Below are 89227 nucleotides of genomic sequence, written 5' to 3' on the forward strand. Positions count from 1 at the left end.
GCGCGGAAGCCGAAGCAGGCGTTTGTGGATGTTGCACCGGTGAGGACTTTAATAGCGGGCAACCAGCGCAACGGACCATCAACATCCACGCCTGCTGAGGCTGCAGCGGGTGCCCCATTCTCTGCCTTGAGTTTTTGGTTCCTTTTGGGTCAAGCCAAAAGGAACAACTCTGTTTTAGAAAAACTGCTGCTTTTTTGGGCTTCCTAATCACCTTCCCTGTTCATTTTAATGATCAAAAAAATCACCGTATTGACTCCCATAGTATACGAATATTTCTCAATCGAATATGATATTTTACAGCCTGCCGGAGGGCGCAGGTACGAATTCAACATCGGAGCGAGCTGCTTTTACCAATCGAACGTTATCTTTTGACCGGTTTCCGCAGACTCATAAATTGCCATCAGAAGCCTTACATCGCGCAGCCCCATCTCCCCGGGTACCCGGCTCTCCCGGTCGTTGAGTACGCAATCCGCAAATGCATCCATCTGGAGCGCCTGTTGCGGAACATTCTGCAGGTTCATTGGCCCTTTATGCGTTTCGCCCTTAAGTCCCCCATAGCCGTACGCCGGTTCCAACCTGCAGAATCCCTCTTCGGTATCCACCTGGTGATAGTTGGCGTTGGAGGCATAACTGCTCTCCCCGTGCGCTTTGATCCCGCCCGGGAATTCAAACGTCCAGTAGATCGTCTCCTCAACTTCGCTAAAAAAATCGGGCCTGGTTTTTTTCGGGGTTCGGGCGGTCACCGACAGCGGCCGCTCTCCCATGGTATAAAGGGCAGCCTGGATTGCGTACAAGCCCACATCCATGAGCGGACCGCCCCCGGCCATCTCTTTGTCAATTCGCCAGCGGTTGGGATCAGTCAGCGTAAAGGAGAATCCACCGTTAATTTCACTGACGGGTCCGTAAAGCTCCTCCTGCCCAATCCGCATCACCTCCTGGTGGTGCGGCGTAAAATGCAGTCGATACCCCACGGAAAGTTTTTTGCCGGCATCCCGGCACGCCCGAACCATCGCCTCCGCATCGGGCACGGTCGTGGCCATCGGTTTTTCACAGATAACGTGCTTGCCCGCCTCTGCCGCCCGGATGGTATATTCGGCGTGCATGCTGTTGGGCAGCACTACGTAGATAATATCGATGTCATCATTATCGGCGATCTGATCGTAGGTTTCGTAGTTATAAATGTTGGACGCCGGGATGTTGTATTTATCGCCGTACTTTTTCTCTTTGGAGGGTGTACCCGTTACCAGTCCCGTTAGTTTGCAGAATTTTGTCTGTTGCAGGGCCGGCGCAAGTTGTCCCATTGCATAGCTTCCAAGACCGACCAGCGCTATGCCCAGCTTCTCATCTTCAGGCAGGGCCTCCCGTTTTTGCCACTTCTGGTAATAGTACAAGTGGTTATCCAGGAACGGATTACCGGTAGAAATACCGGGAAATACCAGCGTGGCGCCCATTCCCAGCGAAATACGTTTTAGAAACTCTTTCCTTGAAAACCCGTTACTTTTATCGTCAAAACTCATCCCTTTTCTCCTTACGTTTAGTTCTACAGAAAGATTATATGTGGCGTTGAAAAACCATCAACTCACCGGTGGAAACAAACCAGGTATGATGTACGAACTGACAGCCCGGCCTGATATCCGTGGCAGGTATCAGTCCAGTTCACGAAGCCAGATATTCCGGAAACTTACTTCATGGCTGTGATCCTGCAGCGATATCGGGGCTCCTCCTTCATAGGGTTCATATTCCGGGTGCCCGATATAGACAGTGGGTCCTTTCAACTCCGCCTTGTGGTGGATCATAATCCCATTCCAAAAAACAGTCAGGTAGGCCGGTTGGGCCACGGTGCCGTCATCATTAAAGACCGGGGCTTCAAACACAATATCATATGTCTGCCATTCTCCCGGTGCTTTGGCCGCATTTACCGCGGGGATATGTTGCTTGTATATGCTGCCGGCCATCCCGTTTGAATAGGTTTCGTTATTGTAGGAATCCAGCACCTGCACCTCGTACCGATCCTGCAAAAAGACGCCGCTGTTACCGCGATCCTGCCCCGTTCCCCCTTCTGGTTCAGGGGCGCGCCACTCAATATGAAGTTGAACGCTTCCAAAATCCTGCTTGGTTTCAATTCCGCCGGTGCCGGGCTTTACCGTCATGGCGCCGTCGTTCAGCGTCCACTGGACTTCTGATCCGTCGGGGTGCTGCCATTGCGAAAAGTCCGATCCGTCGAACAGTACGATGGCATCAGAAGGCGGGGCTCCATAGGATGAACCCGGCTCCACCTTTTCTGGAACCGGTTCCCAAACTTCGGTTTCTTCCGGTTCCATCTGGTTGTCCTGGGCAACGCATGAGGTGACGAAAAATACCAGTGCTACTGAAAGAGCTACTGCAAATGATGTAAATTCAGTCATTTTATAAATTTATTGGTTCAAATTTGCACCAGTTAATCTATTTAAAATGAACGATAGTTGCAGCTCCTCATTTCGCTCCTTTTCCAAACCCGGGAGCGCACTGTTTGCGGTTACTTAGATTGAGTGAGTGAGTGAGTGAGTGAGTGAGTCTGTGTGAGTCACCAAGTACCAGGTAATGCAAGACCGAAGGTACGACAGCCGGACGTTGTAACGGGCTGAATAATTGCACTAAAACCGGTCGATGTCTGCAGCAGATTAAACCGAGTCCGATTTCCAGACAGCTTCGTCTTCGTCGCTTGCAATGGAGCCTTCATATTGCCGAAATACGCGGTCGCCCAGTCTCCGCTCCATCCTGTCAACATAGGATCCCTGCCCCCTCTGCCGCGCGAAGCGACAAGCCCGGGCCAGCAGGTAAAGCACCATAAATGTGACTAATGCAGCTGTTACCGTACTCACAGGCTGGTTGACGATGTTACCATAGATAGCCTGAATATACGCAACTGCCTGGTTGAGCTGCTCCAGCAGGTGATTGATGGCCTGTCCCCCATAACGGTCATTAAAGGCCGCGGCGGTCAGCGTGTTATAATCTTCAATGATCGAACCGATATTCCTGATACGTTCAGGAGCCCGAAATATCTGCTGTAATGCCGGTAGAAACGAGTGTAGAGCAGCGCCCAGTTTCGCCAGGAAAGGTCCCTCTGCTGCCAGAACAATGGCCGTGCCCACTCCCGCCAACAGCTTAAACCCATATTCCAGGATAAATAGCGCGGGTTTAAACAGTATTCTGGCTGCTTTTGGCCAATTCATAATTCAATATTTTGGAATCTGTTTCTATTTTGCTTTACGCTGATTTCACATTGAACGCAGTCTCAAAGATAATAATTCTATTAGAGGTCATTGCAAAATCGTGGTTTACTCCCTTTTAAGAACTTTTTTCTTCCCCAGTTACGGTTCAAAAATCCGTAATTTGGGCATTCTCAAAAAGTTACTAAAAGCCTCTTCACTGGAAACGAGTTTTCCTATTTATGAACAAAACCAAAAGATTACCGATTGGAGATTGGCAAATTTGAAAGGTTATTTGTTGGATCCAGGATGGATACCATTCCTCATTAAATTCAACGTATGTGGAGGAAATAGCGGAAAACCTTGTATCTGGGCTGCCCTTTCAGCCTTGCAAGTTGCGGGTACATCGTGAGGAAGCACCTGCCTGAGGAGGTCGTAATTATATAATTCCCGCTCTATTTGCTATTCCACATCAATCATTGTACCTTTGCGGCGTTCGACTTCAGAAGAACCAATTTTTATTGATTTTTACGCATGAATTTTCCCGCAAAATCCAACATCTATAGCGCCATCTGCTGCATGGACAACCACTGTATGCAGTGTTGCATGTACTTTATGCGCTATGTCTGTTGGATGAAACGGGAAGCATGTATTTGATCTTAAGCCGGATATAACAAACCGGGGACGATCTGGAGCCCACTCATCCATCAGGTGAGTGGGCGTTTTTGTTTGTGCCTTTCTTGCCGGTGGATGCAGATGCTCCTCCCCCTCCCCTCCCATCCCAACACACGACCAATTCCATCACCCCAAAATCACAATCCACAACGAAGGAGTTATCTTCACCATGAAATATTTTTTACAAATCGCAATACTGGGTTTTCTACTCGGCATCTCGTCAAGCGGATTTGCCCAGGGTACCATCTCGGGTACCGTTACGGACGAAGCTTCAGGAGAAACACTACCTGGAGTCAACATTGTCATTCAAGGCACGACCACCGGTGCCGCAACCAACGTACAGGGCGAATATGAAATCAGCGGCCTCGAGGCCGGCACCTATACCGTACTAGCCCGGTTCGTGGGCTATGAACGGCAGACCAGGGAAGTCACCCTCGGTTCAGATGAGTCGGTGTCCCTGGACTTTGTACTCAGCCAGGGGGCCGTAAACCTGGATGAAGTTGTCGTCACCGGAACCGGCGGACCGGTTGAGAAGCGAAAAATTGGTAACAGTATCGGTTCTGTCAGTGCTGAACAACTCGATAATGCGCCTGTCCAGAACTTCTCCGATGTTATCCAGGGACGGGTTCCCGGGCTCAACGGCATGCCCTCCAGCGGGGTTACCGGAGAAGGAGCACGCATTCGCATTCGCGGTTCCTCGAGTCTGAGCCAAAGCAACGAGCCGATCGTTTTTATTGACGGCGTTCGCGTTGACCGCGGCGGCGGGTTCGGTGGCCTGGTAAATGCCGGTGGCGGGGCATCCCCTTCCAGGCTTGATGACATCAATCCCAAGTCAATCGAGCGGGTTGAAGTCCTCAAAGGAGCAGCCGCTGCTACCCTTTACGGCACAGAGGCTTCCAACGGAGTAATCCAGATTTTCACCAAAAGAGGCCAGGTCAGTGATCCTCAATTCGATTTCCAGGTAACCCAGGGAACGATCAACTATCCCAAAACAATACCCGCCAATACCGGATTTGCCCGTACCTCGGCCCAGGCAGACACAATGAGCAAGTACCTGGGGCGCGACGTGCAACGGTATGAGCTGGTTAGTGAAAACTATACACACAAACTGTTCGAAACCGGGTTTCAGCAAGAATACTCCGGTTCTGTGAGCGGAGGAAGCGAGGGGATCACCTATTACGTTAACGGGCGATGGTCCGGCGAAAACGGGCCGCTGAGCGGTGAACGCCTCCCCTACCCCGAAGGCTTCGGTCCGAGGGCCAACGATGAGTTGAGCAGGGCTCAAGGTACGGCCAACTTCAACATTTTTCCCTCCGAATTTCTTCAGCTGCGCGTAAACAGTTCCTACACCAATTCCAACCTGGAGACCTTCCAGACCGGCAACAATCCCTCCGGAGTCACATCCGGCGCCATGCACAGCAAACCGGAGCTGGTGAACCACGACAATCCATCTGGTACCTCCTACAATTCAACCGTACAGGAACGCCTGCAGCAAACCGTTTCGCAGGAAGTCAACAACTTCAATGGCAGTTTCGGTGCCAATTACCGGCCTCACAAGAATGTCATCCTTGATGGTACGTTTGGCGTAAATTACACCAGCCAGTTCAGCGAATCGCGGCGGCCTTTCGGATGGAATATCAACAATTATGCCAGCGAGGAGACCGAAGGCGCCCGGCGCACTTCCGACCGATCCAACCTGAACCTGACACTGGATATCAAGGGCACCCTGAGTAACGACATAAGTCCCCGGTTCACCTCCACGCTGATTGCAGGATTACAGGGGTTCAAGGAAGAGACCGTAATCCGCAGTGGCGAGGCGCTTGAGTTTCCGGGTCCCGGGCTCAACGTTACAGGGGCATCGGCCATACAGTCTACTGACGAAACCTTTGTCGAAGAAACGGAAGTAGGCGTTTTCCTGCAGGAACAGATCGGATTTGACGACTATATCTTTGCCACGATCGGAGGCCGTTACGATACACACAGTGCGTTCGGCTCCGAATTTAACGGCGTTTTTTACCCGAAAACCTCGCTCTCTCTTGTTCTTTCGGACGCGCCGTTCTGGAACGGAGTACGACCGATCTCTTCGCTCCGCGTGCGTGCCGCCGTCGGTCAGTCCGGGCTACAGCCGGGTGCATTCGATGCCCTCACAACCTATACATCCCAAACTTCGGCCGGCGGGCCGGGTATCGTCCCGGAAAACCTGGGAAATCCCAACCTGAAACCCGAGATCTCAACCGAATATGAACTCGGGGTTGATCTCGGGCTGTATGACGAGCGCATCACGCTGGAAAGTACCTACTGGGATCGGACCGTACGGGATGCGCTGGTCCAGCGCCAGTTCGCTCCCAGCGGCGGATTCACGGCAACCCAGCTCGTCAATATCGGTGAGCTGAAAGGGCGTGGCGTGGAGCTCAGCCTGGATGCACACGTAGTTGAATCGAACGACTGGAACGTCAACATTTTTGCCAGCAGCTCCTACTTGTGGGAGCAGATTACCTCCCTGGGCGGCGCTCCTCCTATCAAGGTGGGGGGCACGTATCCCCGATACCGGCAATTCCTGATTGAGGGATATGCGCCGGCTACCAACTTCGGAGCCCAGCTCCGGGAAACCCCGGAGGGTACCTATCCGCTTGACCGCCGGGGACTGCTGCAAGCGCTCGGCCGCAGTTACAGCTCGGTAGAAGCGGGGCAACCTGCCAGTCGACAGCTGGTGCTGGACTACCTCGCCGCCCTGACGCCGCAGACTGCCAGCCTGGAGGATCTCAACAACTTTGTTCTGCTGGCTGACCGGGACGGCGACGGCGACGCCCTGGACCATCATCTCGGGAAGCCGACACCCGACTGGCAGGGCTCGTTTGGCGGTTCCGTGTCATTCAAAAACTTCCGCCTTTCCACGCTTTTTGAGTACAAAGCGGGGAACTACTACGTCAACAACCTGACCGATGGATTCAGGCAGCGAAGTGCCGGTATTGGACGAAACACCCCGGCCTCCGCACGGGTGGAACGCGACTTTGTAACCGGCGGAGTGACCGACAACAACACAGCGGCAAACAACGCGGAAGTCCGACTGCAGGCGTCGGAGGAATGGTTAAACGAACTGCTCGCCCTCGACCCATTTGCCGGACTCAATACCATACAGCAGGCAGATTTCCTGCGTCTCAGGGAAGTAAGCCTCACCTACAACGTGCCTCAGGCCACGATCAACAAATTGAACGTCAGGAATCTTTCGTTGTCGATATCGGGACGAAACCTGGCGCTCTGGAGCAAATATCCCGGAATTGATCCCGAAGTAAACGCCATCGGTCGCGGCGGCGGAACCGACCTGGAAAACAACTTCCTGCTGGGAACCGATGCGTGGAACATGCCGATTCCGCGCGAAATCATCTTCACCCTCAACGTGGGAATATGACAAACTCAACACAGGTATTTCTAAACACTTATAAACGAATTCAATCTGCTATGTTTTACCCATTTAAAAAACTGAATAACGGACTTCTCGCGTCGGCGCTACTCCTGGGCCTCCTGTTTACGGGATGCGATATCCTGCAGGTAAACAATCCCAACAGCCTGGTGGAAGAAGACCTTGCCAATCCCGTGGCGGCCTCTTCCATCGCCAACGGCGCTGAAGCGACCCTGGTGGAAGGACTCGGCCAGATTCTGGCTCCCTACTCAACGGCCACCGACGAACTGACCTGGATCGGTACGCGGGACGGCTGGCAACAGCTTGACCAGGGACGGGTCAGCGAGCCCGTCAATGAATTTACCGACGCCTCCTTCCTGGCGTTATCGGAAGCCAGGTGGACCGCCGACGAGGCGATCCGGCGACTGGAAGAGTTCCGATCAAACGGCACGCTTCAAGACAAAACCAGCCTGATACGAAGCTACTTCTACGGGGCAGTCGTTTACATCACTATTGCGGACAGTTACGACAATTTCGTCTTTTCCGACCGTGAGGAGGCGGCCCCGGCAAAAGGGGAAGAAAACATGGACCAGCTTTACGATACGGCCGTCGGTTATCTGAATTCCGGTTTGGAGCTGACAGGCTCGAATACGGGCAACTGGGAGGCACGACTGCTCGCGGTGCGGGCGCGGGCCAAATTCTCACAATCGCTATGGAACAAGCTTAATCCAGATACAGATACGGGTAACCCCCTGGTCGAAAACAGTGAGGCATCCCAGGACGCTTCCGCAGCCCTGGCATTACTGGGGCAAAACGACTGGCGTTACCAGCTGGAAGTGACCCCTGAAACCGCCGAAAATGATCTGGCCTACCAGGTTAATGACCGGCTGGAGCTCCGCATCGGGAATGCCTATGCTGTGCCAACCGAAGATGGAACGCGGGTCGACAGCGTATCTCTCAGGGACCCGATTGACGACATCGCGGCTCCGGCCCTCGTCTCTGCGGTCAACGAATTTGTGAGTGCCAACCTGTACGCCAACTATACCCTGATCTCGGAACGCGAGCTTCGCTTGATCATCGCCGAGGATGCCCTGGCCGGCAACGACACGAATACGTTTGAAGACCAAATCAATGAGATCCGCTCTCTTGACCAGCTTTCCGAGTATACCGGTCAAATTCCGCCGGTCGAGTTGCTGGAGCACAGCCGGAGGGTAAACCTGTTCCTGCAGGGACGCCGTCTGGCCGACCACTACCGTTTTGGGTCAGATTCTCCAGAATGGGGAGCCAACCGGGATGAACCCGGAACCTTTTTCCCGATAACCATTACCGAAATTCGGGCCAATCCCAATATCAGTTTTTAGGATATAAACCAGACTTTCCACTCGCGGGGCGGGAACACGTATACGCCCGGCGGGTGAGAAAGGAATCTGAAGCGAGTACACATAATTACAGCTGTTAACGTTCAAAAACGACTCTGAATCATGACATACGCTAACGACTACACAAAATTAGGGATACTGCTTGCTGCGGTGTTACTACTGCCGACCAGTACGTTTGCCCAGCAAGATTACTACTTTAAGGATGATGCCACCTTTGACGAGGCTATTCCCACTCCCCAGGAGTTTTTCGGCTACGATATCGGTTCACACTATACCCGGCATGACCGTATTGTGGACTATTTCGAGAAGCTTGCGGAAGTTTCGGATAAAGCGTCGTTCCAGGTGATCGGGGAAACCTATGAGCATCGCCCGCAGGTGGTATTGACGGTCACATCCGCCGAAAATCATGCAAACCTGGAGCAGATCCGTAAAAAACACGCTACGGTGCTCGATCCCTCTGTGCCGGCACTCGACCCGGACACCGATCCCGCCGTGGTAGCGCTGGATTACAGCGTGCACGGCGATGAAACCTCCAGCGGCGAAGCAGCCCTGCTGACGGCCTATTATCTTGTTGCAGAACAGGGAACCGAAACGCAGACCTTCCTGGATGAGGCTGTCATACTGATCGATCCTGCCCAGAACCCCGATGGACGAGACCGGGCCGCCAGCTGGCACAACGGCTACAAATCTTTTCCCCCGGTGGCCGATCCCGCTGATCGCGAGCATGAGCAGGCCTGGCCCGAGGGGCGCACCAACCATTTCTGGCACGATCTGAACCGTGACTGGTTTGCCGTCACGCAGAAGGAAAGCGAACATCGCCTCGATTTTTATCACAAATGGTATCCCAACGTGCAGATCGACTTCCACGAGATGGGAACCAACAGCACCTACTACCTGGAACCCACCAAGCCGGTACGTACCTGGAATCCGATTGTCCCGGACTATCACTACGAAGTGCTGAATCCGCTGCTGGCGCAGTATCAAACGGAAGCGCTGGATGAGATCGGCTCGCTTTACTGGACCAAAGAGGTCTTTGATAACATCTCCCCGATCTACGGATCCACCTATCCCGATATCCAGGGCGGCGTGGGTATCACGTTTGAAGTGGGGAGTTCCCGTGGTCTCGTACAGGAAAGCACCTCCGGAGAGGTCACATTCCGTTCCACCATCCGAAAGCACCTGGTTACCGGAATTGCCACTGTAAGAGCTGCCGTAGGAGAAAAAGAAACTCTTTTTGAATACCAGAAAGATTTCTATACCTCCGCAATCGAAGAGGCCGGGCAGCAACCGGTCAGGGCCTATGTCTTTGGAGATGCCAATGATCGCACGCTGACCAACAAGTTCCTGGACCTGCTGCAGACGCACCGGCTGGACATCCACCAGCTCAGTCAGAATCTTGAGCTGGATGGCAAGCAGTTTCAGCGGGGCAACGCATATGTAGTACCCACCGAACAGGTTGGATACCGTACCATTCACGACATATTTGAACCCAATACCAACTTTCCCGACAGCGTATTTTACGATATCACCGCGTGGTCGCTTGTACAGGGCTACGGCATCAAATATGCCGAGTTCGAATCCAGTGACTACCGGGAGTACCTGGGAGAAACGGTCTCGAAACAACCTGAACAGACAGGGTCTGTTGTTGGAGGCTCTTCAGACTATGCCTACCTCCTGTCCTGGGACGACTATAACGCCCCGCCGGCTCTCTACCACCTGCTGGACCAGGATGTCCTGGCGAAGGTGGCGTTCAAGCCGTTTACCTCGGCCACCAGCCGGGGACAAAAAGAGTTCGGCTACGGGTCCATCGTCGTACCTGTAAATGGGCAGGATATCAGCCGTGCAGCCCTGTTTACCAAAATCAAAGAGGCTGCTTCTTCATTCGGTGTCAACTTTTATGCGGTAGATACCGGCATGACGCCGTCCGGCATCGACCTGGGCAGTGGAAATATTCAACCGGTTAAAAAGCCGGAGGCGGCATTAATTATCGGAGAGGGTGTCAGTGAATATGAAGCCGGAGAAGCCTGGTTTCTTCTCAACAAGCACCTGCAGATGGGAGTAACACGCCTGGCCAAGACGACCCTCCGGGAAACCTCCCTGGATCGCTATAACAACCTGATTATGGTAGACGGAAACTACAGCGATCTCGATTCCAGTACTGTTGCCAAGATCAGGCGCTGGATCAACGACGGCGGCAACCTCATTACCGACGAAGGCGCTTCCGAATGGGTGATTGAGCAGGATATCATTACCGATGATCTGCTGAAAACATATGAAGATAGCACGCGGAAGACCGTGCGCTACAATTATGAAGAACAATCTGACCGCTACCTGGCCAATACCATTCCCGGGGTGATACTGGAGGCCGATATAGATCCTTCAAACCCGATCGCGTTTGGGGTGCCCAGCCGGTCCCAGCTTTTCCTGAAAGACAGCAACACCTTCCTGAAACCGAGTGAAAACCCGTATTCAACGGTTGCCCGGTATACGGACGAGCCCCTGATCGGCGGTTATGCCAATGATGAAAATATCGACAAAATAAGCAATACCGCCGCTATTGTAACCAGCAGCGAAGGCAGGGGCAATGTCATCCTGTTTGCGGATAACCCGAACTTCAGGAGCTACTGGCACACCACCAGTCGTCTTTTCCTGAACGCGCTGCTGTTTGGGCAACACCTGGAAACCTACGACGTGTATTAATGCAGCAGATGGCTTTGCAAAACACTGGTTTCAAAGTCGTCAAAGTTAATGGTGTCTTAAAACCTCCGGGGTCTTCAAAACCCTGGAGGTTTTTATAATTCAAGTTTTATCACCTGTGTTAAGACGCTTTGTAGTTTGCCTCTGTTCTTCTAACTTTGCGAATAGTTATAACGGTCACCAGTCAATACTTTCATGATACGAACGGCTCAAAAAGAAGATCTCTCTGCCATTGATTACATCTACAACCAGGCGATATATGCCGGATTCTGCACGGGACATATTCAACCATTAAAAGAAGATCTGCGAAACAGGTGGTTTAACCGCCACAATCCGCATGAATATCCCGTCTATGTCTTTGAGGAAGAGGACCAGGTACTCGGATGGGCTTCACTTTCCCCCTACCGGGAGGGACGGGAGGCACTGAGGGAAACAGCTGAACTCAGCTACTATGTCGACTTTAAATACCACGGGCGGGAGATCGGCACCCAGTTGGTAGAACACTGCCTTGATCAATGCTCCGTGTTAAACAAGCGGGTACTGATCGCTTTTATCATCGACGGAAATGACGCCAGTGTCGGGCTGCTGGAAAAGAATGGATTTAATGAATGGGGATACCTGCCGGAGGTGGTTAAACATGAGGGGGAAATACGAGGTCAATCCATCATGGGGAAAGTTGTGGGATAACCATAAAAGACACGCTCACTGCAACGAATAATTCACCTGCTCCTGTAGTCTATTACCCTTTGTATCAACTCTGTAACCGTGTCGGGTTTGTGGCCCCGTTCCCGGTTCATCCCCCCTATCTCAAACGCAATGCGCCACTGATTTCGCAACATTTTTTGAGCTTGAAAAAACGTGTATTGGGGATCATAAATAATTGTGCTCTCGGATGTTACGCCATTGACCTCAAGAACTTTTATATTTTCGCCGTTTTTCAATTTTTCTTTGGATGGAACCCGCACATCCAGCCTTCCAAAATAAAAACCGTGCAGGTGAGAGGTGATATCATCCACCTGTTCAGCCAGTTCCCTGGTAGCGAGATGCGTGGCATCAAAAAACCGCGCGCCGCGTGCGTGGACCCCAAGCCTGACGAGGGGAATCTTCTCCCCTTTTTCCGGGACTTCGTAAAGATGATCCTGGTGTTCCCTCAAATGAATTTTGGCCCGTGACACCGCCTCGTCATCCCGCAGTATGAGTTCTTCGAGGGTATGTTCCCCATCTCCCGTTAATGTAAGCAGCCGCTTTTTTGTGATTGAGAGGATGGATCCCCTTTCTTCTTCCGGGTAACGGTAATAAAAAATTCCGAACTCTTCCCCGCTCGCATATTCCTGGATAATCAGTTCATAATCGATCCCTTGCAACATTTCCCGCAGCTGCTCCTCATCATGCAGCTCCTTCACCCCGGTGCCCCGCTGCCCGACATCCGGCTTTGCTATCACCGGAAAATTCAGCTGTTGCTCCTCGATAAATTTTTCGGCTTCAGCAACCTTTTCCCGGTCTTCCAGATCGGACGATATTTTCCTGAAGGCGGGCACCACTCCACTCGCTTTGAGGCCTTCCAGTATGTCAGACTTGGATTCCCCGATGAATCCCCCGCCCGGGATACCGGGATTCGCAGCCGTAAAGACCGTAAGGGACCGATGTTTGATGCCAAGATAGGCGATATAACAGCATATTGGTGCATAGATGATGTATGGCGACCAGTACTCCCACCTGGTGAGCCGGCGCCAGCGGGAAAGTACCATTCGTCGACCCCGCCAGGTGACCGCCGGCAAAATGAATTTTACGAACAGAAATAGTAAAAGGATGATGACCGGGATCACCCATATTGCGTATTCCTGGTATACCTGGAAGTAACGAAGCAGTTCGGTTCCCACCAGCATCGAAATACCGACCAGAAGAGGCGTCCAAAGTATCCCGGCAAGCAGAAAATAGAAAGCAAACATAAACAGCCTCATTCCTATCATGCCGGCACTGAAGTAGGTGGGAAAGCGGCTGCCCGGTATAAAGCGACTGCCGATAATAATCATCGGTCCCCGCACTTTGAACCAGTCGGCACTGCGTTCCAGATCTTTTTCCGAGACGAACCACCTGAACGGCGCCCGGCGTATGGCCGGTTTCCCGATCCACCGACCTATCAGGAAGATGGCGAAATCACCGATAACGATACCCATAAAACAGGCCAGTGTAGCCGGCACAAACCCGATAATCCCGCGTGCTGCAAGCAGTCCGGCACCAATCCCCCCCAGATCTTCGCTGATGAAGGTGGAAAAGATGATGATGAGCATCAAGATATAGAGAGTCAATCCCTCTACCTTGGCAAAGTTGATCTCCTTGAACGGTTTTTGGGATTCTCGTACCCGTTCTTCCGGCGCCTCTGAGTAGGTGAGGGCTTGGCCGGTCTCTACCTGACGGATAAATTCGTTGATATCTCCTGATATTTTCCCGGCCCTCGTTTTAACGATGGCATGTCCCCCCTCATACAGTATCAGCTTGCTCTGCGGCACCAGCCGGTGATGTTCATTGGCAGCAGCCAGTGGCACAAGCCCGTCTTCTTTTCCGTGTTGAATAAGCATCGGTTTTTTATACTGCTTCAGGTACGTTCGCAACGGGCGTTGATCGGAGTCGTAAAACGTGCGTGCATAGGGTACGTTTACGGGAATATCGCTCAGCAGACCAAAATGTGGAATTGCTTCATGCATCAGCCACACGAGGAACAGCTGCCCCCCGTGGACCGCATGGTTCAGGTGGTAGCTGCCCAGCAGCTCCAGCTCCTGCACGCCTATGCCGGAAAGCATCACGATGGAGGATACGCGTTCGGGAAAGAGGTGCGACATCTGTATGGCAACCCCCGCCCCCATGCTGTATCCTACGAGGTGGGCGCGGTCGATTTCCAGGCTATCCAGCACCTGGTCCATGTATACCGAGAAAGACTTCATGGAGTAATCCGGTATTTCCCGGCTTGAGGCATCGTAGCCCGGGAAGTCCGGGGCAATCACCCGGTTCCGGGCAGACAGCGTCTCAACCAATTCCGGTAAAAAAGGAACGCCCACCGGACTCCCGTGCAGCAGGAGAATCACCGGAGGCTTTTCCTCATCCCCTCGGTATTCATCCCGATAGGCAATTTTAAGCGGCTTGCCTGTCAGTACCGAGTCGCCCTCAACCTGGTTCACCGTCAAATGCTGCTGGCCGGGTTCCAGGTCGTGGTTGTCGGGCTGCAGGTATTGCCATACATGGGAGAGAAAGAGCAGGCCGATGTAGATGATTGCTACACGTTTCCATCCCTGAAACCAAGAAAAACGCTTGTCATCCATTTATCTCCTGTCTGAAGGCTTACCCCGTCGGCCGGTCTTGCAGCTGCGTTTCGTAGCGGAGGGTGGAGGGAGCCACGCCAAAATATTCATCCGGGGTGTAGCCCTGAATTCTGAGAATAATCGCTATTAACGCGTAATGGTGTACCGTATGGCTTATCATAAACTGAAGTTCCCGCCCGAAACTGGACCTGCTCCAGCAGTAATCTCCGCGTTCGCCAATTTCATTGTTTTTTATCAACAGTTTTTGATCCGCACCAGCTGTTAAGGCTTCAAGCTGACCGGCGACCTGCTGTGCGACCGAAATGGCATGCAAGCGGTCGGTTTCAAGCTCTTCGTCCCGTTTGCGTGCATCGTAGTCGACCCTGCCCTCGGAATGGGACAACAGGGCGATATAGTGCTCGAGCACGTGCCGCATATGCCGACCGACACCACTTTTGTGATGGGGGGAGTCAACATTTACGTACAGGTCATCGCTGATATCATCTAACAGCGAGATTCCCTGCTCTACAAAATGAATGTTTGTGGCTGCGAGTGCTCCTGCTTCATTCATATATTTTCTGCCTGCCTTTTACTACCGGTCGAAATTGATCGCTGACGCGCCGGTGCAACCGCCGGGCCAGTACTTTCCTGTCGTTGTCACTCACTTTTTTACTGCCGAACTTAACAACCGCACGGATTGAAGGCAATGTGAGCATCTTGAAAAAATGGTCCAAAAATGTCATGTCTCCCCACCAGCAGACCCACTCCTCTGCGGATTTCTCTGAGCCGGGTGTGGCGTAAGTAATTGATGCGTAAGATACAGGAAAATTCCGAGAGGCCGCATACTGGAGCAATGAAGATTTAAATCTTTTTACCTTCTCCCCTTTGGTAGTTGTTCCCTCCGGGAAAATGATAATCCCCTGCCTGCTGCTAATATTTTCCTCAATCAAACGATTTACCCTGGGAATATCTCTTTTCAGCGTCCGGTTGATAAATATGACATTGATGTCCTGGGCCATTCGACCGAGCAACGGCCATGACCTGACCTCGCTTTTGGCCACAAATACACAATCCGTGGTGATAAAAAAAGGAAGAACATCCAGGTAGCTGAGATGATTGCACACCATAAAGAAAGGAGGTTCGGGAGGCATTCCCTCCACTTCAATATCCAGGCGAATAATGGCAGCGGCACTTTTAGCCCACCGGCGGACCATCGCGTTGCGCCATGTAATGGAATCTCTGCCTGCAAGTAACAGGAAGCCTCTTCCCGCCAGGTATCCCAAATATAGTCCCACGGTAACTGTAAAAAAACCTACGGAGCGGGCCAAGACCCTCAGGTATGCCATCTGATATTTTTTGCTACTTGAAAAAAAGCGTTCGCGTTCGTTCATCCAGTGCCTCGGTATCAAGTATAACAAGATAATCAATTGTTTTGAACTCTCGATCGATAGCCGGAGGACTACAGACTTTGGCCCCGAGATCCATGTAGAGACGGAAAAGCTGGGGGAGTTTCACTTTTTGGGAGTCAACAGGATCGAAATCTGCAGGCGGGCACCGGTAGTCTGGCCTGGTTGGCACGTACAGCTGGCCATGGGTCAAGTTGTTTTGCTCCAGGTATTCCATCACCAGCCAGGCTTCCCGGGGGTCCTGGCTGGTGATGGAACAGCAGCCAAAAAGATACCGACTGTCGGTATGCGTCATATATTTTGCAATTCCCCGCCACAGCAGGTACAATACACGCCCGCTGCGGTGCTCTTTATGGATGCATGCGCGCCCGACCTCCACAGATTTTTCCAGAATACTGGGGGGAAGGGAATGTATCTGATACTCGTGCTCGGTATAAAACCCGTTGTTCTGCCGGGCCATGGCATGCGTTTGCATACGATAGGTGCCGATAACCGCACCACTGCTCCGCTCAATCACCACCAGGTGGTGACACTGCCTGTCATAGGGATCGACATCGCGTTCCAGCTCGTACGATTTGTCCAGTCCCTCACCGAGCTCCAGGTTAAACACGTTAAAACGGAGACGCTGGGCCGCCTCCAACTCACGTTCATCCCGGGCAAAGCGTACCAGGTAGCGGTTGTTATCTACCAGATTATGAGGAAGCCCCTGCATCATATCAATTCATTGATCTTCGAAACGCGGGCTTGGCACCCCGGTCTCGTGAAGCACCAGACCCTGAACAAAAAGATATCGAACAGATATCACAAAATGGTGACCAAGTCACAAATCGTAAATAAAGCAGAAGTGCTATAAAGGGCAATAAACCGGACACGTCGCTGCGCTACTTAAAGAATCGATTATGATCGTCTGTCTGGTGCTGCTCTTCCCATAATTACTGAATGGAAGTAAGGAATCGCGCTACCGGTGGCCATGGCGTTCAAGCCAGGCCTTCAACGCCCTGCTGACCAGCGTGGAGTAATAACTTCCATTTTCATCCGCTATATTTTTCAGGCGCTGTACAAGGTTGACCTCCAGGTAATAGCTGACCACCTTTTTTTCAGGCGTCTTCTCCTTTTCGTCGTAGGGTTTAAACGCATCCGGTTCCCCCTCTTGTTCCTTATCCAGTCGGATACTGATCTTCTCCTCCTCTTCGCTCTCACTCTCCGGTATCTTTTGTTTTTGGGGACGAGCGTTTATATCACGGATAAATGAATAACTCGCGGAGTTGACATTAAATCCGATCGGCGTACTACCTAAACTCTTCTTCTTATTATTCATGGGATTAATGCCCATTTTTAATCTCTTTAGCCAACGCCATATAATCCTGTGCCCCATAGCTTTCCGGAGCGTATTCAAATATTGTTTTATGGTGGCTGGGAGCCTCGGCAAGCGCCACATTATCCCGTATCAGTGTCTCAAAAACCTTGGCGCCGAAATAATCCCTGATATGTCCCACCACCTCGTTATTTAAATTCTTGCGGCCGTCAAAAAGGGTACAGATGATGCCTGATATCTCGATGTCGGAATTCAGGCGCTGCTTTACCACCTTGATTACATCCATCAGTTTTGACAGCCCGTGGAGGGCCAGATATTCAGACTGAAGGACAATAAAAATTTCACTGACCGCCGTAAGGGCATTAAGCGTAAGCAGGCCCAGGTTGGGCGGACAATCGATCAGCACGTAATCATATTCATTCAGGTTGTCGAGGCTGTGCTTCAGGAGCGTCTCCCGTGCCGGTTCATTGGCAAATTCCATCTCTGCCCCCGACAGGTCGATGGACGCGGGCAAAATGTCAAACCCATTGTGACTGATCAGTGCCTCCTCGGGTGGTGCACTGCCCTTTAAAACGTCATAAATGGTTTTGTCAATACGTTGAGAGTTCATCCGCAGCGAATAAGTTAAATTCGCCTGGGGATCGAGGTCCACAAGTAACACTTTTTTCCCCTGCAGGCACAAGCCGGCACCCACATTGATCGTTGATGTTGTTTTGCCTACCCCGCCCTTTTGATTGGTAAAAGCGATAGATCTCATAGCCGTCTGTAAATTGTTTATTTAAAACCGTTTGTAGATGTTTCTTCTGTCTTCTTTTATTAAAAGAAAGCAAACAAAGAATTTTGTTACAAACTTTATAGAATTCTAATGTAATAAATCGTAAAACGCCTGGAATATACTGTATAGCCGGTGGAAAAATTACGTGTTTCCGTGGTTGAAACCCCAAGGCTTATTATTAGGGCTTTATTAAAAGGATTTTCGAAACCGATGTTTTGGCCAACACCTGTATTTTTGCAAATCTCTCTAAAATACAAAAGGCGTCCCATTTGCATGAGACGCCTTGCTGCCGTTGGTAATCTTTCTTTTACATTTGACTATAACGCGGCTGCGATTCGGGCTTGGGGTATACATACTGTTCAAGTATCTCCTGCAGCTGGGCCCGTCCCCGGTTGATCCGCGATTTAACGGTGCCCATCGGATTTCCTGTCATTTCTGAAATCTCTTCATAGGAAAGTTGCTGAATATCGCGCAGCACCACCACTTCCCTGAAGTTTTTATTCAGCTTCATAAGGGCTTTCTTTAGCTGCTTAATGCACATTTTTTCGTGCAGGGAATCGTCTTGCAGAATACTGTTGTCCTCCAGATCCATTTTTCGATCTTCCGGGTCACCCGGATCTTTGTGAATGGTCACAGTCGTCATCCTCTTCTTTTTCTTATACAAACTTTTGGCAAGGTTAAGTGCGATGGTATACATCCAGGTCGAAAATTTGGCAATTCGTTCATAGGAATGTCGGCTTCGGTACACCCGGAGAAACGTCTCCTGCACCAGATCTTCGCAGTCCTGGTGGTTGTGGGTATAGCGATAAAGAAAGTTGTGAAGGCGGTCGGTGTACCGTTCAACCAGCAGGTTAAATCCCTCTTCATATCCTGCCTGAAAATGTTCCATCAGATCTTCATCACTGTAATCTTGCAGTTGGCTTCGTGTAAGAGCTTCCATAGTCGGAATCCCCGGTTTTATGTTGCGATTCACTCGTTTAAAGCGAAAACCAACGGCCCGATAAATACAGATCGAATCAGTTGATAATTCGCTTGATCAACAAGAGAAGAATCGTCGTGGGATCCACGGAGGTAAATCCTTTGGCAGCGCGGTCGGCGTCAAGCAGTGCTTCGAATACGCGAGGCATATCGCGAAGCTCATATTTCGAGGCATCCTGCCAAAGCTTGTTGAAGTACCAGCTGTTGCTGACTCCCATCGCTTCCTGGATTTCTGCCTTGGTATTACCCTTGGCGGCAAGACGTCGAATCTGCCAGACATTTGAAAACACGCTGTAAAAGAACCCCACGGTACGAATGATTTCTCCCGTGTCTGTCTTAGAGTGTTGCAACATCTGTTCCGCTATGAAAAGCGACTGCTCCAAATCACGTGAAAGGAGGGCATCTTTGAGCTCAATCGCCCCATACTCTCTGTAAAGGCCGATAATTTCTTTAACGTCGCTTTCGTCAATATTTTCAGAAGTGTCTACAAAAGTACACACTTTATCTATTTCTGTGGACACCAACTGCAGGTTTTGACCCACAAACTGGGCCAGCATCTGGGCGGCACCTGGAGATATTTTTTTGCTGTGTTCGCGCTGTGTCCACTCAATGATCCAGTCGGGCAGCCGCCAGTCGGGGATCTCCTTGAACTGGTAGAAGCCCACATTCTTATTTTTCTGAATCGCTTTCCCAATTTTGGTCCTCCCGTGTGGCTTTTTGGAATCAAAGATTACCAGCAGAGTGGTCGGATTGGGATTTTCCAGATAGGGCAGCAGGTCGTTGACAGTGCCACCCCGGCCGTCGGACGATGCGGTGGCAGTGCCCAGGTTGCCGAAATCGCGGAGTACCACCACGCGGTACTCGGCCATCATCGGATAGCTTCGAATCACCGAGAGAAGTTTTTCAGGCGTAATATCCCGCCCGTAGAGAAGATCAAAGTTGAAATCCCGGTTCGTTTCGGGAACAAGCGACTCGGTAGCCTTTTCCAGCCGATCGAGAAAGAACTCCTCTTCCCCGCAGAAAAAGTATACTGGTTTGCGGTCATCGCTCTTGAGCGCCTGCAGAGCATCCCGAAATTTTTCTATGCTGGTCTTTTTAGCCATGGCTGGGAAAATCTAAATTAGTCAGTCCAAAATCCATTTTTTCGACTAAAAATGATTGAATTTGAGAGTTGTTTTCCTGCGGAAAAACAGAGTTACATGCTAAAATTCGCCACGCTTAGCTATACGACAACAAGCTTATAGCATTTGTTAACCATGTTCCAAAGGCCGAAGATCAACCCTTTTTTCGATCCGGTTTCGTTCAAAATATTGAGGCCCACCCAGTCAATATGTTCTTTTAACGCCCGTCTTTATCTTTAGGGGCCTTTGCAGAACCTGCCATTTTGTTGGGAGGCGGTTGTTCCACCGACCTTGGCGACCTTTTAACGGGAGCACAACTCCCTCAGAACGAGGAATTGAGGGTTTGGCAAAGCCCTTTTTTAGAAAAGAGGAATGCATTAAGGGCGCAGCCGACCCAGCATCCGGGGAAATGGAATCGTCTCACGCACGTGATCGAGTCCGCAGAGCCATGCCACGGTGCGCTCCAGTCCCAATCCGAAGCCGGAGTGCGGTACGGAACCATAACGGCGTAAATCGAGGTACCAGTTGAAGAGATCTTCCGGCAGTTCGTGCTCCTCAATCCGCTTTTTCAGGGTTTCCAGGTCATCCTCGCGCTCACTGCCGCCGATGATTTCGCCGTAGCCCTCCGGTGCCAGCACGTCACAGGCCAGGGCCAAATCTACATCTTCGGGATCCCGTTTCATGTAGAACGCTTTGATTTCGGCCGGATAGCGATGCACGATAATCGGGGTTTCGTACTGCATCATAAGGATCGTCTCGTCACTGCCGCCGAAATCGGTGCCCCATTCAAAATTCAGCGCCGACTCTTTCCAGGTCGGGATATTGCGCAGATCCTCTTCAATCTGGTCCATCCGCGCGGCAATCTCCCGAATGCGTTCATCGATCTGGGCTTTGCGCCACTTTTTGGCCGAGCCCCGCTCCTTCCGGATCTCCTCTCGCTCCTTCTCCAGCTCGCCGTATTCCTGCTTTCGATCCTCCGTCATCTGTTCCAGCAGGGCAGCCGTTTCATCGCTTTTGAGGGTCTCAACAGCCTCGGAATAGGAGATGCGCGGGAACTCATTATTTACAACCGACTCGAGGGCCGCTGTATCCCGTTCTAGAATATCAAGCTCTCTGGAGCGTCGGTCGAGCACCTGCCCCACAATCGCCTTGATAAAATTCTCTGCCAGATCCATATTCATCTCCAGGTCGTAGTAGGCCATCTCCGGTTCCACCATCCAAAATTCAGTTAGATGGCGGCGCGTTTTACTCTTTTCGGCACGAAATGTGGGGCCAAACGTGTAGATGAGTCCATGTGCCATCGCCATCGCCTCCCCATACAGTTGTCCGGATTGTGTGAGATACGCCTTTTCATCGAAATATTCCGTTTCGAACAGTGTGGTGGTGCCTTCGGCGGCGTTGCCTGTAAAAATCGGGGCGTCCATCTGAACAAAATCGCGCTCCTGGAAAAACCGGTGAATTGCCCAAATAATTTCATTGCGCACCCGCATGGCGGCCCACTGCCGCTGGGAGCGCAGCCACAGGTGGCGGTTCTCCATCAAAAAATCGACCCCGTGCTCTTTGGGAGTGATCGGGTAATCCTCGGCGATCTGGTGAACCCTGATATCAGAAACGTGCATTTCGTATCCCCCGATACTGCGCTCGTCCTTGACAATCCGGCCGGTTACCTCCAGCGAGCTCTCCTGGCGCAGGGAGTCTGCCGCCTGCCAAACGTTTTCAGCCACATCCTCCCTTGAAACAACGCACTGGCAGATGCCGGTGCCGTCCCTCAGCTCCAGGAAATACAAGTTTTTGCTGCTCCTGTAGTTATAAACCCACCCTTTGAGCGTTACATCCTGATCTTCGTGATCGGCTAGATTTTTAATATAGATCATTGGCACCAAATTTAGCTGATTTTTTACAGTCGTTCATGTATGTGAAATGCCGGATAAATTGAGGCAAAATGTATCCAAGAATAGCAGTTATTACAAATACAATCAAAGGAACAGGTAGCGGGTTTTGATGGAACCGGGGTTAACGGAGTACAACTCCCTCGGAACGAGGAATGGAGAGTTTTGCAAAGCCCTCTTAAAAGGGGCTGGAACATCGGGGTATTTTTCCTTTTAATTGACCGCAATAGTTTTTAATCTTGGAACTTATTTGTATTGTCGATATATGAATTGGAAAACGATTTAAGCAGATATTCAGCTCTAATGGCTTTCAACAAGAATATTGTCCTGGAATCTAAAGAGGACGGAAAATTGCGACGGAGTATTTTACATGACGGATCCGGTCAGCTCACCTACGAGATCCGGGAAATTGTTGCGTTCGCCAATAAAATAAAGGAGCTGGGTGTCTCTATAACGTGGGAAAATATCGGCGACCCCATCAAAAAGGGAGAAAAGCTGCCCCGGTGGATCAAGGATATAATTATTGACCTGGTGGAAGACGACAGCAGCTACAGCTACAGCACCACACAGGGCAATCCCGAAACCCGCCGTTTTCTGGCAGATTTGGTCAACGAGCGTGGAGGCTGCCAGATTACCGAAGATGAAATTATCTTCTTTAACGGACTCGGGGATGCCGTCGGCAAGATATTTGGCTACCTTAAGAGGGAAGCCCGGGTTATCGGCCCCTCTCCTGCCTACTCTACCCACTCCTCGGCTGAAGCGGCCCACTCGGGGTATAAACACCTGACCTACAAACTTGATCCCGATAACAACTGGATGCCGGATATTGAGGATCTCAGAAACAAGGTGAAATACAACGATTCGATTGCCGGTATGCTAATCATCAATCCCGACAATCCCACGGGAGCTGTATATCCCCGGGAGGTGCTGGAGGAGATGGTGGCTATTGCCCGGGAACACCGGTTATTTATGATCTGCGATGAAATATATGCCAACATTATCTACAACGGGTCGGATACCGCTTCCTTGAGCGAGGTAATCGGCGATGTACCCGGCATGGCGCTGCGCGGAATTTCCAAAGAATACCCCTGGCCGGGTGCACGCTGCGGTTGGATCGAGGTCTTCAACCAGGACAAATACCCGGCGTTCCAGACTTATATAAAAACACTGATCAATGCAAAGATGCTGGAGGTCAGCTCCACCAACCTGCCCCAGCTCTCCATTCCCCGGGTGATGGGAGATCCGCGGTACCGAGACCATCTGGAGCAGCGCAAGCAGATGTTCCGCGATCGCGCGCGGCAAGCCTACGAGATCTTTTCAACAGTGGATGGAATCCAGGTTATCAAACCGCAGGGTGCTTTTTACATGACGGTGGTATTTGACGAAGAGATCCTGGACAATACGCAGTACCTTCAGATAGATGATCCCCGTATCCGCGAACTGGTTGAATCCAACGTTCTGGAGGTAAAGCTGGACAAACGATTTGTCTATTACCTGCTCGGGGCCACCGGCATTTGCGTGGTGCCTCTCAGCGGATTTGCCAGCAACAGAAACGGGTTTCGCCTTACTCTCCTGGAAAACGACCCCGATACGCGCACAAAAACCTGGAATACGATCGCCGAAAATATCGAATCCTACCTTTCCTCTTAAATTTTATTCGATTTATTTGTTGACTTCCTAATTTTTTTAGGGGATATTTGCATTCGATTTAAACGAAACAAACAAAATACATCGACGAAAAAGCAGATCTGAGCCCCGTTACAGCATTTTAGGACCGCCCTTCTCTTCTCCTAATTAATTTATGTCGTATAAAACCATTTCCTCAGTTAGTACTGACCAAAGTAAAAATTAATTTATTTTTTTAGTTGACAATTAATTTTAAGCTAAATACTTTAGGAACTGTTTTGAGAGATCAAAACAACTTTAGGTTAAAACTCAATCTCAACTAAACTAACTGGACAATGATTAAATACTGCATACTGATCCTGTCATTTTTATTGACCGGGGTAACAAGTGCATTTGCTGCAGAGTCCGCCGCCCTTCAGGACGCTGTCACGCAAACCAATATTAACTACGTTTGGACTATTCTTGCCGCAATTCTGGTCTTCTTTATGCAGGCCGGGTTTGCACTTTTGGAAGCCGGGTTCTCTCGCTCTAAAAATGCAGTCAACATCATTATGAAAAACTTCATGGATGTTGGTGCAGGCGGATTGGTCTTCTTTATTCTTGGTTTTGGCCTGATGTTCGGTACCACCGCCGGAGGGTGGATCGGTACGGACGGGTTTTTCCTTTCCGGAATTGAAGGTCAAGATCAAACATGGACCTGGGCATTTTTCATTTTTCAGGCCGTATTTGCGGCAACCGCCGCTACAATTGTGTCAGGAGCAGTGGCTGAACGGACGAAATTCACTGGCTATCTTGTCTTTTCGATCCTGATTACAGGTGTAATTTACCCCATTTTCGGGTCTTGGGCCTGGGGTGGTCTGTTTAATGGAAGCGGGTGGTTGGAAAACCTCGGCTTTATCGACTTTGCCGGTTCTACGGTCGTACACTCGGTAGGTGGATGGGCAGCACTCGCTGGTGCCCTGGTCGTGGGACCCCGCGTCGGCAAATATGATGAGAACGGTAATCCCCAGCATATTCCCGGTCACAGTCTGCCTTTTGCCGCTCTTGGAGTGTTTATCCTCTGGTTTGGCTGGTTCGGGTTCAACGCCGGATCTACCACGGCGGGAGATACAAGCATCGCCCTTATCGCCATGAACACGTTCCTTGCAGCCGGTGCCGGTGCCACATTTGCCATGATCGTCACCTGGTTGAAAGATGGAAAGCCGGATGCCCCGATGACGATTAACGGTGTACTTGCCGGACTGGTGGGTATTACCGCTGGTTGTGCAAATCTTAGCCCGGGGTTCGCAATTATTGCCGGGGCCATTGCAGGTATCATCGTTGTGTACGCCTCCGAATGGCTTGAGAAGTTCGTTGACGATCCTGTAGGCGCCATCGCCGTTCACGGAGTTTGTGGTGCATGGGGAACGCTTGCAGCCGGACTTTTTGATACGACGGCCGGACTTTTTGGGACCCAGGGATTCGCTCCCTCTATCATAGGAATCCAGCTGTTGGGTATTGCAGCCGCCTTCTTGTGGACCTTCCCGATTAGCTACGTCCTGTTCAACATTATTAAGTCTACGGTCGGACTTCGCGTCAATGGAAAGCTTGAAGCGAGGGGACTTGACCTCCACGAACACGACAACCGTGCCTACCCTGAATTCGTTGGAAGCGACGAATTTATCGAGGGTGAAATCTAATTCTCACAAAAAAGAAGTCGACGGGAGTTTACTTGGCGGTTACTCCCGCCGGCTTCACATAAATATTCAACCACTGTACTAACCAATGATTAAACATTCTATCACAGGAAATATTATGACTAAGAATACCAACAACAAGTTTTTTAAATATTTATTGACCGGACTTTTTGTAGTTCTTTTTAGCATACAGTTCAAACCGGTTCAGGCACAGGAACTGGACACGGGAGTGGATCTCTACAGCACCTATGTATGGCGTGGTGTTGCGTACTCGGGTCCCTCCATTCAACCATATGTTGAATTCAGTTCCGGAGGATTTGCTCTTGGTGCCTGGGGTTCCCAGGGGATCGACGGCTCGGTAGCGGACGGGACCGTTGGTTTTCAGGAAATGGACCTCTATACCGGCTACACCTTCGATTTCGGATTAAGCCTCGGGGTCACCGACTACTGGTACCCTGGAGCCACTACGCCCTTCTTTGAGGAGGACAGTCACGCCTTTGAATTAAATGGCGGATACACCGTCGGCGATCTCTCCCTCTCTGCAAATTATATTTTCGCGGGAGGTGGATCTGCCGGTGATGACGTCTATTTTGAACTGGGCTATTCTGCCGGTGGAGCCGATCTTTTTGTCGGTGGAGGCGACGGCTGGCACTCCTCGGATGGAGAATTCGATATCGTTAATGTCGGTATCGGCACTTCAAAAGATATCGAGGTTACCGAGAGCCTGACCATTCCGCTCAATGGATCGGTTATCCTGAATCCGGACACCGAACAGCTCTATATCGTTGTTGGAGTGTCTCTATAGACCGTTAAATAACGTTACCTGATGGGAAAATTTTATCATTTTCCCGTTCAACCACGCATCCGCTTGCAGTACTTAACCGTCTGTGGGCGGATGTTTTTTTATATCTCGATTATTTGCCAACCGACCCGGGATTCACAAAAACAGCATTTTTCAGAGCACCCAATCAATTGCGAATTATCCGGCTATAAGGTATCCTCCATCAATCTGCACCTTCAGGTATTAGCAACGCTTCAGAATAGAGTTCTGTATTAAAGAAATTTTCTGCAAAAGCTTTGATCTCCCCCGCTTCCACCTGGTCGATCTCCGCGATCAGCTCATCGATTGTGATATAACGGTTATAATACAGTTCGCTTTTCGCCAACCGAGACATCCTGTTGCTCGTACTTTCCAGCGACAGCACCAGCTTTCCCTTCAACTGCGCCTTGGCTTCCTGCATCTCCTGTCCGCCGATGGTATCCTCCTGTAATTTCCGGAGCTCTTTATCGATTAATTCGCGTACGTGATTCACATATTCCAGGTCGGTTCCCACATAGATTCCAAACAACCCGGTATCCTTGTAGGACTGGTTAAACGTGTTGATTGAGTAGCAGTAGCCAAACTTTTCACGAATATTCTGGTGCAGCCGGGAGCTCATCCCCCCTCCCAGCACGGTATTGGCCAGCAGCAGCCGGTATTTGTCGCGGTGATCGAAATCCAGGCCTCTTCGCCCCACAATCAGGTGGGTTTGCTCGATAGGCTTGGTATAGGTCTGCCGCTGTGGTTCATACTCATTCAGGGGTTGCTCCTGCTCCTTTTTCTCGCGTGCCGGTAACTCCCCGAAGTACCGGCTCACCTCATCCACCACCCGTTCGTGCTCCACGTTGCCGGCAACTGCCACCAGCAGATTCCACGGCTGGTACCGGTCATCCATATAATCGTACAAGTCGCTGCGGTCAAAACTTGATACGGTGTCTTCATAGCCGATCACCGGCCGCCCGAGCGGGTGATCCTTGAACACGCTTCCACTGAACTCCTCAAAGAGGTAGTCATCCGGGCTGTCGCGGTACATTTTCATCTCCTCGATGACTACTTTTTTTTCTTTTTCAATCTCCTCTTTTGGAAATGTGGGATGAAGTACCATATCGGCAAGAACATCCAGGGCGCGATCAAGCTTCGTATTCAGACATCGGGCATAGTAGCAGGTATATTCTGATGAGGTGAATGCATTCAGATACCCGCCCACCGATTCCATGCTCATCGCTATATCATACGAAGAGCGGCTTTCCGTACCTTTGAACAGCATATGCTCCAAAAAATGGGTAATCCCCGCCTGGGCGGCGGTCTCGTTTCTGCTCCCCGTTTTGACCCAGATGCCGGCAGTAACGCTTTTTACGCTTTCGATATTTTCAGTAACGATCGTCAGGCCGTTATCAAGATCTGTTTTTTCAACAAAATCAATTTCATTCACATTGCGCATTGAGGTCATAATAAATCTCTACTTATTCTCTACTCTGTTTTTTTAATGATTTACCGTCTGTGCAGTGGCATTTAATTTATAAAAAAAGCCGTTCTTTCTGAGATCAGAAAGAACGGCATCCGTTTTAGGTGTGAAATTAACTAAACAAAAAGCTTACTCTTCATCGCCGTTTTCAGGAATCAGTGCTTTCCTGGACAGTCTGAGTTTACCGCCCCGTTCTACTTTGAGCAGCTTTACGTCGAGCTCGTCACCGACAGAAAGCACATCACTTACATTTTTGACATGAGAGTGATTGATCTCAGAGACATGAAGCAGCCCATCTTTTCCAGGTACAATCTCAACAAAAGCGCCGTAATCTTTGATCGCCTTCACCGTACCGTGGTAAATAGCTCCCTCTTCGAGGTCACCGAGGATCTCCTTGATACGTTTCTGGCAGGTCTCGGCCTTCTCAAGGCTGTCGGCGGAGATGGTAATCAGTCCCTTGCCGCGCTCTTCATCTTCCTCCACGTGAATTTCCGTGTCGGTTTCGCGCTGCAGACCCTGAATCACTTTGCCTCCCGGCCCAATAACGGCCCCGATGTCATCGGCATCGATCTCCATTTTGAGCAGTTGCGGTGCAAAGCGCGAAAGCTGCTCGCGGGGTTCGCTGATGGTCTCACTCATTTTATCCAGAATATGGAGGCGTCCAACCCGCGCTTGCTCCAGTGCACGCTCGAGTACTTCAAATGAGATGCCCTGCACCTTCATATCCATTTGAGTGGCAGTAATCCCCTCGTGGGTCCCTGCCGTTTTAAAGTCCATATCGCCCATAAAGTCCTCTTCACCACGAATATCAGAGAGAACAACCGCATTATCATCATCCCCAACGATCATTCCCATGGCGATGCCGGCCACCGGCTTTTTGATAGGTACACCCGCATCCATCAGGGCCATCGAGCCGCCACAAACAGAGGCCATCGACGAGGAACCGTTGGATTCGAGAATGTCAGATATTACGCGGATGACATAGCCAAATTCATCAAACGAGGGCATCATTTTCTTTAATGCGCGCTCTGCAAGGTGACCGTGGCCGATTTCACGCCGTCCCGGTCCCCGCAGAAATGCCGTTTCACCCACGCTGAACGGGGGAAAATTGTAATGCAGGAAGAAATGTTTGGCCTCTTCGTTAAACAGCGTATCTACGGCCTGCTCATCTTTCTTGCTGCCCAGGGTTACCGAAACCAGCGACTGGGTCTCTCCCCGTGTAAAGATCGCCGAACCATGTGTTCGGGCCATATATCCCACTTCCGTCCAAATATCGCGGATATCTTCCGGGCTGCGACCGTCAATTCTGCGTTTTTCATTTAGTATCAGTCCGCGGAGTTCCTCTTTTTCAATATCCTTGCAGATATTGCGGATCGTATCTTCCTCTTCGGCCAGCTCTTCATCTTCTTCCACCAGCTTGTCAACCGTTTCATCTTTAACCGCCTTCAGCCGGTCGCTGTACTCCTCTTTTCCAAGTCCGGTGGTGACGATATCGTGAATTTCCGGCTGAGCCAGTTCGCAAACCCTGTTCTTGAGCTCTTCATCGACCTCTTCCGGCTCAAACGAACGCTTGGGTACGCCAAACTCCTCGCGCAGCTGTTCCTGGAACTCGCACAATTTTTGAATAGCTTCATGCCCGGCTTTGATCGCTTCGAGCATTTCCGCCTCGGAGATCTCCTCCATCTCCCCCTCCATCATAATAACGCTGTCGGCTGTACCGCCAACGATCATGTCGATGTCACTTTCTTCCAGTTCGGAGATCGTGGGATTGATGACAAACTCTCCGTCGATGCGGCCTACTCTCACTTCCGCCATGGGCCCGCCTTCAAACGGGATGTCGGAAATATGCAGTGCTGCCGAAGCTCCTACCGCACCAAGCACGTCACCATCATTTTCGCCATCTGAGGAGATTACCGTACAGATAATCTGGGTTTCATTGTAATACCCATTGGGAAACAGGGGGCGAATAGAGCGATCGATCAGTCGGCTGGACAGGATCTCCTTGTCTGAAGGCCGCCCCTCGCGTTTGATAAATCCACCGGGAAATCGTCCGCCGGCCGAGAAGCTCTCCCGGAGATCAACCGTTAGCGGGAAAAAGTCCTGTCCCGGTTTTGCTTCCTTGGCACTTACAGCGGTACACAAGACCATTGTGTCGCCCATACGTACTACAACTGCACCATCTGCCTGTTTGGCTAAGCGGCCTGTCTCTATTGACAGTGTCTTACCGGGTGCAAACTCAATATTTTTTACTTTTTGTTCCATAATTTTATCTGCGTCAAAAATTCAAACTAACATGTTTAAAGGCCTTTTCTAACCTGCCGCCGGGGCAAAACCATATATAGTTGCTGGCCATACATAGAAAAAAGGCACGTTGAAACAACGTGCCCCGGCTTTGAAGAAAATTATTTTCTGAGTCCAAGTTCGCTGATTAGCTCACGATACTTTTCAATATCCTTCTTTTTCAGGTAGTTAAGCAGGCGACGCCGCTTTCCCACCATCTGAAGCAATCCACGTCTGGAGGCGTGATCCTGCTCATTCTCTTTCAGGTGCTCGGTCAGTTGGCTGATTCGTTCAGTGAATACGGCAATTTGCGCTTCGGTTGAGCCCGTATTCTCCTTGGAACCGCCGAACTTTTCTATAATCTCTTCTTTTCGTTCTTTCGTTATTGACATCTGCTAGTAATTCTTAATTATTCAGTCGTTAAGGATAGATACTTTTACCTCAATATTAGCCAACAAAGATAAACTATATACAGATCGTTTGCAATATTTCAGGCATTCTTTAATATGGCAATCGATTGTTCCTTGTCCTTTCCAAGCTGGGTTATTAATTCCTCCACCCCGTTGAATTTTGTTTCATTCCTGATCCGCTTTACAAACCGTATCTGGATGGTCTTGCCGTAGATCTCCTTGTCAAATTCAAAAATATTGACCTCAAGGGTTCGTTTATCCTCCCCGTTGAATGTGGGACGGGTCCCGATGTTCATCATTCCGCCATACCACGTTCCCTCCACGCGCACTTTTACGGCGTAAACCCCGTCTCTCGGAATGATCTTGTTGGGATGCTCCGGCTTTATATTCGCGGTGGGATAGCCGATCTCTTTCCCGCGCTTGTCTCCGTGGATTACGGTGCCATTCAGCATATAATAGCGTCCCAGAAGGTCCGTCGCCAGCTCTATGTCCCCATCCTCGCTGATAGCGCGCCGTATGGCCGTGCTGCTTACCGTTTTATCGCCGACCTCCTGTTTGGAGACTACATAGGCATCGAAACCGAGCCGGTTACCCAATTTTTCGATGGTCTCAATGGTTCCCTCCCGGTTGCGGCCAAAATGGTGATCATAACCGATGACGAATTCTCCTACTCCGATCTTCTTGTAGACAATATCTTCAACAAATTCTTCGGAACTCAGCAGGGAAAAATCGCGGTCAAATGGAATGACGACCATCTTGTCGATGCCCAGGTCCTCCAGTATCTCGCGGCGTTCCTGAAGCGTCGTCAAAAGCTTGATTCCCTTTTCGCCGGGACTTATGATTTCTCTCGGATGCGGGTCAAAGGTCACGATAACACTGCGGGCGTTTCTTTTTTCGGCCTTCTTCAGGACGGTCTCCATAAGAACCCGGTGGCCTTTATGCACCCCGTCAAAAGTACCCACGGTTACCACCGAATTTAGATCACGTTCCACATTTTCCAGGAATACGAGTTCTGCCATAGTTATGATAATTCCATGTTGCCAAGTTCATCAATTGTAAGTGCATCGCTATTTGAATAGTCGCCGATAGCTGTTCGTTCCAGTGCGGAAAGGTACGCCAGACTCTCCAGGTAGATGCCCAGATCGTGAGCCATTGAGCGGATGTAGGTCCCCTTTCCACACCGAATTCTCAGTTTCAGCACCGGAAGATTGAAGTCGAGGATTTCGGTTTGATGGATCGTGACCTGCCGGGCATGGCGTTTCACCTCTTTTCCCTCCCTGGCCAGCTCGTAGAGCGGCTTTCCCCCGTACTTGAGAGCCGAATACATCGGGGGGACCTGCTCGATGGTGCCTGAAAAATGAGTTTGGAGTATTTTCTCGATGCGCTGCCGGGTAATATGTTCGTACGGTGCCGTTTTTTCGATATCGGTTTCAGCATCGTAACTGGGGGTAGAGCCACCGAAAGTGATCTCAGCGGTATACACTTTTTCCAGGCGCTGCAGCTGCTGAATACTTTTGGTCGCCTTGCCACAGCACACAATCAGCAAACCCGTTGCCATCGGATCGAGGGTACCGGCGTGGCCGACCTTTTTAACATCCAGCGCTTTGCGTAGATATTTAACCACATCGAAACTGGTCCACCCTTTCGGCTTATTGACAAGAAAAGCAGCCCCGGAATTATAATGATAGGACGAGGTGGGAGGATTAGATTTTGAAAAAAAGGTGAGCTTGGAAAGCGGAATACCTCTGCCCATGACCCCTATTCCTGTTGATCATTATTACGTTGCTCGCGCTCACGTCGAATTTTTTCAAACAGATTCTCCATTTTGTTTACATAGTCGGCGGTTTCATCTTTCACAAAATTCAGTTCCGGAATTTTACGAACCTGGTGGCGAATTTTCGATGCCAGTTCCTTCCGTATGGCCGGCAGGTGTTCCTCAAGATGATGGTAGATCGCATCCTCATCCCGCCCGGGCGCATAAATACTGATAAACACTTTGGCTATCATCAGGTCTTCCGTCATACGTACGGCTGTAACCGTGATAAACGTGCCGGGTTTCTGGTACTGCCGTTGAATGATATTCCCGAGATCACGTTGTATTACCGCTCCCAGCCGTTCAGTTCGAATACTCATTGGTGAATTTATTTTTTTTAGAAAAGCTTATCCGTGGGGTAAAACCCGGACCCTGCACCGATCAGCTGCTTTTGCGGGCATCTTCCAAGGTTCGTTTCTCTTCGACAACCGCGTAGTTTTCGATGACGTCTCCGACCTTAAGATCGTTGTAGTTGACGATGCTGATACCGCACTCATAGCCGGTCTGCACCTCTTTTACATCTTCCTTAAATCGCTTAAGCGAGTCGATCTCACCGTCATAGATAACGACACCGTCACGAACAATCCGCACCGGGTTGTTTCTGACAATCTTGCCATCGGTTACGTAACAGCCTGCGATGGTTCCGACGCTGGAGACTTTAAAGATTTCCCGGACCTCAGCATTTCCGACAAGTTTTTCAGAAATTTCAGGCGACAACAGCCCTTCCATCGCATCCTTGACTTCTTCAACGGCATCATAGATAACGCTGAACAGCCTGATGTCGATCTCTTCCTGTTCGGCAACACTGCGTGCATTCGAGGTTGGCCGCACCTGGAATCCAATGATAATAGCATCGGAAGCGGAGGCGAGCAGAACATCAGATTCGGTAATAGCGCCCGCCCCGGTATGGATAATATTGATTCCCACCTCTTCGGTACTCAATTTTTGGAGGGACCCGGAGAGCGCTTCAATAGAACCGTCCACGTCAGCCTTGATAATAATGTTGAGTTCAGAAACCTCGCCAAGCGCCATTCGCCGCGACAAGTCGTCGAGCGTAAGATGTTTGGTCTTGCGAAGCTCCTGCTCCCGCTTGATCTGCTGGCGCTGATTGGCGATCTCTTTTGCTGTTTTTTCATCCTTCGTAGCCACCAGCTTATCCCCGGCCTGCGGGATGTCATCAAAGCCCATCAACTGGATAGGGGTAGAAGGACCGGCATGCTCCACGCGCGCTCCGTGCTCATCTTCCATGGCGCGTACACGACCGAAGCAGGGCCCGGCAATGAACGGATCCCCCACATTGAGGGTGCCGTTTTGTATCAGGACGTTGGCCACTGTTCCTTTTCCTTTGTCGACCCTGGATTCCAGAACCACGCCATCAGCCCGGCGATCCGGGTTTGCTTTCAGCTCCATCAGCTCAGCTTCGATGAGTACCTTCTCCAGCAGGTCGTCGATGCCTTCGCCGGTTTTGGCTGACACCAGTGCCGCCTGGTTGGTACCGCCGTATTCCTCGACAATCACATCATGTTCTGCCAGCTGCTGCTTGATCTTATCTGGATTGGCCCCCGGTTTATCCATTTTGTTGATAGCGACAATGATAGATACACCAGCCGCTTTCGCATGGTTAATAGCCTCGATCGTCTGCGGCATCACGGCATCGTCCGCCGCAACAACAAGAATAACAATGTCGGTGGCTTGCGCCCCGCGAGATCGCATCGCGGTAAAGGCCTCGTGACCCGGCGTATCCAGGAAGGTGATCTTGCGCCCGTCATCAGTCTGAATTTCGTAGGCACCCACGTGCTGGGTAATACCGCCGGCCTCGCCTTCGGCCACCTTGGCCTTCCGGATATAATCGAGCAGCGAAGTTTTACCGTGATCGACATGCCCCATCACGGTAATAATGGGAGCCCGGGGTTCAAGATCTTCCGGGTCATCCTCTTCAAGTTCAATTTCTTCGATCATCTCATCGGCGTCGACAAACTCCACTTCCTTGTCATACTCTTCGGCGACAAGTTCAATGGTGCTGGCATCCAGGCGCTGGTTGATAGAGACCATCATGCCGAGATTCATGCAGGTGGTGATCACGTCATTTGCTTTTACTCCCAGCAGGTCGGCAAGATCACTTACGGTAACAAATTCGGTAACTTCAATTGTGTCCGCTTCCAGCTCTTCAAGTTCGGCCTGCAGCTGTTCTTCCTCCTCACGCTCCTCGCGGCGTTGACGACGTCTCTTCTGCCGTTTACTGCCTACCGTTTCGGAGGATTTCATCTTCTGCATGGTCTCGCGCAGCTTCTTCTCTACATCGTCCTCATCAACGCGATCTCTGCGACGGCTTCTCTTCTTTTTACTCTTCTTATCCTTCTTCTTTTTCTTGTCCTTACGCCCTTTGGATGACTCATCGTCATCATCGTAACGGTCTTTTTTGCGCTTCCTTTTTTTCCTGCGCTTGCCAGAGCTCTTGGAACCCAGGTTTACTTTTCCAACGACCCGCGTTCCTTTCAGCCGACCCGCCCGGCCTCGTATTATTCCCTCTTCGTCTTCCTCCTCGTCCTCCTCTTCTTCACTTTCATCTTCATCCTCGTCGTACTCTTCATCATACTCGTCCTCGTCCTGATCGCCGGCCTCAGCTTCCGTATCAGTTTCATCATCTTCATCGCCGGTATCTTCATCTTCGTCTTCGGCTGCTGTTATTTCAGGCTTTTGATCTTCAGCGACCGTTTTTTCAGGCTTCTCTTCTTTTTCTTCCAGTTCTTTGGCCGACACTTCTTCGGCAGGCTCGGCTTCCGTTTTATCCTCTTTCTCCTCTTCTTTTGCAGTCTCCTGGACTTCAGATTCAGCCTTACCCTCTTCCTGCTCTTTTTCATCATCGGGCTGGCCGGATCGGGCCTCGACCTTCTCCTCTTCAATATCTTCGTCTGCTTCTTCCTGAACCGCTTCAACGTCCTCCTGCTCCTCATCGTCGTCTTGAGGCTTGAGACCGGCTATCGGCTCCTCTTCAACTTCTTCATCTTCAGGTTCAAGCGGAAGGTCTTCGTCAATAGGTTCGAGAAAATCCTCGATGGAAACGCTTTCATTCCGGCTGGCCTTAATCTGCTCACGCCGGCTTTCATACGCCTCTCGCGCTTTTTCATGCTCCCTGCTGCGTTCCTTGTCGGCCCCATACACCTCTATCAACACCTCGTACATTTCAGAGGTGATTTTGAAGTTTGGCTTGTTGTCAACTTTAAAGTCCTCTTCCCTGAGCGTATCTACGATAGACTGCGTAGACACATTAAATTCCGAGGCTACTTTAAAAAGCTTTTTTGGCTTGTTGTTTTTGGTCATAAAAATATTTTATCGATATACCTGAGTAGCTCCGTAAGATATTCAGATATAAAGTGTATTTAAAGTAATTTAGAAAAAAGTATTCACCTGTTTTCAAATACCGACGAGGGAGAGTTACAGGCTATTCCTCATCTTCAAACTCATAGGCGATAATATCAATAATACGCTCGGCCTCCTGTTCATTTATTTTTCCCTCCGTGCGCCGGACAATCTCCTCCTCGTCCAGTTCAAGTACGGCACGGGCGGTATCGCATCCGATATCGTGGAGCAATTCGATCACCTGCGGACCAAAGTCGATTTCAAATTCCTGCAGATCGATGTCATCCTCCTCTTCCACTTCACGGTAGACATCAATTTCTGTGTCGGTCAGTTTGGAAGCCAGCCTTATGTTAACGCCCCCCTTGCCGATCGCCTTCGACACCTCGTCGGCCGGCACCAGAACATCAGCGTGCGAGCCGTCGGAGCTTAATTCCACACGCAGAACCTTGGCCGGCTGCAGGGCCCGCTTGATGAATTCGTGCTTGTCGTCAGTATAATTTATCACATCAATATTCTCATTTTGCAACTCGCGGACGATCGCATGGATCCGGATCCCCTTCATGCCCACGCAGGCGCCCACCGGGTCAACCCGTTCGTCGTGCGAGCGCACCGCCACTTTTGAACGGTCTCCGGGCTCGCGGGCGATCTCCACCAGCTCAATTATTCCGTCATATACTTCCGGAATCTCATTTTCAAACAGGCGCTCCAAAAACAGCGGGGATGTTCGGGAAATAATAACCGCCGGGGTTCCTCCCTGCCGACGAACCTCCTTGACCACCGCCCGGATCGTATCTCCCTTGCGGTACCGGTCTTTGTAAATCTGTTCACTTTTGGGAAGCACCAGCTCCACCCCGTTGTGATTGACCAGGATCTCCTTGTTGCGCACCTGGTATACGTCACCGAGCACAATTTCTCCGACCCGATCGCTGTACTCCTCAAAAATATTGTCCTTTTCAATCTCCCGGATCCGCTGGGCCAGCTGCTGGCGGGCCATCATTACCGCCCGGCGGCCGAAGTCCTGGATTGAAATTTCCTGGGCAAACTCATCATAGAGTTCGAGATCTGGATCGTGTTTTTGAGCCTCTTCAAGAGTGATTTCGGTAACTTCGTTGGTGAACTCCTCCCTGGGCACCACCTCGCGGATGTGAAGAATCTGGATATCGCCTCGGTCGGCGTTGATGATCACCTCGAACGCGTCATCATTCTCATTGTATTTTTTCCGAATCATGGTCCGGAATACATCTTCCAGGATGGAGAGCAAAAGATCCTTGTCGATATCTTTATCTTTTGCGATCTCGGCAAATGACTGTACAATCTGTTTTGAAATATCGTTGTCCATGTATTTAGCTCCTCACTCTAATCTCTAATTAATCGATGGAATGATCTTGGTTTCTACCAGTTGATCAAACCCGATGGCCTGGGTTGAGCCATCTTCTTTCTCAACAAAAATAGATGTTTCATCAATTTCCCGGAGAATCCCTTCCACCTTACGGTATTCTCCATCTGATTTGTATTTAATCCGTGCCTTTCTTCCCCTGTTTTTGGGATACTGGCGCCGATCCGTCAACGGGCGGCTCAACCCGGGGGAAGAGACATTCAGGCGATACTTTCCATTTATAAGTTCGTGTGCATCCAGTAAAAAACTCAGTTCGTTACTTATTTCTGCGCACTCATCCATATTGACACCGCGATCTTCGGCATCAATATAGACCCAGATTATGGTTTCATTTCCGCCTTTTACCTCGGCATCCACCAAAAAGAAATCGGTTCTTTCAAGAACCGACTGGGCCAACTCTTTCAGTTGTGCAATAACCTCGTTTGTCACCGTTCTTCGAGCTTTAAGTACAAAAAAAAGTGAGAACCTCCCGGCGCTCACTTAAATGGAACGTAAGATACCCTGAAAATGGCTAAATTACAACTACGACCCCACCTGGCCGCTCCGCCTCAATACTGAAGGATCTCAGCAATTCTGCCAAAAGTGATTTCAGTCGAGCTCCGGGCCCGCGGTTTAAACCGCAGAGCCAAAACCGGGGCCGGGGGTGGCAACAAGCTTCCATATATACAAATTGCCGGGATATCTGCGTCGCACAACCATTTAATCTTCCTGCTCCACTCTAACCCCGGCTTCAATTTTGACAGAATGCTTTGGAAAATCAGGATTTTGTACAATACCACAGCCCGAGCGCATTCGAAATCGCAGTTTATGCCTCATAAATAAGAATTTCGAATATGCGAAAATACCGGAATTGGGAAACAACGGGTTTACAAAGGTCTCTTGACAGGTGCAAAGCCTGTTTAAATCATCCCTGAATATTTTTTATTGATTTAGGGCCGGGAATAGCTAATTTGTACACCTCGTTAGCTGTAAGACGTACTCTGAATTAGTGAATTGCTGAATTTCAGTTAGTATACTATACGGATGAAAAGGTCAGGATTTTCTCTCATTTTAGATTGCCCCGGTTCGGGAGCTTTGCAAAGTCCGCCTTTACAAGGGGTGCTGAATTCCGGATCATCTCAACCCTTGTTGCCAACGAAATGAAAAATACGGAACACTTTTAAGGTGACAGGTATGAGATAGGTGATGTGCAAAAAACCATCTATTTCTCTCCTGTTAAGTAGCAGCACAGGGACCTTCTGATTATCCGGATTAATGCACCCAATATGTTTTAAATGAATTCAAAATACGACTGATACACCGCCATGATTATTAGCTTGATCAGCAGGATGCGGTCTTTCTGCCCGCCCGTCCTCAAAAAAATGCCTCTGCTTCTGTTTCCTTTACTGATGCTGGGATGCCAGTCCCAAAAGTCGGACCGTTCAAACGAATCTCAACAACGGGGACGTACCCTCGATTATACCCGTCAGGTTACCTTTCTGAGCTCATCAGGCGAATCCATTGTCACCGTTGATGTGGCCGTGGCCGACAATGACGCTGAACGCAGCGCCGGTTTAATGGATGTAAACCAGTTGCCGAAAAACAAGGGCATGCTGTTCATCTTTGACAACGAAGAGCCGCGCAGCTTTTGGATGGCAAACACCCCGCTTTCTCTGGATATTATTTTTATTAACGAGAAAATGGAGATTGTCCGTATCCATCACAACACCCAGCCGTTTACTGAAAACAATTTTGTGTCAGAAGAACCGGCCAAATATGTGGTAGAGGTCAACGGTGGCTTCTGTGTAGCTCATGATATCCAGGAAGGGATGAGCATTACGTTTTGACAGCGGGCATTCCAAGAGAGCCGTTAAGAGGACCAATGCAAACCCTTAGCCCGGATTTCTCACGAGTATGTTGGATAAACATCATGTAACTTCATGGATGACCATAACTTATCCCATTTCTTACTGCCCAATTATCATTACAGTCTGTGATAGGCGGCGAAAGTGGCCTTTCAGCTGCGTTGAAGGACAAATCACCGGCTCAACGTACCAACGTACGCCTGCACGGCCCTTTGCCTTGCTGAAAAACAAATTTCTCGGTGATAAATCCGGGTTAGTTCCTCGTTCTCAGGGAATTCTACTCCCGCTTAAAGGGTAATAAGGTCGGTGGTAAAACCACCTCCAACAAAATAGCAGTCCTGTGAAGATCCCTTTCATTCACTACCTGCCAAAACTTGTACTTTACTGGATGGAGACAAATCAGATCCCCGGTTTCGATTCATTTCCCCGCCAGTTCCAGAGAGACTTTTTCCTGCTTGCTTCTTTAACGAGGCTTGAGCAGCGAGTTCCTCTGGAGAAGGAGGAAGGAGAATTTACTCACAGGACAATAGTCCGGGTATCATTCTTCGAAATAAAAATGGGAGATTTAACCGGTAAACGCGTTTCAAACCAAATAAGAAGGCCTTAAAGCCTCTTTACCGTCTCCAGCCACGCCTGGGCCATCAATTCAGCGCCCGCCATTGTAGGATGAACGCCGTCGGCAGTCCAGTAGACAGGTTCCACCTGGCTGGATGCGGAGTCGAAGACCTGCTGGTAAGGGATGAATGCCGCCCCAAACTGGTCGGCCACCTGACGTGCCACCTGCTGGTATGCGCTGAAGTCGGGGAACCAGCGGTCATCCACGGCTGTGCCCTCGTCCACAACAAAAGGCTCACCGATAACCAATGTCACATTCGGCAGATCCTGTTTAGTTCGTTCCAGAAGAGCTTTTAAGTCATTTTCATAGATTTCTACTGTTCCGTCGTAGTCGTTCAGGGTATGCCAAAAATCGTTCACGCCGATCAAAATGCTCACCAGGTCCGGCTTTAGGTCCAGGCAGTCTTCCTGCCAGCGGTCAGCCAGCTGAAAAACTTTATTCCCGCTGATGCCCCGGTTGTAACACCGTAATTTTTTTGCCGCCATCGCGTAACGAAGTTCGGCTGCTGCAAGGAATGCATACCCGTGCCCGAGGGCCCCGGGATGGTTGGGAGCATCATTCTCCCTCTCTCGCCCCGCATCGGTAATGGAATCACCCTGGAACAGGATCGTTGCTCCGTCAGGCAGGCCGATATCAGAAGCTTGGACATCCGGGGTGCCACGGGAGCTCCAGAGCATTGATCCCATCCCCATTGCTACAACTGTTGCGGATGTAATGTTTTCTAAAAAGCTGCGACGTGTGTATTTATTTGTCATAGTATAGATAAAATAACTGTGTTAGCGAGTTTGGATTACCAAATGTATTACATTTTTTGAATCAAAACCCAATACTGCGGCACCTGTATGAAAGTCTGTCGAGCAGGGTTTATCCCGGATTTAGGTGTCTTGTGAATGGAAGTGTGCTTATTGTCTCCTCAACATTTGCAGTATAGCAATGTAATGGATCCTGCCCGGGTTCCGGGTTGTAATCCCGGGCAGGTCCTCTTTTAGAATGAAATTTCATTGCTTAGAGTACGGATGAGGCTATGTCAATATCGGCCTGGGCCCAGGCGCGGTCAAATTCCTGTTTGACTTTTTGGGCTTCCTCATCCCTGTTTTGTGCTTTCAGGCTTTGGTAAAGTCCCATGAGAGACCAGCCGTTATTCTTCAGTTTATCAAGGTCCTCTCGATACACCTGCTCAGCGTCGGCGGCCCGTCCTGCTTTCAGCAGCACGGCTCCCAGCGTCTGTCGAACGGGGATGTGCCAGGCAGCAGGTTCGCTATACACAAGCATATCTTCGAACTCAACTCCCTCCTCAAGCAACCGAATCGCCTCATCATAATTTCCGGTGGCTGCTTCAATTTCACCAGCTACCACACGCTGGGCCACTTTTACTATGCTCGATGTGGGATTGGTGTAATTTGCCACCAGTGACTCCAGCTCGGGATCCTCCATCAACATGTTAAGAGCCCTCAGCTCCTCTTCTGCTTCTTTTATATTTCCCTTCCGGACAAAAGCGACGCCCCGCGCGTAGTGCCAAACAACCAAGTTGTGCTTGTAGGGGCTGGGATCGGGAATTGTCAGAATATCATTCCACCTTCCGAAACGAAGGTAAGCCAATAGCGGTGTGGAATAGTAATCCTGCAAGAACGCCAGCGTATTGAGCATGCCAACCGGGACCTTCTCAGCTGTTTTCCGGGCTGCTTCAATTGCGGTTTCACTGTTTCCCAGAAAGCTTGCGGCCGACCATAAAAAGTGGATATTATGCGGGAAATAGCCAAGCGGGTACATTCCCTGGGAGTAACACTGCGAAATGTAATCTTCGTCAGCAGCGATGGCTGCAATGTTGGCTTTTGCCGCATCTTCATAGCGGCCCACCCTGATAAAAATGTGTGACGGCATATGCACCAGGTGACCCGCGGCGGGCATCAATCCGCCCAGCACTTCGGCACTGGACACGGCCAATTCCGGCTGCGGAAGTTCGACCATGTGAATGTAAAAATGATGAGCGCCGGGGTGACGCGGATTCAGTTTGATCGCGGTTTCCAGGGCCTCCTTTGCCTCAAGTGTACCGGGGTTGGGGTTTCCCTCGTTATCCCAATAGTTCCAGGGCATGGTATTCATCACCGACTCCGCAAAAAGAGTAAGCAGGTCGGGATCTTCCGGGTAAGATTCGGCGACCTCCCGCATCGCCTGCATGTAGGCCATGTTCAGGGTATGGAGGTCGGACTGCAGCTCGGGACTGGTCCGCTCTGCCAGGGCCAAAATCAGCGCCTGTTCCTTTTCATTGGCCTTGTCGATCAGGGCGATCGCCTGCTGGATGGCGTGGTAGGCGTTGGTTTTGCGCTGATCATCCGGGAAGGGATCATTAATATTGGGTCCCAATGCATACGCCTGTCCCCAGTGCGCCATCGCAAGGCCGGGGTCCAGCCGGGCCGCTTCGGTAAAGGAACGGTGGGCCTCCGCGTGGTTAAAGGCATAAGCAAGCTTTAACCCCTGGTCAAAATAGGCCTGGGCCAGGTCGTTATTCGTGGAAACCGGGTAATGGTGATCACCCAGATTATCAAACAGCGGAGCCAGCGGCTCGGTGGAGGGTTCAGTGTCATATTGAAACGTGACGGCTGTTCCCTTGTCTACCTTGCTATCCAGCGAAACAAACGCGGCTTTGGCAAGGTCTGCCAGTTCATTGCGACTGGTGCCCTCTTCTGTACAGCTATAAAAAACAACAGAAGAAATCGTTACCATACATAGTATTAGTAAACCAACTTCCTTTTTCATGATATGTGGATATGATTAGTGGTAAAAGAAGTGCTCTTTTCAGGCTTGTATTATACTGTTTTTACTATACTTAAGCCACTGAATTAAGTTCCTGAAACTGATTTTGTCTATCAAATTCGTACTGCTACTTTCTGGTGTATTCGCTCTTGGTCAGGCGGTATTGAAGGACGGTACAATACCGGTCGCCTTTTTTAATATGGTCTGCAAGCGTGCCCTCTTTAACCATCCCGTTTTTAGTCATTACCCGTCCTGAAGCGGGATTCTTTACCAGGTGGATCGCGTAAATTTTATTAAGGTTTATTTCATTAAATCCAAATTCTAGTATCGCTCCCACGGCCTCAGTAGCGTATCCGTTTCCCCAGAATGGAACACCGATCCAAAATCCCAGCTCTGCACGGTTAAACCGGGGGTTAACTTCCAATCCCGCTGCACCAATGAAGGCGTCATCGGCCAGTTTGCAGATTGCAAACAGATACTTTGATCGATCTTCAAAGCCCTTGTTGGCCATATGCACCCACGATATTGCATCTTTTTCCCTGTATGGATAGGGAATACTGAGCGTCATCTCTGAAATACGGAGATGATTAGCGTATTTTGTAATGCATGGGATATCCCCAGCGTTGGGCTTTCTCAGGCGAATTCTGTTTGTTTCTATAAGAGGGAAAGAATCCATACCACCGGGCGTAATTTGTCTTTATTTTGACCTCCGGGATAATTTCTTGTTATAAAACCAGAGTAATCCCATGGCGACGCCCCACTGCAGGACAACGGTAGCAACAGAAAATGAGCTAAGTGGATTGTACCAGCTCTCGGGAGCATATGTTGAAGCGCTCAAATAGATCCACCATACCAGCAGGGATACCACCTCTACCGGTACCACATATTTGATAACCACCTCCCACCATGCCCCCAGCGTGTATCTCCTGTTGTCGGTATTGACCAGGGTATTGCGAAATTTTGCAGGATCAAATTTTATGATGGCAAATGACATAAACGCCCCGGAAACCATCAGTCCGACTCCCCAGACAAAATCCTGGTTTGCAAGGAAATCGACCGAGATAGCCGAGGGCAAACCAAACAAAAATCCCGTCGTGCATACCGCAACCGTTGCTTTGGTTCTCTGCAATCCCAGGTCAACCAGAACACGGCTGGCCAGCTCAATCATGGAGATCAGCGAGCTGAAGGCCGCAAAAGTGAGTCCCAGAAAGAACAATATGGCAAAAACAGTTCCCGCCGGCATCTTGAAAAAGAGCTGTGGCATCCAGATAAACGTCAGCCCGGTGGAAGCCGGACCCGAGGTTTTCATCACATTGAGAATCTCCCCGTTGGTCATCTGGGGTGAGAGCGTACCAAAAACCGTTGTAAATATGATAACGGCGGCCACCAGCGAAACGAGGTTGTTCCCGATCCCTGTCTGAAAGGCGCTGACCGTGATATCATCCCGCTTTCGCATGTAGGCGGCATAGGTTAGGATAAGTCCCCAGGCGGCCCCGGTATCCCACGCATTTTGCGTGAGAGCCTCCAGCCACAGTTCTGGTTTGCCCAGAGTAGACCAGTCGGGCGTAAAAAGATATTGCAGACCGGCTTCGCTGCCCGGCAGCATCAGGGATCGTACCAGAGAAACAATGAGTACCAAAAGCAATGAGGGGATTAAAACTTTATTTATTCGCTCGATTGATGCAATCCCCTTTACTACCACATACCCTCCGCCGGTGATCATAAGAGCATGCATCACCAGGGGCAGCAGGGAGTCCTGGAACCCCTCCCACATCATGTCGGCATGGACCATTGTCTCGGGCAGACCCGCGGTGATGGAGGCAATCAGGTAGTACAGGCACCACCCGGCGACAACGCTGTAATAGAACATGATTGCGGTAGCCACAAAGCCGATAAATCCTCCCATCCAGCCAAATCTTTCTCCCACAAGATTCACAAATGAACCTATAACCCCTTTGCGCCCGTGCCGCCCAATTCCGTATTCAGCAATAATAAGCGGAATAGAAAACAGGAACAGAAAACAGACCCACGCAATAAGAAACGCCCCTGCCCCCTCCTGACCCCCATTTTGCGCCGCAATCCGCGGGAATCGCCAGATGTTACCGGTGCCAACGGCAATGCCCAGTACACTCAGGATAAGTCCCAGCTTCGAGGAAAAGAGTTCATTTTTACCCGATGTTGTTGATGGCATGTGATAATTATTATCGATTACATGGTTCCCGCGTAAATTCCTTTTTAACCAATTTTAAGCAGACAGGCAAGCGGGCCGATTTCAACCTTTCAGCGATTTTATGGAGCAGCGGCGGCAAGAATTTTAACCCGATTTATTCTACTTGCCGTTCCAAATAAAATAACTCAAAATCTTGCTCGTTCTGTTTTCTTCGTACATGTAAAGGGGTCCCGACGGGCATCTATTAATTATTTTGATTCCATACAGCCGATGCCTATTATTGCGTTCACGCTAATTATTGACCTTAAATTAGTTAAGTAAACCCGATAAAATCACCGGATGTTTAACGATCACAAATCGACCAATCGTACCCTCGCTCTTTTTGTTTTTCTCGTTTCCCTCGTCCTTTATATGCTTACCATGGCACCCACAGCAAGTTTTTGGGATGCGGGAGAATTTATTGCCGTTGCACATGGTCTGCAAGTAAACCACCCGCCGGGAGCACCGTTCTATTCCCTGCTGGGACGCATCTTTTCCATGTTTATGCCCACCTCCTATGTGGCCGTAAGCATCAATTTTATTAGTGCGCTGGCGTCCGCCCTGACGGTCATGCTCCTGTACCTGATCATCGTACGGCTGGTGCGGGAATGGCAACCAGATCCCGATGCAATGACGGGATCCGATAAAATCGGGATGTTTGGCGGTGCGATACTCGGTGCCTTCACCTTTATGGTAACCGACACTTTTTGGTTTAACGCCGTGGAGGCGGAAGTGTATGCCCTCTCCATGTTTTTTACCGCGGCCGTGGTCTGGATGGCCCTCAAATGGTCTGAACACCACGAAGAACCATACAGCGAACGCTGGCTGGTTCTCATTGCCTACATGTTCGGACTGGCCCTGGGCGTACACCTGCTGAATCTGCTCGCACTGTTTTTTGTCGCACTCGTTATCTATTTCAAAAAGCAGGATGTGACCCTTCTGTCGATGGCTGCCGTCGGGGTTGTTTCGGTGATCTCGTTCCTGGTGATTTACCCCTTCACCGTCCAGATGCTCCCGAGTATCCTTGATAATATCACCCGGGCCAGCTACGGACTGATCGGTCCCGTCTTTTTTATAATCCTGATTATCGGGGGGCTCTGTTACGGACTCTATTATACCCACACGCGGGGGCACCGTATTGCAAATCTTGTCATGCTCAGCTATACCATGATTCTCATCGGGTATTCGTCCTATTCTGTCATCTTTATCCGCTCCATAGCTGATCCTCCCATCGACGAGAACGACCCTGAAACCGTCGAGGCGTTCATCAGCTACCTTGAACGGGAACAATACGGGCAAACGCCGCTGTTGACCGGCCATACCTATGATAATGCGCAGGGGCGCATCAACCAGCAGGAGCAGGTCTTTTTCCCGCGTCGCTATTCCCCGCAGCATCTTCAGCAATACTCGGAGTACAGCAGCGACTGGGACTACTTTCTGGACTACCAGCTGAACCACATGTATATCCGGTATTTCAACTGGAACTTCATTGGCCGCGAGGCCGATATCCAGGATACGGGATGGCAGGCCGGATTTTCCGAGAGCCCGTATGAAGACAATCCCGCTCACAACAACTATTTCTACATCCCGTTCCTGCTTGGGTTATTCGGCATGATTTTCCACTTCCAGAAAGACTGGAAGCGTGCTCTTTCAGTCCTCGCGCTATTCATAATGACCGGCTTTGCCATTATCATTTTCCTGAACCAAACCCCGATGCAGCCGCGCGAGCGTGATTATGCGTATGTGGGCTCCTTTTTCGCTTTTGCCATATGGATCGGCATGGGAGGGGTGGGCATCGTCGAGCTCATTAAGGAATATGCCCGCGGGAACAAGTATCTCTCCTACGGAGTGCTCGGGCTGCTTTTGGCGGCTGCCCCGCTCTGGATGGGATACCAGAATTTTGACGACCACGACCGAAGCGAACGTTACGTCGCTCCCGACTACGCATGGAACCTGCTGCAGTCAACGGCTCCGAATGCCATCCTTTTTACCAACGGGGATAATGACACCTTCCCCCTCTGGTACCTCCAGGAAGTGGAGGGCGTGCGAACGGATGTGCGGATCGTCTGCCTCAGCCTGCTCAACACCGACTGGTATATCAAGCAGCTGCGCGACCAGTGGTCGCATGAGTCGGCCCCGCTGCCGATATCCCTGACGGACCAGGAGATCAGCGAAATCACGCAGAGCCTCACGTTACACGAGCCTGATACGATCAACATCCCCGTAAATAAAGAACTTCTTCGCAACGCTTTTTCCGGGGACGACGCGTTTAAAGAGGCCATCGGGGTCAAGCCGGATACTTCCCTGCAGCTGTACCAGGAAGGCACCGATTTTGGCATGCCGGTAGATTCGCTTGACAATGAGGTGAGCTGGTACTACCAGGGACGCTCTGCGGGACAGGATCAGCAGGGCAACCCGCGTTACTACACGCAGGTGCAGGACAAGGTTATTCTGGACATCCTCGAAACCAACCAGTGGGTACGGCCGGTATATTTTGCCAATACGGTCTCCCCTTCCAGCCAGATGAACCTTCACTCCTACTTCCGTTTCGAGGGGAAGGCCTTTCGTGTTGTCCCCAAAAAACATTCCGGGGCGGGTGGTTATGGCTGGATGAATACGGATATTCATACCGATCGACTTAACAAGTTTCGATTCCGAGAATGGAATAACCCGGATGTCTATTTTGACGAGAATATTCGCCGCATGCTCGGAAATTACCGGTATGGCATTACCCAGCTGGCAGAAACATTCAACAAGATGGGCCAACCCGACAGTGCCGCCAAATGGCTGGCCTGGGGTGAGCAGAAGATTCCCTTTCACCACGTACAGGATAATGTAAACTCCCTGGTGCTGTACGCCTATGCCTACGCCAAAAACGATGCCACCGACAATGCGCTGGAACTTGCTGAAAAGGGTACCGAAAAGATTATCGACGACCTCTCCTATCACATGCAGCGGTACGACCGGCTACAGGACCGCATCATGGAACTGGATGCTGCAGCTAAAAGTGCAAAACAAAGTGCTGATTTGGAGGCACAGGGACGACTGCGTAGCCAAATTCAAAACGTGGTCTCACAGCGGCAAAGTTTGGGTAACGAAATCGGGTACAGTATCAGCCATTTGACCATTCTTCAGCGCATATACTACATGGCCGGGGAAGATGAGCAGGCCGGCGCACTGGCTGAACGCGTGAATGGAATTACGATGGACCGCATCGGACTTCCCACCTCCGAAGAGGAGAACAAGGCCCAGATCGAGCAGTATAATATCGACTAAATTTCTTATTACCGACAGGCACCGTATATTGAGCATGTTGAAATAGTCGAACAGGTTAACAAAACCATGATACACGAATTCACTAAAGAAAATATTGATGCCATCGCCGAGGTCCTGCAGACAAAGGCCAAGCCCCTTGGAAATGACGTATTCCGGTTTGAAGTCTCCGACCAGGCGGAGGGGCGGCGGCTGGCACTGGAAATTCACCTCGGGATGGAGGTCAATGACCAGCGGATGAATATGGTGTCGGTGTATGCCCAAAATACCTTCCTGCAATTGCACAACTGCACCGCCTTCATTGCCAGCGACATGCTCAAACAGGTTACGTTCTTTGGGCGGCAGCAGAACATGACCTCCGGACTTATTGTAGAGCAAGGGGCCGGATGCAGCCTCTATGCCAATGTGGAAGAGGCCATTCTGAACAGCGACTTCACCCAGCTTCCGGAAGACCTTATGATGTGCGCCATTGCCCTCTCCCTTACGGAATCGATCGACCTGGATGACTTCTCTTTTGACGATGAGGAAGAAGATTAAAGGGATAAAGGATTTTACCGTATGCCGCTTAAAGAGACGGATGTAGACCTGTTTAACGAGTCGGGCCGCCCGGTGCCTGTCAATGAGCGAATAGCCCGCAAATGTATTTCCGAGGTCGCCCGGCAGGAAGCCTGTTCGTTTAGCATGCTTGAGCTGGTATACGTGGATGAGGAAACGATCAAAGAGGTCAACATCAAACACCTTGACCACGACTATGTGACTGATATCATTACCTTTCGCTACGATGAGGACCCATCTTCCATAGATATCGAAGGAACCCTGTTCTGTTGCGCCCAGCGAATTGCCGAACAGGCAGAGGAGCTTGGTCAGGATGAAGTCACGGAATTCAAGCGCGTGCTGATTCACGGCCTGTTGCACCTGGCTGGATATGATGACCGCACCGAAGAAGATCGACTGGAGATGCGGCAGCGGGAAGATTTTTACCTTGATTTTGTTTAGTCATGGATCATGGGTCATGGATTGTGGTTGTGGGTTGTGGTTTTTTTTGAAAACGCAATCGGAACATCGTGGTTTGCATCTCGCAGTGATCTTGCAACTTCACGGATCTGGATTTAACAGTGGATACCCATGAGTGAACAGCCTCCAGTAACGGAACCCGGCAACCAAAGTGCTTTTGAGGTCGCTAAAAGCAAGACCAAAACGTACGCCCGCAATCTGTGGGATATTGTATCGCGCTATGCTGTTGTGGAACTGCCGAAGGAAACCGCCGCTAAACCGGAGGTTCCACCCGCCCGGTTTGAATATCGGCACAAAGGCTGGCTGGCACTGCTCGGCTTTTTCCCCTATCTGCTGGCATCAATGTTTGTAACCTCCTTTTTCTGGGACTTTCAGAATCTGCAGCTTTCACCAATGGGTTTACAGCTTCAGCTTGAAGGCTTGCTCAGGATATTGAGTATCAGTGGACTGATCGGCTTCTTTACCAACTGGCTTGCCATCACCATGCTCTTCAAGCCTTCCCAAAAGCGGCCTATACTGGGGTATGGTCTCATCCCTGCTCAAAAAGAGCGGATTGCCTGGCAACTCTCACGGGCGGTCTCCGACGACCTGATCAACCCGGAAATCATCAAGCAAAAGATCCATGAATCACAGCTTATAAGCCGCTACCGCGAAGAAGCCACCGCATACCTGAAAAGCATTATCGATGATCCCTCCTTCCGGGAGGAATTAAAAACCTGGGTCGTCGAATACGTCGATGAGATGATCGCCGACCAGGAGATCCGTTCTGCTATTGCAGAAAAAATTCTGCTTCAAATAGAAGAAGCCGTAGAGAATAAGTCGATTGAAAAAGTGGCCCTGAAAGCATATTCATTTATCCGGGGACAAGAGATGCAAAAAATTATTGAAGAGGCTCTTATCCGCCTGCCCGGTTCGGTGGAGAGAGGGCTCGACAAGGTGGATGACCTGCTCGATCGCCTCCCCTCCTCCCTTGAAAAGCACAGCGATGCCATCGAAAATATTGTCACCTCCCTGCTGTATCGCCTTGTAAATCAGCTTGATGTGCAGGCGCTTGTCGAGGAAAAATTAAACGAATATGACGAACAGAAACTCACCAATATTATTCGCGGCGCTACCAATGAGCAGTTGAAATATATCCAGTACCTTGGTGCAGTTCTGGGCACAATTGGCGGATTTGTAATCTGGGAGCCGCTCCTGAGCATTACGGTGCTGGGTATAGTCGGCGGGTTGATCCTGATGGCGGACCACCTGATATTTCAATTTCACAATAGTTAAGCTTCGAGACTTAAAATAAATTATTTTAAGTCTTATTACTTAAATAATTTATTTTTAAGCGTAAAGGCTTATATTGCTAACCGGGTTAACTTGGATATGTGGAGAATCGCTTTTCAACCTGAAACAGGCGAAAATTAGCTGAATGAAGAACAAAGAATCAATATACGCGGTAATCACCGGAGATGTCGTAGATTCCTCGAAGGTAGATCGCGCATACCGCGATCTGTTGATCGACACTCTGAAAGAAGCGTTTAGCCTGGCAGGAACCCTGACCCGTAAAAAAAACTGCTCTGTATCCTTTGATATTTACCGGGGAGACAGCTTTCAGGGAGTAATCACCGATCCCTCATTTGCGCTGCTGACCAGTCTCGTTATACGTTCCAGCCTTCGCAAAGCACAGCCCGAGAGCAGCACCATCAGCTGGGATGCCCGGACCGCGATCGGGGTAGGTCCCATCGACTATCTCCCGGATGAAGTTTCAGAAGGAGATGGCGAGGCTTACCGGCGTTCGGGCCCCCTGCTCGACAAGATGAAAACCGAACAGCGGCTCATTGTCAACACCCCGTGGGACGAGGTCAACAAAGAGTTAAGCGTACAATCTGCCCTCCTGGATGCGATCATCGCCAAATGGTCACCCAACCAGGCGGAAATTGTGCTTGAGCTGATTGAGGGTAAATCCAGAAAAACGATTGGCAGGGAATTCGGCATTTCGCAGGCAGCGGTCCATTACCGCGTAAAGGGCGCCGGCTGGCATGCCGTTAAAAAGTTTTTAGATCGCTATCAATTTATCATCCGGAAGCAACTCAAGACATGATTAGTCAACCCGAAATACTGATCCTGCTGCGCATAATAACGGCCCACCTGCTGGCCGATTTCCTGCTGCAGCCCGAGCACTGGATCCACAAAAAGAATATTCGTGGCGTTCGGGCACCGCAGCTGTACTATCATGTTGGTATTGTGGGAGTGTTGACCTACCTCTTTCTCGCAGACTGGTCCAATATTCTATTGCCACTTTTTATCACTGGTACTCATTTTGCCATCGATTGGTGGAAATCGGGTCGCCCGCAGCGCGCCCGGTATTTCATCCTTGACCAGATGGCCCACCTGTTGATGATTCTGACAGGTTGGATTTTTTATATCGGCATTACTACAGAAGCGATCCAGTTTATAGAATCGGTGTTCACTTCACCCCCATTCTGGATTATCTTGATCAGTTATCTTGCTGCAACCTGGCCGTTTGGCTACCTGATCGCCATCATCACCAGGCGCTGGCAGCGGGAACTGGCCTCCGGCGACTCTCAACAGCTTGCGGGTCTCCAAAATGCGGGCATGTGGATCGGCTGGACAGAACGGTTTATTATACTCACTTTTATCCTGCTGGAACAGTACGGGGCCATCGGATTCCTCATTGCGGCCAAATCGATCTTTCGATTTAGTGGCAAGCTGGATGGGAACAGGGAGCGTAAAGAAGCGGAATATATTTTGATCGGCACGCTGTTGAGCTTTGCCCTGTCAATCGCCCTGGGCATCGGAGTGGCCTACCTGCTTGAACAATGGGGATGACCGGCCATCACCTGATAACTCGCCGTTCCGTCACTACCGCCGCAACTTTCACATCATACGGCTCGGTGGGTATCGATTCAACGATGCACTCTTCAAAGCATAACCCTGCCGACGGGGCCTCCGTGTTCGCCAGGAAACGGTCGTAAAATCCCTTCCCATAGCCAATTCGATTGCGTTCCAGGTCCGCCCCCACCATCGGTACGATTACAAAATCGAGCTCATCCGGCTGTACCTCTCTTCCATTGGCGGGCTCCAGCACGCCCCACTCATTTCGCTGAAGCGACTCAAAAGAATGCAGTTCAACATGTCGGAGCTCTGTGGTTTCGATATCCGTGACCGGCACAACAACCCGCTTGTTAGATGCAAGCATCCAGCGCAGCAGGGCGTGGGTGTCCACTTCACGGCGGCTGTTCATCGAAACGTAGCAGTGGACCGTGCGGCTGCTCTTGAACTCCGGAAGTGTCTGAAGGCGGGCCGTTATATTTTCGGAAGCTTTCTGGTAATCCGGCTCAGGGAGGCCGGCACGGAGATTCAACAGCCGGCTGCGAAGCTCCTCCTTTTTTTCTATAATACTCATCTGAACGCTACAAATAGATTAATTTATGCTGATCCAGCCGTTCTTTCTCTTCCAGCGTGTCAAGGAGCTGATCCCAGATATCCATCCCGTACTTATTCATAAAGTAGATGAATGAAACCGTACGTTCCTGCAGGGCTCCCTCCGGGTAGAGGTTTGCCTTGATCCTGCGGATGCGCTTCAGCTGCGTCTCTTCCTGCTGTTTTACGGATCGGTATACCTTGCCTTTCAGCTTGTCTAGTTCCCCAAAGTAGACCGCCGTAGCCTTCCCGGCCGCCCCTTCCAGGGTCGGATCGATCTCCCTGATCTCCGAGGTATGTCCCTCCGCTATTTGTTTTACTTTTTCTTTCCAGTCGCCAAATATAGCTTCGATATCATGCCGCTCCGTCTGGTCGACATACGCCGATTCAAGATCCTCGATACGCTGCTCGTACTCTCCCACCTCAAACGGCAGTTCATCCAGGATTCGACTTATCGCGGGCTCAATGATTGTGGCACTCATCCGGGGAAAAATGGCGGGCATGCTGCGTTCAAACAGTTCATACATCTTTTTCATCTGGCCGTAGTATGCCAGTTCTCCGGGTCCGGCTACATAGCCGAGGGTGGGTACCATCAAGTCCTGCAGGATCGGCCGGAGAAATACATTCGGAGAAAATTTTTCCGGATCCTCGTCAATAAGATCCAGCAACTGCGCCGTAGACCATTCACGACCACTGTCGGTCTTCCAGCTCTGCCCGTTCCGCAAAATTTTGGTCCTTCCGGCTTCCTCATCCAGGTAGAACAGGTTGGAATCGTAGACAGTGGCCTGCCGGTGGTAGTTAGTTTCCAGTTCTGATGATTGCTGCTCCAGGGCTTCCCGAATTTGGTCAGCCTCTTCAATAGCGTATTTCATGCAATGGCGCGCCCTCTGCTTGATCGAGTTGCAGTTACTCCCGGCCAGAATAAGCCCGTGTTTTGAGAACAGCTCCGCGATTAGCTGGCCAAAGGCGGTATCCAGCCGTGTGCCATTGGTGTAGCAGGAATTCAGCAGCGCCCACAGGTCGGCGGTAAAATCGGTCTCAAAAAGATCGTTTTCAATCTCATTTTTAAATAAATCGAATGAGTCATCCAGGGTGAGCTCGGCAACGGGCGGGTAGCTGTTTCGGTTGTATTCAAGGGCATGCGTCTTCAGGTCATCATGGTTGAGCAGGCGCACATGCTTTACCTCATCATAGTCGTGATCTTCATCCGCCAGCCAAAACACTGGAATGACGGGCCGATCGAGTGTTTGCTCCAGGTTATCTGCCAGGTGAATGGTCGTGACCGTTTTGAGGATGGTAAACAGCGGGCCCCCGAAAATCCCCACCTGCTGGCCGGTAACCAGTGCCAGCGAGCGATCTTCACGCAACCGGTCAATATTCTTCAAGGCGTTTGCATGCAGATTGAACCGCTCGTTAAACTGTTTGAGCAGCTCAGCGGTTTCCGCCCGGTCCTGGGGAGCTGTAATGCGTTCAGCATGCTGTTGAAGGGCGTCCATGTCAAATGGATTAGCCGAATAGAAATCGGACAGCTGAGCGTACTCACTCACATATGTTCTGAAAAGTTTGGTAAACGGTAACTTGTTGAATGGATAATTTTTTAACTGCAACTGCTATCCTTTAAGCTTTTTAATCTCATCACGGAGGCGCGCGGCTTTTTCATAATTTTCCGTGTCGATGGCGGTCTGGAGTTCATTCTCAAGCTTTTCCAGCTTGGTCATTTCACTGGCGGGCTTTTCCTCGCGAAGGGTCGAAATGTCTCCCTGGCTCTCCTCCGACTCCGAGATGATGCCGGCCTCTTCCAGGATGGTATCGGCTACATATATCGAGGCATCAAACCGGATAGCCAGGGCAATAGCGTCGCTGGGCCTGGCATCGAGCTCCATATGTTCACCATTTTTATTGTAAATGATCTGGGCATAGAAGGTGCCCTCGCTCAGATCATTTATAAAAACCTGTTCCATCTCAGCCCCAAAACTTTGGATTATATTTTTAAGCAGGTCATGTGTCATAGGGCGTGGTGGCTTGATATGCTCGAGCTCCAACGCTATCGCCTGCGCCTCAAACGTCCCGATAATAATGGGCAGGCGCCGGTTACCATGAACCTCGTTCAGTATTAAAGCATATGCCCCGCCGCTGCTTGGACTTGTGGAAAGCCCGAGTATTTCCATCTTTATTTTATCCAATGGTACCTAAAACTTTGGGTTGATAACTGCGGTTACTATGGCGTCTAAGTTACAGATTTTTAGCTTACACTTAAACCATTTACCCCACTTATTTAAACGATTAGTCTGACAGCTGTGTTCATTTTATTAAAACCTGAACAAAGGGAGTGAATAATCATGCGAAAGGAACAGATATCACCCGAGATATCCAAATTGCGGTGGGGAACGGTTGAACTTTCCGGTGGACAGCGCTACAAGGATGTAAAATTGTACCCGGGGGGGTCCCGCGAGTGGGACTGGAATGAGACCGGAACCAGTCATGTGCCCGGCATTCAGCCCGCAGATGTTGAAGAACTTCTCGAGCACAATGCGGAAGTGGTAATTCTTTCAAAAGGGATCAATCAACGGCTGCAGGTAAAATCGGAAACCGAGCGTATGCTCCAAAATAACGGGGTTGAATATCACATTCTGCAGTCAGAAAAAGCGGTAGATAAATACAACGAATTACGGAAAGACCGGCCGGTGGGAGCCCTGATTCACTCAACCTGCTAACACCACTACCAGGCGGCATGGAGAACCGGAGAAAACAACCTTATTTATATGAATTCTAAATAAAAAGTTTCTACCTAAATTATTCTCAAATTAACTCCCAGAGTCCTATATTCGCTGCCTGCAATTGCGTTGACATTGCATCGTAATGACCCTAATTTCTCGTTCCGTTATTGAACCAGAACAATGTTATGCTAGAAAATTATATACCCATTGTAATTACTGCTTCTGTTGCCATCGGGCTGGCGGTACTGCTGAACGTTCTTGCCCGTATTGTGGGGCCCTACCGGCCTAATTTAACGAAGCTGGAACCGTATGAAAGTGGCATGGATCCGGTTGGTGAGGCCCGCGACCGCTATTCGATCAGCTTTTACATGGTGGCTATGGAATTTCTGGTATTTGACCTCGAGGTCGTTTTTATCTACCCGTGGGCAGTACGATATTTGGATCATGGTCCGGGAACTTTAATGGTCATGATATTTTTTATTTTTGTACTTTTTGTCGGCTTGATTTACACCCTCAAGAAAGGCACGCTGGACTGGGATATTAAACGCAAAATTTTAGAAAATTGAGTTTATATGGGTCTTGAAAACACATTAAGTGAAGGTTATCTCACCACCAAACTGGACACCCTGGTAAACTGGGCACGCTCCAACGCCGCCTGGCCAATGCCGATGGGGCTGGCCTGTTGCGCTATCGAAATGATGGCGTTTGCCGGTCCCCGCTATGACGTTTCCCGGTTTGGCTCCGAGGTGATGCGCTTTTCTCCCCGCCAGGCGGATGTCATGATTGTAGCCGGATGGGTTAACTACAAAATGGCCCATGCCATCCGGCGCGTGTGGGACCAGATGCCGGATCCCAAATGGTGTATCGCCATGGGAGCTTGCGCTTCAACAGGGGGCATGCACCGCTGTTACGGGGTTGTTCAAGGCTGTGATAACTTCCTTCCTGTCGATGCCTACATTTCCGGTTGTCCTCCCCGCCCCGATGCGCTCATCCACGCCCTTATGAAAATTCAAGACAAAGTACGTACCGAACACTCCATAACGCTTGATACCTAACATGAGTCTGGAACTGAACGAACAATTTCAACGTGTTATCGATGGCCTCAGCGAAGAGTTCTCGGAAAAGCTTGTAGAGGTGTACCAGTCTACCGGAGACACCTTCGTTCGCGTAGATCCTGATGCCATCGTGGATGTCTGCCAATACCTGAAAGAGAAGCATCATTTTATCTATCTGGTCGATATTTTCGGGACCGATCGCTTTACTTCTGAAGATCGGTTTGAGGTAATTTACAACCTGCTCTCGCTGCGTGACCGGCTCCGCCTTTTTATCAAGGTATGGCTGCCTGAAGAGGATCCTGAAATTGAGAGCGTGACCGGTCTTTGGAAGGCCGCCAACTGGTTTGAACGGCAAACGTATGATATGTTTGGAATTCGCTTTACAGGTCACCCTGATTTTCGTCGAATATATATGCCGGAAGATTTTGAATACTTCCCCATGCGAAAAGAATTTCCTCTGCTGGGCATTCCTGGCTCAATTGAACTTCCAAGCTCAACTCCCGATACTGAATAGCTATGGCCATTCAAGATCTTACAAACAAGGTAAAACCGAAGTTTTTCAAGGAACACCAGGAATCGCTCTACAAAAGCCTTGAAGACAAGCATACCACTATTGAGATGCTTGAGGACGAGGATCCCCTGAATACCAAGATGGTTCTCAACATGGGACCACAGCACCCTGCCACACATGGTGTGTTGCGCCTGGTCATTCAGTTGAACGGAGAGATTATTGAAAAAACCAAAGTGGATATCGGGTTTCTTCACCGCGGTGTTGAGAAGATTGCTGAAAACAAGACCTACCAGGAGTTCATGCCCTACACCGATCGCATGGACTACCTCTCTCCCTATAATAACAATGTAGCACTCTGTACAGCCGTCGAAAAAATTGCTGACGTGGAAGTTCCCGAACGGGCCCACTACATTCGCATGATTGGCTGCGAGCTGGCCCGGATTTCCTCGCACCTGCTGTGGCTGGGGACGATGGTTATGGATGCCGGGGCCGTCTCCTTTTTTATATGGACATTCCGCGAACGAGAAAAACTCTACGATATTTTTGACCAGCTGACCGGTCACCGTTTCACCGTGTCACATGCCCGTATTGGCGGGGTAGCCAACGATATTACTGACGATGCGATGGCGATGATCAAGGATTTCGCCAACAGTTTTCCACAGGAACTGAAAGACTGGCACAAGCTGTTGGATCGCAACCGCATCTTCTTTGATCGTAATGAGGATATCGGCATCCTGGAAACGGAAGACGCCCTTCAACTGGGGGCTACCGGCCCCACCCTGCGCGCGTCCGGTTACGCCTACGACATCCGGAAATTTGCTCCCTATGCCCGTTATGACGAGGTAGAGTTTGAAGTACCCACCCGGCTGGAAGGCGACAACCTGGCCCGTTATTACGTGCGCATGGAGGAGATGCAGGAAAGTATCCGCATCATCCAGCAGTGCCTCGACAAGCTGCCGAAAGGTCCCGTCCGAACGGACAACGCCAAGCAGGCCTATCCTTCCAAGGATGAAGTCTACTATTCCATGGAGGGGATGATTCACGACTTCATGATGACCGACACCGGCATCTGTCCGCCCGAAGGAGCCGAATCCTACCATGCGGTTGAAGCCCCCAAGGGCGAACTTGGGTATTTCATACAGAGCGATGGAACGGGGCACCCGTGGCGGTTAAAGATAAAATCTCCTTCGTTTGCCAATCTCCAGGTACTCGAAGAGATTCTCGATGGCGAAATGGTGGCTGACACCGTCGTTATTATCGGGGGCGTAGATCCTGTAATGGGAGAAGCGGATAAATAGAAATTCTTGAATTTTTGAATTTATGATTTGTTGAATGAATTATAATTCAATCATTCAACAAATCAATAACTCTATAATTTTCATATAGATGGCTGAGCTGTCATTTTCAGAAGAAGAACTGAAACAGATTGAAAAAATAAAAGCCAAGTTTCCGGAAGTGAAACCGGCTACGCTGCCTGTCCTTTGGGTGGCTCAAAAAAAGTTTGGGCACGTGAAGCCCGAGGTACAAAAGCTGGTGGCCGAAACCCTGGATTTGCCTGAATCTCATGTACACGGAGTAGCAACTTTTTATACCCAGTATTACAAGGAAGAGATGGGCGAGCACGTGCTGGATGTCTGTACCTGCCTGAGCTGCCAGCTCTGTGGCGGATACGACATCTTGCAATATCTGGAGGAGAAACTTGGCATCCAGGCGGGAGAAACCACTGATGACGGCATGTTCAGCCTGCAGGAAGTGGAGTGCCTTGGCGCCTGTGGTTACGCCCCGATGCTCCAGGTTACCAACGGGCAATATGTCAACAACCTGACCAAGGAGAAAGTCGATAAATTGATTGAGGATCTGAAATCGGGCAAAAAGCCTGAGTTTGAATCGATGAAGATGCCTCAACTGGAAAAACGAAATCAAGCTGCATCGTAATTATGGCTTCAGACTGGAAATCTTACGAACCGTTATTAATTCCCGACATCCCCGGACTCGAACAAATCGATGTCTACGAGGAAAACGGTGGCTACGAAGCACTCAAAAAAGTTCTTCAGAAGGAAAAATGGTCGCCCGATGACGTCACCAACGAGGTGAAGGCTGCCAACATTCGCGGTCGGGGCGGTGCCGGTTTTAACGCCGGACTAAAATGGAGCTTCATGCCTGATCCCGACGGCGGCCCCCGTTACCTGGCATGTAATGGAGACGAGTCGGAACCCGGCACATTTAAAGATCGCAAGATTTTTGAGTACAATCCCCACCTTTTCATTGAAGGCGCTGCCATCGCCGCCTACGCCATGTCGATCACCACAATTTATGTCTATATTCGCGGCGAATACATCTCCTGGGTAGATATGTTCCAGAAAGCCGTGGATGATGCCTATGACAAAGGATATCTCGGCGAAAATATTTTAGGAACCGATTACAGCGTTGATCTTGAAATTACCTACGGGGCCGGAGCTTATATCTGCGGCGAAGAAACTGCGATGCTCGAATCACTGGAGGGCAAGCGGGGATATCCGCGCGTGAAGCCCCCCTTCCCTGCTCAGAAAGGACTTTGGGGACGGCCAACGACTATCAACAATATTGAGACATTATCCAACGTGCCGCTCGTAATCAACCGAGGTGCCGACTGGTATACCAGTGTGGGAGCCGAAGATCACCCGGGTCCAATTTTGTACGGAATTTCCGGTCATGTGAATCAACCCGGCGTTTATGAATATCCCAGCGGCGTACCGGTTATGGAACTGATCAACGACGTTGCGGGAGGCATCCGGGGTGGCAAGGAATTGAAGGCGCTGATTCCGGGCGGCTCCTCGACCCCGGTGCTGCGGGCCGATCAGCTCGAAGAGGTAACGATGAATGCCGAGTCACTTCGCGAGGCGGGTTCCATGATGGGAACAGCCGGCATGGTGGTAATGGATGAAGATACCGACATGGTCGATGTGCTCTGGCGGATTGCCCATTTCTACCATCACGAGTCATGCGGACAGTGCACCCCCTGCCGCGAAGGAACCGGCTGGCTCGAAAAAGTGCTGATCAAAATTAAAAACGGCGAAGGGGAGATCAAGGATCTGGACCTGCTGCTGGACCTAACCACCCAGATGGAAGGGCGAACGATTTGTGCTCTTGCCGACGCCGCCGCATGGCCCGTGCGCCATACCATCAACCGGTTCCGCGATGAATTTGAGGCCAGGTGCAAGAAATCGGTACACGCCGTGGCGTGATTTAGTTATTGGTTATTTGTTGGTCCGGATCTTTCCAGTAACAAGTAACTAATAACTTTGGTCTAAAGGAGAATAATTAAGATGCTGACGAGCAATTAAAACAAGGTTCAAAGCATCATAAACAGATTAACTACACAATGCCTGAAGTATTTATAGATGGAAAACGGTTCGAGTTTGAAGGGAGCCCTTCCCTGCTTCAATTTATCATGGATCAGGGCATGGAAGTTCCCTACTTCTGTTATCACCCCTCGATGTCTGCACCGGCCAACTGCCGGCAGTGCCTGGTAAAAGTGGGGCAGCCCGTGAAAGATCGTGAAACGGGTGAATTTGAACTGGATGAAAACGGAGAACGAAAAATTCGCTGGTTTCCCAAGCTTCAGCCCTCCTGCAAGATGGATGTCAGCGACGGCATGGTCGTCAAAACCCAGGAAGTGGATGAAGAGGTAGAACGGGCGCAGAAAGACAATCTCGAATTTATCCTCATTAACCACCCGCTGGACTGCCCGATCTGCGACCAGGCCGGCGAATGTCCGCTGCAGATCCAGACCTACAAATACGGGCCGGAAGGCAGCCGGTTTGAAGTCCAAAAAGCGCACAAGCCCAAACGGGTTCAACTCGGGCCACGCGTTACGCTCGATGCCGAACGCTGCATCAACTGCACGCGCTGTGTGCGTTTTACTGAAGAAATCAGTGGTACCGAACAGCTTACGATTGTATCCAGGGGCGACAAGAATTACCCCGCTACTGCTCCGGGCGAAGAATTTGATGATCCCTATTCACTGAACACTGTTGACATCTGTCCGGTAGGAGCGTTGACTTCGAGCGATTTCCGTTTCAAGGCGCGGGTGTGGGAAATGAACCAAACTCCCAGTATCGATATTACCAGTGGCAAGGGTACCAATATTGACCTGTGGACGCGTGACAATCTTATTTTGCGGATTACTCCACGCTTCAATAAAGAAGTCAATGAATGGTGGATGCCCGACGAAGCACGCGATGCCTACCAGAAATTTAATGAGAACCGGGTTTCCCGGCCCTCACTCAAGATTGACGGGCAACAGCAAGCCAGTACCTCATGGAATAACGCCATCGAAACATTTGCTGAAATTCTGGAAGCCCATGACAGCGACGACATTCTTGTTATCGGGAGTCCACACGCCTCGGTTGAAGAGAACTACTCGTTCAATAAATTTTTCAATCTACTCGGCGTTGAAACCGCCAAATTTGTTCCCCATATCGTCGAGGGATACGGTGACGATTTCCTCCTGACCGATGACCAGGCCCCCAACACCAACGGCTGCCGGTTGATTGACCTGGATGAAATAGATTCAAAATCCCTCAAATCAGCAATCGGGTCCGCCAAGGTGGTAATTATGCTTTCGGATGAACTCGTAGATCGCGAGGTCCTCACCTCCGCCGACCTGCAGGCTCCCTATGTTATAAGCCTGGCGACCAACAAAACCGAGACCGTTCAGGAGTCTGACCTGGTGATTCCGATCACTTGTGTCGCCGAACACGCGGCCAGTTACGTCAATATTGACGGACGCATCCAGCGGTCCATGCCGGCTAAAGAGACCAAGTACACCAACCGAAGCCTCAACCTTGAGATGTCGGAAGGCCGCCTTGATCGCTACGGTACTAATTTTGACAACTGGAGAACCGAAGAAAACAAAGTGGATTGCCTGCCGGTTTGGGATTTTCTGAATAAATTGGGAGATCGCCTGGGACTCAATTTTCAATATGAACATTCCCGCGCGGTAATGGCTGATATTGCCTCCTCCATCCCCGCCTTTGAAGATGTTACCTACGAACGAATGGACGAGGAACAGGGCATTCAGCTTCCGCTCGAACACAAAGAACTGAGACAAGATTAATCACGCCTGTCGTAACAGTATTTTATTACAGGTAAAACGAATCAAGAATTACTGAATGGAGCCGGTAACAACAACTTCGTATATCGTTTTAGGAACTGCATTATTTATGCTGCTCAACTCGGCAGCACTCGCTGTTTACGCTGAGCGACGCATCGCTGCCCAAATCCAAAATCGAATCGGGCCAAACCGGGTAGGTCCGTTTGGTCTGCTTCAACCGATTGCCGATGTTCTTAAACTCATCCTGAAGGAGGATGTTACTCCCGCCCACGGTTTCAAAGTCATTCACACTATCGCTCCCATTATCCCTGTGGTTACGGCTTTGATGACTGTCGTGGTCATTCCGTTTGGAGACGGTTTATATGTTACCGATCTAAACGCAGGCGTTCTCTTTCTTTTGGCAATGACATCGATCGGAGTCTATGGCGTAACGCTGGCCGGATGGTCCTCCAACAGCAAATATTCACTCCTTGGCGGACTTCGGGCCGCTGCCCAGATGATCAGCTACGAGCTGCCGATGGGCATGGCCATTGCCTCCTGTATCCTGTTTTCCAACTCCCTCAGCATGCTTGACCTGGTTGACTCCCAGGAATATTGGTGGAATATTTTCCGCAATCCGGTGGGCGGAGTCATCTTCATCGTTGCAGCTTTTGCTGAAGCAAACCGCACGCCGTTCGACCTTGTCGAGGCCGAGCAGGAGCTCGTCGGCGGCTTCCATACGGAATACAGCGGCATGAAATTTGGAATGTTCTTTCTGGCCGAATATATGCATGTTGTTATCGGCAGTATGCTGATTACCACATTCTTTTTTGGAGGATATCACCTCCCATTCGCCGGTTACTGGCTTCCCGAACTGAGCGGTACCATGAAGGCTGCTCTTGATGTGGGTATTTTCACGTTAAAAACACTGTTTTTTGCCTTTGTTTACATCTGGGTGCGCTGGACCATTCCACGATTCAAATACAATCAGGTGATGAAGCTTGGCTGGAGCCGCATGCTGCCGATCAGTATCATTAACTTCATGGTATTGGCTGTGCTTATTTACGCGTATTATCACTTCATTTAATCCGGTGTGCAGATAGTATTCTCGATTAAACCTCCAAGGTTGTAGAAACCTTGGAGGTTTCTTATTTGAGACTTCAATATAGGCTCAGTGGCGCTCCGCTGAACACTTGCGCCAGAATCAGGGGTTTTCTTTTTTATCAAATCATGAGTCTATTTTTTATCTTTAAGATTTAGAAATCGAAAACGAAATATCCTCCACGCAAACTGTTAGTCACGCAAATCCAATGAAAAAAGTAGCGTTCAAAACGTTAGGCTGTAAGCTCAATTACTCGGAGACGCTGACCATCCAGCGCGACTTCGAGAAAGAGGGCTACCGGATTACCGACTTCGACGGGCAGGCCGACATCTATGTGATCAACACCTGCTCGGTCACCCAGAGTGCCAACAGCACCTGCCGCAAAACGGTGCGCCGGGCCCTGCGCCGCAATCCGGATGCCTTTGTGGCTGTAGTGGGGTGTTACGCTCAGCTAGAACCGGAGGAAATCGCCGAAATTGATGGCGTGGATACCGTGCTGGGTGCCAAAAACAAATTCAATCTTCTGGATCTGTTTGATGATTTTAAGAAGCAGTCTGAACCGGTCATATACCGTTCCGATGTTAATGAGGCGGTCGATTTCCACAACGCTTTCTCTGCCGACGACCGTACCCGGGCCTTCCTGAAAGTACAGGATGGCTGCAGCTACAGCTGCTCGTTTTGTACCATTCCCCTGGCCCGGGGTGAAAGCCGGAGCCCAGATATTGCGACCGTTATTCGAAATGCCCAACACCTGGTGGAGGATGGCTTTAAGGAGATCGTGGTCACCGGGGTAAATGTCGGTGATTTCGGGCGTGGCAGCGAAGAAAACTTTTTTATGCTACTCCGGGAGCTCGACAACGTAGATGGGCTGGAACGCATCCGGTTTTCTTCCGTCGAGCCCAACCTGATGCATGAGGAGATTATCTATTTTACAGCCGAGTCCGACAAAATACAGCCCCATTTCCACATGCCGCTGCAAAGCGGTTCCGATCAAATGCTGGGACTGATGCGCCGGCGATACCAGTCCGGCCTGTACCGGCAGCGCGTGGAACTGATACGAGAGCTGATGCCGGATGCCGCCATAGGAGTGGATGTGATCACCGGTCACCCGGGTGAAACTGACGAGCTTTTTCAGGAGTCATTTGATTTTATCGACAGCCTGCCGGTCTCCTACCTTCATGTGTTCACCTATTCTGAGCGACCGAATACCCATGCCCTGAACATTGAACCCAAAGTTCAGAACAGCGTACGCAAGCAGCGCACCCACAAGCTGCGGCGCCTCTCCAAAAAGAAACGATACGAGTTTGATACCCGCTTCCAGGGGGAAATGCGCCCCGTACTCTTTGAGGGATCTAACAAAAACGGAGCCATGCTGGGCTGGACGGATAACTATGTGCGCGTCGGAATTCCGTATGATCCAAAGCTGGAAAATAAAATTCTGCCAGTAGAGCTCGGCGCCCGAACCCGGGAGGGTTACCTGATCGGTACACTAACCGACAGCGTTCGTGAAGAGGAACAAGTCATTGCTGAACTAACGGTATAAAAATCTTATGTGCCCGGATTCCACCACGCCTGATAAACTTATCCAGGATATCAAACGTTTTCTGGAGCGAGAACGTGAGATGTATGGTGATTTTTCTATCGAATTGCCTGTTGATGAACTGGATTTGGAAGAGGTAGCAAAGGTTGACGAAACTACTTCAAATTCGGAAGAATCCTCCGATCACAAACCAACAGAAACAGAAGAGCAAGAAACGAGTGCAGAGACCAAATCACTGCCGGAGCGGTTGGAAGCGTGCCCCTCTCTCGAAGAACTGCGCGAGCTTTGCGCGGAGGCCGATGTTTTAAGAACGGATTTAGAAGGCACGAACCTGGTCTTCGGAGTCGGTAATCCCAATGCAGACTTGATGCTGATCGGGGAAGCACCGGGCGCAGAAGAGGACAAACAGGGTGAGCCTTTTGTGGGGAAAGCGGGACAACTGCTCAATAAAATTCTGGCTGCTATCGACTTTGATCGCGAGGATGTCTATATCGCCAACATCCTGAAACACCGTCCGCCGAACAACCGGAATCCCAAACCGGAGGAGCGCGAACGCAGCCTGCCTTTTCTTCTAAAACAGATTGATCTGGTCGATCCCAAGCTCATTCTTTGCCTGGGTAAAGTTTCTGCACAAACGCTGCTAGAATCAGATGATTCCTTGAAAAGCATGCGGGGAAAATTTCACAATTTCATGGACAGATATGAATTACTGGCCACCTATCACCCGGCGGCCCTGCTTCGCCATGCCAAGTGGAAACGGCCCACCTGGGAGGATGTACAGATGCTGCGCAAGCGGTATGATGAGCTGGGAGGCAAGCCGTGATATTTTTTTAATGCTATTTAAAACCTTCCGGGTTTGGTAACGAGCAACTGGTCAAAACCTCCGAGGTTTGGTTATTCAACAGCGCCTGCCCTCTTCGAACTACAGCTGCTCGTCATCAGGTGAAAAAACTGGCAGCTATGGTATAGGCCACTGCCCTACCCGAAACCTGCCAGTTTTTTTTGAACTACTGCCCGCTGCTATTTCTTAAATCCGCAGGGTTAATGACACATTATGACAGCCAAATATTACACGTACTACCCTTGACCGAGGGAAAACCCTGCGGGTTTAGGAAGAGGCACTTCAACCTGTAGTCCAATACCTCTGGCGCGAGCGTCCCGCTCGTGTGCCTCCCATTCCATTTACCACAGCAAGAACTCACTACCGTGTTCTATAGTTTTTTGATTCCGTTCCTTAATCTATCGTTTCCGTATTCTCTTGTTTGAACAGCTGCCTGTTCTCGTTCGCCTCATAGCCCGGTTTAAACGCCAGTGTGCCCGGCTGCCATCCATTGGAGATATTTGTACCCAAAACCTGTGCTCCTGATAATTGCAGAAACGTTGATCAGGAATAATTTCCCATTATGTATCGAAAATACAATGCCGAATATGGGACTTAATGATCCCTGAATTTTTACAAATTTCCCGGCATCAATGCTTTACTTAAGAGAGTCACTTTTGTTATTATAGATGATGCCGCACGAGACCCCAGAAGGCAGCGAAGCACACTTGCAGAGTGCTCATTGCTCTCTCGTACCAGTTTAAAAAAGATGCTTTAAAATTAAGCGCTGAATCAGCACGACATGGCTCCCAAACAAAACGGCTCAAATTACCAGAAAAAAAATCGATCAAATACCGATCTGCTTGAACAGGAAGGTCGCGTCCCCCCGCAGGCGGTTGAGGTGGAAGAGGCGGTCCTTGGCGCGATGCTCATTGAGCATGAAGCCGCCACGGTGGCGTTACAGATGCTGCGACCGGAGGATTTTTACAAACCGGCCCACCAGCATATTTTTGAAGTCCTCCATGACCTGTATGAAAGGGACAATCCGCTGGATCTGCTGACGGTGGAAAATGAATTGCGGGACAAGGAAATGCTGGACAACATAGGCGGGGCTGGATATCTTTCCGAATTGACCCGCTCGGTGAGCTCGGCCGCCAATATCGATTACCACGCCCAGATTATTTCGGAGAAAGCCACCAAGCGAAATCTTATCCTCGGGTGCACTGATATTATTAAAGAGGCTTATGACAGCACATCGGACCCGTATGACGTACTTGACCGGGCGGAGCAGCGCATTTTTGATATTGCCAACCAAAAGCAGCGGGCACAGGCCACCCCGATCGGGGACGTGTTGAAAGACACCCTCTCCTACCTCGAAGATATCCGCGGCAAGCCGTCCGGGATTACGGGCGTTCCCAGTGGATTGGATATCGACGATTATACCGCCGGCTGGCAAAATGGTGATCTTGTCATTATTGCCGCCCGTCCCTCTATGGGAAAAACAGCGTTTGTGTTGACCGCGGCACGGAACGCCGCGCTCCACCAAGATGAAAACCTACAAACAAATGTCGCTTTCTTCAGTCTTGAAATGTCCGCACAGTCGCTCGTTCAGCGATTCCTGACCATGGAGGCACGGATCAACGCGCAAACCGCCCGTTCCGGCCGACTGGAGGATGAGGAGTTCAAACGGCTGATTGATGCGGCCGGCCGGCTGTTTACAGCCAATATTTTTGTAGACGACACGCCCGGGCTGAGTATTATGGAATTACGCACAAAGGCACGTCGCCTGAAAAGTGAGCACGATATAGGCATTGTCGTCGTCGACTACCTGCAGCTGATGACCACCAACAAAAAAGATCTGGGTACCCGGGAGCAGGAGATCGCTACAATCTCGCGAGGTCTGAAAGCCCTGGCGAAAGAACTGAATGTGCCCGTAATTGCCCTCTCCCAGCTAAGCCGGGCTGTAGAGCAGCGCGGGGGCGACAAGCGACCGCAGCTCAGCGACCTCCGCGAATCGGGATCGATCGAACAGGATGCCGACGTGGTTTGCTTCCTGTATCGTCCGGAGTACTATGGAATCAAAACCACTCCCGACGGGCAGTCTACCACCGGCCTTGCGGAAATCATCGTCGGCAAGCAGCGAAATGGTCCCACCGGCAGCGTAAGCTTGTACTTTGTTAAGGAGTACGCCCGTTTCGAAAACCTGACTACCGCCTCTCCCGCACCGTTTGACGAAGAGCACCAGGATAATAGTTCCGGCAAAAACACAAACTCCAATTCCCCTTCTGGGGGAACCCCACCGATCGGCCACGACCCCGGACTGGATGAAGACGAAGCCCCTTTCTGATATCTGCGAAAAGGGAAGATTGCAAGGCGATACCTAATTTTACACACTCGGAATTTTCATTCGTCTCGTGACCTGCATTTTACCTTCGATTAGCACCTTCGCCTTGCTGACGAACCAATTTCCTGGTGGCTTTAGGCTTCCTTTTGACCGGGTAACTGTTTTGGGGCTTACACTTCATGCTATTGTAAACCACTTGGGTCGTTGTAGAACATGGGATCTTTGCAGAAGCTACTGTTTTGTTGGGAGGTGGTTGTAGCACCGTCCTTATTGCCATTTAAAAGGGAGTACAACTCCCTCAAAACGAGGAATTGAGGGTTTTGAAAAGCTCTCAAACATATAACTTTTGATGCTGTCCCACCAGAGAGCCTGTCGCAGATGCCGGACCGCGGTACTACTTTTTATCCTTTCCCGAAAGTTTTTTCAGTGCATATGCTCCCCCACCTGCGGCCAACGCCAGGAGTCCTCCGTCAATGGGAGCCTGGCTGGGCGGGCCTGGCAGGCCGGGTTGAGAATAGGTTATTTCAGGGTAAACAAATAGAAGAGCCAATAGAATAAATGTACAGAGGTATTTCATGTTGTCTATTATTTTATAGGATTGTGTGCACCAAAAATTATCGCCGATAGCTCTGGATGGGGACTACCAACATTTAGGTGCTTGTAGATGATATTAGATTGTTAATTTTGTCAGACTAAGCGGTTATTTCCACGTAATTGCATTTATTAATTCCAATAACATTAGAATTTCTTAATATTTTAATGGATATAATAACGGGCTTTGAAAATTTTATGAAGCGCCTGTTACCCCTTAGAAAGACATTAAAATACTATCAGAGCGTATACTTAATCTTGTAGATGACCTTTTATTTAATGAACAAACCATTATTTAGAAAGGAGTTACCCTTTTTTTGCGACTCAAATATAAACAAATATTAGAAAATTCCAATATTATATATACGCTATTCAGCTTTGCTGATACTGGTTACCAGTTTTTGGAAGTGATTGTTATTTGGTATCCAATAACTAAACCGTTTCTTTGCTGCGTTCCCCGAAACGGTTCATAAATCCACAGGTTGGAAGGGAATTAATCTAATTTTATTTGGCAGCCCCAAAATCCGGAAAAATCCTTCATCTGCTTTAAAGGGAAAATCACCCACTCAACGTGCAACGGTACTTCTACGCAGCCATTTCCCCTTTGCCTTGCTAAAGAACTAATTTCTTGGTGAGATCCAGACTGAATACCTCTTATTTTTGAGATATCGCCTTCATTTCGCCGGGTGAGATATAATAGGCTTTGTACCAGTCGATAAAGTTTTCAATCCCTTCCCGGATACCTACTTGGGGTTTAAAATCGATATATTCAAAAAGATCATCGACATCAGCCCATGTTTTTGGAACATCGCCCGGCTGCATGGGCAGCATATTCTTTTCAGCCTGCACTCCCAGCTGGCTTTCGATCTCATGAATAAAATCCATGAGTCTAACAGGACTGCTATTCCCTATATTAAATACCCGATATGGGGCAAAACTGGTAGAGGGATCCGGATTATCTCCACTCCAATCGGGATTAGGTGACGGGGGTTTGGGAATCAAACGGGTAATACTTTCTACAATATCATCAATATAGGTAAAGTCGCGTTCCATATTCCCGTAGTTGAATACCTTGATCGGCTCGTCGTTCAGCATCGCTTCAGCAAACAGGAACAGTGCCATGTCCGGTCGTCCCCACGGACCGTACACCGTAAAAAATCTCAGCCCGGTAGTGGGAATATTAAAGAGATTGGAATAGGTATGAGCCATCAGCTCATCGGCTTTTTTACTGGCGGCGTACAGACTCATCGGGTGGTCGACGTTGTCTTTTGTTGAAAACGGCATATTTGTATTGGCACCATAAACGGAGCTCGAAGACGCGTATATCAGGTGCTGCAGCGAGTGGTGCCGGGCCCCTTCCAATAAATTCAGGAAGCCGGTTATATTACTGCTGACATATCGATATGGATCTTTCAGGCTATAACGCACACCCGCCTGGGCCGCCAGGTTTATTACGATATCAAAACCCTCGTCGGCAAACAGGCAATCGATAACCCGCTTATTTTCCAGGTCCGTTTTAATAAAGCTCAGGTTTTCATTGGTACTGCTTGGAACGATAGCCTCCTCCGTAATGGATTCCCGGGGAATTCCCAATTGCTCCAGCCGGTCATACTTCAGGTCGGTTGAGTAATAGTCGTTGATGTTGTCAAGTCCCACTACCGTATATTCCTCTTTGATGAGTCGGCTTGTCAAATGATATCCAATAAATCCTGCGGCACCTGTCACTAATACTTTGTTCATTTTCTTTGGGCTTTAATTATTTATACTTGCCAATTAATACACTGACTACCGGGCCGGACAATTGCATCATGAGCCTTTGGCTGCCAGTGGTTTATCTCTCTTTAAAAATTCTATTTATCTCATCTGTCTCTGTCTCTCTGCCTGACCGGTTCGGAAACTGATCCGACCCCGCCCCTTCACAAACTTTTCCATTTCCAACACATACTCCCTTTCTTTTATGGCATCCCTCAGGCGAATGCGGCTGAAAAACTGTTACCGGTTGCCTCTCAGATTTTCAATCAGCAGTATTGAGGTGGCGACAACACTAATGGCCGGTGCAATTACATTCACATAATCGGTAAAAGATGGTTTTCTGGTGATCTGCAACGAAACGATATCATTATTCTGCAGGTCAAACTCATACATCTCAATCGGCTCCGGCTCTCGGTACTTGTATCGGAAAAATGCGACCCCAACCAATTTCTGCTCCTTGTTGTATCGAGATACCTTGACTTCAATTTGTGTTTTTGACCAGTCCAGGTTTGATTCTCGGCCTCTTATTTCAGTGTATCCGTAAGCAAAAGAGATCAGTTCGGGCAGTTTGGTCCCTTCCGGAACCAGGTAACGGCCCGCAGAACCGACATCGCCCCAAACATTAATAGAGTCAGCCAGTTGTCCCGGTTCTGCCACCCGGATGTACCTGTCGCTCATAAAATCCTGAATAGGCTGAGCGTGTAACAATACAGGCAAGAACATGCCAATAGCGGCAATTAGGATGGTACGAAGTAGATTGCTATACATAATGTTGTTGGATTATAATAGGTTATTGCAAATGTTTATTTTACCGTAACGGTCTGGGTGTAGATGATTGTAATTTCTTACAACAGAATCGGAACCGGGTCATCGTATTACTTTAGATAGCTTTCGTAATTGCTGTACAGGGCCTGGTAATATCCCTCGCCGTAGTAATGGCTGACCTCTTTCCGGTGGTTAAAATCATTCAGGACGATACCGCTTACGTTGGCCTGTATCCGGCCGAGCTCCTCGATTGTTCTCAGCAGCATTCCCTTGTTGGTTTTTCTGTGCTTGGCCACCACAATGGTGTTCTCGGCATCTTTCAACAGGGCGGTGGAATCACTGATAATCCCGAAGGGAGGCGTATCAATGATGATGACATCAAACGTATTCTCCATTTTTTTCAAAAATTGTTTGAAAGTCAGGCTGCTCCCGATGATCTCCGGCCGTTCCGTCTCTCTTCCGGCGGTTATCACTTTCAGTGATTCCAAATCGGTATCCTGAATCAGCTGAACCACGGGAATTTTGCCATTCAGGTAATCCGACAATCCCGCCTCGTCATTCAATCCGAAATATTTTCCAAGTTTCGGCCGGCGGAAGTCAGCCCCGATGATCAGCGTTTTGTATCCCTCTTCGGCAAAGGCCACCCCCAAATTGGCGGCCACCGTTGATTTTCCATCTCCCTTCTCCGGGCTGGTTATGGCGATTGTTTTGGGCGGCGTATTCCCGTTCTGGTAGGTAATATTGTTTTTCAGCCTCCTGATTGATTCTGCAATCAGGCTCGAACGATCTCTCAACATCACCATCTCTTTAGGGATGAGCCCCTCCCCGTTGGTAAATGACTTGCTGCTTTTTGAAGATAGTTTATCAAGCGATGGAATCACCGTCAGCGAGAGTGTGGGCAGGTAGGTTGTTCTAAGCTGTTCCACATCCTTGACCGTGTTATCCTTGAATTCCCTTACCGCGATGAATCCACCGGCGACAATTCCCCCGATCATCAGACCAAAAATTAAAAAGAGTTTTTTATTCGGACTAACCGGGAAGTATGGGTCCTGAGCCGGATCAATAATGCGGGCATACCCAAATTGGGACTGTTCCCAGATCGACATGTCCGCATACTGGCGGGAAACGTTGAGATATAGCTCCTCATTGATCCGGACGTCACGCTGAAGTTTTTCCAGCTCCATCATCCCCTCGGGAAGGGCCTTGAAATCGGAATCCATCTCTTCCTTGTTTTGCTGCAGGGCGGCACGCTGAGATTCCAGCTGATTTTTCTCTATCCTCAGGTCAATCAACCGCTCCTGTATTCCCGAAACCATTTCTGCCCTCACCTGGCTGTCCATTCCCATGAAGATGTCATTCTCGGTAAAAAGCTGCTCCGACATATCCTTTATTTCTGACTTCAGGCGTGCAATCTGTTTGTCCAGAAACTGAATACGAGACGGAAGCGGATCCCGCTCCAACACGTCCGGGTTATTGGCGACGATCAAGGTTCGCTCCCGCTCGTACTGGGCCAACTCTTCCTGCATGTTTCGTATTTTCGGTCCGATGGCCTCCGAAAACTGATCTGATAATCCCGGTTTTACATTCTCAAGCTGGTCTTCGTTGATCGTGATCGCCTGCTCAACATTTTTCAGCTCCAGGTTAACCCGCTGCAGTTCTGCTTCGGTTTCCGCCCGGCGGGCAACAATATTGGAAGCCTGCTGGTCCATCTTTACCATGCCGGTAGAATCCATATACCGCTCCAGCTTCTGTTCTGATGCCTCGAGTTGCGCCTTTAATTTTTCTCTCTCCTGTTTCAAAAATTCGGCCGTCTTTTCAGCAGCTATGCGGCTTTGGCGGGTTGAATTCTCGACATATCGCTCCATCACGAGGTTAATCACCTTGGCCGCCTCTCGGGGAGAGGTACTGGTAAAGGTGATTTGTACCACATCTGCATCGGTATCAACCTGCTGAAAGCTGATACCACTCATAATTCTGCTCGTAACATTGCCCAGGGAGGCTCTCGATATTTCGCCGGTTTCCTCATCTTCGGTCCACAACAGCGGGAACTCGTTGATATCCCCGGGATCTTCCTCTATTAACATTTTGGCGACCTGTTCCGTAAACTGCCTTGACTGCAGAACCTGCAACTCATTGATCAGTGTTGTTCTGGCTCCGAACCCGGTGGTACGGGAGATAATCTGCGAGAGCTCCTCGTTGGAGGCGTTGTCGGAGCGGATCAGCATGGTACCGGTACTTTCGTAGGTTGGGGTCAGTGTACCCGCATAGAACCACGCTCCTGCTCCCCCGGCTATCATGAAAAAGAGGATAAGCCACTTATATCGTAACAGCAGTGTTACTATTTTTTGGGGATCCAGGTTATCACTTCCCTGGTGTTCCGTCTCAAACGTGTAGTCAGGAATAAATTGATACCGGCCGTGCCCGTTGGTAATGCTGTTGTTATTCGGTTTTTGAAGTTCGTCGGACATTGTTTATACCTTTTGATAAAATTTTTCAGCTTGATGTGTGTAGACCACAATTTTATAATACCCGTATATTCTTATATAACAATTATATAGCCTTAATTATTATTTGTAGATGTTTCTATTTTTTTCTTCCTCGGAATCAGCCAATCATTACTGACCCGTCCGTATCCTCCACCTCCTCTTCCACCAAGGTGCTTTCGAATGAATAGGTGGGTACGATGCTCTTCAGCAGGTATCGGACCGCCTCCGGGTTTTCACTTCCAAGCAGGTTGAACAACTGGGAAATTTTTGATTCAAGCTCTTCCCTGGTCAGCTTTCTGCTGCAGATCGCTTTGAAAATCTCTTCGTGATCCGTTTCGATGACACCTTCTTCGGCATTCAGAAGTTCCTCAAACAATTTTTCGCCCGGACGGATACCGGTAAACTCGATTGAGATATCTTCGTTGGGTTTGAGATTATGCAGTCTAATCAAGTCTTTGGCCATATCCAGGATTTTGACCGGTTCCCCCATATCGAGCACAAAAACTTCACCGCCTCTACCCATAGAGCCCGCCTGCATCACCAAAAGCACGGCCTCCGGTATTGTCATAAAGTAGCGCTTCATTTTGGGGTCGGTTACCGTCACGGGACCTCCATTTTTTATCTGGTCCATAAAAATCGGGATTACCGATCCCCTTGAACCCAAAACATTTCCGAACCGTACAGATATAAATTTTGTAACACAGGTTCCGTTATAAGCCATGCAGATCTCTTCGGCCACGCGCTTTGTAGCTCCCATCACGTTGGTGGGATTGACCGCCTTGTCGGTCGATACCATCACAAATTTATCCACTTCATATTTACAAGCCAGGGAAGCAACGGTCCTTGTTCCACCCACGTTTACTTTTATTGCCTCTTCCGGGAAACTCTCCATCATGGGTACATGCTTGTATGCCGCCGCATGAAACACCACATCGGGCTGAAAGCGATCCAGTATCATGTCCATTTTTTGCTCGTCCGTAACACTTGCCACGCAGGGTGTTACCTGAATGGCACTCCCCTTGAACTCATTTTGCAGGTGGAACAACTCGGTTTCGTCGACATCGAGGGCGATCAGTTTTCCCGGCTTCAGATTCGCGCACTGGCGTACCAGCTCGCTCCCGATTGAACCGCCGGCTCCTGTCACCAGCACCGATTTGCCCTGGATGCTGGCTTTGATCGATCCCATATCAATTTTTACCGGCTCTCTTCCCAGTATATCTTCAATACTGACATCACGTATATGTCGTACTCCTACCGGGTCATCCGTAAGGGAATGGAAAGAGGGAAGCACCTTGATATCCATGGACGGTCGTACAGCTTTAACCTCATCGATAATCTTCTTGAGTTCCCGTTTCGGGATTTCGGGCAGGGCCACGATGAGCAGATCAACCTGGTATGAGCGTATGTAGTCGATCATCTCCTCTTTGCCGCCCAGGATACGGACGCCGTGCAGCAACAACCCGGACATGACCCTATCGTCAAACATCGCCCGAACCGAGACGTCCCATTGGTCATTTTTGAGAATATCACGGAGAATCTGTTCTCCTTCGCACTCGGCGCCAAAAATAATGGCATGCTTGTTTTTCTGCTTATTGGTCGTGTGCAGCAGCTCGTAATACATCCGCTTGCTGATTCGAAATGCCCCTATAGTCAATATCGCGTTTATCAAAAACAGGGTGGTAAAGGCATATTCATAATTGGCCATCTCCCAGAAACTATTGGTAATGCCAAAAGCAGCCCCCCCGCCCAGTACAACTCCTACAATAATTCTGGACAAATCCCGCACACTCATATGACGCCAGTTTACCATATACATCCGGAAGAAAAACAACCCGGCCAAGATTGAACCTGTCAAAACAGCGGTAAGTGCAACAGGAAAGGGACGCGCCACATCAGTCAACGGGGAAAGCGTGATATAAGCCACCGTCGCAGAAAGTAGTAACGAAAATGTATCTCCTACTAAGAAAAATACACCTCTGGTAAATCTATTTAAGAACTTGTACTTTTTTTTATAAGATTCAATTTCCATCCAAACCTCTCTCTTCTCTTTTTCCAGGTAATAGGATTTATTTACTTGTTTGTTAGAAATAATAGCGTCTCTCTCAGAATCATAGATGAATTGTATGTTTTTGGGGTGATCCCAAGTGGAAATCACATATATCCATGTATGTTAGTACAAGAGTTGTGCCAACTCGATACCACTTTTGATAATTAAACTGCAGGGATTGGCGTAAAGGGACGTTTCGGAACAGATATGCCGTTTTTCCTTATCAAATACATAGCGAAAAAAAACAAGCATGTGAAATAGCGGGGCAAGTGTTACTGCAATCGAGTAATTTTTACTCACTTAGTCGCGTAAAAATTACCCGATCAAACAGGGTCTGCCCGAAGCGGGATTCAGGGCTGTTTCGGGCTCCCCATTTAGTCGCACGCTAGATGAATGTGAGGGGATCCTGTTGGGTTTTGTATTGAGGGGTGCTTTTTTAATACAACCGAAACAAACTGTGAATCTTTTTCAACCTGGCAGGAGGCTTTATGGTACAAACAATAGCATCCCCCTTCCAAGGTCTACTGTTCTGTTACCGCCGAGGATTGCAGTACACTGTTGATTACGGAAACAATCCTGCTGCGGTCTTCGTCACTGAGGTTGCTGCCCGAGGGCAGGCAGAGCCCATACTCAAATAGCTTGTCTGACACGCCCCTCCCGTAGTAGGGTGCTCCCCGGTACAGGGGCTGGCGGTGCATCGGTTTCCAGAGCGGGCGGCTTTCGATGTTTTGCTGCTCCAGTGCACGCCGGAGGTCGTCCCGGGTCTTGCCCCCCGTTTCTTCAGGATTTACAAGTATAGTTGTCAGCCATCGATTGCTTTTAACACGGGCCGGCTCCCTGAGAAAATAGATTCCGCTTTTAGAGGAGTTTTGCAGGTTGAAGAACAAATCATGGTTTTTACTGTTGAGCCACGAACCGTTAAGAGCATCGAAATAAAAATCGTGATTGGCCCGTCTTGCCGCAACGCGATCATCAAGGACAGACATTTGTCCCCGGCCAATACCGGCTACAATATTGCTCATCCGGTAGTTATAGCCCAACTGAGAGTGCTGGTAGTGTGGAGCCTCATCCCGCGCCTGGGTGGCCAGGAAACGCGCTTTTTCGATCTGCGCCTTGTCGTCTGACAGTAACGCGCCTCCGCCGGAAGTGGTTATAATCTTGTTCCCGTTAAAAGAGAGCACGGAAAAATGTCCAAAACTGCCACATTTTTGTCCGTTAACAGACGATCCAAGCGCTTCTGCCGCATCTTCAATTACGGGGATATCATACTTTTCGCCAATCTTCACGATCTGTTCGGTCTTTGCCGGCATGCCGTACAGGTGGACCAGCACAATGGCTTTCGGTTTGCCGCCCTGTTTTTTCCCTTGTCCATCTTTCGACAAGCGATCCAGGATGGCCTGTTCCAACAGTTCCGGGTCCATATTCCATGTCTCGGGCTCCGAATCTATAAACACCGGGGTGGCTCCCTGGTATCGAATCGGATTGGCAGAAGCTGCAAAGGTAAACGACTGGCAAATTACCTCGTCTCCCGGCGTTACTCCACACAGGATCAGCGCAAGATGGATTGCCGCAGTGCCGGAGGTCACAACTGCAGCGTGGTTCCGACCCGTGTATGACTGAAGGTCCTCCTCAAATCCGTTCACATTTTCCCCCAGCGGAGCAATCCAGTTTTTTTCAAATGCATCGTGAACGTAGTCAAGCTCTTCGCCGCCCATGTGGGGTGAAGAAAGGTAGATTCGGGGAGCAGAATAGTCCATAGTATCCGGTTTTACAATCTGATTTTAGTCTCTTCTGTTGATGAATTACAGCGCCCTGTAGCCAAGGCAGCACAATAATCCAATATTGGTATTTTCTACAACTAATACTGATTATATGTTTCTAATAATTATATAATTATCATACTTTTATTGCTAACTTTATTTAGATTAATCAGCACATTTACAGAAGTACCCTCTTGATTGAGGGGGTGACCCAGGGAAATTTTTAACACCCTCCCTGATAAATACAGAATAGTTCAATACAGTCAGGAGATTATATGAATAGTGTACGGTTATTATTTTCATCTGCAGCATTTTTTTTCGGCCTTTTTATATATTCTGGAACGACTACGGCTCAGTCGATACAGTTTGGGCTCAACGGGGGACTTAGCATGACCTCTCACATCGGCCAGTTTCATTTTCAGCAAGAGGATATCAATATGGAACTGGACCCTGTGATCCAGCTGGGATACCAGGCCGGGATTATTCTCAGGAAAAATTTTTCAGATTCATTCCGCCTGCAGGCTGAGCCTTCGCTTGTCATGCTGGGCGCCCGGTATGAAGAACCGTTTACATTACGGGGATTTGAATTCGAAACGGACAGTCGAACCGAGCTTCTGTACCTTCAACTGCCGCTCCTGCTGCAATTTTCGACTTCTCCCCCCTCGCAGGTAGTTTACGGGAATCCCTACCCCTACACCACTTTCCATTTTACCGGCGGAGTATTTGGCGGATACCTGCTGGACGCCAAGTTTACCGGTACCAATACCGGCGCAACAGTGGGAGTGCCTTTTGAAGGGGATTTTTCAAACAACATCACCTCCCAGTATTCCGAGTATGACGGGGGGGCGATCCTCGGAGTTGGCGTGGAACGGGGAAGCAGTAGCAAAATCGGGTTTGAAAGCCGTCTTATCTATTCCCTTGTCGATTCCGGAAATGCGCCCGACCTTTCCTTTGAACCCCGTAATTTCGCTGTCACTTTTTCCATCTACTACCTGTTTTAGCCCTTATTACCTCACGATAATTTTTGATGAAATTATGTACCCTAATGGCCGGCAGTATCTTACATCATATTTTACAGGCCATTGTATGTAACAGGGTGTAACGTGCCGCGCGATTTGCCCTCCAGCTGCGTTAAAGGGAAAATCGCCTGCTCAACGTACGAAGGTACGTCTGCGTGGCTATTCCCTTCGCCTTGCCGAAGAACAAATTTCTTGGTGAGGTAAATCCGGGTTAGCACATAGAGGAGCAGAACCTTGATCGAATTCTTGCTTCTATTCAAGGCTTCCTAAAAAACCTGGGAATAACTCCCATTGCAGTGGTATTTTTTTATGAAAAAAGGAACCAAAAAATAACCGGCTGTAGCTTCGTTATCGGTTATCAGGAATTAGCTAATTTATTGCTTTGACAACTAAGAGGGCTTTGCCCCCCAGTCTTTGTTGTGAGGGAGTTCTACTCCCGTTTAAAAGGTCAATAGGGTCGGTGGTAAGCCACCTCTCAACACAATAGTATATTCTCAAATCCAAGGATTGACACCTTTAACATTTAACCTGTAACTTTTAACTGATAAAATCCAGCACCTGCTATTCGCTGGAATCGAGCAGATCTGTCTCCCTCATCACAATCGGTTCGGAGTCGACGTCCCGCAGAAATACCAGTGGCTCTTCGTACCTGTAATCGATTCTTTTCATTCCGCTGCCGTTGTTTGAAAACATCGCGTCCAGCGTATCTGCCGGAATATTGGCGCCCCCCGCTGCTATCGAGGAGGTAAAGGCGACATGACGGATGTTGATCTCCGTAATCTTTGGTTGCCCATCGGCATCCTCCTTGTAATCAACGGTAAAAATGCCGTTAAGCCCGGTCTCCAGCTCTTCTGATATCGATTCCAGGGCTTTCCTGGAGCGGCGGATCAGCCCGGGCTCGTTGATGAGCCGCCCAAACGCGGTGTTTCCCGTAATCCCCGAAGGAGCCACCTTGGCCATAATGTAGTTCACGCGTTCAGCACAGGCCGTTCGTTTCAGCTCTCCGTCAAAATAGAGCATCTTGCACGCCATGTTTCTGCCGGGCAGGTATTCAGTGGCAATAAATTCATCCACTCCTTGATTGATGGAGATCCATTGATCAAGGGCCGGGGCAGATTCTATTTTCAGGGAACCGAGTCCGCTGGACCCTTCGGTACTCCTGATCCAGAAAACTTCCCCTATTTGCTCGGCCACCGCTTGATAGCTATAGGATGATGGATCAATTTTGCGATACCTCGGTATCAACGGCGAATCGGTCAGGTATTCATGCAGTCGATGCTTGTTAACCAGGGCCATCGCCAGGGTATAATCCGGCAGGTGCGTCAACACGTCTCGCGAAAGCCGGGACCGGTTGCGGGCCCATTCAAGGACCTCCGCTTCCGGTAATACCACCGCGGCATGAATATTCTCCCGCTCAATAATATCGTTGATCGACGACCAGTAGCTCTCATCGTCGGCCCGGGGTACCGTATACCCCGCATCAAACAGGGTGCGATCGTACAACCCATAGGCAAGCCGGTCACAATCTACCCCCACAAACCGATATGAGGCTGCAGTCTCTTCCGTTGACAGTTTAACCGCACGTACAAATGACCGAGGGGTGGGTCCGCCAACGCCGGTGACTAATATATTCTTCATGGTATCGTTGTCTGTAGTTCAGGATAATTTCACTATTGAATAAATCCTCAAGGAGGTATTTAAAATCCATTACTTAATTTCACGTACCAGCATAAAAGCTTCCGCATTTTCCACTCCCACCGTGGATCCCCTGTAATTTGATATCGCTTCTATGGCATGCAGCGAACGGGAGTGGGGGAACGTCTTGATCTGCGTGCTGTAACATTCAAACGCTTCAAGCTTTTTATCAAGGAATGCTCCAATATCTTCAAATACGGTCGGGATGAACGCATCATCCCCAAAAGGGGGAGCCCATTCTGTTTCAGAAAGCGTTTCATAGGCATATATGGCGCGTACCGGGCAGTCGTCTATCGGTCTTGCAGCCACCAGCGAGGCCTCATAGGTTATGCGGTGATCTTTATGAATGTCACCCCGGTGAGGAATATAAAGCGTGGTGATACCCAGCTTGGTAATCAATTTATTTAACTCCATAGAGAGTTTATATGCAGGAATTGAATCCAGTTTGGGAGCAGGGAAATCCAGGAAAAACGTATCCTTAACGCCCAGTATGTTGTGCGCCTCCAACGCTTCTTCCCTCACTTGTTCAGTGCCTTCCCGTGGAAAAATTTCCGGGGCTCCCAGGTGCCCGTTGGTTATAATCGCTACATAGACGGGATACCCTTTTGAAATATACTTTGCCATAATTCCGCCGCACCCCAAAATTTCATCATCACAATGGGGAGCTACAATAAGTATGTTTTCATTCATCAGGCAGCCGCTTTTCCAGTTTTACAATTTTGTTGTTTAGTTGTTCGAAGCGATATTCCTCCAGCGAACCAAATTGTTGTCCCACCCGGAGCTCATCCGGCGCAATACCTCTCAGCTCATGCAGCCACAGCAATCCATCGCCGGCCTGAACCAACACTCCCTTTTGTGGATCTTTTTTAAGAATACGTCCCGCCACTCCGATATAATTGAGCTCCGTTTCAACCGAGGCCCGGTCGATGATTATTTTTTGCCCCTTAATACAGGCGAATGCCCCCGGCAGCGGGCTCGACACGGCCCTGACCAGCGTGACAATAGACCGGGCGGAATCTTGCCAGTTGATCCATCCATCCTCCGGATTTCTTTTCCCCAGGTAGGTGGCGTCTGCATGGTTTTGCTCCCTGGCCTCAACAGTTCCGGCCTGCATCCCAGGCAACAACTCATCCAGGCAGGTGCCGATCGCCCCGATTATTTTATCGATGACGTCCTGGGCATAATCCTCTTCCTCTACTTCAAATGGCTGCTGAGCCAGGATAGGGCCATCGTCCATGCCTGCTCCCATTTTAAAAAATGTAGCCGCGCCCTTTGCTTTTCCCAGTATGAGCCAGGCTACCGCGCCACGTCCCCGGCCTTCCGGCAGTCTGGTCGGATGAAACCCGATACATCCCGATGACGGCAGGCTCAATAATGGCTCTTTTACCAGCTGGGAAAGGCCAACCACAAACAGGTAGTCCGGCCGCCACTCATCGATAAAATGACGGACCTCCCCGGCATTGATATCTGTGAAATATCGAAAGTTGCCAAATCCCTCCTGTTCACACTGTCTTTTTAAATCAACAAAACCACTGACGTTCCCGGAGACCGAGGGATCCAGCCCCAGCACTCCCACAACATTCATATCGTGTTCGAACAGTTTTTCCAGGGTTTTACGACTGCTGTTGACGCTCCCTGCCAGTGCAATCCTGGGGTTTGATTCAGTCATTACTGCGTTTCTCTCAATTTTAGCGGTTCATTGATAAATTTTTCTTCACCCAAAAAGATAATCAGTACCGTTCTCAGAATAATCTTCATATCATTCAGAAATGAAACATTTTCAACGTATTCCAAATCATATTTGTAGCGCTCACTCCAACTGATATGGATATTCCCACACACCTGGGCAAGGCCCGTCATACCCGGGCGAACCGAATATCGTCTTTTTTCATCCACGTTCATCTCCTCAAGCTGCTCCTGTATGCTGGGCCTGGGGCCCACAAGCGACATTTCTCCCTTGCATACATTGATCAATTGTGGCAACTCGTCAATTTTGAACCTCCGCAGGTAATACCCGATCCTGGTAACGCCTTCCGCTTTCCCGATCACTTTCTGTACACTTCGTTTTTTATCGGTCATCGTCCGAAATTTATAGACTTTGAAGAGCTTCAGGTTTTTACCTACGCGGTCTTGTATGAAAAAAACCGGTCCCCGGCTGTCCAGCTTTATCAGCAACGCAACCAGAATAAAAAGGGGCAACAATAATAACAATAGCAGCAAAGACGCCAGCAGATCCAGGAATCTTTTAAAAAATCGGGCATACATCTCAAACCTTCACATTTTGGAAAAAATTAAAAGCCGTATCGACACCAACGCTTTCTCATCTTTATCTTTGATTGCCAAAAGTATTCCTTGAAAATTTACAAACAGTCTCGATCTGCTTTTGGATATGGCCGGGGTTTATTTATTCTACAGGTAATTTTACTCTCAAAAAAACATTGATTTCATCACTGCTTTACGTAGTTCATCAACTGTGACTTAAGGCCCTTTTTAACCGGCAGCTGCCACAGCAGCTTGCACCAGTCGTGATTTCCTTCAATGAGGCCCGGACCTTTATCAGTAACCACCACATCCCAGCCTATCGACCTGTTTTGGGGATGAGCCAGGGCCGCCTCATGTACCATGGCAAGAACTTCGTCCCAAAAGGGCACCTGGAATCCCGGGATCTTTACGTTGGTAACCGGATGGAACTCCTGTTCCGGTTTTGTAATATCGCTGTACACCGCGGGTCCGCTAACGCGCCCGGTAGTCTCATCAATGGGAGCCGCCAGGTTTCCTGCGGCCATATTATCGACCGATGAATTGACAGAGATTCGCAGCCGGCATCCCAGGATATCTACTTCTCCCCTGTCATCCAACTGTGTAATCACGCGTACCGTATTCACCGCAGAAGGGGAAAGCCGGTTCATCTCCGGGTGTTGTTCAATAAACTCCTCCACCAACCCAAAGTTGTTCTCTTTCATAAACGTGACCAGGCCCTGGCGGTCGAAACCCTCACAGTTCATAATTTTAACCTGTGCTCCACACTTTCCATCTGAAACTTTAAAAACCAGCTTTCCAGACGGGTTGGAAAGGATTGACTCTGCGAGTTCCGGATTGTTCTCAAGATCTTCCACATCAGCCACCTGGTGAATAAAAAAATCGCCGTAATGCTTGTAAAAAAGCGTCTTGTTATCCAGGATATGGCGGCTGTTTCTGGGATTCATTTTGAGCTGATATTCATACATTTGGCCCATCCCTGCCCAGCGCTCACGTTCCTGTTTTGAGAGCTCAAAAAAACGAAATTGGAAATACTCCAGGATGGAAACATTGTACATAAAAACGGACTTTAGGATGTCGGAGAGGAGCGAAAACCTGGATCTACCCGATAATTCTGCTGCATGATCCAGGAAAAGCGAAAATTTTTCCCTGTCTAGCTGTTTGAGATAATAACCCAAGTATAAAACTCTCTTTAATTTCATTTTCAAAAGTCCATTTTTTAATCATTTGCTAAATCAATAGCATCACTCATTAAAAACTAACAAAAATAATCAAACTCTGAATTATTTTATTCTAATTTATTTCATCATAACTGCCCAAAGCAAACCCTGCCAGTTACGCTTATATTTTATTTCGATGCGATCAATTTGCCCAGTTCATCTGCCGCCATAAACTCTGCTTCCGGCCACCTTGCCGTAATTCCCGCCAGCAGTGTTTGAAGTGCCTCCAGTCCGATTTTTCGATTTTTTTCATCTATATGCCCGCAAAAGTTAACCCGGTGAGAACTGATAATTGCGGGACGATGCCATCGGAACGCCGCCTCAATCTGCATCAATGCATGGTCTACCCAGTCTACACCGCGATTTTGCGTGGGTTCAAACACTACATTCCGAACCAAAAACAGTTGCCCGTGCTTATTTTTTTTACCGGTATAATTAAATTTAGTCCGGTATGTACCTTTGCCCTGGTGCTCTCTTTTTATCATGGGAGTATCAATAAAATGGACGTCATTTTTCTTTAATACTTTATGAATGGACGAGTGCTCGCGTCCGCCGGGAGGATTAAAGTGAGTTGCACGGTATCCAAACACCCGCTCAAAGGCATCGAGTCCATCAACAATTATTTCACGGAATTGATTATTCTCATTGACATCCCAAAAATCAAAGGCCGCCAGGATGGAAACTGTTTCATATTCCTCTGAAGATATACGTGCGCAGGACCTGTTTTTAAGGGCTGTGAGTAACTTCTCATCTCGCTTTTGCAGTTTTTCGTTGAACAATTTCAGGTTCAGATGCTCGCGCCCGTGGAATTGCGGTTGCAATAGTCCCTTCCGGATGCCCTCTTTCCAGAGCCTCCACGCCCCCTTGTAGGCCTCCGGCTGTTGGGCGGAGAGTTTTGAATAGGTCTCAGGGAGCATTTCGCTGTGATATTCCTTGTAGCCGGTCTCTCTCACTTTTTCAAAATTGATGTTGCACGGAACGGCAAACGGGGTGAAGATCGCGTGGTTACCATTTTTATCCTTTACCGAGGTCAACACCTCATATAACATCTCCAAATCGCCCCTGTTTTCCAGCGAATCGTACAGGTCAAATCCCTTGAAGGGTGATAATACCTGCAACCCCTCCTGCTCCATGCGTTCACGGGCCTGCCGGGAATCAAGCCGGACATTGCCGTAATCATCTACGGAGAACACAACTATTTTGCGACGGGTCCGCCAGCCCACCAGGTTTTTGACATTACACGCAACCTTGTTTTTCATCTTTGAAAGAAACATAAGAATTCTAATAAAACTTGTTAGAAACCTTTGCAGGTCCTGCTATTTTTTTGGGAGTTAGTTGTACACCGACCCTATTGACCTTTTAACGGGAACGGGAGTACAACTTCCTCAGAACGAGGAATTGAGAGTTTTACAACCCCTCTGTTAGTTACCTCGCATGTACCGGTTGACCAGGCAGACTATTTTCAATGTTGTCCTTGTCATGCGTCGGAACTCAGGTATTGCGCTACGATTTTATCCGCGTTGGAACGCCGATAATTTTTTGATGCCCGCTGTGCATTTTGAGCATATTTTTCATGCAACTGCTTATCCTCCTTTAACGCCAGGATAAAGTTCACCGCTTCTTCAAGCTTATCGTGTGGCACACACCTGGCGTGGTTATACTTTGTTGCGTAGTCGTGCAGCTCAGAATCGTCGGAAGCGACGTACAGTGCCGGGATACCGTAACTCATCAGGTTGTATGACTTGCTGGGGACGCTCCCCTTTGAGGTGGCCTCATCCAGGATCACCACTCCCACGTCGGCGGCCGACAACGAGTATGGAAACATCTCGTCAGATTGAAATGGCAAAAACTGGCAGTTGGGCAACGCCTTGTCTTCCACCAGTGATTTGAGATGCGGAACGCGCGGACCACGTCCAATGATCTGGAACAAAATTTCCTCGTGGTTTTTCATCAATTCCGCCAGCTGTACCATCACCTCCACGTTGTGAGTCAACCCGATATTACCTGAATACTGAACAACAAACCTGTCAATCAGCCCATGTTTTTCGACAAACGGATTGTCCTCCTTTTCAACTTTGCCGTTTGATTGAAAGATTGACCAGATCGGGGTTACCCGTATCCTCTCCGGTTCAACATACTGGGAAAGAAGGGTTTTCATTTTCCCCCCTATCGTGAATAACTTGTAGGCCCGGCGGAAGGCAACGCGGTTTAGTTTCGCCCAGATCCTGTAGATGGGATGGGATTCCTCCATACCGGTCACTTTGAAGATATCCGGGTAGACATCCCATATGAGCATGCTGCACCGGTTGGGTAGTGCTACAGACATCAGGTACGCCATGGGCGGCAGCGAGATGAAAAACACCTCGTATTTTCGGTACCGGAACAGCAGCAGTCCGTAGATCTGAACGCAGGCCCAGAGATAGGAAAGCAATTTTTTATAAGCCGGGCGTTCTACCCATTTGTTAATGTTGGAGACCCCAATTGAGGGGTCCAGCTCCTCCCCCTGAACATGGATGCTTCCCGTAATCAACTCCACCGTTTCCACCCTTTGGGCAAACGCGTTGCACAGCCCGATGGTCAGGTAGTTTGCCGCCTGGTTCACAACGACAATCTTTTTATTTTCTTTCGTTTTCGGCATTGGCCAACTTTTTGCAAATAGTTAAATATTGTTCTGCTCTCTCCCGGGCCGTAGCAAAAATCCGCTGTTGTTGTATCCCATTCTGCACGAGGGTTGTTTGCAATCGGGGATCTTCCACCAGGTTAATAATCTTTTCGGCAAATGCGTGCGGATCCATCGGGTCCGCGTAAAGAGCGGCATCTCCACAAATCGTATGGGCAAACCCGAGGTCGGATGTAATAATCGGCTTCTCCATTTTCATCGCTTCGGCGTAAGAAGCGGAAAAACATTCAAGCAGCGTGGGCAGGAAAAGGGCATCACACTCCTGGTACAGCGATGGACCCTCCTCCGGTTTTACGGGACCAATATTGATAATCGTTCCATCCATCTCTTCCGGAAAATGCTTCCTGTAATCATCCTCCGGAAGCGTCAATACAAACCGGATGCGCTCTTTTATGGCTGCCGGCAGCACGGTAATCACATCGGGAATAATCTCCAGGTTTTTGTGGGGATACCAGGCCGAGAGCGTTAGAAAACGAAACTCACCATCTGTTTTTTCCGGCAGTTTGTTTTTCTCATTCCGGGGACTTTCATAGTATTGGCTGAAAGTGTTGGACACGGTATAGACTTCATCCGTTTGCAGCCACTTCTGCAGACGCCGGTTTACATCCTCCGTTTGGACAACATAGGCATCTGCGTCCCGCTTAAAAAAGTATTTCAACACGGCCCCTTTCAAATACCACTTTATTTTTTTACAGATTGACATTTTTGAAAAGAATGGAGAATCCCTGTAAATATGATGCGCCCGGTTAAACCCAACCAGGTGAGGGGCCTTTGGACGCCAATAGGCGGGTCCTGTGGTTGTAAATACTATATCCGGCCGAATTTCCATCTCCAGTTCCCTGAACTTCTGGTCCTGTGATTGCAAACTAAATACGCGTGTTGCCGGACGATAACCGATATTGTAAAACATAAAGTTTGCAGGAAATTCTTCCTGGTTTACCAATTCAGATAGCATCTCTCCAAGCACGACGTGAAACTCGTGTTCCGGAAACCTGCGGCATTCCTCAATAAACGAGCGGGCCACCTGAACCCCTCCCCCTTTATGTGTTGTCGCCGTATTGATTAATAATTTCATGTATTCATGCCTTTATATTTAAAGCAAATGCCGAAGTAAATTTTATATCATACCTTAAGGTGTTATAAACTCATAGAACTTGTCTGCTATTGAGTCTACAGTAAATTTTTCCATGGAACGGGTAGCAGATTTTGACATCTGCGCTCTTAGATCTTCATTACTCATCAGTTCCTGTAGTCTTTTTTTGAACATCTCCATGTCAAACAGATCTACCAGGAAACCGTTTACTCCATCCTCAATCATGTCAGAAGGCCCGGCCACGCAGTCATACGAGACGACCGGCAGTCCCGCGGATAACGCCTCTCCCACAACATTGGGAAACCCCTCGGAGCTGGAGGTAAAAGCAAATATTTTGCTCTTCAGGTAATACGACTCAATATTTTTCTGGTAGCCCTCCAAAGAAACCGAACTTTCTACGTTCAGCTCTGATATTAACGCTTGTAACTGGGTAGAAAGATTCATTTTCTTGGCGTCTCCCCCGACAATCACAAGTCTCCATCCCTTCGGATCTATTTCAGCAAACATCTTTATGAGTTGATCCAGGTGTTTGGTTTTGATCAGCCGTCCAACAGTCAGGATAATATTTTGTTTTTTAACAGCCTCATCCGACTCAATTTTGCGAACCGGGTTGCTTATGACCTGTATATTTTGATTCCATTTTTTTGCATTGCAGACCTGTTTGGCTACTTCGGTTTGTGCAACATAACCGGCTGCCCCGGGGTACAGCACGCGGCGCAGGTGGTTGTGAAGTTTCCCCAGGTCCTTGTCCGGCTGACTTCGATCAGAAACATATACCGGATAGCCGGAACCGTATAATGAAAGCAAGACTAAATTATTCCACATCTCCCCGAAGCTCAAAACTGTATCGGGATTAATCTTTTTAACACGATTTCGTAAAAAAATCATCGTTCTCAGTGTATCAACAGTCCGCCTGGCGTTGTTAAATTCAAAACCGGGTTTATGGACAGTCACGGAAGAGGATATATCGTAAATTATTTCACGCCTGATTCCGATCAGGATAAGATGAACCTCGGTATTCTCTCTTTGAGTAAAATCGTTTGCCAGTTGCGACATGACCCGCTCCATTCCTCCAATTCCCAGCGAGTGAATGACCAGTGCAATTTTCTTCATTCTTCCGTTTTTCCCAGTAATGTAGAATTTAGTATCTGTGAGTTTAAGCCTCTCCTGTCAGGTATTTATTCCACTCCAAAAGGGGAAGAGCTGGTCGATCCAGCGTGCAAATTTTAGCTGCCTGGGCGTTAATCGCTTGTATTCAAATCCAACGCGGGGATTAATCTTTAAACTTTCCTTTAGCCGGAGCGCATTACCCGCCAATATATGGTTGGGTTTAAAAGTATCATCGCCGTTCAATGTTGCAAACAACGGGTGAATATTTCTCAAAGACTCCGGCTGCTGTACAAAATTTTTATAAAACACTTTTTGGGAATCCTCTCTACCGCAGAAAATTTCAGCAACCATATTGGTGGCGATCCAGTCCCGGACAACTTTCCAGGTTTTCCGGGGTGGATTGTCCTCTTCAATACCTGCCTTAATATTTTTGGTGGCAAATCCTTTAGAAGAGTTAATCACTCCTGTAAAATCACGACACAGGTGGATAACCTGGAGGTCTACAATCTTCGACAGCACTGCAATGCGCTGGGGAGACTTTGATGAATCAATAATAACCGACTGCCCCGTCACATCTCTGATTGCCTGTAGCAAATGCAGCGTAGCAAGGCAGTAATCCCTGAAATCAGCGGAGGGGCGATAAAAACTAAACAGGGCATGCAGCGTTCTTTTATTCCGTTCATAATGCCATCGAAGTTGCTGGTAGCGTTGATAGCTTATCTCTCGTTTAGCTTCCCAGCTTTTGATAATTTCCGACCATACCTCACATTCAGGAATCTGAGTATTGCACGAGCAATACTCTTCCATAATGGTCTCCCGTGTAATATTTGTGAGTTCACCGGCGCTAAAACAGCCTTCAAGTGATCCAAGAATGATGTCCAAAAGGGTTGACCCCGAATGACCATTTCCGGTAATAAATATAACTTGTATTGAGGTATCTTTTTCCATCTGTTCCTCTTTTATATGGCCTCTCTAATAGACTATATTTTATAAATGACTTACCCTCTTCCACAAAAAACTTACCACAAGTATCGAGTTAAATGCAAACCATCCCAATATAGCCTTTACCTGGCTAGTCTCTCAGAACTTTATAGTGAATTTTAAAAAGATGCCGGTGGCACGAAATCCAAATTGCTTAAAGTTGAGAGTTGCTCTCATATCTCTTGATTTTTGAAAGAAGAGTACCAGCAGTCCTCTTTAAAAATTATGTATAGGTATGCAAATCAACCAGTTAAAAAGTTTTAATTCATCGAATATAGATATTTCTCAGGATCTAGGTTACGAGATTCAATCAATTTATTTTGCAGCATGTCCTGACATCGACCGACGGCTGAATAGCAAAACAACACTGCGTGAACCATATATGATCAGCCTATCTTCGACCGCTCCCGTTGAGGTCCTGTTCGGTGATGGTGATCGGGATGCTTTGGAGGGTCAGCTCGGGCACCTGCGGGTTGGTCACCTCCAGCCGGTAGGTGCC

The 89227-nt window shown here is 49.4% G+C and carries 73 protein-coding genes; 29 read left to right on the top strand and 44 right to left on the bottom strand.

Translation table 11 applies throughout. From position 1 onward, the window contains the following. The coding region (locus ACG2E4_RS11615; RefSeq protein WP_395276665.1) for a hypothetical protein at window positions 1–207 on the top strand (207 nt) is incomplete at its 5' end. A gap of 140 nt (window positions 208–347) precedes the next feature. On the opposite strand, the gene ACG2E4_RS11620 is transcribed toward ACG2E4_RS11615, so the two are convergent. The 3 genes from ACG2E4_RS11620 to ACG2E4_RS11630 form a co-directional block, all read right to left on the bottom strand. Further along, entirely contained in the window at window positions 348–1517 is a 1170-nt protein-coding gene (locus ACG2E4_RS11620; protein WP_395276666.1) for a Gfo/Idh/MocA family protein, read from the bottom strand. A 129-nt stretch (window positions 1518–1646) separates the two neighbouring features. Continuing rightward, window positions 1647–2405 (bottom strand): DUF1080 domain-containing protein, encoded by a 759-nt coding sequence (locus tag ACG2E4_RS11625; protein ID WP_395276667.1) that lies wholly within the window; start codon window positions 2403–2405, stop codon window positions 1647–1649. 255 nt (window positions 2406–2660) lie between these two features. Continuing rightward, the gene (locus ACG2E4_RS11630) at window positions 2661–3212 is read right to left on the bottom strand and encodes a hypothetical protein (RefSeq protein ID WP_395276668.1); all 552 of its coding nucleotides are present in this window, start codon (window positions 3210–3212) and stop codon (window positions 2661–2663) included. A gap of 820 nt (window positions 3213–4032) precedes the next feature. Here ACG2E4_RS11630 and ACG2E4_RS11635 point away from each other — a divergent pair. From ACG2E4_RS11635 to ACG2E4_RS11650, 4 genes are all read left to right on the top strand, one after another. Further along, window positions 4033–7272 carry a SusC/RagA family TonB-linked outer membrane protein gene (locus ACG2E4_RS11635; RefSeq protein WP_395276669.1) on the top strand — a complete coding sequence of 1080 codons (3240 nt, stop codon included), beginning with the start codon at window positions 4033–4035 and terminating at the stop codon, window positions 7270–7272. A gap of 50 nt (window positions 7273–7322) precedes the next feature. Beyond that, entirely contained in the window at window positions 7323–8624 is a 1302-nt protein-coding gene (locus tag ACG2E4_RS11640) for a hypothetical protein (protein ID WP_395276670.1), read from the top strand. A 120-nt stretch (window positions 8625–8744) separates the two neighbouring features. Next, window positions 8745–11342, top strand: coding sequence for a M14 family zinc carboxypeptidase (locus ACG2E4_RS11645; protein WP_395276671.1), 2598 nt, complete (start codon window positions 8745–8747; stop codon window positions 11340–11342). A gap of 192 nt (window positions 11343–11534) precedes the next feature. Next, the gene (locus ACG2E4_RS11650; RefSeq protein WP_395261463.1) at window positions 11535–12026 is read left to right on the top strand and encodes a GNAT family N-acetyltransferase; all 492 of its coding nucleotides are present in this window, start codon (window positions 11535–11537) and stop codon (window positions 12024–12026) included. Between the two features lie 32 nt (window positions 12027–12058). On the opposite strand, the gene ACG2E4_RS11655 is transcribed toward ACG2E4_RS11650, so the two are convergent. The 9 genes from ACG2E4_RS11655 to ACG2E4_RS11695 all read right to left on the bottom strand — a co-directional run bounded on the left by ACG2E4_RS11655 (window position 12059) and on the right by ACG2E4_RS11695 (window position 22104). Then, window positions 12059–14656 (bottom strand): alpha/beta fold hydrolase, encoded by a 2598-nt coding sequence (locus ACG2E4_RS11655; protein ID WP_395261462.1) that lies wholly within the window; start codon window positions 14654–14656, stop codon window positions 12059–12061. A gap of 19 nt (window positions 14657–14675) precedes the next feature. Continuing rightward, window positions 14676–15206 carry a DinB family protein gene (locus ACG2E4_RS11660; protein ID WP_395261461.1) on the bottom strand — a complete coding sequence of 177 codons (531 nt, stop codon included), beginning with the start codon at window positions 15204–15206 and terminating at the stop codon, window positions 14676–14678. Next, window positions 15199–15981: a lysophospholipid acyltransferase family protein gene (locus ACG2E4_RS11665; RefSeq protein WP_395276672.1), complete on the bottom strand. Its 783-nt coding sequence runs from the start codon at window positions 15979–15981 to the stop codon at window positions 15199–15201. The genes ACG2E4_RS11660 and ACG2E4_RS11665 overlap by 8 nt, the downstream gene beginning before the upstream one ends. Before the next feature lie 13 nt (window positions 15982–15994). Continuing rightward, window positions 15995–16756 (bottom strand): GNAT family N-acetyltransferase, encoded by a 762-nt coding sequence (locus ACG2E4_RS11670; protein WP_395261459.1) that lies wholly within the window; start codon window positions 16754–16756, stop codon window positions 15995–15997. A 243-nt stretch (window positions 16757–16999) separates the two neighbouring features. After that, window positions 17000–17359 (bottom strand): hypothetical protein, encoded by a 360-nt coding sequence (locus tag ACG2E4_RS11675; RefSeq protein WP_395261458.1) that lies wholly within the window; start codon window positions 17357–17359, stop codon window positions 17000–17002. A 4-nt stretch (window positions 17360–17363) separates the two neighbouring features. Continuing rightward, window positions 17364–18113: a ParA family protein gene (locus ACG2E4_RS11680; RefSeq protein ID WP_395261457.1), complete on the bottom strand. Its 750-nt coding sequence runs from the start codon at window positions 18111–18113 to the stop codon at window positions 17364–17366. A 325-nt stretch (window positions 18114–18438) separates the two neighbouring features. Then, the gene (locus tag ACG2E4_RS11685; RefSeq protein ID WP_395261456.1) at window positions 18439–19071 is read right to left on the bottom strand and encodes a sigma-70 family RNA polymerase sigma factor; all 633 of its coding nucleotides are present in this window, start codon (window positions 19069–19071) and stop codon (window positions 18439–18441) included. Between the two features lie 76 nt (window positions 19072–19147). Beyond that, window positions 19148–20212: a DNA polymerase III subunit delta gene (gene holA / locus ACG2E4_RS11690; RefSeq protein ID WP_395261455.1), complete on the bottom strand. Its 1065-nt coding sequence runs from the start codon at window positions 20210–20212 to the stop codon at window positions 19148–19150. Window positions 20213–20607: 395 nt separating this feature from the next. After that, entirely contained in the window at window positions 20608–22104 is a 1497-nt protein-coding gene (locus ACG2E4_RS11695; protein ID WP_395276673.1) for an asparagine--tRNA ligase, read from the bottom strand. 366 nt (window positions 22105–22470) lie between these two features. On the opposite strand from ACG2E4_RS11695, the gene ACG2E4_RS11700 reads away from it, so the two are divergent. The 3 genes from ACG2E4_RS11700 to ACG2E4_RS11710 all read left to right on the top strand — a co-directional run bounded on the left by ACG2E4_RS11700 (window position 22471) and on the right by ACG2E4_RS11710 (window position 26226). After that, window positions 22471–23769, top strand: coding sequence for a pyridoxal phosphate-dependent aminotransferase (locus ACG2E4_RS11700; RefSeq protein ID WP_395276707.1), 1299 nt, complete (start codon window positions 22471–22473; stop codon window positions 23767–23769). Window positions 23770–24080: 311 nt separating this feature from the next. Continuing rightward, the gene (locus ACG2E4_RS11705; protein ID WP_395276674.1) at window positions 24081–25424 is read left to right on the top strand and encodes an ammonium transporter; all 1344 of its coding nucleotides are present in this window, start codon (window positions 24081–24083) and stop codon (window positions 25422–25424) included. A 115-nt stretch (window positions 25425–25539) separates the two neighbouring features. Continuing rightward, the gene (locus tag ACG2E4_RS11710) at window positions 25540–26226 is read left to right on the top strand and encodes a TorF family putative porin (RefSeq protein ID WP_395276675.1); all 687 of its coding nucleotides are present in this window, start codon (window positions 25540–25542) and stop codon (window positions 26224–26226) included. Between the two features lie 199 nt (window positions 26227–26425). Here the strand turns inward: ACG2E4_RS11710 and ACG2E4_RS11715 are convergent, their stop codons facing one another. The 9 genes from ACG2E4_RS11715 to rimP form a co-directional block, all read right to left on the bottom strand. Next, window positions 26426–27691: a M16 family metallopeptidase gene (locus tag ACG2E4_RS11715; protein WP_395276676.1), complete on the bottom strand. Its 1266-nt coding sequence runs from the start codon at window positions 27689–27691 to the stop codon at window positions 26426–26428. Window positions 27692–27835: 144 nt separating this feature from the next. Beyond that, window positions 27836–29968: a polyribonucleotide nucleotidyltransferase gene (gene pnp, locus ACG2E4_RS11720; RefSeq protein ID WP_395276677.1), complete on the bottom strand. Its 2133-nt coding sequence runs from the start codon at window positions 29966–29968 to the stop codon at window positions 27836–27838. Between the two features lie 140 nt (window positions 29969–30108). Further along, window positions 30109–30378 carry a 30S ribosomal protein S15 gene (gene rpsO, locus ACG2E4_RS11725; protein ID WP_395261449.1) on the bottom strand — a complete coding sequence of 90 codons (270 nt, stop codon included), beginning with the start codon at window positions 30376–30378 and terminating at the stop codon, window positions 30109–30111. Window positions 30379–30476: 98 nt separating this feature from the next. Continuing rightward, window positions 30477–31415, bottom strand: a complete 939-nt coding sequence (locus tag ACG2E4_RS11730; protein ID WP_395261448.1) for a bifunctional riboflavin kinase/FAD synthetase — start codon at window positions 31413–31415, stop codon at window positions 30477–30479. 2 nt (window positions 31416–31417) lie between these two features. Further along, on the bottom strand, window positions 31418–32149 hold the full coding sequence (gene truB / locus ACG2E4_RS11735; RefSeq protein ID WP_395261447.1) for a tRNA pseudouridine(55) synthase TruB: 732 nt from the start codon (window positions 32147–32149) through the stop codon (window positions 31418–31420). 5 nt (window positions 32150–32154) lie between these two features. Further along, on the bottom strand, window positions 32155–32529 hold the full coding sequence (gene rbfA, locus ACG2E4_RS11740) for a 30S ribosome-binding factor RbfA (RefSeq protein ID WP_395261446.1): 375 nt from the start codon (window positions 32527–32529) through the stop codon (window positions 32155–32157). A 61-nt stretch (window positions 32530–32590) separates the two neighbouring features. Next, window positions 32591–35530 carry a translation initiation factor IF-2 gene (infB, locus tag ACG2E4_RS11745; protein WP_395276678.1) on the bottom strand — a complete coding sequence of 980 codons (2940 nt, stop codon included), beginning with the start codon at window positions 35528–35530 and terminating at the stop codon, window positions 32591–32593. A gap of 121 nt (window positions 35531–35651) precedes the next feature. Continuing rightward, the gene (gene nusA, locus ACG2E4_RS11750) at window positions 35652–36908 is read right to left on the bottom strand and encodes a transcription termination factor NusA (RefSeq protein ID WP_395261444.1); all 1257 of its coding nucleotides are present in this window, start codon (window positions 36906–36908) and stop codon (window positions 35652–35654) included. Window positions 36909–36932: 24 nt separating this feature from the next. Continuing rightward, window positions 36933–37394, bottom strand: coding sequence for a ribosome maturation factor RimP (gene rimP, locus ACG2E4_RS11755; RefSeq protein ID WP_395276679.1), 462 nt, complete (start codon window positions 37392–37394; stop codon window positions 36933–36935). 875 nt (window positions 37395–38269) lie between these two features. Between rimP and ACG2E4_RS11760 the strand changes: the two genes are divergently transcribed. Together ACG2E4_RS11760 and ACG2E4_RS11765 are read left to right on the top strand one after the other, a co-directional pair. Beyond that, window positions 38270–38791, top strand: coding sequence for a DUF192 domain-containing protein (locus tag ACG2E4_RS11760; RefSeq protein ID WP_395276680.1), 522 nt, complete (start codon window positions 38270–38272; stop codon window positions 38789–38791). A 406-nt stretch (window positions 38792–39197) separates the two neighbouring features. Continuing rightward, the gene (locus ACG2E4_RS11765) at window positions 39198–39416 is read left to right on the top strand and encodes a hypothetical protein (protein WP_395261441.1); all 219 of its coding nucleotides are present in this window, start codon (window positions 39198–39200) and stop codon (window positions 39414–39416) included. Here ACG2E4_RS11765 and ACG2E4_RS11770 read toward each other — a convergent pair. The 4 genes from ACG2E4_RS11770 to ACG2E4_RS11785 form a co-directional block, all read right to left on the bottom strand. Then, on the bottom strand, window positions 39413–40180 hold the full coding sequence (locus ACG2E4_RS11770; protein WP_395276681.1) for an SGNH/GDSL hydrolase family protein: 768 nt from the start codon (window positions 40178–40180) through the stop codon (window positions 39413–39415). The genes ACG2E4_RS11765 and ACG2E4_RS11770 overlap by 4 nt on opposite strands. A gap of 250 nt (window positions 40181–40430) precedes the next feature. Then, complete coding sequence (locus ACG2E4_RS11775) at window positions 40431–42182, bottom strand: hypothetical protein (protein ID WP_395276682.1); 1752 nt, start codon at window positions 42180–42182, stop codon at window positions 40431–40433. A gap of 124 nt (window positions 42183–42306) precedes the next feature. Continuing rightward, window positions 42307–42855, bottom strand: coding sequence for a GNAT family N-acetyltransferase (locus tag ACG2E4_RS11780; RefSeq protein WP_395276683.1), 549 nt, complete (start codon window positions 42853–42855; stop codon window positions 42307–42309). Between the two features lie 21 nt (window positions 42856–42876). Beyond that, on the bottom strand, window positions 42877–44370 hold the full coding sequence (locus ACG2E4_RS11785) for a sodium-dependent transporter (RefSeq protein WP_395261437.1): 1494 nt from the start codon (window positions 44368–44370) through the stop codon (window positions 42877–42879). A 318-nt stretch (window positions 44371–44688) separates the two neighbouring features. Between ACG2E4_RS11785 and ACG2E4_RS11790 the strand changes: the two genes are divergently transcribed. The 6 genes from ACG2E4_RS11790 (at window position 44689) to ACG2E4_RS11815 (ending at window position 51513) form a co-directional block, all read left to right on the top strand. Then, on the top strand, window positions 44689–47664 hold the full coding sequence (locus tag ACG2E4_RS11790; RefSeq protein ID WP_395276684.1) for a DUF2723 domain-containing protein: 2976 nt from the start codon (window positions 44689–44691) through the stop codon (window positions 47662–47664). A gap of 66 nt (window positions 47665–47730) precedes the next feature. Beyond that, window positions 47731–48198: a hypothetical protein gene (locus ACG2E4_RS11795; protein WP_395261435.1), complete on the top strand. Its 468-nt coding sequence runs from the start codon at window positions 47731–47733 to the stop codon at window positions 48196–48198. A gap of 21 nt (window positions 48199–48219) precedes the next feature. Continuing rightward, on the top strand, window positions 48220–48657 hold the full coding sequence (gene ybeY, locus ACG2E4_RS11800) for an rRNA maturation RNase YbeY (protein WP_395261434.1): 438 nt from the start codon (window positions 48220–48222) through the stop codon (window positions 48655–48657). 129 nt (window positions 48658–48786) lie between these two features. Next, complete coding sequence (locus tag ACG2E4_RS11805; RefSeq protein WP_395276685.1) at window positions 48787–49950, top strand: DUF445 domain-containing protein; 1164 nt, start codon at window positions 48787–48789, stop codon at window positions 49948–49950. Window positions 49951–50092: 142 nt separating this feature from the next. Further along, the gene (locus ACG2E4_RS11810) at window positions 50093–50764 is read left to right on the top strand and encodes a hypothetical protein (protein WP_395276686.1); all 672 of its coding nucleotides are present in this window, start codon (window positions 50093–50095) and stop codon (window positions 50762–50764) included. Next, complete coding sequence (locus tag ACG2E4_RS11815) at window positions 50761–51513, top strand: DUF3307 domain-containing protein (protein ID WP_395276687.1); 753 nt, start codon at window positions 50761–50763, stop codon at window positions 51511–51513. The genes ACG2E4_RS11810 and ACG2E4_RS11815 overlap by 4 nt, the downstream gene beginning before the upstream one ends. A gap of 7 nt (window positions 51514–51520) precedes the next feature. On the opposite strand, the gene ACG2E4_RS11820 is transcribed toward ACG2E4_RS11815, so the two are convergent. The 3 genes from ACG2E4_RS11820 to ACG2E4_RS11830 are packed head-to-tail and all read right to left on the bottom strand — an operon-like array spanning window position 51521 to window position 54290. Next, window positions 51521–52090 carry a 5-formyltetrahydrofolate cyclo-ligase gene (locus ACG2E4_RS11820; protein WP_395276688.1) on the bottom strand — a complete coding sequence of 190 codons (570 nt, stop codon included), beginning with the start codon at window positions 52088–52090 and terminating at the stop codon, window positions 51521–51523. Between the two features lie 7 nt (window positions 52091–52097). Continuing rightward, window positions 52098–53714 carry a bacillithiol biosynthesis cysteine-adding enzyme BshC gene (bshC, locus tag ACG2E4_RS11825; RefSeq protein WP_395276689.1) on the bottom strand — a complete coding sequence of 539 codons (1617 nt, stop codon included), beginning with the start codon at window positions 53712–53714 and terminating at the stop codon, window positions 52098–52100. A gap of 3 nt (window positions 53715–53717) precedes the next feature. Continuing rightward, the gene (locus ACG2E4_RS11830; RefSeq protein WP_395261428.1) at window positions 53718–54290 is read right to left on the bottom strand and encodes a bifunctional nuclease domain-containing protein; all 573 of its coding nucleotides are present in this window, start codon (window positions 54288–54290) and stop codon (window positions 53718–53720) included. A gap of 156 nt (window positions 54291–54446) precedes the next feature. Here ACG2E4_RS11830 and ACG2E4_RS11835 point away from each other — a divergent pair, with 156 nt between their 5' ends. The 12 genes from ACG2E4_RS11835 (at window position 54447) to dnaB (ending at window position 67273) form a co-directional block, all read left to right on the top strand. Next, window positions 54447–54821 carry an Mth938-like domain-containing protein gene (locus ACG2E4_RS11835; RefSeq protein ID WP_395276690.1) on the top strand — a complete coding sequence of 125 codons (375 nt, stop codon included), beginning with the start codon at window positions 54447–54449 and terminating at the stop codon, window positions 54819–54821. A gap of 188 nt (window positions 54822–55009) precedes the next feature. Beyond that, window positions 55010–55390 (top strand): NADH-quinone oxidoreductase subunit A, encoded by a 381-nt coding sequence (locus tag ACG2E4_RS11840; protein WP_395276691.1) that lies wholly within the window; start codon window positions 55010–55012, stop codon window positions 55388–55390. A 6-nt stretch (window positions 55391–55396) separates the two neighbouring features. After that, a complete protein-coding gene (locus ACG2E4_RS11845; protein ID WP_395261425.1) occupies window positions 55397–55879 on the top strand; it encodes an NADH-quinone oxidoreductase subunit B in 483 nt (160 codons plus the stop codon). Between the two features lies 1 nt (window position 55880). After that, window positions 55881–56393 (top strand): NADH-quinone oxidoreductase subunit C, encoded by a 513-nt coding sequence (locus tag ACG2E4_RS11850; RefSeq protein WP_395261424.1) that lies wholly within the window; start codon window positions 55881–55883, stop codon window positions 56391–56393. 2 nt (window positions 56394–56395) lie between these two features. Further along, window positions 56396–57688, top strand: coding sequence for an NADH dehydrogenase (quinone) subunit D (gene nuoD, locus ACG2E4_RS11855; RefSeq protein WP_395276692.1), 1293 nt, complete (start codon window positions 56396–56398; stop codon window positions 57686–57688). Window positions 57689–57776: 88 nt separating this feature from the next. Then, window positions 57777–58325 (top strand): NADH-quinone oxidoreductase subunit NuoE, encoded by a 549-nt coding sequence (nuoE, locus tag ACG2E4_RS11860; RefSeq protein ID WP_395261422.1) that lies wholly within the window; start codon window positions 57777–57779, stop codon window positions 58323–58325. Window positions 58326–58327: 2 nt separating this feature from the next. Then, window positions 58328–59614 carry an NADH-quinone oxidoreductase subunit NuoF gene (gene nuoF, locus ACG2E4_RS11865; protein ID WP_395261421.1) on the top strand — a complete coding sequence of 429 codons (1287 nt, stop codon included), beginning with the start codon at window positions 58328–58330 and terminating at the stop codon, window positions 59612–59614. 137 nt (window positions 59615–59751) lie between these two features. Continuing rightward, window positions 59752–61488 carry a molybdopterin-dependent oxidoreductase gene (locus ACG2E4_RS11870; RefSeq protein ID WP_395276693.1) on the top strand — a complete coding sequence of 579 codons (1737 nt, stop codon included), beginning with the start codon at window positions 59752–59754 and terminating at the stop codon, window positions 61486–61488. Between the two features lie 55 nt (window positions 61489–61543). Further along, window positions 61544–62551 (top strand): NADH-quinone oxidoreductase subunit NuoH, encoded by a 1008-nt coding sequence (gene nuoH, locus ACG2E4_RS11875; protein ID WP_395261419.1) that lies wholly within the window; start codon window positions 61544–61546, stop codon window positions 62549–62551. Between the two features lie 223 nt (window positions 62552–62774). Further along, the gene (gene mtaB / locus ACG2E4_RS11880) at window positions 62775–64109 is read left to right on the top strand and encodes a tRNA (N(6)-L-threonylcarbamoyladenosine(37)-C(2))-methylthiotransferase MtaB (protein WP_395276694.1); all 1335 of its coding nucleotides are present in this window, start codon (window positions 62775–62777) and stop codon (window positions 64107–64109) included. A 7-nt stretch (window positions 64110–64116) separates the two neighbouring features. Continuing rightward, the gene (locus tag ACG2E4_RS11885) at window positions 64117–64929 is read left to right on the top strand and encodes a uracil-DNA glycosylase (RefSeq protein ID WP_395276695.1); all 813 of its coding nucleotides are present in this window, start codon (window positions 64117–64119) and stop codon (window positions 64927–64929) included. Between the two features lie 799 nt (window positions 64930–65728). Then, entirely contained in the window at window positions 65729–67273 is a 1545-nt protein-coding gene (gene dnaB, locus ACG2E4_RS11890) for a replicative DNA helicase (RefSeq protein WP_395276696.1), read from the top strand. A 391-nt stretch (window positions 67274–67664) separates the two neighbouring features. Here the strand turns inward: dnaB and ACG2E4_RS11895 are convergent, their stop codons facing one another. The 6 genes from ACG2E4_RS11895 to ACG2E4_RS11920 all read right to left on the bottom strand — a co-directional run bounded on the left by ACG2E4_RS11895 (window position 67665) and on the right by ACG2E4_RS11920 (window position 76668). Further along, on the bottom strand, window positions 67665–67847 hold the full coding sequence (locus ACG2E4_RS11895) for a PID-CTERM protein-sorting domain-containing protein (protein WP_395261415.1): 183 nt from the start codon (window positions 67845–67847) through the stop codon (window positions 67665–67667). A 668-nt stretch (window positions 67848–68515) separates the two neighbouring features. After that, on the bottom strand, window positions 68516–69601 hold the full coding sequence (locus ACG2E4_RS11900; RefSeq protein WP_395276697.1) for an NAD-dependent epimerase: 1086 nt from the start codon (window positions 69599–69601) through the stop codon (window positions 68516–68518). 252 nt (window positions 69602–69853) lie between these two features. Next, window positions 69854–70381 carry a hypothetical protein gene (locus ACG2E4_RS11905; RefSeq protein ID WP_395276698.1) on the bottom strand — a complete coding sequence of 176 codons (528 nt, stop codon included), beginning with the start codon at window positions 70379–70381 and terminating at the stop codon, window positions 69854–69856. Window positions 70382–70488: 107 nt separating this feature from the next. After that, a complete protein-coding gene (locus ACG2E4_RS11910; protein ID WP_395276699.1) occupies window positions 70489–72846 on the bottom strand; it encodes a GumC family protein in 2358 nt (785 codons plus the stop codon). A 136-nt stretch (window positions 72847–72982) separates the two neighbouring features. Next, the gene (locus ACG2E4_RS11915) at window positions 72983–74788 is read right to left on the bottom strand and encodes a polysaccharide biosynthesis protein (RefSeq protein ID WP_395276700.1); all 1806 of its coding nucleotides are present in this window, start codon (window positions 74786–74788) and stop codon (window positions 72983–72985) included. A 644-nt stretch (window positions 74789–75432) separates the two neighbouring features. Further along, window positions 75433–76668, bottom strand: coding sequence for a DegT/DnrJ/EryC1/StrS family aminotransferase (locus ACG2E4_RS11920; protein ID WP_395261410.1), 1236 nt, complete (start codon window positions 76666–76668; stop codon window positions 75433–75435). A gap of 278 nt (window positions 76669–76946) precedes the next feature. On the opposite strand from ACG2E4_RS11920, the gene ACG2E4_RS11925 reads away from it, so the two are divergent. Then, entirely contained in the window at window positions 76947–77672 is a 726-nt protein-coding gene (locus ACG2E4_RS11925; protein ID WP_395261409.1) for an outer membrane beta-barrel protein, read from the top strand. Between the two features lie 579 nt (window positions 77673–78251). Here ACG2E4_RS11925 and ACG2E4_RS11930 read toward each other — a convergent pair. The 10 genes from ACG2E4_RS11930 to ACG2E4_RS11975 form a co-directional block, all read right to left on the bottom strand. Next, the gene (locus tag ACG2E4_RS11930; protein WP_395262444.1) at window positions 78252–79328 is read right to left on the bottom strand and encodes a hypothetical protein; all 1077 of its coding nucleotides are present in this window, start codon (window positions 79326–79328) and stop codon (window positions 78252–78254) included. A 69-nt stretch (window positions 79329–79397) separates the two neighbouring features. Beyond that, the gene (locus ACG2E4_RS11935; protein WP_395262443.1) at window positions 79398–80075 is read right to left on the bottom strand and encodes a PIG-L deacetylase family protein; all 678 of its coding nucleotides are present in this window, start codon (window positions 80073–80075) and stop codon (window positions 79398–79400) included. Then, window positions 80068–81054 (bottom strand): methionyl-tRNA formyltransferase, encoded by a 987-nt coding sequence (locus ACG2E4_RS11940; protein WP_395276701.1) that lies wholly within the window; start codon window positions 81052–81054, stop codon window positions 80068–80070. The genes ACG2E4_RS11935 and ACG2E4_RS11940 overlap by 8 nt, the downstream gene beginning before the upstream one ends. Further along, window positions 81054–81650: a sugar transferase gene (locus tag ACG2E4_RS11945; RefSeq protein ID WP_395276702.1), complete on the bottom strand. Its 597-nt coding sequence runs from the start codon at window positions 81648–81650 to the stop codon at window positions 81054–81056. The genes ACG2E4_RS11940 and ACG2E4_RS11945 overlap by 1 nt, the downstream gene beginning before the upstream one ends. A 182-nt stretch (window positions 81651–81832) precedes the next feature. After that, window positions 81833–82822 carry a sugar-transfer associated ATP-grasp domain-containing protein gene (locus ACG2E4_RS11950; protein WP_395276703.1) on the bottom strand — a complete coding sequence of 330 codons (990 nt, stop codon included), beginning with the start codon at window positions 82820–82822 and terminating at the stop codon, window positions 81833–81835. A gap of 170 nt (window positions 82823–82992) precedes the next feature. After that, window positions 82993–84138: a hypothetical protein gene (locus tag ACG2E4_RS11955; RefSeq protein WP_395276704.1), complete on the bottom strand. Its 1146-nt coding sequence runs from the start codon at window positions 84136–84138 to the stop codon at window positions 82993–82995. A 203-nt stretch (window positions 84139–84341) separates the two neighbouring features. Further along, window positions 84342–85502, bottom strand: coding sequence for a glycosyltransferase family 4 protein (locus ACG2E4_RS11960; RefSeq protein ID WP_395276705.1), 1161 nt, complete (start codon window positions 85500–85502; stop codon window positions 84342–84344). Beyond that, window positions 85480–86619 (bottom strand): glycosyltransferase family 4 protein, encoded by a 1140-nt coding sequence (locus ACG2E4_RS11965; protein WP_395276706.1) that lies wholly within the window; start codon window positions 86617–86619, stop codon window positions 85480–85482. Before ACG2E4_RS11965 ends, ACG2E4_RS11960 begins: the two co-directional genes overlap by 23 nt. A gap of 54 nt (window positions 86620–86673) precedes the next feature. Beyond that, the gene (locus ACG2E4_RS11970) at window positions 86674–87750 is read right to left on the bottom strand and encodes a glycosyltransferase (RefSeq protein WP_395262436.1); all 1077 of its coding nucleotides are present in this window, start codon (window positions 87748–87750) and stop codon (window positions 86674–86676) included. Window positions 87751–87807: 57 nt separating this feature from the next. After that, window positions 87808–88695: a hypothetical protein gene (locus tag ACG2E4_RS11975; protein WP_395262435.1), complete on the bottom strand. Its 888-nt coding sequence runs from the start codon at window positions 88693–88695 to the stop codon at window positions 87808–87810. Between the last annotated feature and the right edge of the window lie 532 nt (window positions 88696–89227).

It is taken from the genome of Halalkalibaculum sp. DA384 (assembly GCF_043951955.1).
Taxonomy (GTDB): Bacteria; Bacteroidota; Rhodothermia; order Balneolales; family Balneolaceae; genus JAMQKA01.

Bases quoted from the DNA above. Each gene is read 5' to 3' on its own strand.
- ACG2E4_RS11620 (WP_395276666.1), bottom strand. From the start codon at position 1,517: ATGAGTTTTGACGATAAAAGTAACGGGTTTTCAAGGAAAGAGTTTCTA.
- ACG2E4_RS11625 (WP_395276667.1), bottom strand. From the start codon at position 2,405: ATGACTGAATTTACATCATTTGCAGTAGCTCTTTCAGTAGCACTGGTA.
- ACG2E4_RS11630 (WP_395276668.1), bottom strand. From the start codon at position 3,212: ATGAATTGGCCAAAAGCAGCCAGAATACTGTTTAAACCCGCGCTATTT.
- ACG2E4_RS11635 (WP_395276669.1), top strand. From the start codon at position 4,033: ATGAAATATTTTTTACAAATCGCAATACTGGGTTTTCTACTCGGCATC.
- ACG2E4_RS11640 (WP_395276670.1), top strand. From the start codon at position 7,323: ATGTTTTACCCATTTAAAAAACTGAATAACGGACTTCTCGCGTCGGCG.
- ACG2E4_RS11645 (WP_395276671.1), top strand. From the start codon at position 8,745: ATGACATACGCTAACGACTACACAAAATTAGGGATACTGCTTGCTGCG.
- ACG2E4_RS11650 (WP_395261463.1), top strand. From the start codon at position 11,535: ATGATACGAACGGCTCAAAAAGAAGATCTCTCTGCCATTGATTACATC.
- ACG2E4_RS11655 (WP_395261462.1), bottom strand. From the start codon at position 14,656: ATGGATGACAAGCGTTTTTCTTGGTTTCAGGGATGGAAACGTGTAGCA.
- ACG2E4_RS11660 (WP_395261461.1), bottom strand. From the start codon at position 15,206: ATGAATGAAGCAGGAGCACTCGCAGCCACAAACATTCATTTTGTAGAG.
- ACG2E4_RS11665 (WP_395276672.1), bottom strand. From the start codon at position 15,981: ATGGCATACCTGAGGGTCTTGGCCCGCTCCGTAGGTTTTTTTACAGTT.
- ACG2E4_RS11670 (WP_395261459.1), bottom strand. From the start codon at position 16,756: ATGATGCAGGGGCTTCCTCATAATCTGGTAGATAACAACCGCTACCTG.
- ACG2E4_RS11675 (WP_395261458.1), bottom strand. From the start codon at position 17,359: ATGAATAATAAGAAGAAGAGTTTAGGTAGTACGCCGATCGGATTTAAT.
- ACG2E4_RS11680 (WP_395261457.1), bottom strand. From the start codon at position 18,113: ATGAGATCTATCGCTTTTACCAATCAAAAGGGCGGGGTAGGCAAAACA.
- ACG2E4_RS11685 (WP_395261456.1), bottom strand. From the start codon at position 19,071: ATGGAAGCTCTTACACGAAGCCAACTGCAAGATTACAGTGATGAAGAT.
- holA (WP_395261455.1), bottom strand. From the start codon at position 20,212: ATGGCTAAAAAGACCAGCATAGAAAAATTTCGGGATGCTCTGCAGGCG.
- ACG2E4_RS11695 (WP_395276673.1), bottom strand. From the start codon at position 22,104: ATGATCTATATTAAAAATCTAGCCGATCACGAAGATCAGGATGTAACG.
- ACG2E4_RS11705 (WP_395276674.1), top strand. From the start codon at position 24,081: ATGATTAAATACTGCATACTGATCCTGTCATTTTTATTGACCGGGGTA.
- ACG2E4_RS11710 (WP_395276675.1), top strand. From the start codon at position 25,540: ATGACTAAGAATACCAACAACAAGTTTTTTAAATATTTATTGACCGGA.
- ACG2E4_RS11715 (WP_395276676.1), bottom strand. From the start codon at position 27,691: ATGACCTCAATGCGCAATGTGAATGAAATTGATTTTGTTGAAAAAACA.
- pnp (WP_395276677.1), bottom strand. From the start codon at position 29,968: ATGGAACAAAAAGTAAAAAATATTGAGTTTGCACCCGGTAAGACACTG.
- rpsO (WP_395261449.1), bottom strand. From the start codon at position 30,378: ATGTCAATAACGAAAGAACGAAAAGAAGAGATTATAGAAAAGTTCGGC.
- ACG2E4_RS11730 (WP_395261448.1), bottom strand. From the start codon at position 31,415: ATGGCAGAACTCGTATTCCTGGAAAATGTGGAACGTGATCTAAATTCG.
- truB (WP_395261447.1), bottom strand. From the start codon at position 32,149: ATGGGCAGAGGTATTCCGCTTTCCAAGCTCACCTTTTTTTCAAAATCT.
- rbfA (WP_395261446.1), bottom strand. From the start codon at position 32,529: ATGAGTATTCGAACTGAACGGCTGGGAGCGGTAATACAACGTGATCTC.
- infB (WP_395276678.1), bottom strand. From the start codon at position 35,530: ATGACCAAAAACAACAAGCCAAAAAAGCTTTTTAAAGTAGCCTCGGAA.
- nusA (WP_395261444.1), bottom strand. From the start codon at position 36,908: ATGGACAACGATATTTCAAAACAGATTGTACAGTCATTTGCCGAGATC.
- ACG2E4_RS11760 (WP_395276680.1), top strand. From the start codon at position 38,270: ATGATTATTAGCTTGATCAGCAGGATGCGGTCTTTCTGCCCGCCCGTC.
- ACG2E4_RS11765 (WP_395261441.1), top strand. From the start codon at position 39,198: ATGGAGACAAATCAGATCCCCGGTTTCGATTCATTTCCCCGCCAGTTC.
- ACG2E4_RS11770 (WP_395276681.1), bottom strand. From the start codon at position 40,180: ATGACAAATAAATACACACGTCGCAGCTTTTTAGAAAACATTACATCC.
- ACG2E4_RS11775 (WP_395276682.1), bottom strand. From the start codon at position 42,182: ATGAAAAAGGAAGTTGGTTTACTAATACTATGTATGGTAACGATTTCT.
- ACG2E4_RS11780 (WP_395276683.1), bottom strand. From the start codon at position 42,855: ATGGATTCTTTCCCTCTTATAGAAACAAACAGAATTCGCCTGAGAAAG.
- ACG2E4_RS11785 (WP_395261437.1), bottom strand. From the start codon at position 44,370: ATGCCATCAACAACATCGGGTAAAAATGAACTCTTTTCCTCGAAGCTG.
- ACG2E4_RS11790 (WP_395276684.1), top strand. From the start codon at position 44,689: ATGTTTAACGATCACAAATCGACCAATCGTACCCTCGCTCTTTTTGTT.
- ACG2E4_RS11795 (WP_395261435.1), top strand. From the start codon at position 47,731: ATGATACACGAATTCACTAAAGAAAATATTGATGCCATCGCCGAGGTC.
- ybeY (WP_395261434.1), top strand. From the start codon at position 48,220: ATGCCGCTTAAAGAGACGGATGTAGACCTGTTTAACGAGTCGGGCCGC.
- ACG2E4_RS11805 (WP_395276685.1), top strand. From the start codon at position 48,787: ATGAGTGAACAGCCTCCAGTAACGGAACCCGGCAACCAAAGTGCTTTT.
- ACG2E4_RS11810 (WP_395276686.1), top strand. From the start codon at position 50,093: ATGAAGAACAAAGAATCAATATACGCGGTAATCACCGGAGATGTCGTA.
- ACG2E4_RS11815 (WP_395276687.1), top strand. From the start codon at position 50,761: ATGATTAGTCAACCCGAAATACTGATCCTGCTGCGCATAATAACGGCC.
- ACG2E4_RS11820 (WP_395276688.1), bottom strand. From the start codon at position 52,090: ATGAGTATTATAGAAAAAAAGGAGGAGCTTCGCAGCCGGCTGTTGAAT.
- ACG2E4_RS11835 (WP_395276690.1), top strand. From the start codon at position 54,447: ATGCGAAAGGAACAGATATCACCCGAGATATCCAAATTGCGGTGGGGA.
- ACG2E4_RS11840 (WP_395276691.1), top strand. From the start codon at position 55,010: ATGCTAGAAAATTATATACCCATTGTAATTACTGCTTCTGTTGCCATC.
- ACG2E4_RS11845 (WP_395261425.1), top strand. From the start codon at position 55,397: ATGGGTCTTGAAAACACATTAAGTGAAGGTTATCTCACCACCAAACTG.
- ACG2E4_RS11850 (WP_395261424.1), top strand. From the start codon at position 55,881: ATGAGTCTGGAACTGAACGAACAATTTCAACGTGTTATCGATGGCCTC.
- nuoD (WP_395276692.1), top strand. From the start codon at position 56,396: ATGGCCATTCAAGATCTTACAAACAAGGTAAAACCGAAGTTTTTCAAG.
- nuoE (WP_395261422.1), top strand. From the start codon at position 57,777: ATGGCTGAGCTGTCATTTTCAGAAGAAGAACTGAAACAGATTGAAAAA.
- nuoF (WP_395261421.1), top strand. From the start codon at position 58,328: ATGGCTTCAGACTGGAAATCTTACGAACCGTTATTAATTCCCGACATC.
- ACG2E4_RS11870 (WP_395276693.1), top strand. From the start codon at position 59,752: ATGCCTGAAGTATTTATAGATGGAAAACGGTTCGAGTTTGAAGGGAGC.
- nuoH (WP_395261419.1), top strand. From the start codon at position 61,544: ATGGAGCCGGTAACAACAACTTCGTATATCGTTTTAGGAACTGCATTA.
- mtaB (WP_395276694.1), top strand. From the start codon at position 62,775: ATGAAAAAAGTAGCGTTCAAAACGTTAGGCTGTAAGCTCAATTACTCG.
- ACG2E4_RS11885 (WP_395276695.1), top strand. From the start codon at position 64,117: ATGTGCCCGGATTCCACCACGCCTGATAAACTTATCCAGGATATCAAA.
- dnaB (WP_395276696.1), top strand. From the start codon at position 65,729: ATGGCTCCCAAACAAAACGGCTCAAATTACCAGAAAAAAAATCGATCA.
- ACG2E4_RS11895 (WP_395261415.1), bottom strand. From the start codon at position 67,847: ATGAAATACCTCTGTACATTTATTCTATTGGCTCTTCTATTTGTTTAC.
- ACG2E4_RS11900 (WP_395276697.1), bottom strand. From the start codon at position 69,601: ATGAACAAAGTATTAGTGACAGGTGCCGCAGGATTTATTGGATATCAT.
- ACG2E4_RS11905 (WP_395276698.1), bottom strand. From the start codon at position 70,381: ATGTATAGCAATCTACTTCGTACCATCCTAATTGCCGCTATTGGCATG.
- ACG2E4_RS11910 (WP_395276699.1), bottom strand. From the start codon at position 72,846: ATGTCCGACGAACTTCAAAAACCGAATAACAACAGCATTACCAACGGG.
- ACG2E4_RS11920 (WP_395261410.1), bottom strand. From the start codon at position 76,668: ATGGACTATTCTGCTCCCCGAATCTACCTTTCTTCACCCCACATGGGC.
- ACG2E4_RS11925 (WP_395261409.1), top strand. From the start codon at position 76,947: ATGAATAGTGTACGGTTATTATTTTCATCTGCAGCATTTTTTTTCGGC.
- ACG2E4_RS11930 (WP_395262444.1), bottom strand. From the start codon at position 79,328: ATGAAGAATATATTAGTCACCGGCGTTGGCGGACCCACCCCTCGGTCA.
- ACG2E4_RS11935 (WP_395262443.1), bottom strand. From the start codon at position 80,075: ATGAATGAAAACATACTTATTGTAGCTCCCCATTGTGATGATGAAATT.
- ACG2E4_RS11940 (WP_395276701.1), bottom strand. From the start codon at position 81,054: ATGACTGAATCAAACCCCAGGATTGCACTGGCAGGGAGCGTCAACAGC.
- ACG2E4_RS11945 (WP_395276702.1), bottom strand. From the start codon at position 81,650: ATGTATGCCCGATTTTTTAAAAGATTCCTGGATCTGCTGGCGTCTTTG.
- ACG2E4_RS11955 (WP_395276704.1), bottom strand. From the start codon at position 84,138: ATGTTTCTTTCAAAGATGAAAAACAAGGTTGCGTGTAATGTCAAAAAC.
- ACG2E4_RS11960 (WP_395276705.1), bottom strand. From the start codon at position 85,502: ATGCCGAAAACGAAAGAAAATAAAAAGATTGTCGTTGTGAACCAGGCG.
- ACG2E4_RS11965 (WP_395276706.1), bottom strand. From the start codon at position 86,619: ATGAAATTATTAATCAATACGGCGACAACACATAAAGGGGGAGGGGTT.
- ACG2E4_RS11970 (WP_395262436.1), bottom strand. From the start codon at position 87,750: ATGAAGAAAATTGCACTGGTCATTCACTCGCTGGGAATTGGAGGAATG.
- ACG2E4_RS11975 (WP_395262435.1), bottom strand. From the start codon at position 88,695: ATGGAAAAAGATACCTCAATACAAGTTATATTTATTACCGGAAATGGT.